96 protein-coding genes and 2 pseudogenes (1 of these 98 running past the window's edge) are annotated in these 115,343 nt (G+C 57.3%); 42 read left to right on the forward strand and 56 right to left on the reverse strand.

Annotated features, from left to right (window positions below; translation table 11 throughout):
• Positions 1-115: 115 nt before the first annotated feature.
• The 6 genes from GOW31_RS10330 to GOW31_RS10355 all read right to left on the reverse strand — a co-directional run bounded on the left by GOW31_RS10330 (position 116) and on the right by GOW31_RS10355 (position 5,459).
• Complete coding sequence (locus GOW31_RS10330; protein ID WP_171169836.1) at positions 116-1,519, reverse strand: FAD-binding oxidoreductase; 1,404 nt, start codon at positions 1,517-1,519, stop codon at positions 116-118.
• Positions 1,520-1,555: 36 nt separating this feature from the next.
• A complete protein-coding gene (locus tag GOW31_RS10335; RefSeq protein WP_217356663.1) occupies positions 1,556-1,942 on the reverse strand; it encodes a nuclear transport factor 2 family protein in 387 nt (128 codons plus the stop codon).
• A 26-nt stretch (positions 1,943-1,968) separates the two neighbouring features.
• Positions 1,969-2,463: a universal stress protein gene (locus GOW31_RS10340; protein ID WP_170347179.1), complete on the reverse strand. Its 495-nt coding sequence runs from the start codon at positions 2,461-2,463 to the stop codon at positions 1,969-1,971.
• Between the two features lie 17 nt (positions 2,464-2,480).
• A complete protein-coding gene (locus tag GOW31_RS10345; protein ID WP_171169838.1) occupies positions 2,481-3,821 on the reverse strand; it encodes a TRAP transporter large permease in 1,341 nt (446 codons plus the stop codon).
• 17 nt (positions 3,822-3,838) lie between these two features.
• Complete coding sequence (locus GOW31_RS10350) at positions 3,839-4,375, reverse strand: TRAP transporter small permease (protein ID WP_152460450.1); 537 nt, start codon at positions 4,373-4,375, stop codon at positions 3,839-3,841.
• Between the two features lie 67 nt (positions 4,376-4,442).
• Positions 4,443-5,459 (reverse strand): TRAP transporter substrate-binding protein, encoded by a 1,017-nt coding sequence (locus GOW31_RS10355; protein ID WP_171169841.1) that lies wholly within the window; start codon positions 5,457-5,459, stop codon positions 4,443-4,445.
• A 157-nt stretch (positions 5,460-5,616) separates the two neighbouring features.
• On the opposite strand from GOW31_RS10355, the gene GOW31_RS10360 reads away from it, so the two are divergent.
• Complete coding sequence (locus GOW31_RS10360) at positions 5,617-6,594, forward strand: LysR family transcriptional regulator (RefSeq protein WP_171169843.1); 978 nt, start codon at positions 5,617-5,619, stop codon at positions 6,592-6,594.
• Positions 6,595-6,623: 29 nt separating this feature from the next.
• Here the strand turns inward: GOW31_RS10360 and GOW31_RS10365 are convergent, their stop codons facing one another.
• Both GOW31_RS10365 and GOW31_RS10370 read right to left on the reverse strand, forming a co-directional pair.
• A complete protein-coding gene (locus GOW31_RS10365; protein WP_171117928.1) occupies positions 6,624-6,968 on the reverse strand; it encodes a RidA family protein in 345 nt (114 codons plus the stop codon).
• Positions 6,969-7,163: 195 nt separating this feature from the next.
• On the reverse strand, positions 7,164-7,355 hold the full coding sequence (locus tag GOW31_RS10370; RefSeq protein WP_171169845.1) for a hypothetical protein: 192 nt from the start codon (positions 7,353-7,355) through the stop codon (positions 7,164-7,166).
• Between the two features lie 5 nt (positions 7,356-7,360).
• Between GOW31_RS10370 and GOW31_RS10375 the strand changes: the two genes are divergently transcribed.
• From GOW31_RS10375 to GOW31_RS10385, 3 genes are read left to right on the forward strand one after another with little or no spacing between them, the layout of a single operon-like run.
• Positions 7,361-9,112, forward strand: a complete 1,752-nt coding sequence (locus GOW31_RS10375) for an FAD-dependent oxidoreductase (protein ID WP_371813742.1) — start codon at positions 7,361-7,363, stop codon at positions 9,110-9,112.
• A 17-nt stretch (positions 9,113-9,129) separates the two neighbouring features.
• On the forward strand, positions 9,130-9,888 hold the full coding sequence (locus GOW31_RS10380; RefSeq protein WP_171169848.1) for a CocE/NonD family hydrolase C-terminal non-catalytic domain-containing protein: 759 nt from the start codon (positions 9,130-9,132) through the stop codon (positions 9,886-9,888).
• Positions 9,889-9,891: 3 nt separating this feature from the next.
• Positions 9,892-10,356, forward strand: coding sequence for a hypothetical protein (locus GOW31_RS10385; RefSeq protein ID WP_171169851.1), 465 nt, complete (start codon positions 9,892-9,894; stop codon positions 10,354-10,356).
• A gap of 131 nt (positions 10,357-10,487) precedes the next feature.
• Here GOW31_RS10385 and GOW31_RS10390 read toward each other — a convergent pair whose 3' ends face one another.
• A complete protein-coding gene (locus tag GOW31_RS10390; RefSeq protein WP_171169853.1) occupies positions 10,488-10,949 on the reverse strand; it encodes an Lrp/AsnC family transcriptional regulator in 462 nt (153 codons plus the stop codon).
• A 109-nt stretch (positions 10,950-11,058) separates the two neighbouring features.
• Between GOW31_RS10390 and GOW31_RS10395 the strand changes: the two genes are divergently transcribed.
• The 3 genes from GOW31_RS10395 to GOW31_RS10405 all read left to right on the forward strand — a co-directional run bounded on the left by GOW31_RS10395 (position 11,059) and on the right by GOW31_RS10405 (position 14,835).
• Positions 11,059-12,201, forward strand: a complete 1,143-nt coding sequence (locus GOW31_RS10395) for an amidohydrolase (RefSeq protein WP_171169855.1) — start codon at positions 11,059-11,061, stop codon at positions 12,199-12,201.
• 14 nt (positions 12,202-12,215) lie between these two features.
• On the forward strand, positions 12,216-13,388 hold the full coding sequence (locus GOW31_RS10400; protein ID WP_171169857.1) for a diaminopropionate ammonia-lyase: 1,173 nt from the start codon (positions 12,216-12,218) through the stop codon (positions 13,386-13,388).
• 178 nt (positions 13,389-13,566) lie between these two features.
• Positions 13,567-14,835 carry an MFS transporter gene (locus GOW31_RS10405; protein ID WP_171169859.1) on the forward strand — a complete coding sequence of 423 codons (1,269 nt, stop codon included), beginning with the start codon at positions 13,567-13,569 and terminating at the stop codon, positions 14,833-14,835.
• Positions 14,836-14,883: 48 nt separating this feature from the next.
• Here GOW31_RS10405 and GOW31_RS10410 read toward each other — a convergent pair whose 3' ends face one another.
• Genes GOW31_RS10410 through GOW31_RS10420 form a run of 3 tightly spaced genes read right to left on the reverse strand, consistent with a single transcriptional unit; the run spans position 14,884 to position 17,325 of the window.
• Entirely contained in the window at positions 14,884-15,801 is a 918-nt protein-coding gene (locus GOW31_RS10410) for a U32 family peptidase (RefSeq protein WP_171169861.1), read from the reverse strand.
• A gap of 4 nt (positions 15,802-15,805) precedes the next feature.
• Positions 15,806-16,783 (reverse strand): peptidase U32 family protein, encoded by a 978-nt coding sequence (locus GOW31_RS10415; protein ID WP_171170276.1) that lies wholly within the window; start codon positions 16,781-16,783, stop codon positions 15,806-15,808.
• Positions 16,783-17,325 carry an SCP2 domain-containing protein gene (locus GOW31_RS10420; RefSeq protein WP_367397106.1) on the reverse strand — a complete coding sequence of 181 codons (543 nt, stop codon included), beginning with the start codon at positions 17,323-17,325 and terminating at the stop codon, positions 16,783-16,785. Before GOW31_RS10420 ends, GOW31_RS10415 begins: the two co-directional genes overlap by 1 nt.
• Positions 17,326-17,462: 137 nt before the next feature.
• Here GOW31_RS10420 and GOW31_RS10425 point away from each other — a divergent pair, with 137 nt between their 5' ends.
• Complete coding sequence (locus GOW31_RS10425; protein ID WP_171170281.1) at positions 17,463-18,971, forward strand: UbiD family decarboxylase; 1,509 nt, start codon at positions 17,463-17,465, stop codon at positions 18,969-18,971.
• Positions 18,968-19,585 (forward strand): UbiX family flavin prenyltransferase, encoded by a 618-nt coding sequence (locus GOW31_RS10430; RefSeq protein ID WP_171169864.1) that lies wholly within the window; start codon positions 18,968-18,970, stop codon positions 19,583-19,585. Before GOW31_RS10425 ends, GOW31_RS10430 begins: the two co-directional genes overlap by 4 nt.
• A gap of 61 nt (positions 19,586-19,646) precedes the next feature.
• Here the strand turns inward: GOW31_RS10430 and GOW31_RS10435 are convergent, their stop codons facing one another.
• From GOW31_RS10435 to GOW31_RS10445, 3 genes are all read right to left on the reverse strand, one after another.
• Positions 19,647-22,064 (reverse strand): FAD-dependent oxidoreductase, encoded by a 2,418-nt coding sequence (locus GOW31_RS10435; RefSeq protein ID WP_171169866.1) that lies wholly within the window; start codon positions 22,062-22,064, stop codon positions 19,647-19,649.
• A 27-nt stretch (positions 22,065-22,091) separates the two neighbouring features.
• Positions 22,092-23,342 carry an aminotransferase class V-fold PLP-dependent enzyme gene (locus GOW31_RS10440; RefSeq protein ID WP_171169868.1) on the reverse strand — a complete coding sequence of 417 codons (1,251 nt, stop codon included), beginning with the start codon at positions 23,340-23,342 and terminating at the stop codon, positions 22,092-22,094.
• Between the two features lie 241 nt (positions 23,343-23,583).
• Entirely contained in the window at positions 23,584-26,058 is a 2,475-nt protein-coding gene (locus tag GOW31_RS10445) for a CoA transferase (protein WP_171169870.1), read from the reverse strand.
• Between the two features lie 640 nt (positions 26,059-26,698).
• On the opposite strand from GOW31_RS10445, the gene GOW31_RS10450 reads away from it, so the two are divergent.
• From GOW31_RS10450 to GOW31_RS10475, 6 genes are all read left to right on the forward strand, one after another.
• Positions 26,699-27,805: a saccharopine dehydrogenase family protein gene (locus GOW31_RS10450; protein WP_171169871.1), complete on the forward strand. Its 1,107-nt coding sequence runs from the start codon at positions 26,699-26,701 to the stop codon at positions 27,803-27,805.
• Positions 27,806-27,823: 18 nt separating this feature from the next.
• A complete protein-coding gene (locus GOW31_RS10455; RefSeq protein WP_171170282.1) occupies positions 27,824-29,320 on the forward strand; it encodes an aldehyde dehydrogenase family protein in 1,497 nt (498 codons plus the stop codon).
• Positions 29,321-29,563: 243 nt separating this feature from the next.
• Positions 29,564-29,851: a hypothetical protein gene (locus GOW31_RS10460; RefSeq protein ID WP_171169873.1), complete on the forward strand. Its 288-nt coding sequence runs from the start codon at positions 29,564-29,566 to the stop codon at positions 29,849-29,851.
• A 7-nt stretch (positions 29,852-29,858) separates the two neighbouring features.
• A complete protein-coding gene (locus GOW31_RS10465) occupies positions 29,859-30,746 on the forward strand; it encodes a cyanophycinase (protein WP_171169875.1) in 888 nt (295 codons plus the stop codon).
• A 22-nt stretch (positions 30,747-30,768) separates the two neighbouring features.
• Positions 30,769-33,570 (forward strand): cyanophycin synthetase, encoded by a 2,802-nt coding sequence (gene cphA, locus GOW31_RS10470; RefSeq protein ID WP_171169877.1) that lies wholly within the window; start codon positions 30,769-30,771, stop codon positions 33,568-33,570.
• A 14-nt stretch (positions 33,571-33,584) separates the two neighbouring features.
• Complete coding sequence (locus tag GOW31_RS10475; protein ID WP_171169879.1) at positions 33,585-35,321, forward strand: Mur ligase family protein; 1,737 nt, start codon at positions 33,585-33,587, stop codon at positions 35,319-35,321.
• A gap of 306 nt (positions 35,322-35,627) precedes the next feature.
• Here the strand turns inward: GOW31_RS10475 and GOW31_RS10480 are convergent, their stop codons facing one another.
• The 4 genes from GOW31_RS10480 to GOW31_RS10495 form a co-directional block, all read right to left on the reverse strand.
• The gene (locus GOW31_RS10480) at positions 35,628-36,407 is read right to left on the reverse strand and encodes an IclR family transcriptional regulator (protein ID WP_171169881.1); all 780 of its coding nucleotides are present in this window, start codon (positions 36,405-36,407) and stop codon (positions 35,628-35,630) included.
• Positions 36,408-36,418: 11 nt separating this feature from the next.
• Entirely contained in the window at positions 36,419-37,777 is a 1,359-nt protein-coding gene (locus GOW31_RS10485; RefSeq protein WP_171117968.1) for a TRAP transporter large permease, read from the reverse strand.
• Entirely contained in the window at positions 37,777-38,442 is a 666-nt protein-coding gene (locus tag GOW31_RS10490) for a TRAP transporter small permease (RefSeq protein ID WP_152460474.1), read from the reverse strand. Before GOW31_RS10490 ends, GOW31_RS10485 begins: the two co-directional genes overlap by 1 nt.
• Before the next feature lie 64 nt (positions 38,443-38,506).
• Entirely contained in the window at positions 38,507-39,745 is a 1,239-nt protein-coding gene (locus GOW31_RS10495) for a TRAP transporter substrate-binding protein (protein ID WP_152460475.1), read from the reverse strand.
• Between the two features lie 109 nt (positions 39,746-39,854).
• On the opposite strand from GOW31_RS10495, the gene GOW31_RS10500 reads away from it, so the two are divergent.
• Positions 39,855-41,450 carry a GMC family oxidoreductase gene (locus tag GOW31_RS10500; RefSeq protein ID WP_171169883.1) on the forward strand — a complete coding sequence of 532 codons (1,596 nt, stop codon included), beginning with the start codon at positions 39,855-39,857 and terminating at the stop codon, positions 41,448-41,450.
• Positions 41,451-41,543: 93 nt separating this feature from the next.
• On the opposite strand, the gene GOW31_RS10505 is transcribed toward GOW31_RS10500, so the two are convergent.
• Both GOW31_RS10505 and GOW31_RS10510 read right to left on the reverse strand, forming a co-directional pair.
• Positions 41,544-42,785: an acyl-CoA dehydrogenase family protein gene (locus tag GOW31_RS10505; RefSeq protein WP_171169885.1), complete on the reverse strand. Its 1,242-nt coding sequence runs from the start codon at positions 42,783-42,785 to the stop codon at positions 41,544-41,546.
• Between the two features lie 11 nt (positions 42,786-42,796).
• The gene (locus GOW31_RS10510) at positions 42,797-43,831 is read right to left on the reverse strand and encodes a phosphotransferase family protein (protein WP_171169887.1); all 1,035 of its coding nucleotides are present in this window, start codon (positions 43,829-43,831) and stop codon (positions 42,797-42,799) included.
• A gap of 73 nt (positions 43,832-43,904) precedes the next feature.
• On the opposite strand from GOW31_RS10510, the gene GOW31_RS10515 reads away from it, so the two are divergent.
• Positions 43,905-44,870 carry a LysR family transcriptional regulator gene (locus tag GOW31_RS10515; protein WP_217356664.1) on the forward strand — a complete coding sequence of 322 codons (966 nt, stop codon included), beginning with the start codon at positions 43,905-43,907 and terminating at the stop codon, positions 44,868-44,870.
• 81 nt (positions 44,871-44,951) lie between these two features.
• Here the strand turns inward: GOW31_RS10515 and GOW31_RS10520 are convergent, their stop codons facing one another.
• A complete protein-coding gene (locus tag GOW31_RS10520; protein WP_217356665.1) occupies positions 44,952-46,022 on the reverse strand; it encodes a glycoside hydrolase family 99-like domain-containing protein in 1,071 nt (356 codons plus the stop codon).
• Positions 46,023-46,305: 283 nt separating this feature from the next.
• Between GOW31_RS10520 and GOW31_RS10525 the strand changes: the two are divergent.
• Together GOW31_RS10525 and GOW31_RS10530 are read left to right on the forward strand one after the other, a co-directional pair.
• Positions 46,306-47,654, forward strand: a pseudogene (locus GOW31_RS10525) (IS3 family transposase).
• Between the two features lie 302 nt (positions 47,655-47,956).
• Positions 47,957-48,808 (forward strand): glycosyltransferase family 2 protein, encoded by an 852-nt coding sequence (locus tag GOW31_RS10530; protein ID WP_171169891.1) that lies wholly within the window; start codon positions 47,957-47,959, stop codon positions 48,806-48,808.
• Positions 48,809-48,915: 107 nt separating this feature from the next.
• Here GOW31_RS10530 and rfbA read toward each other — a convergent pair whose 3' ends face one another.
• From rfbA to GOW31_RS10555, 5 genes are all read right to left on the reverse strand, one after another.
• On the reverse strand, positions 48,916-49,782 hold the full coding sequence (gene rfbA / locus GOW31_RS10535; RefSeq protein WP_171169894.1) for a glucose-1-phosphate thymidylyltransferase RfbA: 867 nt from the start codon (positions 49,780-49,782) through the stop codon (positions 48,916-48,918).
• A gap of 18 nt (positions 49,783-49,800) precedes the next feature.
• The gene (rfbD, locus tag GOW31_RS10540) at positions 49,801-50,664 is read right to left on the reverse strand and encodes a dTDP-4-dehydrorhamnose reductase (protein ID WP_171169896.1); all 864 of its coding nucleotides are present in this window, start codon (positions 50,662-50,664) and stop codon (positions 49,801-49,803) included.
• Complete coding sequence (gene rfbB, locus GOW31_RS10545; protein WP_171169898.1) at positions 50,661-51,701, reverse strand: dTDP-glucose 4,6-dehydratase; 1,041 nt, start codon at positions 51,699-51,701, stop codon at positions 50,661-50,663. The genes rfbD and rfbB overlap by 4 nt, the downstream gene beginning before the upstream one ends.
• Entirely contained in the window at positions 51,698-52,267 is a 570-nt protein-coding gene (gene rfbC / locus GOW31_RS10550; RefSeq protein ID WP_171169900.1) for a dTDP-4-dehydrorhamnose 3,5-epimerase, read from the reverse strand. Before rfbC ends, rfbB begins: the two co-directional genes overlap by 4 nt.
• A 377-nt stretch (positions 52,268-52,644) precedes the next feature.
• Positions 52,645-54,702 (reverse strand): dockerin type I domain-containing protein, encoded by a 2,058-nt coding sequence (locus GOW31_RS10555; RefSeq protein ID WP_217356666.1) that lies wholly within the window; start codon positions 54,700-54,702, stop codon positions 52,645-52,647.
• A gap of 151 nt (positions 54,703-54,853) precedes the next feature.
• On the opposite strand from GOW31_RS10555, the gene GOW31_RS10560 reads away from it, so the two are divergent.
• The 5 genes from GOW31_RS10560 to GOW31_RS10580 all read left to right on the forward strand — a co-directional run bounded on the left by GOW31_RS10560 (position 54,854) and on the right by GOW31_RS10580 (position 64,414).
• Positions 54,854-58,765 carry an Ig-like domain-containing protein gene (locus GOW31_RS10560; protein ID WP_254441686.1) on the forward strand — a complete coding sequence of 1,304 codons (3,912 nt, stop codon included), beginning with the start codon at positions 54,854-54,856 and terminating at the stop codon, positions 58,763-58,765.
• Between the two features lie 47 nt (positions 58,766-58,812).
• Complete coding sequence (locus GOW31_RS10565) at positions 58,813-59,646, forward strand: SapC family protein (protein WP_171169902.1); 834 nt, start codon at positions 58,813-58,815, stop codon at positions 59,644-59,646.
• Positions 59,647-59,731: 85 nt separating this feature from the next.
• Positions 59,732-60,976 (forward strand): TolC family protein, encoded by a 1,245-nt coding sequence (locus GOW31_RS10570; protein WP_171169904.1) that lies wholly within the window; start codon positions 59,732-59,734, stop codon positions 60,974-60,976.
• Positions 60,973-63,120: a type I secretion system permease/ATPase gene (locus GOW31_RS10575; RefSeq protein WP_254441688.1), complete on the forward strand. Its 2,148-nt coding sequence runs from the start codon at positions 60,973-60,975 to the stop codon at positions 63,118-63,120. The genes GOW31_RS10570 and GOW31_RS10575 overlap by 4 nt, the downstream gene beginning before the upstream one ends.
• Complete coding sequence (locus tag GOW31_RS10580) at positions 63,104-64,414, forward strand: HlyD family type I secretion periplasmic adaptor subunit (RefSeq protein ID WP_171169906.1); 1,311 nt, start codon at positions 63,104-63,106, stop codon at positions 64,412-64,414. The genes GOW31_RS10575 and GOW31_RS10580 overlap by 17 nt, the downstream gene beginning before the upstream one ends.
• 142 nt (positions 64,415-64,556) lie before the next feature.
• Here the strand turns inward: GOW31_RS10580 and GOW31_RS10585 are convergent, their stop codons facing one another.
• The 3 genes from GOW31_RS10585 to GOW31_RS10595 form a co-directional block, all read right to left on the reverse strand.
• Positions 64,557-65,258, reverse strand: a complete 702-nt coding sequence (locus GOW31_RS10585) for a response regulator transcription factor (protein ID WP_152460491.1) — start codon at positions 65,256-65,258, stop codon at positions 64,557-64,559.
• Positions 65,258-67,123 (reverse strand): PAS-domain containing protein, encoded by a 1,866-nt coding sequence (locus tag GOW31_RS10590; protein ID WP_371808045.1) that lies wholly within the window; start codon positions 67,121-67,123, stop codon positions 65,258-65,260. The genes GOW31_RS10585 and GOW31_RS10590 overlap by 1 nt, the downstream gene beginning before the upstream one ends.
• A 158-nt stretch (positions 67,124-67,281) precedes the next feature.
• Positions 67,282-68,814: an alkaline phosphatase family protein gene (locus tag GOW31_RS10595; protein WP_171169908.1), complete on the reverse strand. Its 1,533-nt coding sequence runs from the start codon at positions 68,812-68,814 to the stop codon at positions 67,282-67,284.
• 261 nt (positions 68,815-69,075) lie between these two features.
• Between GOW31_RS10595 and GOW31_RS10600 the strand changes: the two genes are divergently transcribed.
• From GOW31_RS10600 to GOW31_RS10615, 4 genes are read left to right on the forward strand one after another with little or no spacing between them, the layout of a single operon-like run.
• Positions 69,076-70,200 (forward strand): MlaE family lipid ABC transporter permease subunit, encoded by a 1,125-nt coding sequence (locus tag GOW31_RS10600; protein ID WP_171169910.1) that lies wholly within the window; start codon positions 69,076-69,078, stop codon positions 70,198-70,200.
• A gap of 1 nt (position 70,201) precedes the next feature.
• On the forward strand, positions 70,202-71,017 hold the full coding sequence (locus GOW31_RS10605) for an ABC transporter ATP-binding protein (protein ID WP_171169912.1): 816 nt from the start codon (positions 70,202-70,204) through the stop codon (positions 71,015-71,017).
• A gap of 5 nt (positions 71,018-71,022) precedes the next feature.
• On the forward strand, positions 71,023-72,339 hold the full coding sequence (locus tag GOW31_RS10610; RefSeq protein WP_171117997.1) for an MlaD family protein: 1,317 nt from the start codon (positions 71,023-71,025) through the stop codon (positions 72,337-72,339).
• Complete coding sequence (locus GOW31_RS10615; protein ID WP_171117998.1) at positions 72,336-72,992, forward strand: ABC-type transport auxiliary lipoprotein family protein; 657 nt, start codon at positions 72,336-72,338, stop codon at positions 72,990-72,992. Before GOW31_RS10610 ends, GOW31_RS10615 begins: the two co-directional genes overlap by 4 nt.
• An 83-nt stretch (positions 72,993-73,075) precedes the next feature.
• Here GOW31_RS10615 and GOW31_RS10620 read toward each other — a convergent pair whose 3' ends face one another.
• Positions 73,076-74,656 carry an FMN-binding glutamate synthase family protein gene (locus tag GOW31_RS10620; protein WP_171169915.1) on the reverse strand — a complete coding sequence of 527 codons (1,581 nt, stop codon included), beginning with the start codon at positions 74,654-74,656 and terminating at the stop codon, positions 73,076-73,078.
• Positions 74,657-74,905: 249 nt separating this feature from the next.
• Here GOW31_RS10620 and GOW31_RS10625 point away from each other — a divergent pair, with 249 nt between their 5' ends.
• Together GOW31_RS10625 and crcB are read left to right on the forward strand one after the other, a co-directional pair.
• Positions 74,906-75,274 (forward strand): CrcB family protein, encoded by a 369-nt coding sequence (locus tag GOW31_RS10625; RefSeq protein ID WP_171169917.1) that lies wholly within the window; start codon positions 74,906-74,908, stop codon positions 75,272-75,274.
• Positions 75,271-75,633 carry a fluoride efflux transporter CrcB gene (gene crcB, locus GOW31_RS10630; RefSeq protein ID WP_152460498.1) on the forward strand — a complete coding sequence of 121 codons (363 nt, stop codon included), beginning with the start codon at positions 75,271-75,273 and terminating at the stop codon, positions 75,631-75,633. Before GOW31_RS10625 ends, crcB begins: the two co-directional genes overlap by 4 nt.
• Here crcB and GOW31_RS10635 read toward each other — a convergent pair.
• Genes GOW31_RS10635 through GOW31_RS10660 form a run of 6 tightly spaced genes read right to left on the reverse strand, consistent with a single transcriptional unit; the run spans position 75,630 to position 82,147 of the window.
• The gene (locus GOW31_RS10635; protein WP_171169919.1) at positions 75,630-77,153 is read right to left on the reverse strand and encodes a DHA2 family efflux MFS transporter permease subunit; all 1,524 of its coding nucleotides are present in this window, start codon (positions 77,151-77,153) and stop codon (positions 75,630-75,632) included. The genes crcB and GOW31_RS10635 overlap by 4 nt on opposite strands.
• Positions 77,150-78,133: an HlyD family secretion protein gene (locus GOW31_RS10640; protein WP_171169921.1), complete on the reverse strand. Its 984-nt coding sequence runs from the start codon at positions 78,131-78,133 to the stop codon at positions 77,150-77,152. Before GOW31_RS10640 ends, GOW31_RS10635 begins: the two co-directional genes overlap by 4 nt.
• Before the next feature lie 34 nt (positions 78,134-78,167).
• A complete protein-coding gene (locus tag GOW31_RS10645; RefSeq protein WP_224856200.1) occupies positions 78,168-78,494 on the reverse strand; it encodes a cytochrome o ubiquinol/quinol oxidase subunit IV in 327 nt (108 codons plus the stop codon).
• Positions 78,487-79,119 carry a cytochrome c oxidase subunit 3 gene (locus tag GOW31_RS10650; protein ID WP_171118007.1) on the reverse strand — a complete coding sequence of 211 codons (633 nt, stop codon included), beginning with the start codon at positions 79,117-79,119 and terminating at the stop codon, positions 78,487-78,489. The genes GOW31_RS10645 and GOW31_RS10650 overlap by 8 nt, the downstream gene beginning before the upstream one ends.
• Positions 79,116-81,206, reverse strand: coding sequence for a cbb3-type cytochrome c oxidase subunit I (locus GOW31_RS10655; RefSeq protein ID WP_171169922.1), 2,091 nt, complete (start codon positions 81,204-81,206; stop codon positions 79,116-79,118). Before GOW31_RS10655 ends, GOW31_RS10650 begins: the two co-directional genes overlap by 4 nt.
• The gene (locus GOW31_RS10660) at positions 81,203-82,147 is read right to left on the reverse strand and encodes a cytochrome ubiquinol oxidase subunit II (RefSeq protein ID WP_254441689.1); all 945 of its coding nucleotides are present in this window, start codon (positions 82,145-82,147) and stop codon (positions 81,203-81,205) included. The genes GOW31_RS10655 and GOW31_RS10660 overlap by 4 nt, the downstream gene beginning before the upstream one ends.
• A gap of 194 nt (positions 82,148-82,341) precedes the next feature.
• Here GOW31_RS10660 and GOW31_RS10665 point away from each other — a divergent pair, with 194 nt between their 5' ends.
• From GOW31_RS10665 to GOW31_RS10680, 4 genes and pseudogenes are all read left to right on the forward strand, one after another.
• Positions 82,342-83,583, forward strand: a complete 1,242-nt coding sequence (locus GOW31_RS10665; RefSeq protein WP_171169924.1) for a lytic murein transglycosylase — start codon at positions 82,342-82,344, stop codon at positions 83,581-83,583.
• 660 nt (positions 83,584-84,243) lie between these two features.
• The gene (gene galU / locus GOW31_RS10670) at positions 84,244-85,137 is read left to right on the forward strand and encodes a UTP--glucose-1-phosphate uridylyltransferase GalU (protein WP_152460504.1); all 894 of its coding nucleotides are present in this window, start codon (positions 84,244-84,246) and stop codon (positions 85,135-85,137) included.
• Positions 85,138-85,200: 63 nt separating this feature from the next.
• A pseudogene (locus GOW31_RS10675) lies at positions 85,201-86,616 on the forward strand (mannose-1-phosphate guanylyltransferase/mannose-6-phosphate isomerase).
• Between the two features lie 169 nt (positions 86,617-86,785).
• Positions 86,786-87,856: a DUF2793 domain-containing protein gene (locus GOW31_RS10680; RefSeq protein WP_171169926.1), complete on the forward strand. Its 1,071-nt coding sequence runs from the start codon at positions 86,786-86,788 to the stop codon at positions 87,854-87,856.
• A gap of 255 nt (positions 87,857-88,111) precedes the next feature.
• On the opposite strand, the gene GOW31_RS10685 is transcribed toward GOW31_RS10680, so the two are convergent.
• From GOW31_RS10685 to GOW31_RS10700, 4 genes are all read right to left on the reverse strand, one after another.
• Entirely contained in the window at positions 88,112-88,858 is a 747-nt protein-coding gene (locus tag GOW31_RS10685; RefSeq protein WP_254430181.1) for an outer membrane protein, read from the reverse strand.
• A 17-nt stretch (positions 88,859-88,875) separates the two neighbouring features.
• Positions 88,876-89,985: an HlyD family secretion protein gene (locus tag GOW31_RS10690; protein ID WP_171118017.1), complete on the reverse strand. Its 1,110-nt coding sequence runs from the start codon at positions 89,983-89,985 to the stop codon at positions 88,876-88,878.
• A gap of 143 nt (positions 89,986-90,128) precedes the next feature.
• Entirely contained in the window at positions 90,129-91,793 is a 1,665-nt protein-coding gene (locus GOW31_RS10695; protein WP_171169928.1) for a sulfatase-like hydrolase/transferase, read from the reverse strand.
• 4 nt (positions 91,794-91,797) lie between these two features.
• Positions 91,798-92,019, reverse strand: coding sequence for a hypothetical protein (locus GOW31_RS10700; RefSeq protein WP_171118020.1), 222 nt, complete (start codon positions 92,017-92,019; stop codon positions 91,798-91,800).
• Between the two features lie 90 nt (positions 92,020-92,109).
• On the opposite strand from GOW31_RS10700, the gene GOW31_RS10705 reads away from it, so the two are divergent.
• Positions 92,110-93,024 (forward strand): helix-turn-helix domain-containing protein, encoded by a 915-nt coding sequence (locus GOW31_RS10705; protein ID WP_171169930.1) that lies wholly within the window; start codon positions 92,110-92,112, stop codon positions 93,022-93,024.
• A 162-nt stretch (positions 93,025-93,186) separates the two neighbouring features.
• Here the strand turns inward: GOW31_RS10705 and GOW31_RS10710 are convergent, their stop codons facing one another.
• From GOW31_RS10710 to GOW31_RS10745, 8 genes are all read right to left on the reverse strand, one after another.
• Positions 93,187-94,176, reverse strand: a complete 990-nt coding sequence (locus tag GOW31_RS10710) for a HupE/UreJ family protein (protein ID WP_171169932.1) — start codon at positions 94,174-94,176, stop codon at positions 93,187-93,189.
• On the reverse strand, positions 94,173-95,003 hold the full coding sequence (locus tag GOW31_RS10715; RefSeq protein ID WP_171169934.1) for a peptidyl-prolyl cis-trans isomerase: 831 nt from the start codon (positions 95,001-95,003) through the stop codon (positions 94,173-94,175). Before GOW31_RS10715 ends, GOW31_RS10710 begins: the two co-directional genes overlap by 4 nt.
• Before the next feature lie 157 nt (positions 95,004-95,160).
• On the reverse strand, positions 95,161-97,047 hold the full coding sequence (locus tag GOW31_RS10720) for a DUF3604 domain-containing protein (protein ID WP_254441690.1): 1,887 nt from the start codon (positions 97,045-97,047) through the stop codon (positions 95,161-95,163).
• A 234-nt stretch (positions 97,048-97,281) separates the two neighbouring features.
• On the reverse strand, positions 97,282-98,430 hold the full coding sequence (locus tag GOW31_RS10725) for an energy transducer TonB (protein WP_171169939.1): 1,149 nt from the start codon (positions 98,428-98,430) through the stop codon (positions 97,282-97,284).
• On the reverse strand, positions 98,427-98,804 hold the full coding sequence (locus tag GOW31_RS10730) for a biopolymer transporter ExbD (RefSeq protein ID WP_171118033.1): 378 nt from the start codon (positions 98,802-98,804) through the stop codon (positions 98,427-98,429). The genes GOW31_RS10725 and GOW31_RS10730 overlap by 4 nt, the downstream gene beginning before the upstream one ends.
• Positions 98,805-98,808: 4 nt before the next feature.
• Complete coding sequence (locus tag GOW31_RS10735) at positions 98,809-99,135, reverse strand: biopolymer transporter ExbD (protein WP_171118035.1); 327 nt, start codon at positions 99,133-99,135, stop codon at positions 98,809-98,811.
• A gap of 31 nt (positions 99,136-99,166) precedes the next feature.
• Positions 99,167-99,832: a MotA/TolQ/ExbB proton channel family protein gene (locus GOW31_RS10740; RefSeq protein WP_171169941.1), complete on the reverse strand. Its 666-nt coding sequence runs from the start codon at positions 99,830-99,832 to the stop codon at positions 99,167-99,169.
• Positions 99,829-100,257 (reverse strand): hypothetical protein, encoded by a 429-nt coding sequence (locus GOW31_RS10745; RefSeq protein WP_152460518.1) that lies wholly within the window; start codon positions 100,255-100,257, stop codon positions 99,829-99,831. Before GOW31_RS10745 ends, GOW31_RS10740 begins: the two co-directional genes overlap by 4 nt.
• Before the next feature lie 653 nt (positions 100,258-100,910).
• Here GOW31_RS10745 and GOW31_RS10750 point away from each other — a divergent pair.
• A complete protein-coding gene (locus GOW31_RS10750) occupies positions 100,911-101,738 on the forward strand; it encodes a FecR domain-containing protein (protein WP_253282476.1) in 828 nt (275 codons plus the stop codon).
• A 57-nt stretch (positions 101,739-101,795) separates the two neighbouring features.
• The gene (locus GOW31_RS10755; RefSeq protein WP_254441691.1) at positions 101,796-104,027 is read left to right on the forward strand and encodes a CHASE2 domain-containing protein; all 2,232 of its coding nucleotides are present in this window, start codon (positions 101,796-101,798) and stop codon (positions 104,025-104,027) included.
• Between the two features lie 58 nt (positions 104,028-104,085).
• Here the strand turns inward: GOW31_RS10755 and GOW31_RS10760 are convergent, their stop codons facing one another.
• From GOW31_RS10760 to GOW31_RS10785, 6 genes are all read right to left on the reverse strand, one after another.
• The gene (locus GOW31_RS10760) at positions 104,086-105,081 is read right to left on the reverse strand and encodes an ABC transporter ATP-binding protein (protein WP_171169942.1); all 996 of its coding nucleotides are present in this window, start codon (positions 105,079-105,081) and stop codon (positions 104,086-104,088) included.
• A complete protein-coding gene (locus GOW31_RS10765) occupies positions 105,078-106,112 on the reverse strand; it encodes a Gfo/Idh/MocA family protein (protein WP_171169945.1) in 1,035 nt (344 codons plus the stop codon). Before GOW31_RS10765 ends, GOW31_RS10760 begins: the two co-directional genes overlap by 4 nt.
• Positions 106,109-106,948 carry a carbohydrate ABC transporter permease gene (locus GOW31_RS10770; RefSeq protein ID WP_171169947.1) on the reverse strand — a complete coding sequence of 280 codons (840 nt, stop codon included), beginning with the start codon at positions 106,946-106,948 and terminating at the stop codon, positions 106,109-106,111. The genes GOW31_RS10765 and GOW31_RS10770 overlap by 4 nt, the downstream gene beginning before the upstream one ends.
• Before the next feature lie 10 nt (positions 106,949-106,958).
• A complete protein-coding gene (locus GOW31_RS10775; protein WP_171169949.1) occupies positions 106,959-107,873 on the reverse strand; it encodes a carbohydrate ABC transporter permease in 915 nt (304 codons plus the stop codon).
• 63 nt (positions 107,874-107,936) lie between these two features.
• A complete protein-coding gene (locus tag GOW31_RS10780) occupies positions 107,937-109,187 on the reverse strand; it encodes an ABC transporter substrate-binding protein (protein WP_171169951.1) in 1,251 nt (416 codons plus the stop codon).
• Entirely contained in the window at positions 109,184-110,107 is a 924-nt protein-coding gene (locus tag GOW31_RS10785) for an N-acetylmuramic acid 6-phosphate etherase (protein ID WP_171169953.1), read from the reverse strand. Before GOW31_RS10785 ends, GOW31_RS10780 begins: the two co-directional genes overlap by 4 nt.
• A 158-nt stretch (positions 110,108-110,265) precedes the next feature.
• Here GOW31_RS10785 and GOW31_RS10790 point away from each other — a divergent pair, with 158 nt between their 5' ends.
• The 5 genes from GOW31_RS10790 (at position 110,266) to GOW31_RS10810 (ending at position 115,120) form a co-directional block, all read left to right on the forward strand.
• Entirely contained in the window at positions 110,266-111,153 is an 888-nt protein-coding gene (locus tag GOW31_RS10790; RefSeq protein ID WP_171169955.1) for a BadF/BadG/BcrA/BcrD ATPase family protein, read from the forward strand.
• Positions 111,140-111,895 carry a GntR family transcriptional regulator gene (locus GOW31_RS10795; protein ID WP_171169957.1) on the forward strand — a complete coding sequence of 252 codons (756 nt, stop codon included), beginning with the start codon at positions 111,140-111,142 and terminating at the stop codon, positions 111,893-111,895. Before GOW31_RS10790 ends, GOW31_RS10795 begins: the two co-directional genes overlap by 14 nt.
• A 12-nt stretch (positions 111,896-111,907) precedes the next feature.
• Complete coding sequence (locus tag GOW31_RS10800) at positions 111,908-112,936, forward strand: SIS domain-containing protein (RefSeq protein WP_171169959.1); 1,029 nt, start codon at positions 111,908-111,910, stop codon at positions 112,934-112,936.
• Complete coding sequence (gene nagA / locus GOW31_RS10805) at positions 112,933-114,066, forward strand: N-acetylglucosamine-6-phosphate deacetylase (RefSeq protein ID WP_171169962.1); 1,134 nt, start codon at positions 112,933-112,935, stop codon at positions 114,064-114,066. Before GOW31_RS10800 ends, nagA begins: the two co-directional genes overlap by 4 nt.
• Positions 114,067-114,247: 181 nt before the next feature.
• Positions 114,248-115,120, forward strand: coding sequence for a bifunctional allantoicase/(S)-ureidoglycine aminohydrolase (locus tag GOW31_RS10810; protein WP_171169964.1), 873 nt, complete (start codon positions 114,248-114,250; stop codon positions 115,118-115,120).
• On the opposite strand, the gene bhcR is transcribed toward GOW31_RS10810, so the two are convergent.
• Positions 115,098-115,343, reverse strand: the 3' portion of a protein-coding gene (gene bhcR / locus GOW31_RS10815; RefSeq protein WP_171118060.1) for an HTH-type transcriptional regulator BhcR. 603 nt of this gene lie beyond the right edge of the window; only the last 246 of its 849 coding nucleotides appear in the window; the start codon falls outside the window, past its right edge; its stop codon occupies positions 115,098-115,100. The two genes, GOW31_RS10810 and bhcR, sit on opposite strands and share 23 nt — an antisense overlap.

The raw sequence follows: 115,343 nt of genomic DNA on the forward strand, positions 1-115,343 counted from the left end.
ATCCCGAACGCATGCTCAATCCCGTGCATCTGCAAAACCTTAACAAACGCCTCTTCCGTCGTCATCTTCATCTGAGTTCTTCCTTGTCTTTTCAGGGCGCTGAAGCCCCTGTGAGTTACAGTATTTCGTCTTTGAGGTAGTAGCCGACATACGCCATACGCTGTCCCAGTCGGCGGAAAGGCGTCAGGATGCCATGGCTCGGCAATGGGGAGGTGAAGATCGGCAGTTCAAACGCCTTGTCCTTCTGGCCGGCAACCAACTGCGCCATGCGTCGTCCGGCCTGGGCCGAATACATGACGCCATTGCCGCCGTAGCCCATGGCATAGAACACGCTCTGATCTGGATCGGGCCGAAAAATGCGCGGCATCATGTCGTGGCTGACATCAACCCAGCCCCACCAGGAGTAGTCGAGGTTGATATCCTCGAGCGCCGGGAACTTGCGGGCAAGTCCCTTCTTCAGCAAGTCCAGATGTTTGCCGTTCTCGGCATCACGCCCTGTCACGGCGCTGCGGCTGCCGATCTGCATCCGATTGTCCGGCAACAGGCGGTAATAGTGGCGCAGCGTGCGCGTGTCGGTCAGGGGGGATCTGGTCTGAATACCGCATTCGTCCAACTCGGCCCGGGTCAGAGGCCGTGTCACCATCGAATTTGACAGGATTGGCATCAGGCGGTGCCTGGTGCGGTTGTTGAGACCCGGCGGGGTATAGCCCGCCGTTGCCAAGGCCACCGATTTCGCGCGCACAATACCACCCGGCGTCCGCAAGTGATGTATTCCGCCTTTGGTTTGCCACCCCATGACCGGGCTGCCCGTATGGATTTTCACACCCAGCCTGCGCGCCATCTTGACATAACCGAAGGCCAGCTTGCCGGCGTGGATGCAGGTTCCGTCCGGCTCCCACATCGCGCCTGCGGCTTCCATGTCCCGCACGTGTTTTTCATGCAGCTCGTCTCGGGACAGGATACGCGAACCATAGCCGAACACATCGTTCAACAATTTGCTCTCTTTCTTGAGCGACGGCATGACTTTTTCGCGGTGCGCGATGTAGTAATGGCCGCCCGGCTGCGGATCACAGTCGATGTCATCCGACGCGATGAGATCGTTGAACAACTCGAAAGCTTCAGTGACTTCGGCATGCATGCCTTTGGCCACGTCCGTACCCCAGCGCTGAATCCATTGCGACCGTTTCAGCCGCCCGGATGAGATCTGGGCCTGCCCACCATTGCGGGTCGAACATCCCCAGGCCACGGTATTCGCTTCAAGAACAACCGCCTGGATACCGTGTTCCTTGGCAAGGTGAATGGCGGTGGACAGGCCGGTATAACCCGACCCGATCACCACCACATCGGCATCCATATCGCTGGACACGGGGCCATCATCGGCCGGGGGCGTACCGGCCGTTCCGATCCAGTATGTGGGCGCGTGGTCGCGATTGTGACCGGGACCCGCATCGATGATGGGGTCATATTTCGGGTCATAGCTGGCCTTGGGCCAATGACGCGGGATGCTGTTGTCCACCATTCTTGTTTTCTCCGAAGCTGCGCGCGGTGCGGCGGATCAGGCTTTGAACATGGGGCGCGTTTTGCGAAGCGCCTGTTTTACGACGATTTTCCCGTCACGCAGGGTGAACAGATCCGCACCTTCCGCTTCGATCCGCATGCCGTCTGCATCGGTTCCCGAAAACGTCCATTCCGACACGGCGCGATCACCGTGGACAAAGTGGCCGTGGTGATCCCAATGGGCGTCTTTCATGCCTGCCCAAACGCCTGAAAACGCGGCGGCGATGGCTTCGGACCCTTCAATCTTGTTGCCGTATTTCTCGTCGCCGGCCACGGTGTAGAACACGCAGTCGTCGGCGAAGTGGGTCATCACGCCGTCGATGTCGTGGCGGTTGAACGCGTCAAACGTGTCCGCCAGGTCCTGCGCGGTCAGGGTTTTGCTCATTTTGTACGTCCTTGTCAGTGGGGTTGTTACGTTTCGTCCGGGTTCGGGACGATCAGTGTCGGGATCTTGGAGCGTCGCAGAACACGCTTTGCGACGGTGCCCAGAAACGTGTGCGAAAAGCCGTGATCATGCGCGCCCAGCACGATCAGATCGCAGCCCAGTTCGACCGAGCGGCGCAGGATCACTTCGGCCGGGTGGCCATCGGTGACTTCGACCGAAGTGACCTGTTCGCGAATTCTCTCATCGTCACCATCGAACTGAGCCCAGAACTTGGCTTGCCGCTCGGCCAGAACCTTGCGCACCATCTCGTGACGACGCGCAGCGGCGGTTTTGCGGGTCTCTTCATTCAGGATGAAGATCTCCATCGTGATCTTGGCATCGTCCGACAGTGGCTCATTCACATGCAGCACGTGAATTTCAGCCCCCGTGGCCTGCGCGATGCTGGCGGCATGGCGCATGGCGTGACCCGAGTTTTCGGACAGGTCAGTGGCAAAGAGGATGTTTGTGACCAGTTGTTTCATGTCGTCATCCTTTCGGGTCAGTAGCCGAACAGCCGTGGAAGCCACAGCGACAGTTCAGGGAAGAAGGCGATGATGAAGATCGCCACCGTGTTGGCTGCGGCAAAAGGCAGAGCGCGCAACGAGATCTGTTCGATGGTGATGTTCGAGATACCCGACGCGATGAACAGGTTTTCGCCCAGCGGCGGCGTCTGGAAACCGATGCCAAGCGTACAGACCATCACCACGCCAAAGTGGATCGGGTCGATACCCACCGAGTAGGCCACCGGCAGCATCACCGGAACCAGGATCAGGATGGTGGCCAGCGTCTCCATGAACATGCCAACGAACAGCAGGAAGAAGATGATCAGCGCCCAGATCACATACAGGTTGTCGGTAAAGCTGAGCATCGAGTCCGCGATGATCGCCGGGATCTGGTTTTCCACCAGCAGGCGGCCAAACACGGTCGCGGTGAACAGGATCAGCAGAACACGCCCAGTCAGCCATGTGGTGGCCTCGAGCGACTGGAACAGCGACTGCCAGGTCAGTTCGCGGTAGATAACCACGCCCACGAACAGGGTGTAGAAGATTGCTACGATTGCCGCCTCGGTCGGGGTGAAGAACCCGGTATAGATACCGCCCAGGATCACCAGCGGCGCCATCAGCGACCAGAATCCGCGATACATTTCGCAACCCACGTGACGGATCGACCAACCTTCGGAAACGCCTTTGTAGCCGCGCTTTTTCGACATGAAGAAGTTCAGGATCAGCAGGCTGGTAGCGATCAGGAAGGCCGGGACGAATCCGGCGATGAACAGTTTCGAGATTGAAACCGACTGGAACGTACCGAACTTTTCCACGGCTTCCGGCGGCGGCGCCATACCGAGCGCGGCAATGCCGAAGATCACCATCGGGATAGAGGGAGGAATGATAATCCCAAGGCCGCCAGAGGACGCAGTGATCGCCGAGGCATAGCCGCGCTCATAGCCGCGGTCGATCATCGCAGGGATCATCAGCATCCCAACGGCCGCGGTTGTTGCCGGGCCCGAGCCCGAAATGGCGCCGAAGAACAGACATGCCATGACCGTCGCAGCCGAAATACCGCCGGTGAAAGGACCAGCCAGGCTTTCAGCAACATTGATCAGGCGTTTCGAGATACCGGCGGCCTCCATCAGGGCCCCGGCAAGAATGAAGGCAGGTAACGCCATCAGGGGGAAAGCACCCACCGAGGTAAAGGCGATTTGCACGAATTTGATCGGGTTCTCGTCCAGGTAAAGGAATGAGACCAGCGACGCCACACCCAGCGCCACCGTGATCGGCGCGCCAATGAGCAGCAGAAACAGGAAAGACCCAAACAGGATTGTGACGATTTCGGATTCCATGGTTTATCCCCCTGCCCTTAGGATTTCTTTGCTGCTTCAGTCGCAGCTTTGATTTCGTCGAGGTCGATCTGATCAGGATCGTGAATATCCTCGCCCTTGATAAGGCGGCGGTAATTCACCTGAATGATGCGGACGGTCATCAGCGCAAACGCGATGGGCAGCACCATGTAGATGTACTTCATCTCGATACCCAGGGTCTGGGACTTCCAGAACTTGTTCATCTTGTTGAAGACAAAATCCGTCGCCAGATACAGGAAGTAGACATTGAAGAAGAGCCAGAAGAGATCGGCGAAGGCTTCGATGTATTTGATCGAGCCATCGGGCAGGAACTTGAACTGGAATGTCACGCGGTTATGCGCACCTTTCAGAGCGGCGTAACTTGCGCCGAAATAGACGAACCAGACGAACATGTAGACCGAAAGCTCCTCGATCCAGCTGATCGAAAAGCCGAAGACTTCGCGCGCGATGATCTGCACGAACAAAAGGCAGACGAAGCCGGATAAGAGGATCCGGCAGATGACACTTTCTATGTTGTCCAGAAATTTCCAGAACATGTGGTTTCACTCCTCCCTGAAATGAGAAGAGCGCCGCAGCGCTCTTCCCGGTATCGCCGTGCGACGATTATTGCTGGACCGGCTCGCGGCCGATGGCTTCGAGAACTGCATTCAGTTTCTCGACACCACCAATGGACTCGTAGAATTGCGGCCATACAGCTTCGGTCGCCAGTTGGATGAACTCGGCTTCGTCGTTCTCGGGGTCGATGATTTCCATCCCCTTGGCCGTCAGCTCTTCCTTGATGGCTGCTTCCGAGTCCCGCAGGAACTGGGCCGAGACCTGAGTGGCTTCCTGCCCTGCTTCCAGGATCATTTGCTGTTCCTCTTCGGACAGGTCCTGGAACACGGCTTCCGAGATGATCAGCGGTTCGATCGAGAAGATGTAACGCAGGTTGGTGACGTGGTCCTGAACCTCGTAGAACTTCATCGCATTGATCGTCAGGTAAGGGTTGTCCTGACCGTCAACCACTTTGGTCTGCAGGCCGGTGAAGGTTTCCGACCAGGCCATCGGGGTCGGGTTGACGCCCCATGCCTTGTAGGTTTCGATCATGATTTCGTTTTTGGGAACGCGAATGATCAGGTCCTGCAAATCCGCAACCGATTTGACCGGCTTCTTCGAGTTCGTCAGACGGCGGAAACCGGTATACGTCCAGCCGATGATGCGGACGCCGGCATCACGGATGGTGTTTTCGATCAGTTCCTGACCGATTGGACCCTGGGTCAATTTTTCGGCATCTTCCAGGCTGAGAATAACATAGGGCAGAGTGAAAACCCCGACCGAGGGCGAGAATGGCGTGATGTTGTTGATTGCCAGCAGAGACATATCGAGCGTGCCGATGGCGGCCTCGTTCACGGTGTCCTGCTCGGAACCGAGCTGACCGTTCAGGAACAGTGTCGCGGTGTGCTCACCACCTGATTTTTCTTCGAGCGCTTTCACGAAAGCGAGCCCCAGCGCCTCTTGTGCGCTGCCCGCGCTGTCGCCGACGGCGATCTTGAAATTCTTCGCCTCGGCCGTGCCTGCAACCATCAGTGCGGCAACGGAAACGGCTGCGCTGAAAGTGCCAAGCTTTTTGATAAATGACATGGATTTCCTCCCATTTGTCGTGTTTCGAGGTGCGCGCTGACCTGGGGAGAAATAGGCCAGTCCGATTCTACCTCGGCGACACGAAGCTAACTTGCCAAAATGGTTTCGTCGTTGTTAATATTTGCGCGAAAGGTTTCATTAATCTCAAACATACGATATGAGTCGGAACAAACTTGATACACGGATCGGCGACACGGACATTCGTCTGCTGCGCGTGTTCAAAACCGTCGCAGAAAGTGGTGGTATCACGGCCGCCGAGATCGAGCTGAACATTGGAAAATCGACGATCTCGAAACACTTGTCTGATCTGGAACTGAGGCTTGGCCTGAAGCTGTGCAACCGGGGGCCATCAGGGTTTTCACTGACGGAAGACGGCGAGAAGGTGCTGGCCGCAGCGGAAGACCTGCTTATTTCCGTGGCGCAGTTCAGAACCGAGGTCAACGAAGTCAAACAACAACTGGCCGGCAGTATTCGCGTGGCTCTGTTCGATCAATGTACAACCAACCCCGAAGCCCAACTTGCTCGCACCATTCACAAGTTCAATGAGGCCGCACCGGCGGTTCACATCGAGCTGTCGCTGGAACCCCCAAACGTGATTGAGACAATGGTCATCACCGGGCATCTGGATGTTGGCATCATCGCTTTGCACCGACCATCGGCAAGCCTGGATTACACACCGCTCTATGGGGAAAACATGTTCTTGTACTGTGGGCAGGAACACCCCCTGTTTGACCGGTCGGATCCAGAATTGAAACTGAGTGTTCTTCGCAAGTTCAACTATGCCGGCCTGAATGTGAACTCACCAAATCTCATCGTTGGTCAACAACTGGGGTTTCGACGTGCGGCCAAAGTGCAGAACGAACAAGCCCTTGTCATTCTAATACTGTCAGGTCGCTACCTTGGGTTTCTTCCCGATCATCTGGCGCAGGAATTCGTCGAACAGGGGCTTATGAAACAGGTCCTGCCCAAAGAGATCAAATACAGAACCCGTTTCGCGGCCGTGGCCAGAAAACAACCTGCGCCAACACGCGTGGCCAAGCTGTTTCTGGAAACTCTGGTAAAGGTGCATTCTCAGGTACAGAAGGAACGCGGACAGGGCGTCTTGTTTCCCAGGCCCAAACCCGCCCGTACCTGAAATTAGCACACGGCGCGAGGCCGCGCGGATCAATCGCAGGCTGCGGTAACGATCATTTCGACCTTCAGAACATCACGAGCCAGTTTCGCCTCGCCACAGGCACGGGCCGGGGCGTGGCCCTCTGGCACCCAGGCATCCCAGACCGCGTTCATTTCGGCAAAGTCGGCCATGTCCGACAGCCAGATCACACATTGTAGGATGCGCGTCTTGTCGCTGCCGGCCTTGGCCAGAAGGTCCTCGATCTTGGCAAGGATGTCACGGGTTTGATCCGCAACGGTTGCAGCATCGGAAACCTGACCGCACAGATAGGCGGTTCCGTTATGTTTGACGATGCGGCTCATGCGTTTGCCGGTCTCGATCCGAGTGATGGTCACGACTGCTGTCTCCTGTCACGATGGGTATGTTCCGGTTGGGCGATAGAGCGAAACGACGCCAACCGCCAGCCCGGACCTTCAATCATCGAATAATTGCCAGCCTGCTGCGCGAGGGCTTTCAGCCTAATAGCACGCTTATGTCCGGTGCTCGGAGACGTGATAAGCGGTTGCCAGCGCCTTGCGGACAGGACGTTTTCACCGATGCTTTTTCTTTCCTGTCTTGCACTCTTCGGCCAACACATTTGGTGAAACATCGCGGCCCTGGTTCACAAGGCGTTTTACGGAGATTTCCCAGTCTGCTTTCAATCGGCCAAGAGCTCCTCCGCTCGCCCCAATATCGGAGCGCCATATGCCACCCGGCACTGCCGAAACGCTGCTTTTTTGCATGTCCGATGCAGGACAGCGAAGTTGGTCGACTGACGAAAATGGTTTCAAAAAAGGACGGGTGGTCACGCGATGTGCTGCTGCTACCCTATCAGCTGAAACATCTGACGCTGAAGAACAGGATCAAGACGACCAGTCATGAACCCGCCTACCCCGAAGACGGTATGCCGAAAGAGCGTTACCGTGCCTATCATGAGATGCGCGCAAAAGCTGGGGTGGCGATGACCATGACGGCGGGCTCTGCCACCGTCAGTCGCGACAGCCCTCCGGTGTTCAACAACGTCCTTGCCTACAAGGACGAAGTGGTGCGCTGGATGGCTGAATTGACGGATGCCTGCCATGCTCATGGTTGCGCGGTCATGATCCAGTTGACCCATCTGGGGCGGCGCACGGGTTGGAACAAGGGCGATTGGCTGCCGTCGGTCTCTTCTTCGCATTATCGTGAACCGGCCCACCGGGCCTTTGCAAAGAAGATGGAAGACCATGATATCGAACGAATCGTGAGCGATTACGCCGATGCAGCCGAGCGTATGAAGGCCGCGGGTCTCGACGGAATCGAATTGCAAGCCTATGGCCACCTGATCGATCAGTTCTGGTCACCGCTGACCAATAAGATGGATGCGCCCTATGGCGGCAGTTTCGACAATCGGTTGCGGTTCGGCTTCATGGTTCTGGATGCGATCCGCGACCGTGTCGGGCAGGATTTCATCGGCGGCGTCCGCTATACCACAGATGAGGTTGAAAAAGGCGCCATCACCGAAGAAGACGGGTTGGAAATCGCCCGGCGGCTGCGCGACAGCGGTCAGGTCGGTTTCCTGAAAGTCATTCGCGGGGGCATTCATACGGATCCGGCCATGACGGATGTGATTCCCGCGGCCAATTCCCGCCGCCGGACGGTCGTCGTCGGCGCCGGGCCCGGAGGGCTTGAAGCGGCGCGGGTCGCGCATGATGTTGCCGTTTTGGAAGCGGCCCCTGAACCTGGCGGTCAGGTGCGTCTGGCCGCGCAATCCCGGCACCGGGCCGAGAAGGACGGGATCATCGACTGGCACATGGCGCAATATGCTGCGCGTGACGTCAGGTTCCAGTTCAACACGTTTGCAGAGGCCGAGAACGTAACAGCCCTTTCCCCTGATATGGTCGTGATCGCAACCGGAGGCTTGCCCGAGAAGACAATATTGGAAACCGGCAAAGGTCTGGCGATTTCGGCGTGGGACATCCTGTCCGCAGACGTGCCCCCCCGCGAAATTGTCCTGATCTACGATGATGCGGGCGACCACCCGGCCCTGATGGCGGCAGAAATCATCGCCGAATCCGGTGCGCAGGTTGAGATCATGACCCGCGACCGCAGCTTTGTGCCCGAGATCATGGGCATGACTCTGGTGCCATATATGCGGGCGCTGCAAAAAACGGGGGCGGTGTTCACCGTAACCCGGACGCTGAAATCGCTGGTACGTTCAGGCAATCAACTGGAAGCGGCGATTGGAACGGATTACTCGGATCTTGTTGAAAAGCGCATGTATGATCAGGTGATTGTCAATCAGGGCACCTTGCCTCTGGATGATCTCTATTTCCAACTCAAGCCGCTTTCGCGAAATCGTGGCCGTGTGGATCACGACGCTTTGGTCGCCAATTCGGGTGACGTGTTTCCGCAGGTGGACCCGAATGCCGGTTTTGATCTTTGCCGGATCGGAGACGCCGTTTTTTCACGCAACATACACGCGGCAGTCTATGACGCGCAGCGCCTTGGCCTTCGGTGGTGACGCCACCGGAGTACGAGTTGAAGACGATCGCGACGTTGATGGGCACGGACGACCGGTGGCGCGAGGACGTCCACTTTTGCAGCGGATGCCTGGCCAACGACAATTTCTGGTGGGTTTCGATCATAAAACTGTATAACGCCATGCCACCTGACCCAGAGATTGTCGGCGCGGACCGCTGGCTTGACATGTGGCGCGAGCGGTTGGCAGGCGCCGCGTTTTGGCCGTCACCGAATATCACCAACACGTCCCTGTGGCTGATTCAGCAGACGCTTGAGGCAGACGCCGTTTCCGCAGCAGAGCTTGCGATTTGCTCGCCGCCAAGCTTCGGGGCGGCCGCAGGCGATATGTGCTCTTTCGCCATTCCCGGAGACATGGCGGCAGATTGCCGGATCGACGCCGCCGGCGCGTTGCAGTTCAAAGCGGCGCCACTTGAAGACGCACTTGATATCCTGGGGCAACCGTCGGTCGATCTGAAAGTGTCAGCAGATCAGGCTCAGGGCTTTGTCGTTGCATTGTTGGTGGACGAAGCCCCGAACGGTGCGCAGACGATGATTGCACGGGGATTCTGCAACCTCAACCACCGCATCAGCGATATAGAACCCACACCGATCACACCCGGCGAGGAGATGGCTGTAACCGTCCCGATGTATGGAACAGGATATCGGGTTCCGCCGGGTCATCGCATCGTTTTGCAGATCGCTTCGGCGTATTGGCCCGTACTCTGGCCCGCCCCCGAACCTGTGACGCTCACGATCCGTCCGGGTCAATCTCAGTAGCATTTGCCCATCCGCAACCCAGGCGTTGACACAACGGAACCCCGCCCGCTGCCGGAACCGGCAGCGTCCGGTGAGGCCGCAAGAAAGACCAAGGTGCGCTCGGGCTCGATGGAACGCTCGGTCCACACGGACCTGACCAATGGCAAGGTGACACACAAGTTTTTTCTGGATGGGGGCGTTTTCGGGCCGGCGGGAGATTTCCGCCTGGACGATATTGGGACGGTGCTCAGCGACGTGTCGGATCGAAGATATACAATCCTTCCGGGTGATCCGCTTTCGGCTGTTGCCACGATGGAGCAGACCGCCGGTTTCGACCGAGAAGACTGGTCGGCCAGGATCTGGACCTATTCCGAACAACAGGCAACGGCCACCGAGTTTCATTTGATCTCGCGCCTGAAGGCATGGTCAGGAGAGGAGCTGATCTTTGAAGAAGAGAAAGCGCATGTCATTCCGCGCAATGGAATGTAGTTGAAAACACCTTGGAACAGCGGCGCTGAGACCCGTGGCGGGACTTGCCTTTGCAGTCCTGTCAACCCAACCGAATGGTCCAGACCTGCGCGGACAAGTCTGGACGGGTCTGTCGTTGCACCATGTGCCGGTCAGAACCCCAAAGCACTGCCGGATTTGATGGTATCCATGGAAACGAAGGTTCTGAACTTTCGGATATTTCCGTTTTCAAAGAACATCCTGCGGGTGAAATCTTCGTAATCCGCCATGCTTTCGACGACCACGACAATCATGAAATCAACCTCTCCAGTCACGTAAAAGCATTGCTGGACTTCCGGAGCATTCAGCAGGGTTTTCTTGACGGCATCAATCTCGTCCGGGGTTTCGCTGACCAGTTCAAGTTCAACGAAGATGGTAAGCTGAAGACCAACGGCCGCCGGGTCAACGACGGCCACATTGGCTCGTATCACGCCCTCGGCCTCCATCCGGCGGATACGGCGCTGCACCGAGGGTGCGGACAGATTTACGGCCTCGCCAATCTTGTGTTGCGTGGTTCTGTTGTCTTGTTGCAAAATCCGCAGGATCGCGCGGTCAAAGTCATCCAATTGCGTCATGTGAAAGAAACTTGCATGGCTTGCCACCAACTAGAGCCCTTTTTTCAGGTCTCTTGCAATAAACTTGTTTCGCACATTTGAAGCAACACGTCGAAGGGGAAGTTTTGCCGTGACAGCATTGACAGAACGCCTGCGTGCGTTGCGCCACGAGTTTCATCGCAACCCCGAGCTTGGATTTCAGGAAGTTCGGACCAAGGCCCGGATTGCCGAGCATCTGCGCAACCTGGGCATCGAGGTGTTTGAAGGGGTCGGTGTCGTGGGCGTGTTGAAGGCGGGCAACGGCAATCGCGCCATCGGGCTGCGCGCGGATTTCGACGCGCTGCCGATCACCGAGGTCAACACGTTTGCGCACACGTCGCAGAACGAAGGTGTCATGCATGCCTGTGGCCATGATGGCCACACGGTGATGCTGCTTGGGGCCGCCGAATTGCTGGCCAAGGATCCGGCGTTTGACGGCAAGGTTGTCTTCCTGTTCCAGCCCAACGAAGAGCATGGGCTTGGGGCAAGGGCGATGATCGATGAAGGGGTTTTGCAGACCTTCCCGATTGAAGAGGTTTACGGCGCGCACAATCTTCCGGGCGAGCCTGTCGGGCGGGTTTCCACCCGCGCCGGTGTCATCTGTTGCAGTGAAAGCCTGTTTGAAATCACGCTTTCCGGTCAAGGCGGTCATGCCTCGATGCCGCATGTCGGGCGCGAAACGATCACGCCTGCCGCGGAACTGGTATTGGCCCTGCAAACCATCGTTTCACGCAAACTTGCACCTTCATCCGGCGCCGTGGTGTCGGTGACCGAGTTCATCACCGACGGGCAGCGCAATGTGCTTCCGGGGCGCACTGTTCTGAAAGGGGACGCACGGGCCATGTCACCGGAAGACCGCAAGTTGATCGAGCGCAGCATGCGCCAGATCGCAGCCGGTGTGGCCGAAAGCCATGGCGTCGAGGAGAGTGTGGATTTCCGCACCGCATTCATCGAGGCAAACAATGATGCCGATGCCGCATCGCATGTCGTTGCAGCGGCTTCGGCCATGGGTCTTGAGGTGGACGGAGACCGCTCTGCCATGTCTTTCTCGGAAGATTTTGCCGAATTTGCCGCCGTTGTGCCCGGGTGTTTCCTGCTTATCGGCAACGGAACCGAAGGATCAAATGGCCGACCGCTGCACTCGGCTGATTACGATTTCAACGACGAACTGCTCCCGCTGGGTGCAGAATTCTGGGCAGAGCTGGTGCGGCAGCGCCTGCCACTGAAACCCTGACAGGACACACGACCATGACGGAAAACATCGCCCATCAGGCAGGCAGGCCGAGCTTCGGCCCCGCTGCCGAAACCGTTTTGACACGACGGGATTTCGATCGCGCAGCAAGGGAAATCACCCAATGGGAGGGGTATGCGCCCACGCCGTTGCATTCCTTGCCCGCGTTGGCAGCCGAGATCGGCGTCGCGGAGGTCCACTACAAGGATGAAGGTCCCCGGTTTGGGCTTGGCAGTTTCAAGGCATTGGGGGGGGCCTTTGCAGCCTTGCGTGTTCTGCAACGTGAAATATCGCGCCGCACCGGTCAGGATGTGTCATTGGAAGATATCCGTACTGGCCGCTGCGCCGACATGGTTGCCAGTATCACGCTTGTTTCGGCGACCGATGGCAACCACGGTCGGTCCCTCGCGTGGGGGTGCAAGCGGTTCGGCGCGCCTTGCCGGATTTACATTCACGCCGAAGTCAGTGAAGGCCGCGCGCAGGCCATGCGCGATCTGGGGGCCGACGTCGTGCGCATCGATGGAGACTATGACGCTTCGGTGGATCAGTGTCGGCGGGAAGCCGACGAGAACGGCTGGTTCGTGGTTTCGGACACATCCTGGCCAGGCTACACCGACCCGCCGCGCGACGTGATGTCGGGCTATGGCGTCATGATCAAGGAAGTCGTGGATGCAATGGACACGGCACCGACGCATGTCTTTCTGCAAGGTGGAGTTGGAGGGCTTGCCGCGGCAGTTGCGGCAGCTTTGCGTCAGGCCTGGGGTGATGCCGCGCCGCGCGTCGTGGTCGTGGAACCGCATCTGGCGGCGTGTTTGTTCGAAAGCGCAAGGCAGGGGCAAGCCGCGTCCGTAGATATCGACGAGGAAACCATCATGGCGGGTTTGTCCTGCGGGGTGCCGTCTCCGATGGCGTGGGAGGTTTTGCACAGCGAAGCCTCGGACTTTCTGACAATCGACGATCAGCTGATACCGCCCACCGTCCGTCGTCTGGCGCGTCCGCATGGCAGTGATCCGGCGATCGAAGCCGGTGAGAGCGGCGTTGCCGGATTGGCTGCATTGATCGAAGCAGCCAACAACCCCGAGCTTTTCCAGAAGCTTGGATTGACGCCGCAGTCTCGGGTTTTGACGATCGGTTCCGAAGGCGTGACGGATCCCGATATCTATGCCCGGATCATGCAAGGCAACGTGTAGCTCAGCTGCAATTCCTGAGGGCACAGAGGCCAATCAGCTCAGCCCAAAGCCCAGTTGCAATGGGCCCTGGGACGGTTGAATCCGACATGGTGGCCTGCAACGGAGAAGTTCCATCAAACGACATCCCGATGTCGTAGGAATTGTATACAGGCCAGACCCGCATCAGTAGCGGTTGGCCATGATACGCGCGTTAAACGAAAACTGGGCACTGTTCCTGGGGATGTTCATGCTGATGGTTGCCAACGGTCTGTTGGCGACGCTGCTGACGATCCGGGGGGCCAGTCTGGGCTTTAGTGACTTCACGATTTCCGTCATGCAGGCGAGCTATCCTTTAGGCGCGCTTGCGGGGACGGCACTTGCCCCGAGGCTGGTCGAAAATGTCGGGCATATTCGGGCATTTTCGGCCCTCGCCTCGCTGGTTTCGATTGCGGCCATCGTGCATCTGCTGACCAGCGACGCGATCAGCTGGAGCGTGATGCGTCTGTTGGGCGGGTTTTGTTACCCGGGGCTTTACGTCATCACCGAAAGCTGGCTGAACGCGAAATCCGAGAACAACATGCGCGCTCAGGTTCTGTCGCTATACTTCATTATACAGCTTGCCGGCCCGGCGCTTGGCACCGCCATAGTCGGCTTTCCCGACCCTACCGGGAACCTGCTGTTCGGGCTTGTTTCCATCCTGATTTCGCTTTCGATCGTGCCGCTTCTTCTGTCGGGCAACAAGGCGCCGGAGTATGCCGCGCCGGAACGCATGTCGGTTCCTGTGCTTTACAAGGTTTCGCCCATCGCAGTCATCGGAATCGTTCTGGTTAGCATCGGTGTCGCCGCGTCCTATATCTCGTTGCCGCTTTATGCGTTGCAAAACGGCTTTACGACGGCGCAGGCGTCAGGGGCGCTGGTGGCGGCGCTGATCGCCGGTGCGGTGGTGCAATACCCCGTAGGCTGGCTGTCGGATCACACCGACAGACGCTATGTCGTCATCGGGCTGGGTGTCGTTACGACCTTGTCCAGTCTTTGGATGGCCATCGATACGTCGCCGTCTCATATCGTCTATGGTTTTGTACTGATCGCAATCGGGCTGTATCCCGCGTATTCGATCCTGACGGCGCATGCCAATGATCAGCTCAAGCTGTCTCAGATCGTTCCCGCCAGTGGCACGATGGTGCTGCTGCTGAATGTCGGCCTGCTGGTGGGAACCATGCTGGGGCCGAACTCTATCTCATTGTTCGGCGGGCGCGGTCTTCCGTTTCTTCTGGCGGCTATCGGTATTGCGGTCGCCCTTTTCGCATTGATCCGGCGCGTTCAGGTGGCCGCGCCCACCGACACCGGCGATGTGCAGGTCGTGGGGATTATCGGCACCGGGCAACCCGGGGTCTTGCAGGCCGAAACCTGGGTTCAAGAGGAAGAATCCCGGACAAACCCGGACTCATCCCAAGGGTTCAAAGCATAGGCTTTTTCATTCGTGTCCGGCGCGACGGACGTCGTGCCGATGCCGCGATCAAACCGAGATCGAAGCCGCCTTTGAAGCACCGGACCATTCTGCACCGCAGGACCCCGTCAGAAATCCGTCGCTCAATCGAATATCAGGATCAGCGCCACGCAGGGCGCGCTCCACTTCTCCTTGGGGAAGATCACCGTCGATACGTTTTCGATACAGTTCGCACAGCTGACGGAAACCGCCAGATTGCGGCGACAGACGCAACGCCGAGATGCCAGCCTGTTTCAGCAGGTCGATCTGATGGTCCGCACAGGCATGGCTGTCTGACAGGGTCTGCACACCGTTCATGGCCAAAAAAGGCTTGCCGTCGCCGGTCAGAACGTCCAACCCGTCCGGATCGTCTTCGCAGGCAAACTGGCAATTGTCCTTGCTGCGCCCATGCAATCGCGCGTGGTAACAGCGCCCGGAAATAGCCAGTGGCAACCTGCCATGCCCCCATATTTCGATCGCGACGCCCAAGTCCGAGGCAGCTTGCGCCAGCGTTTTGACCGAAGCGATGGGCAATTCCAGCGGAAGACAAACCCGGCGCGCACCCCGAGCAGCCAACCATCTCAAAGTGCCTTCGTTGTAGACATTTACCAACGGGCCAATGGCAAACGTGCAGGTGCCGGGCAAATGTGCCAGCGCGGTCAGATCGTTGATCTCGACCATGACGCCCATTTCTGCAAGCTCAGCGGTGAGTTTGCGCTCGCGTTTCAGGGTCACAAGGGCCAGGCTTGTCAGCGCAACCTCTTTGCCCGCCTCCACCAGCCGGGAAATCGCTGCGGGGATACGATCCTGGTAAAACGGCAAGCGCTTGGAACAGACCAGTTCCCCAAGCACGACGCGGTCGACGGGCGATCGGGCCAGATCATCGTAAAATGCAGCCCAGGTTTCGGCGGGCCAGAAGAACTGGTTCGGGCCTACTGTCAGTTCCATCGGATCACCTCCACGTCTTTTTGTAGGCGCCGGTCGTCATGGCCTGCCCTTCCGACAGTCGCGCAAGCATACCTTCGGGCATCGGCTGGCCTGACTCCAGCGCATCGACCGCGGCGCGAAAATTCCGAACGACCTGTGCGACATAGGATTTTGACCGCTGGCGCCCTTCGATCTTCAAGGCTGTGACACCTGCCTTTTGCAATTGCGGGATCAGCCGTTCTGCGTTCAGACTGACGGGATCCTCGAACAGGTGCCCGGTATTGTAACCTGCGGAAAAACACCCTTTGCACAAAGTCGGATAAGGTGCGGGCTCATCCCGTTCGACCCGGTGGATCAGGTACCCGCCAAGGCGCGCGTTCAACGCGCCCTGTTCTTCTTGATACTGCACATGGCTGGCAGGAGAACAGACACCGTTCATGTTTGGAGACAACCCGGTGGCATAAGAGGACAGCGAGCATCGCCCCTCGGCCATGACGCAAAGACCGCCGAACACGAAGACTTCGGTTTCGACGTCGGTTTCAGAGTTGATCGCGGCAATTTCCGGCACGGACAAAACGCGCGGCAAGACCACCCGCTTCACACCGAAAGTTTCAGCATAGAAATTGATCACGTCAGCATTGGCCGCCGCGGCCTGCACGGACAGATGTCTGCGCAGCTTGGGATGATGTCGCGCCGCGTAGTCCAGCAAGCCCAGATCGGCGAGAATGACAGCATCTGCACCGCAGATTTCGGCATCCGCCACGGCTTGTTTCCAGATCCCTTCGTTGCCCGCCTGCGGGAAGGTATTGATTGCAATCAACACCTTCGATCCGTGACCATGGGCAAAGGAAATTCCGGCCCGCATTTCAGCGCGGTCAAAGTTGAGCCCCGGAAAGTTCCGCGCATTGGTTTCGTCATTGAAGCCACAATAGACCGTGTGAGCCCCGGCCTTGACGGCTGCATGCAGGGCCGCGGGCGTTCCCGCCGGGCAAACGATTTCCATTACCATAGGATCGCGTCCTCGGGTCGGGTCAGGCACAGACCGGTCCGACGCTCTGCAAAGGCGATGATCTGCTTCAGCGGGCGTGCAAGCGGGCCGGAAAGGGCTGCGGCCTCGTGCGCGAGGTCCAGCTCTGCGTCGTCAATTGCGTTGCGCAGCGCCAGTGCCGCGGCTGTGTCGCCCTCGATCACCAGATCGCGCGAAAAGAACAGGGCGTCACCGTCAAACGCACCATGCACCAGCCCCAACAGCGCGGCCAGTGGGCCGGAAATTCGCGCGGCCCCTTCCACGCGCCTTCGGCTAAGTCCTATTCTCGGTGCGCCGTCATTCGGTTCAAGCAGAAGGACAACGGGCAGATCCGTGGGATCAAGCACAAAGGCTGCCCGGCTGTATTCACCGAGCCGGTTGAGCAAGTCGGGGTGTTTCTTGGTTATTTTGCGGGAAAACGCCGTCAGTGACAGCGACAAAGGTGCAAGCGGAACAAACCGCAGGGCCGCGGCCAAAGCGGCAGGGCATCGCGGTATCGGGTTTCGGGGATCGGACAAACAGACCTCCTGCTGTCTCAACAAAGTGAACCGGTGCGGCCTTCCTAAAGCCGCCCCGGCACCCGGGACTTGACGGTTGTCAATTCGACCGGCCTCTTTCGCTGCTAGAGGGTGGGCACCACCGCCGGAGCAAACTCATTCGCACTCTGCCGCCATATCCCAGCCTTCGACATTTTCTGAAATGGTGTGAAGAAACAGGGCAGTTCAGGCGCATCGCCGAACCGGTTTCCGTGCGCCATCAAATGACCGCTGTCCACCGCGCCGTGTTAGAGGCCAATGGGCCCGTGTTGCAATTCGACACACCGACGGGCGTGCCCTCGGGGCAGTGCGACATACCGGTTGTGGTGAACCTGTTCGGAACTTCGGAACGCGTCGCCGCCGGACTGGGCGTTTCTTCCGATGGGCTGGACGATCTGGGCGCGTTTCTGGCCGCGCTTCGGGCCCCGACACCGCCGGGCGGGTTGCGGGATGCGCTGTCCCGGTGGCCGATGCTGAAGGCCGCATTGTCCACACGGCCGAAGCAGGTCAAAGCCGCCGCTGTACAGCAGGTTTGCAACTGCGAAGCCGATGTTGATCTTTCAGCGCTGCCGATCCAGACACACTGGCCCCGGGACGCGGGGCCTCTGATCACCTGGCCTGTGGTCATCACCCGGCCCCGTGGCAGCGAACCCGACGCAGCACAGACCTACAATGCCGGCGTCTATCGCGTTCAGGTGCTGGACCGGAACCGTCTGATCATGCGCTGGTTGCCACATCGTGGCGGGGCCGCTCATCATCGCAGTTGGGCGCAGCATGGCGAAACGATGCCGGTCGCAATTGTTCTGGGCGCAAACCCCGCGACCTTGTTGTCGGCGGCTCTGCCCCTGCCCGAAATGGTGTCTGAGCTGACATTTGCCGGGGCCCTGAACCAGAACCGGCCGCGGTTGGTTCCGGCCAAATCCGTCCCTCTGCTTGTACCGGCAGATGCCGAGATCGTCCTGGAAGGCTGGGTGTCGCCAAGCGAGACAGCACCCGAAGGGCCGTTTGGGGATCACACCGGGTACTACAATCCCGCCGAGCCGTTTCCGGTGATGCATGTCACGGCCGTGACCCATTGCGAGGCGCCGTTGTATCTGTCGACCTATACCGGACGCCCGCCTGACGAACCTGCCATCATTGGCGAAGTGTTCAATCGCCTTGCCTTGCCGACCATTCGCGCTCAGATCCCCGAGATACACGACCTTTGGCTGCCGCCTGCCGCCTGTTCCTATCGCATCGCCATCGTCGCCATCGACAAGCGATATCCGGGCCAGGCCCGGCGTGTGATGATGGCGCTTTGGGGGATGCTGCCGCAATTCAGCTATACGAAGATGATCGTTGCGGTCGACGCCGATATCGACCCCCGAAACTGGGACGATATCGCCTGGGCACTTGCCACGCGAATGGACCCGGGCCGTGATGTGATGATCCTGGACAGGACACCCATGGATTATCTGGATTTCGCCTCACCCGAACCTGGTCTGGCCGGAAAGCTGGGCATCGACGCCACGACAAAAACAGGCAGTGAAACAGGGCGGGAATGGGGGACGGTCATGCGCACCGACAAGGTTGATCACGCATTTGCGGAAGACCTGATAGACAGATTGATGCCAGAGCTGAGAATATGACGAAAACCCGAGTAGTCTTAGGCGTGTCAGGCGCTTCCGGTGCGGTTTTGAGCCTTGCGGTCGCACGGTATCTGACATCGGCGGATATCGAAATCGACCTTGTCGTCAGCCCCGCCGCCCGTCTGACGCTTGCGCAGGAATGCGGCCCGGATGCCCTGAAGGAATTGCGGCAGTCGGCAACCCGTCATCACGCGCCCGCAGATATCGGGGCTAGTATAGCGTCCGGTTCGGTGCCGGTATCCGGGATGATCGTCGCGCCCTGTTCCATGCGCTCACTGGGTGCGATCGCGCATGGCCTGGACGACAACCTGCTGACACGCGCGGCGGGCGTGCAGCTCAAGGAACGACACCCACTGGTACTGCTGACACGAGAAGCGCCGCTGACACTTGCTCATTTGCGCAATATGACGGCCGCCGCAGAAATGGGAGCCATCATCCTGCCCCCTGTGCCAGCCTTCTATTTGAACCCCGTCAACATAACCGAAATCGCGGATCAGATCGCAGCGCGCGCGGTTGATTGTCTGAAGGTTTGCGCACCGGCCGCAAAACAATGGCATCCCGAAACCGAGGCGAACCCTGTCGAACGGTTCGAAAGCAAATTGCACATCCCATAGCCACAGATCGCGGATGAGATCTGTGGCTATGGGATGACCTTGATCGGGCGGGCCGGTTGTTTCAGCCGCGCAGCCTGCCGCCCAAAGGATCGAACGGCGCCTCTGCCAGCACCCGAGCCTTATGCGGTTTGCCAATCACATGGATCACCACTTCATCCCCTGGCTGCGCCACCTCGGGGTTGCGGAAACCCAAAGCCAGAGATTTCCCGACTGAATACCCGTACGCCCCCGAAGTGACACGGCCGACAGGCACACCATCGGGTGTAAAGATCGGCTCACTGCCGGTGGCGTCGGCATCCTCGGTCACGTCCAGTTCAAAGATGGACAGGACCTCGCGCGGAGCTTTATCCTTGATGGACAGATAGGCGTCTTTGTGCAGGAAATCCTTGTCCAGCTTGATCAGGCCCGTCAGCCCGACCTCTTGCGGCCAGTATTCCTGGGAATATTCCCGCCCCCAGGATCCATAACCCTTTTCGATGCGCAGCGACCCAAGCGCCCGTCCACCCACGGGGCCGCCACCGCAGTCTTCGGCGGCTTCGAGCAATGCAGAGTAAAGCGCGACCTGATCGGTTTCGGCGCAGTGCAGTTCCCAACCCAGATCGCCGGTAAAGCTGACCCGGATGGCCACGCAATCAACACCTGCAACGGTGATCTTCCGGGACCGCATGAAGCGGAACGCTTCGTTGGAAAGGTCTGCATTGGTCAGGCGCGCCAATGCCTCGCGTGATTTTGGGCCGGCGATGTTGAACCCGGCGATGCGGTCCGTTGCGACGTCAAGAGTTGTGCCCTGAGGCATTTCCACCATTTGAAAGAAGCGCTGATGATAGCGTTCAGCCATGCCGGAGCCAATCATCATATATTCGTCTTCCGCCAGCTTGGTGATGGTGAAATCCCCCGCCACGCCACCGCGGACCGAGATCAGCGGCGTCAGGCAGCTGCGCCCAATTTCGGTCGGCACGCGATTGGCCACCAGGCGGTCCAGCCAGTCATAGGCGCCAGGCCCCTTGATCACGTAATTGGCGAAGTTCGAGATATCGATCACGCCCACGCTGTCGCGCAGCATCTGAACCTCGCGCCCGACCGGATCGAACCAGTTCTGGCGGGTGAAACCAGTGGTCTCTTCGGTGCCGGGTTCATCGGCAAACCACAACGGGTGTTCCCAACCACAGTTGAGACCAAAGACACAGCCCATCTGTTTCTGCATCTCGTAGGCGGGGCGCACACGGGCCGGGCGGCCTGCACTGCGTTCTTCATTCGGGAAGTGGATTTTGAACCGATGCGTATATGCGTCTTCGACCCGGGCCTTGGTGAATTTTTTGTCGGCCCAGTCGCCAAAGCGGGCGAGATCCCAGGCGAACATGTCATATTGCGGCTCACCCTCGATCATCCATTGCGCCGCCAGCAGCCCCAGCCCGCCGGATTGCGAGAAGCCGGGGATCAGACCGCCGCAGAGGAAATAGTTCTTCAGTTCGGGCACCGGCCCCCACAGCATGTTGGCATCGGGCGACCAGATCATCGGGCCGTTGATCACCCGTTTAACCCCGGCTGTGGCGGCAACGGGCACGCGTTCGGTGGCGCGGATCACGTTTTCCATGATCCGGTCCAGATCGTCGGGGAACAGATCATGCGCAAAGTCGAGCGGCGTGCCGTCTTCGGCCCAGAACTTCATGTCTTTCTCATAGGCCCCGATCAGCAGGCCGTTACCCTCTTGTCGGAAATAATACTCGCCGTCCCGGTCGGCGATAGACGGCAGACGACGGCCCAGACTGGCCACTTCGTCGATGCTCTCGGTCACGAAATACTGATGTTCGGTCGGTTGCAGAGGCAGGGTCAGACCCGCCAGCGCCGCCACCTCGCGGCCCCAGAGACCCGCCGCGTTGACCACCCATTGGGCATGAATGTCACCCTTGGGCGTACGGACGATCCAACTGCCATCGGATTGCTGTTCCGTGGCGATCACCGGGCAGAACCGTTCGATGGTGGCCCCCATCGCACGGGCCCCGGCGGCATAGGCATGCGGTACGCCGGACGGGTCCACATTTCCGCCATCGGGTTCGTACATGATGCAGCGGATGTCATCGAACTGCGCCAGCGGGTGCAGCTCTTTGGCCTCTTCCCGGCTGACCTCGTGGAAATTCAGCCCATAAAACCGGGCCTTCGCCTCTTGCAGGCGCAACTGCTGCTCGCGCTCTTCGGTCTGGGCCAGATAGAGCGATCCGGGCTGGAACACCCCGCAGCTTTGGCCGGTTTCCTTCTCTAGCTCTTTGTACAGGTTCATCGTATAGTGCTGGATGCGGGTGATATTGTTGTTGTCATGCAGACCGTGGATGTTGGCCGCCGCATGCCAGGTCGATCCGCTGGTCAACTCGTCGCGTTCCAGCAGGATCGAATCCGTCCAGCCAAGCTTGGCAAGGTGATACAGGATCGACGTACCGGCAAGGCCGCCGCCGATGACAACAGCTTGTGCATGGGTTTTCATGAGATATGTCCTTGGATATGGCGCGGCTCAGGCGGCGATTTCTTTCATGACGGCAAGGAATTTGGCGACTTCGCCGATCGAGTTGTAGTGACACATCGAGACCCGCACACAGGCATCATAGCCAAGGGGTGTCAGGATATTGCCGGAATAGTGATCCGCCTTGCGCAGATGCGTGCGGATATCGTGTTCGTTCAGCCGTTTGACGACCTCGGACGAGGCCACGCCTTCGACACGCAGCGATACCAGACCTTCTCGCGCCGGGTTGTCGGCCCCGCCCAGAATGGTGACTTTTTCCATCTCGGCCAGGCCGCTCAGGTTGCCGGTGCCGTGGATCATCGCGTCGGTCAGCGCCTTTTCCTGCGCATGGATCGCATCACCCGCCGCCAGAAACTTGCCGCGCCGGTCTTCGGCATCGCTGACCTGACTGCCCAGCCATTCGAAATAGGATACGACGTCGGACATCGTGGCATAAGCTCCGGTGTCGCGCGTGCCCATTTCCCAGTTGTCCGCGGGGCCATCCAGCAAGGCGTTGTGCTCCAGCGCGGTCAAGCGATCAGAGATCCACGCCACGCCGTAGCCATGACGCGAAAACACCTTGTAGGGCGAAATCACATAACCATCGACGTCATAGGCGGTCAGATCGATCCGGCCATGCGCTGCGTGCTGAATGCCATCGACGATGATGAAACAATCCGGAGCCACGGCGCGGATGGCCTGAGAAACGGCAGCGACGTCAACGCCCATTCCCGTCACCGGCGAGGTATGCAGGATCGTCGCCACTTTGGTATCCGGTGTCACGGCCACGGCATAGGCTTCGGCCGAGACGGTACCGGTGGCGTCATCATGGGGCACCAAAACGTGGGTTTGCCCGGAAATGCGGGCCCAACGATCACAGGCCGAACGCGTCGCCGGGTGTTCCAATGTTGATCCCAGCACAACGCCCGGACCCGTTCCCAGACATGCGTTCATGATCAGCCGGAACAACAGCTCTGTACCGCTTTCACCCACAAAGAACTGCCCGCCGGGTGCGTTCATGAAATCCCGCATATCCGCCTTGGCCGCGTTGATCGTGGCGACCAGCGCATGGGATCCCGGATTGTCGCGCCCCTGGTTGTCCGGGATGGCGGCGTAACGAACCGAACTTTCCAACACTGAATTCAATGTCAGTGCGCCTCCGGCATTCTCGAAAAAGATCCGCTCACCCTGTTCGGGGCAATGATCGATCTGGGCAAAGCGGCTGCGGATTTGTTTCAGCAGGCTCTCTGAAATTTGGCTCATGGTCAGTGGTTCTTGTTTCGTTGTGAATGCAAGGCAATGCTTTGCCGACCCTAGGACGGTTCTTGCCGCAAGACATGCAAAAAAAACTGTGGCAAAGCGGTTGAATATTCTGTGCAAGTCGCGCGGGTGCCAGCCCAAAGCTTGTCACGACGGATACCACCCGTCGCCAGGCCCGGGAACTCGTGCCTGCGGCGGCGGATGGCATATCTTCTTGATTTCCGAACCGTCTGTGGCTGGTCGACTACTCGGGCAAGTACTTTGCCGACCAGCTTTCGGCGGCCGATCCAGCAGAGATCATCGCGTCGATATCCTCATCTGCATAACCGACGTTTCGCAGAATGCTGCGTGTATCCGCGCCGTATTTCGGCATCGGTCCGGGAATGACGATCCGGGCGCGTTCGGGTCGCACGGCATTTGGGGCAACCAGATCGCACCACCGGCCCATAGGATGCATGTCATGCCGAATGACGCTGAACGTTCCCCGCGTCAGGTCGATATTCCCGGCACTTTCCGGCTGCAACACGGCGTCGCGCGTGCCATGCAACGATCCCAGAGGCATGACGGTGCTGGCGGAACCGGAAAACGCCTTTTGCCAGTATTCAACAGGTTGCCTTGCAAAATGATCCGCAAGCGCATTCGGCAATTCTTTCTCCGGTGTATCGGCCACGCTGGCGAGGTCCGAGACACGGCGCAGGGCTTCGCGTTTTTCGGTGGGTGCGGCAAAGAACATCCACCCGTCAGCCGCGCGGTAACAATGGTAGAATGGTCCCCAGCCCATAGCTGCGCGCCCGGCTGGTTCGTCAAAGGGCGCGCGGCCTTCGAAATCATACATCAATTGCGCCTGAATGAGGTTGCCGGCCGCCGCCAACGCCGCCCGCGCAATCCCGCCTTTGCCGGTTTTCTGCAATCTCAGCAGGGCCGCACCAAGCGCAACACATGCGCAATAGCCGGTCAGAACGTCAATGGTACCGAAATGCGCATGTTCTTCGGGCGTGGCCATGCCACCGCCAAAACGCACCATGACCCCTGTCGCCGCCTGCGCCAGATCGTCATACCCCAGATGGTCCGATTTGGGTCCGCGCGCAGGACCGCCAAAGGCATCGAGTTGCACCAGTATGAGGCGGGGGTTGATCGCCGCCAGCTCTTCCGCGCTCAACCCCAGGGCATCGCGCTGCTCATCCGTGCCGTTCATGGTGATGACATCCGAGGAGTCGATGAGCCGTCGCAACGCCCGCTTCCCGTCATCCGAGCTCAGGTTTAGCAAAACGCTTTGTTTTCCACGATGTGCGTGCAGACCGAAAACCACGGTGTTCCACGGATCGACTGATGGCTCGGCCGGCTGAACGGATGTCACCTGAGCGCCAAATCGCGCCAGCGTGGACCCGATCGTCGGACCGGCGATCACGTTGGTCAGGTCCAGCACCTTCAGCCCCTCCAGCCAGCCCTGGCCGCTCGCGGCTGGCGGTCCGCTGCGCGGCGGTTCGGAAAGGATCGCTGAAACGGGTGCGTCATCGGGAACGGGGCCCGGTTTTTTGACCAGCGCAGCGCCATCATCCGCAAGCCACGCAACATTTCCCATCTGCTTCATCTTCCCATGACGCGGGTCCTCTACCTCCAACACCAGACCCGAGGCCAAAGCGTGCGGATCGGCCAGCCATTCCTTGCTGAACCGTTGCGCCGTTCCGGGCGCCTTGGCAGACCCGAAAAGGGCTTCCCACTCATGAGAGGGCCTTGTCAGAAAGGCCTTTTTCATCGCGTTGGACACACGCGCGCGATCCCTTGCTCCGACGGGGTAGTTGCGCAGCGACCATTCATCCGGCCAGTCTGCGGTATCGAGATAGGCGTCGAAGTCCGGCAATTGATCGGCAAGGTTTTTGAGGCCAAGCGTCTCCAACACCCGCCGGGGATGTGTTTTCACACTGCCCGCCACCACATAAAACCCACGCCCGTCGGCGCAGGTATAAGTTCGATAGAAAGGGTCCAGGAACTCTTCCAGTTCCGCAAAGCTCAGATCCGTTGGCAAGCCTTCGGCTGCGCGCCTGTCAAGTTCCACTTCGCGAGGGGACTTGTAGCGTTCGGGATAGTCCTCAATCTGCTCACAGTTATACACCAACCCTTCCAGCAAGGCCGAAGCCAGAGGCACCTCGATGTGATCGCCTCCGGTCCGGTCACGTGCAGCCAAAGCGAACTGCAAGGCCATCGCGCCGAACGAAGCGCCATAGGCGGATGCCAGCGTCAAAGGTGAAAAGGATGGGTTGATGCCCATCAGGCGCCGGTTCAGCCCCATATCCGTGAATTGCCCGGTGCGGGCCGCGATCACGGCTTCCCACGCCGGAAGATCAGCCAGTGCGGGATCGGTTGAGGCAAACCCCGGCAATGACAATGACACGATGCGCGGATTTATGTCGCGCAGAGCTTTCGGACCCAGGCCCAGCCTCTCCATCACGCCGGGCCGGAAGTTCTCGATCACCACGTCAGCCCGCGCCACAAATTCGCACGCGACCTGCAAACCCCCTTCGGATTTGAGGTCGATCGTCACGGCGGTTTTGCCGCGTGACAGCATGTCTGTGGCCGGTTCTTTCAATCGCGGGCCACCGGGCGGGTCGATGCGGATCACCTCTGCCCCCAAATCAGCAAGCATCATGCCAACCAGTGGACCAGCCAGGTACTGGCCAAAATCGAGGACACGAATATGATCGAGCGGCCTTGCAGTCATTCGTTGTGACCCTCCCGGGGTGTTTGGTGTGTTTGTTGCGAAGCCGCTTGCTGGCAAGAGGTCACAACGCCCTTCCCTGAACAGGCTGAGTTTTCAGGCTTGGGACATAACGCGATCAATGCAACACCTGCCCTTGTTCAACACGCGACAAGGCGGCCACGACCGAGCTTCACAGCCTTCTCCGGCGACCGCTGGGCGTACCATGCAGCCGAGCTATGCCAAGAAGTTGTTCGATTTGACCAAGCCATGTCGCAAACGAGAAACATCGCTCAAAATTCCGCGTGTGACGCATACTTGGAAGCGCTCCGAGGCCCGGATGGAAGCGGATCAGTCGCCTTGCAAGATCACCGGACTGTTGCGCCCGGCAGTCAGAAAACAAGTTATTGGAATCGCTTAAGAACGTGGAGCTTCCCAAGTGTCGGGCGCCACAAGACAAAAGGTCACGGCGCAATCGGCCAAGGGCCACGTCGGCACGTGGCAGGACCTGTCGCGACACATGGCCGGCAATTGCGCTTCCGATAAAATATCTCATTTTCCGCCAATATGACGGCCACATACATCAATTCGTCAAATTGGCACCTATGAATTGTCGTGGCCGCGCGTCACGCTTGGAACAGGATGGGAAACAGCGGAGATCTTTATGTCCTGGAATGTGTGCGTTGTCGGCGCTGGAAAGATCGGGCAGATGATTGCAACCCTGTTGAAAGGGTCGCCGAATTACTCTGTGACGGTCGCTGATCATGATCTGAAAGCGCTTGGTGATATCTCGAAGATGGGCATTGGAACCAGACAGATCGATGCCAATGACGCGGACGGGCTGGCCCGGGAACTGACCGGTTTCGACGCAGTCATCTCGGCAGCGCCGTTCTTCTTGACCCCTTCGATCGCCAAAGCGTCCAAAGCGGCGGGCGCGCATTATTTCGACCTGACCGAAGATGTTGCGGCCACGAATGCGGTACGTGAACTGGCCGGGGACAGCGCAACTGCGTTTATGCCGCAATGCGGTCTGGCGCCAGGTTTTGTCGGCATCGCCGGAGCTTCGCTGGCGGCGGAGTTTGACGAGATTGACAGCCTGCACATGCGGGTGGGGGCATTGCCGCTTTATCCGACCAACGCGCTGAAATACAACCTGACCTGGTCCACCGACGGGTTGATCAACGAATATTGCAACCCATGCGATGCCATCGTGAACGGCAAGCTGGTCAAGACCGCGCCGTTGGAGAGCTACGAGATTCTAGGCCATGACGGCGTGGAATACGAATGCTTCAATACGTCGGGCGGTCTGGGCACGTTGCCGGAAACGCTGGAGGGCAAGGCGCGGGATGTGTCCTATCGCTCGATCCGCTATCCGGGTCATTGCGATATCCTGAAGCTGCTTTTGAACGATCTGGGACTGGAACGCCGCCGCGACCTGCTGAAAGAGATATTCGAGGCCGCCCTGCCCCGCACCGATCAGGACGTGGTACTGGTATATTGCACCGCAAAAGGCGTCATTGATGGCGTGCTGCGCGAAAAGTCCCTGATCAACAAATCCTTTGCCCGCACCATCAATGGACAGGTCTGGAGCGCCATTCAGGTCACGACCGCCGCAGGCGTGCTGGGGGTGGTCGATCTGATGCGGATCGGAGCGCTGCCCTCGAAAGGCTTTGTCCGGCAGGAACAGGTCAAGCTGGACGATTTCCTCAACACTGAATTTGGCCAGCTGTATCGCGCTGGCGACGTCACCGAACAGAACAAGGCGGCCTGAGATATGAAAGACATCGTAATGACAGCCCAAACCACGCTTGCAAACCTGGATCTGACCGAGGCCCAACTCAAAGGCGGCACGCTCAAGGTCACGTCGCCGATTGACGGAAGCCTGCTGGCCGAAGTGCACGAGACGCCGATCTCGGACATGGACGCCATCTTTTCCCGTGCAAAGGCCGCGTTCAGGGAATGGCGCGTGGTCCCCGCCCCGCGCCGGGGTGAACTGATCCGCCTGTTGGGTGAAGAGCTGCGCGCGGCCAAGGATGATCTGGGTGCTCTGGTCAGTTGGGAAGCAGGCAAGATCACCTCGGAAGGTCTGGGCGAAGTGCAGGAGATGATCGACATCTGTGACTTTGCCGTCGGCCTGTCGCGTCAGCTTTATGGTCTGACCATCGCGTCCGAACGTCCAGGCCACCGGATGATGGAAACCTGGCATCCTGCTGGCCCGGTTGGTGTGATTTCCGCGTTCAATTTCCCTGTCGCGGTTTGGTCGTGGAATGCTGCTCTGGCCCTCGTATGCGGTGATCCGGTGATCTGGAAACCGTCCGAAAAAACCCCGCTGACGGCGCTGGCCTGTCAAAAGGTTTTCGAACGCGCCCTGGCCCGGTTTGGCGATGCGCCGGACGGTCTTCTGCAAACGCTTATCGGTGGCGCCGATCTGGGAGAAAGACTGGTGGCCAGTGAAGATGTTCCGGTGATCTCGGCCACGGGATCGACCCGCATGGGCCGTGCTGTCGCCCCCATCGTCGCACAGCGCTTTGGCAAGTGCATTCTGGAACTGGGTGGCAACAACGCAATGATCGTCGGCCCTTCGGCTGATTTGGAGATGGCTGTGCGCGCGATTGTCTTTTCGGCAGTTGGTACCGCCGGTCAACGCTGCACCACGCTGCGTCGCCTGATCGTGCACAACTCGATCCGCGAAGAACTGGTGAGCCGTCTGAAAAAAGCCTATTCGGGTCTGCCCATTGGCAATCCTCTGACAGACGGCACGTTGGTAGGACCGCTTGTGGACGAAGCGGCGGGCGCGGCGATGACCGCTGCTTTGAAAGCGGCCGAAGCGGAAGGCGGTTCGGTGTTCGGCGGCAACCGCGTTACCGAAGGCGTTCCGGCAGGCGTATACATGGAACCTGCGATTGTCGAAATGCCGGGTCAGACCGCGTCCGTGAAAACCGAAACCTTTGCGCCGATCCTATACGTCATGGGCTATGACGATTTCGACGACGCGGTAGAGCTTCAGAATGACGTACCGCAAGGCCTTTCATCCTGCGTGTTTACCCTGAACATGCGCGAGGCCGAGCAGTTCCTGTCCGCAGCCGGATCCGATTGCGGAATTGCCAACGTCAATATCGGGCCCTCAGGGGCAGAGATCGGTGGCGCCTTTGGCGGAGAGAAGGAAACCGGCGGCGGGCGCGAAAGCGGTTCGGACGCGTGGAAAGCCTATATGCGCCGACAGACCAACACCGTGAATTACTCGGCCGAGCTTCCACTGGCCCAGGGCGTCAAATTCGACATCTGAGTGTCGCTGGATAGTTGTCGGGCAAAAACTTGAAAAGCCCGCAAAAACACCACCCGGGACGACCAGTCCCGGGTGTTTGTTTTTACCTATATGTAGAAGCCGTGTTCAGGCTGCGGGTTTCGATGTAGACGCTGCGGCGGTCATTTCGATGCAGATGGGTTGTCGTGAATGTCGCCAGGGCGGCGGCAACGCGCGTATCGTTTCCATGATGGCCATCCGACGCGTTTCGGTAGGAGACCCTCCATGGCTTTGCGCCACCTCATAGATCGGGGAATGTCCCTGTTCGATGCGCGTGCGCCATTCACCTCAAACGTGACCGATGTGCTAGAACCGTATCGCAATGGGCGCCTGAAGGCGGAAATGGACGGCGATCTGGTGGTTCTTGACGAAAACCTTGCTGTACGGCATGTGATGGCCGGGGGGGGGGAGCAGCATGTCCGCGAAGGCCAAATAGCCCGACGTGGCATGCATGAACAGTTCAAAGCGTCCGCGCGGTCCCCGGTGACTGCCCGCTTCAGCACCGGAAGGTAGTTAACACATGTGCCCTGCACCCATTGATGCAGAGACCCCACGCGGGTTCATTATCCCGATCGGGGGCGGCGAAGATCGCGTCAAGGAAATGCAGATCCATCGCAAGTTCGTTGAGCTTTCCGGCGGCAGCGATGCCGACATCGTCGTGATCCCGACAGCCTCGATGCTGGAAGAAACCGGGCCCGATTATAACCGTATCTTTTCCGAACTGGGTGCGGGCAAAGTAGAGTTCCTGCCTATCTCGCGCAGGGCGGATTGCGACAACCCCGAGTATGTCGAGATGCTTGATCGAGCGACCGGAGTTTTCATGACAGGTGGAAACCAGTTGCGCCTGTCAGCGATTCTTGGGGGAACTCTGGTCGCCCAAAAAATCCGCCGGCGGAATGCAGCCGGTGTTCCGGTTGCCGGAACTTCGGCGGGTGCTTCGATCATGTCTGAACACATGGTTGCCGGTGGCAGCAGCAACTCGGCTCCGGCGGAAGGCAACATTACACTTGCACCAGGTATGGGCCTGACCAATGCCGTCATCATCGATCAACATTTCACCCAGCGTAACCGTCTGGGTCGCCTGCTAACGGCTTCATCTTTCAACCCATTTTTGATTGGTTTGGGAATTGACGAAGATACGGCCGCCTTCATTGGGCCCGACAATGTCTTTGAAGTCATCGGCAGCGGCTCGGTTACTGTCGTGGATGCCAGCCAGTTGACTCATTCATCAATGTGGGATGCCCGGCGGGGCGAAGCGCTTAGCCTTCTGGGACTTCGGCTTGACGTTCTGGGTGAAGGGTGCCGTTATGACCTGACGGCTCGCCAGGCTTTTCCGCCGGATGAGCATTTGGCGTTCTGCACCTTGCCGGATTTGTCCGGGGAAGAGGCCGCCAACGGGGGGGAATAAAAGCTAACCAACGGGGAGCCTCATGAAAATAATCTCGACCAATGTCTTTGTCGGCCCGAATGTCTGGGCAAGTTTCCCCGTTATTCGCCACGTCATCGACCTGGGTATTCTGGAAGAGTGGCCATCGGCAAAAATTGGTTCCGAGTTTATCGACGCGCTGATCGAAGCGCTTCCTGGCCTTGCGGAGCATGGCTGTTCCTACCGCGAACCCGGAGGTTTCATCCGCCGTCTGCGTGAAGACGAAGGCACGTGGCTGGGTCACGTTCTGGAACATTGTGCCATCGAGGTTCAGAACGTAGCGGGCACTGACGTGACCTTTGGCCGGACACGCGGCACAGGTGAGCCGGGCCAGTACAACATGGTGTATGAATACCGTCAGCGCGACGTTGGGCTGGACGCAGGGAAGCTGGCAATGCGGTTGCTGATGAATCTGTTGCCTCAATCCCTGAAAGATCTGGTGGATTACGATTTCGACCCGGACTTTAACTGGGACGACGAACTGCGCAGCTTTGTTCTGCGCGCACAGCGCAAGGAATTCGGCCCGTCGACCGGGTCGCTGGTCAAGGCGGCGCAAGAACGCGACATTCCCTGGATCAGACTCAACTCTGGCTCGCTGGTGCAATTCGGGCACGGCAAATACCAGAAACGCATTCAGGCGACGATTACATCCGAGACCAAACATATCTCGGTCGAGATTTCCTGCGATAAGGAAGATACCCACAACCTGCTGAACGATCTTGGCCTGCCGGTTCCACAGCAGCGCATGGTCTATTCCGCACGCGAAGCTGTGCGCGCTGCGGCGCGCATTGGCCATCCGGTGGTCGTCAAACCATTGAACGCCAATCATGGGCGGGGCGTTTCGATCAATTTGAATTCGGATGAAGAGGTCGAGGCTGGCTTCGCCGAAGCAAAGGAACATTCCCGCAGCCGCGCCATTCTGGTAGAGAGCTTTGTCACCGGGTTCGATCACCGGATGCTTGTGGTGGACAACAAGCTTGTTGCGGTGGCAAAACGGGTTCCAGGCCATGTGGTCGGTGATGGTACGCACACGATTGCCGAGTTGGTCGATATCGTGAACGAAGACCCGCGTCGGGGCATCGGGCATGAAAAAGTGCTGACCATGCTCGAGATCGATACTCAGGCCAGGCGCCTTATGGATGCCGCAGGCGTAACCGAAGAGACCGTCTTGCCGGACGGTGAAGTTTTCTATCTGCGTTCTACGGCAAACCTTTCGACCGGCGGCACTGCGATTGACCTGACAGATGTGGTCCATCCCGACAACCGCGACATGGCGGAACGAGCCATAATGGCGGTTGGGCTGGATGTTGGCGGCGTCGATTTCCTGATCGATGACATCACCAAATCCTACAAGGACATCGGCGGTGCCATTGTCGAAGTGAACGCAGCACCCGGTTTCCGCATGCATGTGGCGCCATCCGAAGGACAACCGCGCGATGTAGCCGGCAAAGTGATCGACATGCTGTTTCCAGCCAATGAGGAAACCCGCATTCCGATCGCCGCGATCACCGGCACCAACGGCAAGACGACGACGTCCCGAATGCTGGGCCATATTATGAAGACCAGCGGCAAAACCGTTGGCATGACCTCGACCGACGGGGTCTATGTCGATGGTAAGCTGAGCGTCAAGGGTGACATGACCGGGCCAAAATCCGCGCAGATCGTCTTGCGCGACCCGATGGTTGATTTTGCCGTGATGGAAACCGCGCGCGGCGGGCTTGTGCGGTCTGGTCTGGGATACCAGCGCTCGAACGTGGCGGCATGCCTTAACGTTTCGGCCGACCATCTTGGCCTTGGCGGCATAAACACAGTCGAGGAACTGGCCGTGGTGAAACGCGTGGTGGTGGAAAGCGCGACGGATACTGCGGTTCTGAATGCTGATGACATCAATTGTCTGAAAATGGCTGACTACGCCGGGGCGGATCAGATTTTCTACGTCACGACCAATCCCGGCCACAGCTTGGTCAAGGAACATATCAAGGCGGGCGGAAAGGCCATTGTTCTGGAAAAAGGCATGAACGGAGACATGCTGACGATCTATGACAACGGGCTTCACATTCCGGTCCTCTGGTCGCATCTGATCCCCGCTGCACTGGAAGGCAAAGCGATCTTCAACGTTCAAAACGCCATGTTTGCTGCCGCCATGGCCTACAGCTTCGGGGTCGATCTGGACAACATCCGGCATGGGTTACGCACCTTCGATACCAGCTATTTCCAGGCGCCGGGGCGTATGAACGTCTATGACGAACATCCGTTCAAGGTCATCCTGGATTACGGCCACAACCCCGCCGCTCTCAACGCGATGGCCGCGTTGGCGGATCAATTGGAGATCAAAGGTCGCCGATTGTGTGTCGTTGCCATGCCCGGCGACCGGCGCGATGAAGATATCATCGACGGAGCTGCCGCGCTGGCCGGGCATTTTGACCATTTCATCTGCAAGGCCGATGACCGCCGCAGAGGCCGAGGACATGATGAAGTACCGCGGATGATGCGTCAGGCACTGATTGACAATGGCGTTGACGACGCATCCATTTCGGTTATCCCGGATGAGGTCGAGGCCGTAAATGCCGGGCTGCAACAAGCGGCACCGGGGGATCTGTTGGTAATTTTCGGCGACGACACTACGCGCTGCTGGAAACAGATCATCTATTTCAGCTCTGACGGTGCAACCCCAGATGCCGAGGTTGCACCAAAGACCACGGCCGTCGACACATCCTTCGAGGACATGTTCGAAAACGATCAGAATTTGATCAGGGACGAGCGCGGTGTGCGCCTGGCGCGTGAAATCAGCGAAGACGCGGACTGAGCGAGGGCACCGGAATGGACCGGATTGAAGAGCTTGAAACCGCGCTGACAATAATAAGCGCGACCGCTGATCATATTCAGGCCGACGACGCCCGGCGTCTGACGGGGCCTGGCCTGTTATGGAACAAACCCGGCGCGGTGATGGATGTATTTTTCACCGGAATTGATCCATCCACGGTCTCGGCCCTGTGGGAAAAAAACGCCCGGCGAGTGCTGGACGCGCTGGGATGGACGGATCAGGATTTGACCCATCGCACATTCACTGGCGGTGTAAATCTGGCGATTTCCGCACCAATGGATCAGCTGTATTCGGCGATCTTCGCGGTGCAGACGGCGTGGCACTTCTGTGCCGCCGAGTTGTTGGATGCAACTCCCGGTGACTTTGATCAAATGGTGGCCGATGTCAAAGCTGTTATGGCCAAAGAAGCCAATCCCCGCCTGATCGACCTGATCGCTGCGGCCGAGGCGCATGGCGTGGATATTCTGTGCGACGACGATGAGGTTTCAATCGGGCACGGTACAGGTAGTCAGGTCTGGCCGGTTGATGCCCTGCCCGTCCCTGGTGATGTGGACTGGTCCAGCCTTCACAACATTCCAGTTGCGTTCATCACCGGCACCAATGGCAAGACCACGACGACCCGGTTGCTTGAGGCGATCGCGCGGGCATCTGGCAAAGTTGCAGGGCTGACCTCGACCGAGTTTGTGCGGGTCGGCAACGACATTCTTGACCGAGGCGATTACTCGGGCCCGGGTGGCGGCCGGATGCTGCTGCGCGACAAGCGCCTTGAGATCGCCTGCCTTGAAGTGGCCCGCGGGGGTATTCTGCGCCGTGGTCTGCCAACGCGTGCGGCCTCGGCGGCCGCTGTCACAAATGTTGCGAATGACCATTTGGGTCAGTACGGCGTCAATACCGTGCCGGAACTGGCACAGGCGAAGTTCGCCGTGCATCGCACACTTACCGATGGTGGCGTGCTGGTTCTGAACGCTGATGATGCGTATGTCCGTGCCGAGGCAAAAAACACGTCGGCAAATATCTGGTGGTTTTCCTTGGATGCACAAGCGGATCTGATCCGTGAGGCGCGCGATTCCAACAAATGCTGCGCCTATGTGCAGCAGGAAAATATCGTGTTTTTCGATGGCACTTCCGAAAAGACGGTGATTGCCGTGTCAAACGTGCCCGTGACCATGGGCGGGGCGGCGAAATACAACACCCTGAACGCCTTGGCCGCCATGTGCCTTGCTCTGGCGCTGGACCTACCCCTTCAGGCAGTGCGAGATGGATTGGCCGGTTTCAAACCCGATGCAAAGGACAATCCGGGGCGCTGCAACGAGTTCAACTATCATGACGCCCGTGTTTTTGTAGATTTCGCACATAACCCGCACTCGATCTCTGCCGTGTGCGAAGCGCTGTCAGGACTTCCGGCAAAACGTCGCTTTATCATGCTCAGCCATGCGGGCGACAGATCGGATCAGGACATTCGGGACGTCACCGCGACGGCTTTGAAATTCCAACCTGACGTAATCGTTGCAGCCGAACTGGAAGGCTATCTGAGAGGCCGGGCGTTGGGAGAAATCCCGGACCTGATCGAATGGACGGCCTTGAAGCACGGATACAACGCTGATCAGATCCAAAGGGCCCCATCCCCTTCTCAGGCCGCGGCCAGGATTCTTAATCAACTTGAGCCGGGCGATCTTGCTTTGTTGCTTGTCCTGTCAGAACGCGACGCCGTTCTTGAGATGCTGGGCGCTTAGGTACGACACCTATTGGCGTACCCCGGCGATCTATTGGAAAACAAACAAACCCCGCATTGGATTTGCGGCATCTAAGAAATCACGGCCACGAATGACTGTCGGCCTGATCATGGGTTTTCTATATTTGTGAGGACGTAATCCACCGTTCAATCTCGCCTGGGGAAACTGAGCGAAACCAATCGCCCGAGTTGTCAGGTCACGGTCGATCTCGGCAGGCATTCGGCGATCACGAAGCTTTGGAACACAGTCCGGGCCTAACAACACAACCCTGATGTTTTTCGATTGCCGATTATCCCGGTGCCCCACTTACTCGCTCAACAGCTGCGACAGTTTTTCTGCACCCCGGCGCAAAGTGTCGAGAAATGACTTCAGACTGCCGACATCATGCCGTTGCGTCGGGGCATGAACTGAAAGCGTGGCAACCAGCCTGCCCTGCGCGTCCTGCACCGGTACGGCAATCGCCACCATGCCCGCCATGAATTCTTCGTCGTCGGTGGAAAATCCCCGCTCGGCGGTGATCTTGATTTCGCTCAGCAGAGCCGTCGGCTCTGTCAAAGAACGGGCGGTCTGCTCTTTCAGCTTTCCGGCTGACAGAAACCCGTTCAGAGTTTTGGGACGCAAGGTGGAAAGGTACATCTTGCCACTGGCCGTGCAGTGGAACGGCACCTGGGTTCCGATCGGCAATTGAATCCGCAACGGCCATTTTGTTTCCACTCGGTCAAGATAGATCATGCCTTCGCGATCCGGGATGGCCAGATTGCATGTTTCGCCCACTTCGTCGGCTACGCCGCGCAGGATGGCGAGACGCGCGGTCCGCAAATGCTCGGCGGACATGGTATTCACGGACAGCAGCCGCAGTCTTCTGCCCGGACCATAGGACCGTCCGTCAAGATCGCGTTGCAAGAACCCTTCTGCCTCAGCCGTTTGCAGCAAACGATGGATGGTGGGTTTGGCCAATCCCAATGCATCGATCAGATCCGAGGGTTTGACCGCAACGCCGCGCCGTGCCACCTCTTCCAGGATCAGCAACAGGCGCAGGTTGGTGGGAATCTGAGTTTCTCTGTCTTTAGTATCAGTCTCGGCCATCCTTCAACATTCTAGTTATTTGGTAGAAGGATCAAGGCCAGTTCGGGGACCAGCGACACCAATATCCAGACGGATAGCAGGGCCGCCAAGTAAGGTACCGTATAGCGCAGCAACCGGAAATACGGCACGCCTGTCACGCCTGAAGCGACATACAGGTTAAGCCCGTATGGTGGTGTGATAAACCCGATGGACGCCCCGACCAGGAAGATGACCGAGAAATGGATTGGATCAATTCCAACCGAGGCTGCGATTGGCGCAAGGATCGGGGCCAGGATGATGGTGACCGGAAGGCTTTCCAGCACCATGCCCGAAAAGAAGACGATCACCATCGATGTGAACAGAACCGCATGGTACCCCCCCATGGAGGTCACGAAGTTTCCGATTGTTTCCTGTGCGCCAAGCAGGGACAGGATCTGCTGCATCACCACCGAAATTGCGATCAACGGGGCCAGGATACCCGTAATCTGGGCAGACCTGATAACGATTGAGGGGATCTCTGGGATCGTGAACCCCTCGACCACGAACATTTCAGCGAAGCTCTTCTCGGTTGGCGGTATATCGTTCCGGGCACCCATGATGCGGTTAATGGGGTAGCTGACCAGCCCTGCGATGACACAAAAGCCCACGGTCACGCCGGCGGCCTCTGTCGGAGAGAACTTGCCGGTATAAATGCCCCAGAGCACAAGGCCGATGGCGAAAAAGCCGAGCCAGGCACCAAAGGCGGTTTTCAGCACCCGGTTCAATTGCAGTGGGATCAGATAGCCCCACCCGTTCATGCGGCAGATGACCCAGCATGCCAGTTGCATCCCGATGACCATCAGCGCACCGGGCAGAATACCGGCCACGAACAATTCGGAAATCGGCAGGTTCATCAGAAAGCCATAGACGATGAAGATGATCGAAGGGGGAATGATGATACCGACAGTACCGCCCGCAGCAGCGGTCGCGGCGCTGAACCGTTCGTCATAGCCGCCCTTTACCATCTCGGGATGCAGCATCGACCCGATGGTCGCCGTCGTGGCCGAGTTCGACCCCGAAATCGCCGCAAACAGCCCGCAGGCACCCAGCGACGCCATTGCCAGCCCGCCGCGTATCCAGCCCAAACAGGCATAGGCAAAATCACTGAGCCGTCGCGCGATACCGGATTTGTTGATCAGGTCTCCGGTCAGGATGAACAGCGGCATTGCCAACAGGGCGAAGCCCTTGTTGAAGACGTTCAGCAGTTCGGCCCCCATATTGTCCAGCGTCAGACCAAGGACAAAGGAACATCCAATGACCCAGTAACCGATGACCAGCAGCACCGGCACGCCCAGCATGAACAGAAAGGTGACCCCCAGCGAGATCAGTGTAACAAGTGTTCCGTCTGTCATCAGTCTGCCCCGATCACGGCCTGCTTGATCAGCGGCTCGCCTGTTTTCCAGTTGTGCAAATCATCGGCGAGGTTCTGAAACACGCGACCGACCATCAAGAAGAATGACAATGGTGCAGCCAGCAGGAACCACCACTGCATGATATTGTCCGTGCCCAGAACGATCTGAAAGTTCGAGGCCGAAAGCGCCACCAGTCGCGAGGTGGTCACGATAACGATCACCGCAAAGATGAACCACAGTACCGCGTCAAGAAACAGGCAGGCCAATTGCCCGCCGCGAGGCATGGCGGTGCGGAATTCACTGAAACTCAGATGCGTGCGCAAACGTACGTTGTAGGACGCACCAAACCAGGCCATTACCATGAAAAGAAGCGGAGGAATGGTCGTGGACCAGGGTTCCTGATCATTGAAGACAAACCGGTCGATCACGCCCCAGAAAATGATCAGCGCGATGGCAAGATAAGAATACACCATGACCGACCGTTCCAGATGACGTTCGATCAACGGCACCTTGCGATAGATCAGCATGACCAGCAAACCCCCGATCGCGGCGACGACCGCACCAACGATCCAAGCGGCGTCGGATTCCAGAGCAAGTTGAATCTCGAAAGAATCCTGGCTGAGAAAAGCGCTGAATATTGCGCCAATGTCTGCCCAAAGTGACATGAAGCCCGTCCTCCCAGTGGGTATTGATTGAACCGGCCCATTCGGGCCGGTTCTGGCAGTCTAATCAGGCCTCGCCCTTCCACCAGCGGCGCGGCTCGACATTTTCCGGCAGCGTGTCTGCGGGGATCTCGCGCGCGATGTCGTAGATCTCCTGGTATGTGTCGATGCCACCGGCCCATTTGTTCAGCCGCTCGCGCCACTGCGCCCACGGCTCGGGGTTGTAGTTCGGAGCACACATTTCTTCGGCCAGTTTGATCTGGTCCTCCGGCAGGAAGGCAGGGCGCACACCGTTTTCCGCAAAAATGGTTTGCGGCAATTGCGGATCCGAGAATCCGACAGTGTTCAGCAGTGCCGCCTCGTTCGCTCCCTGAATCAGAGCCTGGGTGAAGTAGGACGACTCCATCACGGCATCCTGCAATTCACCGCCCAGCCCATCGAATACTTTGGCAGACATCGAAGTGTGTTCGGTACCGCAGAAGAACTTCAGGTTCACCGATTGCGAGACCACAGGTGCCATGTTCGCATAAGCCACCGCCGAGGCCCAGGTTTCCGCACCATCGATCAGACCGGTCTTGAGCGCATCCAGCGTTTCTTCCCATGCCACTGGAACAGGGTTCAGATTCAGCAGTTGCATCGCGATCCGACCCAGCTGCGTGCCCGTCACGCGGTTCTTGGTCCCGAACAACTCTTCCAGCTTGGTAACGGTCGGCTTGTCGGCAAAGGTCGAGCCCATTTGCAGACCGCGCAGTTCACAATGGGTGAACAGGAATTTCAGCCCGTGACGCTTTTCAAGCGGGTCGCGCAGGATACGTTGGCTGGCGGGGCTGTAGAAGAAATGATACTGCGCCGCCCGGCTGGGGAACATGTAGGCATAGTCCAGGACGTTCAGATAAGGCGCACCGCCGGCCGAATTCTGGGTCGAGGCTGCGTAGATATCGACGATTCCCTGCTGGGTTTTTTCAACACAGCTGAGTTGTCCGCAGATCTGGTTGTCGCCGATGAACTCGATCCGAATCTCGCCATCCGTGCGCTCTTCGAGATCGCGTGCAAACTCGATGGCGCCGGCGCGCTCGATCAGCAGGTTGCGGGTGTTGAAGCCCGACGCACCAAATTTCAACGTGTGCTTCGGTTCTTTCGAAAAGCGTTTTTCATACGTGGATTCCGCCGCTTGCGCCAGATTGGCCAAGCTCATTGCCCCGCCAAACCCTCCTGCTGCAAGCAGCGTCGAGCTCATGCCATAGCGCCCTGCCACCCGAAAAAAATCCCGCCGAGAAATACCACTCAGTTTCCGACCAATCTCCATTGCTTACCTCCCTGTTCGCAATTATTGAGACGTTTTGTATCAAAAAAGGCTAGTATATTTCTTGCATCTTGCATAGAGTTTTTTTCAACGACGTTGGGAGGAGGCGGTCATGGAAGTGGATTATGCGGTAGTTGGCGCGGGGTCTTCGGGCTGTGTCATCGCCAATCGGCTCAGCGCCGACCCCAACACGACCGTCGCGTTGTTGGAGGCTGGCGGCCGCGACACCAACCCCTGGATCCACATCCCGGTTGGCTATTTCAAAACCATGCACAACCCTTCGGTGGACTGGTGTTACAGGACCGAGCCCGATCCGGGCCTGAACGGGCGCTCGATCGACTGGCCACGCGGCAAGGTGCTGGGCGGCTCATCCTCACTGAACGGTCTGCTCTATGTGCGCGGCCAAAAAGAAGATTATGACCGCTGGCGCCAGATGGGGAATGTCGGCTGGGGCTGGGAAGACGTGCTGCCTCTGTTCAAACGCAGCGAAGACCAAGAGCGTGGCGAAGACCCGTATCACGGTGTCGGTGGGCCGCTGTCGGTGTCGAACATGCGCATTCAGCGACCGATCTGCGACGCATGGGTCGCGGCAGCGCAAGCCGCCGGATACCCGTTCAATCCGGATTACAACGGCGCAGATCAGGAAGGCGTAGGGTATTTTCAGCTGACCACCCGCAATGGGCGCAGGTGCAGCTCGGCCGTGGCGTATCTGAAACCCATTCGAAACCGACAAAACCTGAACATCATCACGAACGCATTGGTGACACGCATAACGCTGGATGGGAAACAGGCGACCGGACTTGTCTATCGGGATCGCGCAGGCAATGAGAAAACCCTGAAGGTACGACGCGAAATCATCCTGTCCGGCGGCGCAATCAACTCTCCTCAGATCCTGATGCTGTCGGGTATCGGCGACCCGGACCACCTGAAGAAAAACGGCATCGATCCGGTCCATGCCTTGCCCAATGTCGGCAAAAGACTACAGGATCACTTGCAGGCCCGTCTCGTTTTCAAATGCAATGAGCCCACATTGAATGACGAGGTGCGCAGCCTGATCAATCAGGCCCGTATCGCGCTCAAATATGCTTTGTTCCGCGCCGGTCCGATGACCATGGCGGCCAGCCTTGCGACCGGATTCATGAAAACGCGCCCGGACGTGGAAACACCCGACATTCAATTCCATGTACAGCCTTGGTCCGCCGACAGCCCCGGCGAAGGCGTGCACCCGTTTTCCGCCTTTACCATGTCCGTGTGCCAGCTGCGGCCGGAAAGCAGGGGTGAACTGCATCTGAACGGCCCGGACCCATCACAGCATGTAAAGATCATTCCGAACTATCTATCGACGGAAACGGATTGCCGAACCATCGTCGACGGCGTGAACATCGCCCGCAGAATCGCACAGCACAATCCGCTGGCATCGAAGATTTCCGAAGAGTTCCGCCCGACGTCACAACTTTCGACCGAAGATTACGAGGGCACGCTGGACTGGGTCAGGTCGAATTCCGTTTCGATCTATCACCCAACGGGGACCTGTGCGATGGGTACGAATGAAACCGCAGTCGTAGATCCTGCGCTAAAGGTGCGCGGCATCGGAAACCTGCGGGTCGCGGATTGTTCGATCATGCCCGAAATCGTCAGCGGCAACACAAACGCTCCCGCGATCATGATCGGAGAAAAAGCGAGTGACTTGCTTGCCGCCGGAACATAGCGCGGCACGCTGCGTATCCGAATGCCCAGGAAAACGGGGCAATTCGGCTTGCATTTCTTCGGGATATTCCGGTGATGCGGTCCCTGCCCTGACCTAGCGCAGAGGCGGCGTCAGCCATTGCGCGGACATCCCATAATTGGAATTCTTCAACTCCTGTTTGGCAATAGCCTGAAGATGGACCTCATCCGGCCCATCCGCATAGCGCAACGCCCTGGCCCAGGTGTAACTGTCGGCCAATGGCGTGTCGGGCGTCATGCCCATTGCGCCAAAAACCTGCATTGCACGGTCCGTAACCTTTGCATGCACCTGCGGCGCCACAACCTTGATCAGGGATATTTCGCGGAACGCCTTTTTCGCGCCCACCTGATCTATCTTCCAGGCCGCCTTCAGGGTCAACAGCCGGGCCTGTTCGATCTCCAACCGGGATTTCGCGATCCATTCACGGATCACGCCTTGTTCCGAAAGCTGCTTGCCAAATGTCTTCCGTTCCTGGGCACGTTCCACCATCAGGTTCAGTGCCATTTCCGCCGCCCCGATCGAACGCATGCAATGATGAATACGCCCCGGCCCAAGCCGCGCCTGAGCCAGTGCAAAGCCGCTGCCCTCTTCACCCAGCAGATTGCCGGCCGGGACGCGCACGTCCCTGAACACCAGTTCAGCATGGCCTTCGGGATCGTGCATGTTCAGGATCGTCGGATTGCGCACGATCTCCAAACCGGGCGTATTCCTTGGAACGATGAGCATGCTTTGCTGTTTATGGCGATCGGCGTTCGGGTCGGTTTTGCCCATGACGATGAACAGTTTGGTATTGGGGTGGCACGCATTGGTGATGAACCACTTGCGGCCATTGACGACGTATTCGTCACCCTCGCGCCGGATGGATGTCGTTATGTTGGTCGCGTCCGAACTGGCCACGTCGGGTTCGGTCATGGCAAAGGCCGAGCGGATCTTGCCGTTCAACAGCGGCACCAACCAGTCTTCGCGCTGCTCGGGCGTGGCGAACATGTGCAACAATTCCATGTTTCCGGTATCCGGCGCGTTGCAGTTGAAGACTTCAGAAGACCAGCTTACCTGGCCCATCAGCTCGGCCAGGGGTGCGTAATCAAGATTGCTGAGCCGCGTTCCGGGCTCATCATCCCGCAAAGAGGGCAGGAACATGTTCCAAAGCCCTTCGGCGCGGGCCAGCGACTTAAGGTCTTCCATGAACGAAACGGGGAAATTGCCGGCTTCTATTTCCTCTTTGTGGTCGCGAATGCGCGGATAGATATGCGCCTGCATGAAGGCTTTCAGCCGGTCGTGCATTTCCGTGGCGCGTGGCGATGGAGCAAAATCCATTGTGATCCTCTTCAGTGCGTTGCAGCAGCGATTTCGTCGAGCGCCATTTGCGCCAGAGGGGCCACCAGACCCTTGAACGCCATTGCGTTCTCGTTCGATGCGTTTCCCGCCAGCGCACGGCTGTAAACACCCTGTGCAATCGCAGCCATCCGGAAAAAGGAAAACGCCAGATAGAAAGTCCAGTTTTCAATCTCCGGCAGGTCACGCAGCGAACAATACCGCTCGATCATCTCAGCTTCGGAAGGGATGTTCAAAGCAGCGCGATCCAGCCCTTGCAGCCCCTGGATCAGACCGGTGGGCGGCAATCTGAGACACACACAGAAATAGCCCAGATCAGCCATCGGGTGGCCCAGCGTCGAAAGTTCCCAATCCAGAACCGCGGTGATCTGCGGGGCATCCGAAGCGAAGATAAAATTGTCTATGCGAAAGTCACCGTGGATCAGACTGACCGAACCGTCACCATCGGGCAGGTTGCGGGACAGCCAGCCCATAAGCTGTTCCATCTCGGGAAGATTACTTGTTTCTGCGGCGCGATACTGTTTCGTCCAGCGGCTGTACTGGCGTTGGAAATAGTTTCCCGGCTTGCCGAAGTCCGACAGACCGACAGCGCCTGTATCAACCGAATGCAGCGCGGCCAGAACCCGGATCATTTCATCGAACACCGGATGATGGTCGGCCACGTCCAACTCGGGCAGCGCCGGGTTCCAGAAGATACGGCCTTCCTGGAAGCTCATGACATAGAACATGGAACCGATGACATCCGTGTCCTCACACAGCACGTAAGGTTTGGCGACTGGAACCGCAGTGCCATGAAGTGCCTTCAGAACACGATATTCCCGATCCACCGCATGGGCCGAAGGTAACAGGTCACCTGGCGGTTTGCGGCGCAGCACGTATTTCGAACCACCGGCCTTCAGCAGATAGGTTGGGTTCGACTGCCCGCCCGAAAACTTTTGATAGGACAATGGGCCGGCGAAGCCTTCGATATGGCGCCCCAAATATGTCGAAAGCCGCTCGGTATCGAGTTCGAGGCCGGATGAGGTCATGCATGAAACTCCGTATTCCGCCAGGATACGATTCAGCTTACCGCCCCCAATGACATTTGTGAAATTTACTTGCATGATCGCCGGCATAAATCTGGTGAATGACATGACGACCAAGCTCAACAAGATCGACCTGAACCTTTTTGTTATTTTTGACGCCATCTATACCGAACGAAATCTGACCCGCGTTGCCGAACGGCTGTCGATCACGCAACCGGCCGTCAGCAACGCCCTGACCCGGTTGCGCAAGACACTGAACGACCCGCTTTTCGTGAAGACTAGCACGGGGATGCAGCCCACGGCCCTGGCAGAGAGCATTTCGGACAGGATCTCAGCCGCTCTTCACCAGTTGCAAGCCGCATCGGCACAGGGTGAACGGTTCGACCCGTTCACCAGCAAACGGCTGTTCCGGGTCAGTTTGGTCGATCTTCACAGCCTCATCATCCTGCCCGGGCTTTTGTCCGGGTTTCAGCGCACGGCACCCCAGGTCGAACTCAGCCTCGTGCGTATTCCCCGCCGGGATACGCGCAAGGCGTTGCAGCAGGGCACGATCGACATCGCGTCAGACATTCCGATGCCGGACAGTTCGGATCTGATCAGCCGGACCATCATGAAGGACCGCTATGTCTGTGCTATGCGACCCGACCACCCGCTGGGTTCGGTCCCATTGACGCTGGAGCGATATCTTCAGCTGACACATCTGCATGTTTCCTCACGGCCTCAGGGGGCGAGTCCGGTCGACATCGTCCTGCGCAAACTGGGCGCACGGCGCAAACTCGGGCTTCAGATGCAAAGTTATCTGAACATCCGGGATATTCTGCACAAGACAGATATGGTTGCCACGCTGACCGAATGCAGCGCGCGTGAAATGGGGCTGCGCATGTTGAGGCTGCCGGTTGAAGTGCCTCCGATCGAACTTCGCCTTTATCGGCATATCCGGTCCGACGGCGACGAAGCCGTACAATGGATGTTCGACCAAATTGCAGGTCGCACCGTCAGAGCGAACGATACGGAACAGCATCATAGGGTCGATCAGAATTGATACGGAACCTCGGGCAACATGTGTCGTCAGGATATCGGAGGCGCCAACCGTCAGGTCCGCGAAACCTCAAGGTCGGAAACATCACGTATTGATCTGACTTTCAGACTTCTTGGGTAACGCGTCATAGGTCGCCTGAAGATAGGCAAAGCCATATCTTCGGTCAGGCTCCAGATTCGTCCCCTCTGCCCACTCGTTCCACGCATTTATGAAAACGATTTTTTCGTCGGCACTGTATTTTTCCTGCGCAAGAACCTGGCGGCACAAATGTTCCGTCCAGCGCTTGTAGGCATCAATCGTGAACCGCCCCATAATCCGAGGGGCATCCTGATTGCGCGCGGTATTGTCCCACGAGAGCGTAGAGGACCGAAACAGCTTGTACCGGGGTTCCGGCTTTTGAAGCTCTGCCTCGACCACGGCCTGGTAATCCAAAACGGCTCCTGTGAACTCTGGATTGTAGATCCCCATCTCATCCGTGATGTCGGTGCGCTTTACCTGATGCGGCGGGAACTCCATAGCAGCGTCAAAACCCAGTTTCTCTGGGTCGCCGATATCGAAAGTCTGGGCAGCTATGAGATACAGGTCCGGGTCGCCCCAGCTTTGTGCCTCTTTTCGCCAAGCCGCGGTTGTTTCCTCGATATTCGGTATGGTGTTCGCTCGGTACACGATGAAAACCGGTTTCCCATCTATCCGAATATAACGCGGATCATCAAAATATTTGCGTATGTGACGCAAAAGGTTCAGGGAATCCTCGATCGAATGGTTCTGCGCGATAAGAACGTCGTGCGCCCGCCCGTCCCAGCGGCGCGTCCAGTTTTCGTTTGCCCATGTCAGGCAAAAAGGCATGTCGACTTCCGGATTGCCCAACATTTGTTCGAGCGGGTGCTCCATCAAGGTCTTTCCGCCGAACCAGTAGTAGTAATAGGAGAACCCTCCTATCCCGTAAGACTTCGCGATCCGCGCCTGTTCGACCATGATTTCTGGCAACCGCAAGTCGTAGTAACCCAGATGAATCGGACAATGAGGTTGGTAATGGCCCGGATAATTCGGGACGGCCTTTCCGACATTGGACCATTCGGTAAAGCCTTTGCCCCACCATTCATCATTCTCTTTGAAGGGATGAAATTGCGGCAGGTAATGCGCAATCGCCCGCACTGCTGGTTCAGCTTTAGCAGGCGGGTCGAAGGGTTTGAATTCGTCGGCCCGACCGATGGCTTCAAAACCCTGCCTGTTGGATTGCCCCGGTTTGTCCCAACCCCTTTCGGGTCTCTTTTCTTGGCTGAATTTTTGAACCGCCTTGCCGTACGTGGCGACAAAGGTGGGCTGAGTTTCGACGCCGCAGTCAGCAAACAGTGTCTGACATCAGCACCTGTAGGCCTGATTGTAGGATTTGCATAACGGAAGGTTTCTGGCTCATCTGAACCGTTTAGAAGTGAAGATGAGACGGAAAGCTGGAACCGACAAAACTACAGCTGAACAGGTCGTCAAGGACATTCGCCGCAAGACACGCAAGCACCATTCTGCGGAGGAGAAGATCCGCATTGTACTGGAGGGTTTGCGCGGCGAGGAGAGCATCGCCGCGCTCTGCCGTCACGAGGGGATTGCCGCGAGCCTGTACTATTCCAGGCCGAAAGAGTTCCTGGAGGCCGGAAAGAAGCGGCTGGCAGGCGACACAGCCAGGCAAGCGACGAGCCCCGAAGTGAAGGAACTGCGGGCCGAGGCGTCGGCCCTGAAGGAGGCCATTGCCGACCTCACCCTGGAAAACCGCCTACTCAAAAAAAGTATGCTCGCTGATGGGGACGACGACATATGAGATACCTCGCAACGGAGAAGCTCGAGATCATCCGACTTGTCGAGCAGTCCCACTTGCCAACGAAGAGGACGCTGTCGAGGCTGAGCATTCCGACAACCACGTTCTACCGCTGGTGTGCCCGCTATGAGGCGTTTGGTGAAGCCGGGCTTGAAGATCGCCGTCCACACGCCGGCCGGGTCTGGTACCGCATCCCTGACGAGATCCGGAAGGCCATCGTTGACCTCGCTATTGATGAGCCGAAACTATCGCCCCGCGAGCTGGCATTCCGCTTTACAGACACGAAAAAGTACTTTGTGTTAGAGCCTTCGGTCTATCGTATCCTCAAGGAGCAGGATCTGATTACTGGGCCGGCGTTCAACGTGATCAAGGCCGACGACGAGTTCCATGACAAGACTACGAGACCGAACCAACTTTGGCAGACCGACTTCACCTACCAAAAGGTGACTGGCTGGGGTTGGTTTTTCTCGACGATCCTGGGCGACTTCAACCGTTACATCGTGGCATGAAAGCTTTGCACAACGATGAAGGCCGACGATGTTACCGACACTCTGGAACTGGCGTTGGAGGCATCAGGCTGTTCGTCGGCGACCGTCCGACAAAAACCGAGGCTGCTCAGCGACAACGGCTCATCATACATCTCTGGTGACCTGGCGGATTGGCTCCAAGATCAAGGAATGGACCACGTTCGAGGGGCATCAAATCATCCGCAGACCCAGGGCAAGATCGAGCGGTGGCGCCAAACGCTCAAGAACCGCATCCTGTTGGAGAACTATTACCTACCGGGCGCACTCGAGGAAGCGATCAGAGCCTTCGTCGACCACTACAATCACCGCCGCTATCAAGAGAGTCTCGGCAATCTGACACCGGCCGATGTCTACTTCGGTCGCAGCGACGGCATTCTGAAGGAAAGGAGAACCATCAAGGAAAGAACACTGAAACAGCGACGCTTGCTCAACCTCGGGAGCGCCGCGTAAGATCGCAATCAATGAGCCAGGCCGTCCTAAACGCCGTCGGCTCAATCGGAATACTTCATTCGATGACGGACAATCTTGCCGCTCCGATCAAAAAAGGCTTTGCATCCCCTAACGCGGCTTTGCCATTTGGCTGCGCTTGATGATCGGTTTCTTGCCTTCGCTTCACCGGTGAAAAACCAATTCAATCGTTTCTCAGATTGGCGTCGCTGAATGCAAAAGATCACAGACCTTATTCAGCAGCCCGGATCCGTCGTACTGGAACCGGGGTTGACCCTAACTGTGTTTGCGAGGAAATAACGATCATGCCCATTCCACAGGTACGGCAGGCAGGATTGTCACAGATTACGATCATAAGCGTTTGTTACTACAGCAGTGGTGTACTGCCGAAGATGCTGAATTCCATCCCAGAGGGCGTGCCGACAATTTTGGTCGACAATGGCTCGGACGAAATAGAAGCGGTTCGGCAAATGGCCGAGACACATGGCGCAACTCTGATCGAAAGCCAAGACAACATCGGGTTTGGCCGCGCACGCAACCTTGGTGCCGCCAAGGCAACAACGGAACTGCTTTTATTTCTGAACCCGGATTCCCACTTGCTGCCCGGAGCATTGGACGCGTTGAAAGAGGGGGCCGACAATCATCCGGATGCGTCAGCCTTCAACCCTTCAATTCTGGACCGGAAGGGGGCACCTCGTTTCATGCGATACAGTGTAATCATTCCCCGAAATGAAACACTGCCCAGGAAAACAGCCGATTCCGGCTTTGAATTGCCGGTCCTCGTCGGCGTCGCCTTCCTGGTCCGCCGCGAAGCGTTCGAAGCGGTCGGCGGGTTTGATCCCGAAATCTTTCTGATTCATGAGGACGATGATCTGAGCCTGCGGCTCAAAGCCGTTTGCAGGCCACTATACTATGTTCACAACTCTCAGATGCGCCATGCCAGAGGCAAATCCTCGCCAGGAAGCCCAGCCATCGCTGGCCTGAAGGGCTGGTATAGGGGGCAATCGCGCGTTTACGTCGCCCGCAAGCATGAAGTCCCGATGGCCTCTGGTCGTGCCCTGGCATCGGCGCTACTGCAAATGATGTCTCCGGCTATGTTGTTTTCAGCGAGAAAACGCGCCAAACAATGGGCCTTCTTGCGTGGCGTTTTGGCATGACCGGAATGCCCGCCCAGCCCCGTTCAGACCTTGATCACAAAGCGTGAAGCAGCTTACAGCCCACGCAAATTCCAGCCTAAACACGCAACCATGAGACAGTTCGCGGCCTAGCTCAGAAGCCCTTTAAGATAGGTGCCGTACGTGGACTTGGCGAATAGGCGCGCGCGCATATCAAGAGCCTCGTCGTCGATCCAGCCATTTGCCCATGCGATTTCATCCAGGCTGCCGGTCTGCATACCCTGACGTTCCGTGATCGTTCGCACGAAGTTTCCCGCATCCAGCAAAGACCCGTGCGTGCCGGTATCCAGCCAGGCAAGACCGCGCCCCATGGTCTGCACATCCAGCAAACCTTCGTCCAGATACATTTCCAGCAGTGACGTGATTTCCAGCTCGCCGCGATCTGACGGTTTGACCTCATGCGCGCGGGCCGGAGCGTCGCCATCCAGAAAATAAAGACCCGTCACCGCGTAATTCGACGGAGGCACCTTGGGTTTTTCGACGATCGCGCGGGCTTTGTTCCCTTCGAAATCCACAACTCCGTAGCGTTCTGGGTCAGCGACCCGGTACGCAAAAACCGTACCGCCGCGCTTCAGTTGATCCGCCTCGAGCAGCAGGTCCGGAAGGCCATGTCCGAAGAAAATGTTATCACCCAGAATCAACGCTGACGGGGCACCGTCCAGAAAATCCTCGGCCAGTGTATAAGCCTGCGCCAGACCGTCAGGAGACGGTTGCACGATCCATGTCAAGGACAACCCGTATTGACTGCCATCTCCCAACAGGCGCTGAAATTGATCCTGATCTTGGGGGGTGGTGATGATCGCGATCTCGCGGATCTGCGACAGCATCAAAACACTCAGCGGGTAAAAGATCATCGGCTTGTCGTAGATCGGCAGCAATTGCTTCGATATCGCCATGGTGATCGGGTAAAGCCGGGTTCCGGACCCACCGGCAAGAATAATGCCTTTGCGCTGCATAATCTGTCCTTTCAAGGTTCAGCTGGTCGCTGACTTCAACTCGCTCAATATCTCGGCCAATCCGGCTTTCCAGTCGGGTCTCTGGATTCCGAACACATTATCCAGCCGCGAACAGTCCATACGTGAGTTCAGCGGCCTGGGTGCCGGCGTTGGGTAAGCCTCGGTTGGAATATCCTCGATTTCGACCGACAAGCCGGATTGAGAAACAACTTCACGGGCGAAATCCGCCCAGCTGGCATCAGGTGCACCGGAATAGTGAAACACCCCCCCTTTGGCTTCGAGGCCAGCCTTGGCCATTTTCAGCAAGGTTTCGGCGATGTCTGCAGCAGGTGTTGGCCCGCCGATCTGATCTGCGACGATGGTCAGCTTGTCACGGGTTTCTGCCAGTCGGAGAATGGTCTTTGCAAAGTTCTTTCCGTGGGCCGAAAACACCCAGCTTGTCCGCAAAATGGCATAGTGGCCGCCAGCCTCTGCGATCTGGTGTTCGCCGTCCAGCTTGGTTCGACCATAGGCCCCCAAGGGCCCGGTCGGGTCATCGGTGTTCCAGGGGGTCGTACCAGAGCCGTCAAAAACGTAATCCGTGGAAATATGCAGAAAGGGCAGGCCTCGGACAGCGGCGGCACGCGCCATTGCTCCGGGTGAATCTCCGTTGATCCGTTGCGCCAGGTCGCTTTCTTCTTCGGCCTGGTCAACGGCAGTATAGGCGGCCGCATTGATGATCACGTCCGCATCCGTGTTCCGAATGGCGTCTGCACAGTGCGACGGGTCAGACAGGTCCGCCGCGGCGCGATCCAAGGATTCAACCAAGACACCATGCACCTGTCCGCGACGTCGCAACTCGGTTGCTACCTGCCCCCCGTGGCCGAATACCAGCGCCTTCATTTGGCAACACCCAGCCGCTCACCCACGCCACTGCGGGCCTGCAAGGCGTTCAGCCATGCGCTGTTGTCCAGATACCACTGAACCGTCTGTTCCAGCCCGGTTTCGGGCGTATAGGAAGGGCGCCAGTTCAGTTCGGTCCGAATCCGGGTCGGATCGATGGCATAACGCTGATCGTGACCCGGGCGGTCAGCGACGAACGTGATCAAATCCGCATAGGGCGTTTCACCCGGCTTGAGGCGATCCAGGATCGAACACAGCATTCTGACAAGATCAAGATTGGTCATCTCATTCTCGCCACCGATATTGTAGCTGCGGCCCAGTTCACCCTTTTCGAGCACCAGCAACAGGGCTTCGGCATGGTCATCGACATGCAGCCAGTCGCGAATGTTGTCGCCTTTCCCGTAAATCGGGATCGGTTTGCCCGCCAGCGCGCTGAGGATGACAACGGGGATCAGCTTTTCCGGAAACTGGTAAGGGCCGTAGTTGTTGGAGCAATTGGTAAGAACCACTGGCAGGCCGTATGTTTCACGCCACGCCCGCACGAGATGATCCGATCCCGCTTTCGAGGCCGAATAGGGTGAGTTCGGCTGGTATGGGCTGTCTTCGGTGAAAAACCCGGTTTTACCCAAGGACCCAAAGACCTCGTCGGTTGATATGTGATGAAACCGGAAATGCTCGGGCCGGCCGGCACCCACCCAATAGGCGCGTGCGGCTTCCAGCAATACATAAGTACCGGTCAGGTTCGTGTCGATGAACGCGGCCGGGCCATCGATCGAACGGTCAACATGGCTTTCAGCGGCCAGATGCATGATCGCGTCTGGCTGGTGCTTGTCCAGTATCGCCGACATGGCGGCGGCATCCCGGATGTCCGCATGTTCAAAAACGTATCCCGGCGCATCCGCGACAGAGGCAACATTGTCCAGACAGGCCGCATAGGTCAGGGCATCGACATTGACGACCGAATGCCCATCGGCAATCGCGCGACGGATAACGGCAGATCCGATAAAGCCCGCCCCGCCCGTAACCAGAATTTTCATTGTGTGTCCTCGAATACGAAAGGAGATTCAATTTCGCGCAGAAGTGGTGCGATCCGATCTTTCTCGGACAGCTGGGGTTCTGAATTGCTCTGTGGCCATTCAATGCCGATATCGGGATCGTCCCAACGAACCGCGCCTTCAGTTTCCGGCGCGTAGGTATCAGAACACTTGTAGACGATCTCGGTCTCCGGCTCCAACGTCACGAACCCATGCGCGAACCCCGCAGGAACCAACAGCATCCGCCCGTTTTCGAAACTCAGTTCTTCACCGACCCAGCGACCATAGGTGGGCGAGCCTTTGCGGATATCGACCGCGACATCAAACAGCCGCCCACGACCGCAGCGCACCAGCTTGGCCTGCGCCCTTGGCGGAGCCTGAAAATGCAATCCGCGTACCGTGTTCACCGTGCTCGAAAGGGAATGATTGTCCTGAACGAATTGCGTATGAATTCCTTGTGCCGCAAAACTGTCGCCATTGTAGGTTTCCTCAAAAAACCCGCGATGATCGCCAAAACGCTTCGGGGTGATCAGTTTCACTTCCGGAATGGAAAGCGCCAATATTTCCATTGTTACTAATTTTCATCTATGTGTTGATGTCTCGGCCTGCTATGTCACATTTGCTCCACCGACGCCAAGACCTATGTTGTCTGATCAGCAATTTGAGCGGCTTATCGGTTCCGAAGGTCGGGCGATTATCGCAGGCAAGTTGCGATTCTGGTAGAATTCATTGAAATTATTGGACCATCTCTGCATGAAAACACAGGGATGTAACAGATAGTGAAGCCGCAGGCGCGCCAACGCTTGGGTCGAAACCAAAAGCACCGCGACATGGGGCGGTATTCGAGCGCTGAGGCTGGGACGTGTCAATTTGGCCGCAAAAGCCGATCCACACCTTACTGCTTAAAAAGGTACAAGCCTGCTTTGGCCGAGATATCTTTCGGCGCTCAGGCCGCTTCGAGATTTCCCAACAGGATGGAGGTCATGTCCACGTTGATGACCCCATCCACCGCCACGACGTCGACACCTGTCTGATAGGTTACATTGTCCCTGGTAATCCCTGAAAGGTCCGCGTTCTCATCCAGAAATACCCATTCAGGGTCATGGGCCGTGGACTGCCCAACGGCGACTTGCAAAATTGCAAGCGCATCCAGGGCGTTCACAGTGCCATCCCTGTTGACGTCTGCGGCTATCAGGTTTTCCGCGGTCGCGGGACCCCATGTCGGGTCGAGACCAACCGAGATGCGCAACACTTGCAAGGCGTCCAGCGCGTCAATCTTTCCGCTCGCCGTGGAATAGTGTTTGGTGATGTCCAGCACTCCGGGAAAGGTGCCATCGGGCAATTCCAGATCGAACCGCCCCTGATCATCTGCGGTGCCGGATACCGTGCCCCCGCCGTCCGGCGTGAACCGGATTTCCGCATCCGTCAGCCCCGGATTCGCAGCCTCGCTGTCCACCGTAATCTGCCCGACCAATCCACCAGAGCTGCCCGGTGTCTGCCCGCCCAGGTCCCCGAAATCTACCGGGATGTGATCCGGTCCGGCGAAGCCTGCGCCAAAGATATCCGTGCTTGTCAAAGCGCCGCCCGAGGCGGATTGGACCTGCACGACCTCGCCACGATATTCGATCTGAGCCCCGTTTGCCGTGCTGGTAAAGGTCAGTTGCTGAGGCGACCGCAACAGCGGGTAGTCGAACATATCCAGACGATCCACGCCCGCCTGAAAATCGGTTATTGTGGTCAGACCACTACCGGACTGCATCACGAAGATGTCGGCCCCTGCACCACCCGACATCGTCGTCGCACCCTTCCCCGCGATGAGAATGTCGTCTCCGGCGCCCCCCAGAAGGGTCGTGTCCAGAATACCGCCGCTGAGGATATCGTCCGACGCGCTCCCGTTCACGGTACCAAACCCCTTGCGCACCACACCCAGATCATCGACCGGGACCGTCAGGACGTTCACCCCGGCATCCTGTTGTGACGTCACGAGAATTTGCAGCTCGTCGCCCACATGTGCAACCGCCAGCGATTCGACATTCTGCAATCCACTGGCCAGCGTATCCTCGAAACTGTCCATATGAACAAGTTGACCTTCGGGTGTCAAAGTGAACAGAGACAGGCCATCATCGCCGCCGCCTGCAACCACAAAGACCCGACCGTTCACGTCTATGACCTCCAGATCCTGAACCGATTCAAACCGCGTATGAAGCGTATCAAGCACATGGTCCGTCGCCTTCAAACTACCATCGCTGTTCAATTGAAGAACACTGAGAGAGTTGCTGCCGGACCCCGCCACCACGACCCAGGATTTACCGTATGCCTCTACGGTCTCGACATCCGTTGGAGTAGAAACACCAAGGGTTCCGAGCGCCGAATCATTGTTGATCTCGGTTAAAGTGCCGGTGCCGGAATCGATGCGATATGTCGAGACAGAGTTTGTTGCCGCGTCACTTGAGATCAGAAAATGTTCCGAACCCGACCGCAACGTCTGCATGGCATCCGCTGTGCCGGCAATCAAACCCGCAAGACTGAGCGTCCCGTTCGCGTTCACATGGTAGGTTCTGATATTGCCTGTATCCTCATGCGCCATCGCAAGGACACCCGAAGACCCAAGTGAAAACTGTACGATGGCTGAGATATCTCCGCCTCCGTTGAGCACACCCGTTTCCTTCAGGTTACCGATCGTTCCGTCCGCGTTCACGTCATACCCGACCAGGCCCGTGGCAGTGTTGATGTCGAGCGCAATCTGCTCGGTTCCCGCCAGCGTTATCGACGTGGCACTGCGCCCCACCTGGAAGGTGATCGAACCGCTGTAATACTCGGTATCAACCAGCTGCGGCAGGGCACCGTCGACCAGCCGCCAGACCGCGACGCCGCCACCCGGGCCGGTCACCGTGTAGAGATACGTATTCCCGTTAAGCGTTTTTAAAGCCGTATCGCCGATACCTGAATCGAGCGCCGCGCTCCCCGTTGCCACTACACTTTCGAACTGAAGCATCACAGCCATCACCTCCCGCGCCACCCCTGGCAGTTACGGCAAGATGACCAGATGAGCAGACCGAAACCGAAGCAGAATTGTGGTGAAAACGAGAAGTTCGGTTTCAGTTTAACTCAATTTTTTCAGGTCCGATCGCTACGGCAACAAATGGGAAAGACAGATGAGCAAAACGCCAAACAGCACATCCTTTCCTGTTGCGATGATCGCGGACACCACATGCGAGGGCAAGATGACCAAAGCACCTGAGGCCAACAATCGTCCGGCGGCTGACTCGACGGACGGAGATCGCAAATCTCAAGTTCAACAATGGATCAATGGTAAGCTTGGTCGTTGGGCGGGTCGCGGCGCGGCTGGCGGCCTCATGTCCACATTGATGGCCTTGCCTGCCTTGTCACAAGCAACCATCGAAGAGCTTTACGCCTTCCAGTTCGCAGAGACAATTCCGGGTGTACGCTCCGCCAAGTTGCTGAAAAACGGCGATGTTCTTCTGAAAATGGCGGACGGTCGGACGATGATCGTGGCGGCGGAAAACGTGCAGGTCCTGGACAGCGGCGCAATCATGATCGCGGAAGAGGCGGTTGCTGAAATCGCCCAGTTCAGCGCAGCTGAAGCCGGCGCAGCAGCTGGCGGAATCAGCGGCGCCGGGGCTGCATTGGGCGGCCTCGGGCTGGCCGGCGCAGCTGCCGCTGCGGGCGGAGGCGGTGGCGGCAGCGGCGATTCCCCGGAACCTGTCGCGCCAGCGCCTAAACCCCAACCCCAACCGGAACCGAGCTATACCAGCCTGAACCTGGCCGAACTTCAGGCAACGGCATTGAACAGTGCCATTACCAATGCCGCCGCACCCGAAGGAACATCGACAGTCGAGGTCACGATAGGTTCGCTGGTCAAAACCGTAACACCCAACGATGACGGCAGTTGGAGCATTTCTCTCACTGCGGCCGAAGCAAATGCGCTTCCGCAAGGCGTCTCTACGGTGACAGTCAGACATCTGGACGATTCAGGCACGGAACTGTCCAGCGAATCCGTCAAGTTCGATATTGATACAATTCCTCCAACCCTGTCGATCACCGGGTTTTCCGATGGCGCTGTTTTGAATTCGATCGAACAGGCAACGGATCTGACGGTCACCGGAACAACCGATACAGAAGACGGGCAGACCGTTACCGTCTCAATGAACGGGCAAAACTATTCGGGCACGGTATCCAATGGACAATGGAGCGTCACCGTTCCGGCGGCAGACCTCTCGGCCCTTCCTGATGGCGCGACGATTGCCGTTACCGCGGATGTTGCTGACGCGGCGGGAAATCCCGCACCACAGGCGAGCGGGAGCTTCGATACTGATTTCACTGCACCAACTGTTTCTCTGGATCCTGTGGCTGGCGGCTCGATAGAACTGATCGACGTAGCCGGCGACCTGGCCTTGACCGGTTCCACCTCGGCAGAGGATGGTCAGACCATCATCGTTACGTTCAACGGACAAGTGCACACAGGCACCGCTTCTGGCGGAAGCTGGAGTGTAACGATCCCCAATTCCGATCTGAGCAGTCTTTCCACCGGAATACCTGCATCTGTTCTGGTAGCCGTCGAGGACGTGTCGGGCAATCCGGCAGTACCGCTTCTTGTATCGGTTCCCGTGGACCTGACCGGCCCTTCCATTTCGATAACACCCCTTCCTGTTGGTTCCGTACTGAACGCAACCGAAGCCGGATCCGACTTGACCATCAGCGGGCTGACGTCAAACGTTGAGGAAGGTCAGCAAGTTACCGTAACCCTCGATGGTCAAACATATTCCGGAACAGTATCCGGCGGGGCCTGGAACGTGACTGTGCCAGCTGGGGATCTGGCGTCCTTGTCGGATGGAGGCAACTTCTCTGTTACCGCAGATGTCGACGACGCCAGTGGCGTGACGGCACCGCAGGCCGGAGTGACATTTTCCAAGGATGTGACCGCGCCGACGCTCAGCATCGACAGTTTCTCGGACGGAGCTGTCATGAATGCAGCCGAGCGGGCCACGGATCTTTCCATCTCTGGCAGTACGACAGCTGAAGACGGACAAATCGTAACCGTCAGTCTGAACGGGCAGTCCCATAGCGCAATGGTTTCTGGCGGCAATTGGAGCGTAACTGTACCTGCTACGGATCTGACAGGTCTATCTGACGCGTCGACGGTCACCGTAACTGCGGATGTCTCGGACGCTGCCGGGAATCCGGCTCTGCAAGCGAACAACAGCTTTACCACCGATTTCACGCCACCGACGATCGGAATTTCAACCGTATCCGACGGGGCCGTCATGAACGCCGTTGAACAAGGAACCGACCTGACGGTGTCAGGAACTTCCGATGCGCCGGACGGAACAGTTGTTACCGTCGAAATCACGCGCGCTGACGGCACTACGGACGTCACCGGAACGGCAACGGTAACCGGGGGCACTTGGACCTATACGGCAACCGTGACAGATTTGTCTGCCCTGCAAGACAACGAGACTTACAATATCAATGCGTCGATCTCGGACGCGGCGGGAAACAACAATCAAACCACGACAAGCTTTGCCACTGACTTTACAGCACCTTCGATAACCATAAACAGTCTGCCTGTGGGTGCCGTGTTGGACGTGACCGAGAGGGGCGTGGATCTTGCAATCTCAGGCACAACCACGGCTGAAGATGGCCAGACCGTTTCGGTCACATTCGGCGGGCAAACCTATACAGGCGTTGCATCAAATGGTTCGTGGGCAGTTACCGTTCCAGCAAGTGATCTTGGAATGCTCTCTGACGGAACGAGCTATTCCATTTCCGCCACTGTTGACGATCTGGCAGGAAACAACTCAGCCGCGGCGAACAGCTCACTTTCCACAGATTTTCGCCCCCTGTTGACGTTGAACGATGTCGGGGCCAACAATTCGATTGGTCTTGCCGATGCCAAAGCTTCCGGAATTACTCTCGGCGGGTCATCGACCGGATTGTCAATCGGCCAGTCGGTGGATGTCACGTTAAACGGCAGTTCGGTCGGATCTGCAACGGTGGCCGCAGACGGATTCTGGTCGCTGGCTGTCGCGGCGCCCAACTTTTCGGCAGTGGAGGCAGGTGATGACCTTGTCTTTTCCGCGCAGGCGACAGTTGCGGGTGGACCAGATCCGCTGCCGGTTTCCGAGCAGGCCGTTGCGCATGAACCCGCCGCCTATGTGATCTCTGAAGTTGGGCGCTCGGGATCTACGGTGACATTCGCAATCTATGCCGAAGCCGACCGCGATATCTCTGGCGGTCTGGCTTTGACGGCAGAGCTTGGATTTGACCCTTCGGTTGTCACATTCAACACGGCGTCGGTTTCGGAAAACAACGCCTTCGATTTGTTCTTGGCCAGCCCGGGCGCCGGGGGCGCGATGAATTTTGCCGGCGCCGCGACAACCTTTACAGATCTTTCTCAGCCGCTTGTCACCTTCACGATGACGATCCAGGACTCCAGCCAGCCTATTGAGCTGACAATCAAAACGTCTGATGGCGGACCGACGACAGTGCAGTTTGGCACCAATGGTGATGACACGCTCACCGCTGCGAATACGGACACCATCACGCGCGGCGGTGACGGCGACGATACCATTGATGTTTCTGCAGCAGGGCGAGACATCGTCGTCTTCGAGGCCGACCCGGCCAGCAATGGTACAGACGCTGTGACTGGCTTTACGATTGGCCCGGCTGCGGATGTAACCGACGCACTGATGTTCCACGGGCTGGACACCAATACGCTTCGCGGTGATGGCACCGGATTCGAATTGCTTTCAACCGGAGACACGTTGGGCACGAACACCGGATTTGTCGGCCTCAGCACGGTACTCACCGACCTCAACCTCAGCACAATCGAAGCCGCTGTCGAGAGTCTTGCCGGAGTCATGGCGGGCGATGAGCTTTACGTGATGGCAACCGACGGAACAGACAGTGTTCTGGTCAAGGTAGATTTCCAGGCGGCGAACGATGCCAGCGTTGAAACCGTGGCCACGTTCCAAGACCTGAGCGATCTGAGCGGCCTGACCGCAGATAACATCCTGCACACCGACCCGACCGGGGCAACGGCCTGATCCAGACCGGCGCACATACAGACGTAATTCAACATCATGAGGCGGTTATGGCACAGAATGGCTTAACTCCGGTCAGTCTTGGAAGACATGGTCATCGGTTCTGGAGGCGGTTCACCTCGTTCGATTTCGCACGGACTATGGCAGATTGCCCTGTGGTCGAAGCAGAAATTCTTCAGGCCGCCGCCACATTTCCAATCACTTTTCGGAAATCTGAACACGGGTTTTATCCAGTGGCTGTATTGTCCATGCAATCAGACCAGCCTACGCCATTTGTGTCAGCACATGGCAAATGGCTCGCGACTTATGTGCCAAGCGTCTTGCGCTGTGCTCCGTTCCGGCCACGACTGATTGAACCGGATGGTGACGGCCGTGACGAATTGCTTGTCGACGAAACGGCGGGGCTTATCACTGACAATCTGGAGGACGAAACATTCTTCGACAAATCAGGTCAACTTGCGCCGGAGCTGAAAAAAGTCGCAGCTTTCTTTCGCGCCCTGAAAGAGTCGATGAAATACACAACTCATCTGTGTCGTGTTCTTGCGGACATGGGATTGTTTGGTCCGCTCACCACTTTTCAGGGAGTTGAGTTTCCGAGCGGGCATTTTGGCGTCACGCAGAACGCCCTGGAGAAAATTCCCCGCGCGCACTTGTCACTGCTTACTTCGAATGGGGGTTTGCGACTGATTCACGCTCATCAGATTTCGGTGACCCACAGTATCTGGCTGACACATGCACATGCCCGCGCGCATCGGGAAGCTGATGGTTCTCTTACACAACAGACCACCGGTGTTTCAGGGTTCTTGGACGCGTTGGTTGCGGCGCAACAGAAAGAAGAAGCCATGGACCATTGCAGGCAGGAGGGTCATCATGCGTTCCTGTAAAGCAGTTTTGTCCTGGGTTGCGTTCGCTCTGCTCGCAATACCGTTGTCCGCCTGCACGCCGCTTCCTGATTTGACTCTAGTGGCAGTGTCTTTTGCACCCGGGACCACCGGTGCCGGGGCAGCAAAGCCATCGGCAAAGCTCAGCAGTAGTGCATTCGGGCAACGCGTGCGCCAGGCCGTAGAGACAAGCCCGACACTGGCGCAAAGCAATACCAGGATGGATATCGCATCAGCCAATAAAGATGCGGCGGAAGGCGCCTTCCTTCCGCAGATCTCGTTGGGAATAAATGCACGGTCCGAACGGGTCGAATCGGACATTGCAGATGTTTCACCCTATCTGAGAATTTCACAATTGGTTTATGACGGTGGGGCTGCCTCGGGGGATCTGACGGCAGCCCGGGCACGTGTTCTGGAAACACGGGGCGATCAAATTCAGACGGCATCGGCCACGGCGCTGGCCGCCATCGAGACCTATGTGCTTGTCATTGATCAAAGAACGTTGCTCCGCATCGCGGCTGACAATGTTTCGGTTCATGAAGAACTGGTGCGTCAGATTTCGGACCGCACAGCGGGTGGCGCCGGTTCAAATGCTGATGTTCTGACCGCGCAGTCCAGGATGGCAGATGCACGCACAAGACTGGCTGACGCACGATCACGAACTGATCGGGCCGAAGCGCGGTTTCGAGAAGTGTTCGGAACTTTCCCCGGCTCATTGCCCCCTCCTGTACCAGCTCCACCGCTGAACAGAAGTGATGCCCAGATCGTGATGAACAGCCCTCAGATCCGCAGGGCGGATGCCGGCTTGCTGGCAGCCAAAGCCGAATGGTCGGCCGCTCAGGCACGGCGCAAACCGAACGTTCGGGTCGCCGCATTTGCCAACCAGGATGACACTCGGGACGCAAATTTTGGCGTGGATCTTTCTTTCAACTACGAGCTTGACAGCACCGGCCAACGCCGCGCCGCCATCGCAGCAGCAGAAGCCAAAGTAAAAGAAGCGGAGTTCGCGAGAGAGCAATTGGTTCGCGAAATCATGCGGGAGCTGGGCTTTATTCGATCCGATCAAAAAGCAGGCGCAGAACGGCTGCGCGCGGCCCGTATTGCGGCAACTGCCAATGCCGACAGTGTTACTGCATCCCGCGCACAGTTCTCGATTGGGCGTCGCAGCCTGATCGAAATTCTGGACGCTCAACGCGATTACGTAAATGCGCAAGAACGCCTGATTCTGGCCGAACAGAGTTATTTTCTGACCAACTACGCGGCACTGAGCCTTACCGGAGACATTCTGGACCTGCTCGGACTTTCGCTTGGCAATTGGAACGAGGTGAAATGAGCACGTTGAAATCAATGCAGGATCGCGCTCGTTTGACATGCTACGAAGCCTGCATTCTGAATATCGCCGCGACGCTTGAACGCCCTCTGACCCTTGCAACGATCCAGGCGTCGCAGACCGGTTCGGACGGGGATCTGACTGTTCGTGACATCCTCTCGGTGGCGGAAAACACAGGTCTACAGGCGGGCTATGGCGAGCGCCGCATCGCGAGTTTTGACGAAGCATTGGCTCCGGCCTTGTTGCTGATGACCGAAAACAAGGCGGTTGTGTACCACGGTCGCGCAAAAAACGGTGCCTTGCTGGTCTATGATCCGGAACTTGGTGAAGGAATCGGTGAAGTTTCTGAAGAACAGCTGGCCAAATCATACACCGGTTTCGCGGTCTTGTTTCGGCGAAATCATACAGGGGAATTGGACACCGGTCACGCGGCTTACCGAGGTCATTGGTTTCGCGCGGCGCTGTCCGCCAATCGATGGACTTACATACAAGTTGCTCTCGCTGCGGCACTGGCAAACCTTCTTGGCTTGTCGACCTCAGTTTTTATCATGGTTGTCTATGATCGCGTGTTGCCCAATGAGGCAACCGAATCGCTCATTGCCTTGACGGCGGGCGTGGCCTTGGCGCTGCTATTTGACTTCGCGCTAAAATTGCTGCGAGCAGCGTTCATCGACAAGGCCGGGCAAAAAGCCGACTTGCTCATGGGGCGGCGAATTTTCGACCACGTTCTGAACATCCAGATGAAGTCACGCGCGGGTTCCACCGGCGCTATGACCAGTACCATCCGTGAGTTCGAGACCCTGCGTGAGTTCTTCACGTCCGCAACGCTTGTTGCCGTCGTGGATCTGCCGTTCATCTGGTTGTTCGTGTTTGTGATTTACCTGGTCGGCGGACAACTGGCATTGGTCCCGGCTCTGGCCGTGCCTGTGGTTCTGCTGACAGGTTTGGCCGTACAGCCGCTTCTGTCCCGCATGGCAGAAAAGAGCCTGTCTGACGGGCAATCCAAACAATCGGTCCTCGTAGAAGCTATCTCGGGCCTTGAAACTATAAAGACAACGGCCGCGGGCCGGCAAATGCGTTCCCGATGGGAGCAGGCGATAGAACGGCAATCCTCGCACGGTGCTCAGAGCCGGGCCGTTACACAATTTGCTCTTAACCTCACCGGTTTTACGCAACAAGCGGCACAGGTGTTGATCGTATTTTATGGTGTTTTTCTGATCACAGACGGTCAGACCAGCATGGGCGCTTTGGTTGCCTCGGTGATGCTGACAGGGCGGGCACTGGCACCTTTGGGGCAGTTGGCGCAAACGTTGACAAGGCTTAACCAAGCCCGAAGCGCATACCGAAACCTCAACGCGCTGATGATGGCGGAAAGCGAACGCCCACAAGGCCGAACATGGGTGAACCGGCCCCATTTCAAAGGGGCGATCGCCTTCAACAACGTGTATTTTTCCTACCCTGATCAGGGGGAAGATACCCTGCAAGGCGTTTCATTCACGATCAAACCGGGTGAAAAAGTGGCGATCTTGGGTCAGATTGGCTGCGGGAAAAGCACCATCGCACGTCTGATGCTGGGATTGTACGCGCCGCGTGTTGGATCTGTCACATTCGACGGCCTTGATATCCGCCAGATCGATCCTGGCGATCTGCGACGCAATATCGGATCCGTCCTGCAGGACATATGGCTCTTTTCCGGATCAGTCCGGGACAATATCGCGAGTGGCGCAGTCCGGCCAAAAGATCACGAACTGATCGAAGCAGGCCGCGCCGCCGGGGTTGAGGATTTCGTGGCTAACCATCCCGGGGGTTACGATCTTCAACTCGCGGAACGCGGCGAAGGCCTCTCTGGCGGACAGCGGCAAGCCATTGCCCTGGCAAGGGCACTCATAGGCCGTCCGCCGGTTCTCCTGCTGGATGAACCAACAAGCGCGATGGATGTCAAAACCGAAGCCCAGGTAATCCAACGTCTGAAAGAATGCACGGCAGAGTCCACCATGGTTGTCATTACACACAGAACCAGCCTGTTGGAGCTTGTTGACAGAGTCATCATCCTTGAACACGGGAAAATCGCGGCGGATGGCCCCAAAAGCATGCTGACGCAACATGTTCGTCGGACAGGGAGGCACCTGAATGTCGCAGCATCCTGATCTGGCCACCCTGGCGCGCGAGATGCAGGGACGCTCTCCTGTTCGGAGTTCCTTGCTGCTTTTGGTGATTCTGCTCTGCCTGATCGCCGCGCTATTGTGGGCGCATCTGACCGAACTGGACGATGTCACGCGCGTGGACGGCCGGATCGTGCCTTCCGGAGACATCCAGCTGATCGAAGCCACCGAGCCCGGCGTATTGCAGTCATTGCACGTGCGCGAAGGCCAACTGGTCGAAAAAGGTTCACTGCTGATGGAACTGGAAACAACCCATATTGACAGTCAGCTCAGTCAGGAACAGCAACGCGCGTTTGGGCTGATGGCGCGCATCCAACGTCTTCGGTCCGAAATTGATGGGACACAACTGGATTTCGATGTTCAACTGATCAACGGCGCGCCTACCGTCGTGCAATCCGAAACTGCACTGTACCAAGGCCGGCAGACTGAGTTGGAGGCAGAAATAGCCATCCTGGAGCGTCAGCGTCAGCAAAAACAGCGAGAGTTTGAGGAAGGCCTGGTCGATCAAGTGACGGCAGAAGAAACCCTGGTGGTCCTGGCCGAAGAGAGGGCCATCATGGCGCCGCTGGTCGAGCGTCAAATGGAGCCTGCAACAACATTGCTTGCGTTGCGGCGGAGTGAAGCCGAATGGCGCGGTCGCAAGGTGCGGGCAGAAGCTGTGACCAACAGGTTGCAAACGGGCTTGGACGAAATCGATGATCGGATTCAAGCGGTGCGAAGCCGGTTTCGCAGCGCCGCGCTGACGGATCTGGCGCTTGCTACTGCCGAGCTGGCTGCCTTGCAACCCGCCCTGCCCGCTTTGCGCGACCGGGCGTCAAGGGCACAGGTTCGGTCTCCGGTACGCGGCATTGTAAACCGGATTCATCGCTCCACCATCGGCGGTCTCGCCCGCAGTGGAGAGGACCTTGTTGAAATCGTGCCGCTGGACGACACATTGCTGGTTGAAGCCTATGTAAAGCCTGAGGATATCGCGTTTTTGCACGCTGGTCAGCCTGTGAAGGTCAAAATCACGGCTTATGACTTCGCACGATACGGGGCGCTGGATGGTGAAATCATCCGCATCGGTGCAGACACGGTCACACGATCAGAGCGGAATGACGAAGAGGTCTTTGTGGTCGAGATCCGAACCAAAAGCACCATGCTTGATGGGAATGGCATAGCGGTCGAAATCATACCTGGAATGATTGCCGAAGTGGACATTCTGTCTGGCCGCAAAACAGTGCTGGATTATATTCTGCAACCGGTTGTGAAGATAAAGGATCAGGCATTGCGCGAATGAGCGATAGGGTAATTGGGGACAGACGTGTCACTTCCGATACGGAAATCACGGTGTCAGCAGCTTCAGCACGGAAGGCTCGAAAGGGTTGAACAGGCATGGAAAACAACTCATCTGACCAAGTCTCGGCCGGTTGGATCTGCGTCTACTTCCAACCGACATCACCCAAAAATATATACCCCGCCCCGTAGATCGTCTTGATCAACCGCGGGTTCTTGGGGTCCTCTCCCAGCTTGGTACGCAACCTGGAAATCCGAACATCCATCGCCCTGTCAAAACTGTCTCCGGCTGCGCCGCCCAGGGACTCCTGCATTTGTCCCCTGCTGATCAGCCGCTTGGGGCTTTCCAGAAACAGCCGCAGGACTTCCCCCTCTGCATGGCTGAACGGCGTTTCGTCACCTGATTCACTTTCAAGCACGTATCGGTCAAAATGTGCGGTCCAGCCGTTGAATTCCGCCGTATCCGAATGAGAGGTCTGAGTGCGGGGTGTTCTTAATCTTGCCCTGATCCGCGCCACGACTTCCGCAGGGTCAAACGGTTTTGTAATATAATCGTCTGCCCCAAGTTCCAGCCCCGTAACACGGTCCTGCACCTGCGCGCGCCCCGAAATGATGATCACGGCCGCGCCTTGTTCCAACGCCAGACGATGAACCAACGCCAGCCCATCCGTATCCGGCAATGACAGGTCGACCAGACAGACATCGGGCGTCACACGGTTGAGCGCAGCCTCGAATTCTCGCGCGCGGGAAAAACTCTGCGTACGGAAACCGGCATCCTCCAGAGCGTCCGTTAGGATGCGCCGGATTTCGGGTTCGTCATCGAGGATGGTAACCAGCGGTTGCGTCATCAGGCGGCCTCGGTTTGGATCAGGGCTGACAATTGAGCCTGCGAAAACGGTTTACGCAACACCGGGGCCAACGCAAGGGCGCGCTGGTACAACGGGTCCGAACTGGGCAGCGATGTCATAAGGATACATGGCAATCCCGGCTTCACCTGCCGCAAAATGTCCAGACCGGTACCACTTCCTTCGAGACGGATATCGGACAGGACCAGAGAAATGTCTTCAACGCTGTTTATCAACGCCAGTGCCTCATCTACCGAATTGGCCTCGATGACGGCGAAGCCCAGCTCTACCAGCATATCCCGAAACTGCCCCCGCAAATCTTCGCTGTCTTCGACCAGAAGTACCAGACCGTCTTGCACGGGTGGAGCTGGCCGATAGGGCAACCGCAAAACGACGGATGCGCCTGATGGCGTGTTCTTGAGGTTCAGATCGCCCCCGGCCAGCTTGACAGTGTCATACACCATGGGCAGTCCAAGCCCCGACCCGTCGCTTCCCTTGGTGGTAAAGAACGGGTTCAGCGCCTTTTCCAGCGCCTCTGGTGTAAAGCCCGGGCCAGTGTCCGATACGGTGATTTCAACCCAAATTTCTCCGATGGTATGCGCGCTGATTGTAATCTGGCCCGAACTGCCGCAGGCATCCCGCGCATTCAACACCAGGTTCAGCAACGCATCCTGCACCATTCCCGGGTCCAGCATCAAAGCCCGGTCGGGCAAAGTGTTGACCACAGACAAACCGACGCCGCGCGGCAAGGAAGGCGAGGCCAATATTCTCAGGTCTTCCAACAGCGCCTTCATGTCCGTGGCCTGAGGATGTGGCGTTCGGTTCCCGGTCATGTCCGCAATCCGGTTGAGCAATTGCCCACCCCGACGCGCCGTTTGCTGTGTCGCGGCAACCAGCTCATGTGCTTCATCCGACAGGTCCATTTTGTTCAGTTTGGACTGCATCCCAAGGATGATCGTCAGCAAGTTGGAGAAGTCATGAGCCAACCCACTGGTCATCTGGGCGGCCATAGCTCGGCGGCGCGTTTGCTGCAAAACGACGCGCGCCTGCGTTTCTTCGGTGATATCAACCGACATTACATATACGCCACCGGCGTCATCCGGCGTGAATGAAACGCGGATACGGCGGGAATCCTGATCCTCGTTGAACTCGAATACGGAGGTTTCTCCGTCATAGGCTTTTGCCAGATGCGCTTTGACCCGCCGATACGCGGCGGCACCAAGCGCTTCGGATATGTGAAGCCCAAGAATCTCCGACGGACGTCCGGGCAGGACCGCGCTCAAACGGCGGTTGGAGTAGTCATATCGACCAGTGCTATCCAAATGCGCGATATGAGCCGGCATCATTTCGGTCATCATGCGTGTGCGGGCTTCGATTTCGGTCAGCTCGCGTTTGGCCTCTTCCAATGCCTTGATCGTGGCTGCAAGCTTTCGGTTGGTTGCAGACAGTTCTTCGGCGTGGCCGAGCAATTGTTCCGACAATTCTTCTGATCGCGCCCGCAGCAGGTTTTCTGCTCGCCGGGTGCCGGTAATGTCAGTGTAGACCGCAACCCATCCGCCCTGTGGCAACGGCGCGCCTTCAATCGAGATAACCTGCCCGTTGGGCCTTACGCGCTCCATGTAATGGGGCTCGAAAGCCAAAGCCTGCTCGACGCGCAGGTTCACCATTTCTTCCACACTTTCTTCGTCACCGTATTCGCCACGGCTGGCGAGAAAATGGATGGTATCCCGAAACAAAGCTCCGCGTTCGACCAGCTCGTCCGGCAGGTCGAACATTTCCTTGAACCGACGATTGCTCAGCACCAGTTTCAGGTTGCTGTCATAGATCGAAAGCGCCTGACCGATGAGATTCAGTCCGGCAGTCGTCATCGCCTTTATGCGCTGTTCGGTGATGTCCAGGTTCGTCTTCTCCACGCCCCATGGGTACCATCAGAATTGATGCGCCGGTAGTGGAATTGATGAACGACAAAACGTCTCATGCAACTTCCATGATCCAACTGAAAAGAGCGCGAAAGCGTGCAGTGATCCTAATATCTGGAACGGGACTTCGCGCCTTCGGAAGTAATGGAGTGCAACGACAAGGTATGATCCATGTTTCGCATCCGATGGCGCAGCATCTGTCTGCCCAACCGGGCAAGATCAGCCGCAAACGCAGGGTTTTCCGCAAGGTTTTCGAATTCTCCCTGTCCCTGATGATCAAACAGGATCGGCGGCAGGTCAGCTGCAAATTCGATCAACGTGAATCGTTCGTCCCGCAATATTCCCAGACAGGAATCACTGTTGCCCGTTCCCAAGCGCCGTTGCCAGAGGGTCGGTTCTTCGGGTTCCGAGAAATCCAGCTCGCTGAAAGAATAGCTGCGCCAGTCATCGGGAACGTCGCCGTGCAACAAGGGCAGCAAAGACCTGCCATCCATGGCGTTTGGAACAGTCTGCCCAATCCAATCAAGGATAGTCGGCGTGACATCAATCGACTCGGTAGGAACGGTCACTTTCGCGCCGGCCATGGCCTCGTTCCCCGGAAGGCGTATCATCAACGGTGTGTGATAGGCAGCGTCGTACACAGTCATTTTGCCCCAGCTGTGCCTGTCGCCCAGCATTTCGCCATGATCAGCCGTAATGACCAGCATGGTATCGTCGTATTGCCCGCTGTCCTTGAGATACTGAACGACGCGCCCGATATGGTGATCGACCTCGGTCGCCAATCCCAGATAAACGGCACGCAAAGTGCGGATATTTTCATCCGTTGGCTCAACGTCAGCAAAGCCATGAACGAACTTTTCTGCCGTGTAGGCGTCCAGCTTTGGCCCGAAAAACGGATGCAGCGCCTTTTCAGCGGCTTCGCTCGGCAGGCGTTTCGGCAGAGGGATTTCCGCCGGATCGTACATGTCGTTATACGGGGCAGGCGCAACCAAAGGTGGATGAGGACGGATGTAAGTCAGATGAGCAAACCATCCCTCGCCTTGATGAGGTGCAATCCCGTCCAGAAACGCATCGGTCAGGAAGGCTGTGTCGCTGTGTTCTGCCCGATACACGGCCGGGTCGTTCAGCTTGGGCGTTTGACCATCCGGTGAGACAGGCTTGTAAACATCCCAATATGTATCGAACGTATAGCCATTTTTCATCAAATATGATCGCCAGGGGTATGATTCTTCCAGGCGCATTTCGACAACTTCAAGGAACCCGTTCATCGATTGCTCGTAAGATTTGAGCACGGGGTCGTTGGGATCATGGACTCGGGGATCGGCAGACGTATCGGTGTACCCGAACAGCATCGGCATATAACCGGCCTTTCGCATTTCCGTGGCGATGTTCGGCGTGTCATGACGCAGCGGAGTTCCATTTCGCACGGAACGGTGGTTCATCGCGTATTGGCCGGTCAAAATTGATGCGCGGGATGGCCCACAGGGGTTGGTGACAGAGAAGTGGCGCGTAAAACTTACCGCCTCGTCCATGAAAGCCCGAAGGTTCGGTAGCTGCACGTGCTCGGCCAGAGCGCCGTTCAGGCAATCTGCCCTCAATTGATCGATGATGATGAACAGAACGTTCTTGGCGTGATGCATACCGACTTCTCCGAATTCCGCACCCAGGGTTCCGCAGCGGAATGTGTCCCGCTTCCGTTTTTCGCGCAACCGATTAGTCGAACAGCCCTGCGTTTTCTTTTCCGGCCTGACTTGAGCCGCGAAAAGTAACGGAAATGTCTCTAGTTATGCTAGCTCCTGCTCATGGTCCGGCGTGACGCCAAGGCCATCCTTTGCGGCAAAAACCGGGTCAAAGGGCACAAAGTCATTGCAGGCATTGAATGTTTTACTTCACATGGCACCATGACGCAGCCAACGATCACATCAGAGCGCGACGCCAGCGGCAATCAAGTGCGCATTTCTGGTGAGTTGCTCACACAATCCCTGCAAACCGTGGAGCATGATTTTGCTGCGGTCCAACCTTGTGGGGGCAAGGTCGTTTTTGATCTGTCCGGCATAGAAGCACTGGATACGGGCGGGGCCTGGCTGGTTGCGGACCTAGGCCGGAGGTTCACGTCAATCGGTGCCACGCTGGAGTTTCAAGGCGTGAAACCCGCACATGCGACACTGATAGACACGGTGACACGCAGCATCCCGGACAAACCCGGCAAGCTTGAGGAGCCTCGCGGTTTTCTGGACTGGGTCGCTCATGTGGGTCAGGGCACATTCGGGGCCTGGAAGGATACCCTGTCGATCCTCGAATTTCTGGGCCTTACCCTGCACCGCTTGTTTCGGACCCTGGTCATGCCGTGGCGCCTGCGCAAAGCGGCCCTTGTCACACATATGGAGGAAACCGGGGTCAAAGCCCTTCCCATCGTGGCCCTGATGGGTTTTCTGATCGGTGTCGTGCTGGCATTTCAGGGTGCGACACAATTGAAACAGTTCGGGGCCGAGATCTTTGTGGTCGAACTGATTTCGATCTCGATTCTGCGAGAGCTGGGAATTTTGCTGACCGCGATTATTGTTGCCGGCCGCTCGGGTTCGGCATTCACGGCCTCGATCGGTTCGATGAAAGTACAGGAAGAGATCGACGCCATGCGGACGCTGGGCCTTGACCCGATCGAGGTTCTTGTCATTCCACGTGTTTTGGCGTTGCTGATCATGCTGCCCATTCTTGGTTTTGTCGCAGATATGGCCGGCCTGTTCGGCGGCGCACTGATGAGCTGGATCGATCTGGGCGTAAGCCCGGGCATGTTTGTCACCCGTTTGAAGGAAAACACCGACGTCTGGCAACTTGCGGTTGGGTTGATCAAGGCACCGTTCTTTGCGCTGGTCATCGGGGTCATCGCATGCTGGCAGGCCTTGCAGGTCAAAGGGTCGGCCCAGAGTGTGGGGCAGCGTACAACCGCATCGGTTGTGCAATCCATTTTCATGGTGATTGCAATCGACGCATTGTTTTCGATTTTCTTTTCCGAAATCGGAATCTGACATGAACGACGGCACGCAACACGAAACGGAACAGATCGCATCGCAGCGTGACGCCGTGATCCGCGTTCGCGGTCTCAGGAACCAATTCGGAACGCAGGTGGTTCATGACGATCTGAACCTTGATGTCTGGCGTGGCGAGGTTCTGGGCATCGTTGGCGGGTCCGGAACCGGAAAATCCGTTTTGCTTCGTACGATTGTGGGTCTGAACAAACCAGCCGCCGGCAGTATCGAAGTGCTGGGCGTGGATGTCTTAAACGGCCCTGAAGAAGATCGCCGCAGGATCGAACGCCACTGGGGCGTGGCCTTTCAGGACGGCGCGCTGTTTTCATCGCTGACCGTATTGCAAAACGTGATGGCCCCACTTCGAGAACATACGGGCATCAGTGAAAAACTGATGGAATCGCTGGGTGCGTTGAAGATCAGCCTTGTGGGTCTGCCCCAGCTGAGTTGCGGCAAGTTTCCATCGGAACTGTCGGGCGGCATGCGAAAGCGCGCCGCGCTGGCACGGGCATTGGCGCTTGATCCCGAAATCGTTTTTCTGGATGAGCCGACCGCAGGATTGGACCCGATTGGCGCGGCTGCATATGATGAACTGATCGGCGAATTGCAGCAGGCCCTCGGGTTGACTGTTTTCATGGTCACCCATGATCTGGACAGCCTTTACGCCATCTGTGACCGAATTGCAGTGCTTGCAGAAAAACGCGTGCTGGTTGAAGGTCCGATTGAGGATATGACCAAAGTGGATCATCCTTGGGTACAGGAATACTTCACAGGCCCCCGCGCCCGCGCGGCGCAACAGAAGGGTCAGGACAGGTAAAGGCGATGGAAACCAGAGCAAATTACATCCTGATCGGCGCGTTCACCCTTGCGGGGCTGTTGGGCGTATTCGGCTTTTTCCTGTGGTTGGCGAAATTCGAAGTGACCCGCCAATACGCTTATTACGATGTATTGTTCGATAATGTCTCGGGGCTTTCGGCGGCGGGCGGGGTGAATTTCAACGGCCTTCCTGTTGGGCAGGTGATCTCTCTGAACCTGGACGAGGACGATCCCTCCAAGGTTCGCGTGCGAATAGAAGTGGATGCAGATATTCCGATCACCGAAGAAACGATCGCCCAGCTTCAATCGCTGGGTGTTACCGGCGTCGGTTACGTTGAACTTACCGGCGGGTCACCGACTGCCAAAAGGCTGCCGCAAGACAGCGTGATCAAAAGCAAGCGCAGCACCATCCAGTCATTGTTTGAAGGCGCACCAAAAGTGCTGGACGAGGCCGTTACACTTCTGGAAAGCCTGAACAAGGTCGTCGACGACAAGAACCGGCAAGCCGTGAGCAGCATTCTGGACAACCTTGCCTCTGCGACCGGCCGGCTGGACAAAACATTGACAAGCTTTGAATCCGTGGCCAGCGACATTGGCAGTGCAGCCAAGGATATTGGTGAATTTTCAAAACGTCTGGACCCTTTGATCGAAACGGCGGATACGACCCTCAAGACCGGCACGGACACGCTCAATTCGGTCAAGTCCGCGTCCGAGTCAGCCAGGGCTGCGCTGGACGAAGTGAAAACGACGATCGAAACGGCAGACCGCATCTTGCAGCAGGACGTTCGACCTTTCATCGAACGCGGGTCGCAACTGGCCGAACGGTTGACCCTCTTGTCGGATGAAGGCAGCGTCACTTTGGGGATCGTGAACGAGACCGTGTTGAACGCCAACACGACACTTGGTTCGATCACATCTGCAATGGACACGGCCAAAGGTGCGCTGTCTTCGGCGGAAACGGCCTTTGAATCAGCCAACCGCGTTATGGAAGAAGACGTGGCGCCCGTTGCGGAAGATATCCGGAAGGCGGCCAACCAGGTCACCGAAACAGTCTCGAACATCACCGGTAAGATCGATCAGATTTCAGACGATGTCCTGAGCGCTTCGAACTCTGCCTCAGAGCTGCTGGGGACAATTGACGGCATCGTTCAGACCAACCGCCGGCAGGTGTCAGACTTCCTGCGCGTGGGTCTGCCGCAATTTATCCGCTTCGTCGAAGAATCCCAACGCCTGGTAATCAGCCTCGACCGTCTGGTGGACAAGGTCGAACGTGATCCTGCGCGGTTTCTGCTGGGCACCCAAGCATCGGAGTTCCGTCAATGATCAAGCCTGCACTTGCAATTCTGACGTTTGCATTGGTCGGTGGATGTGCCGGGTTGGGCACTTTGAAACAAGCCGCGAAACCCAACGATCTGTATCTATTGACACCCAAAAGCACGTTTTCGTCAGCGCTGCCGAGAATACAGAAACAGATCGTTGTTGAAGAACCAACGGCAACCGCCGCGGTGAACACGGATCAGATCGCCATTCAGCCCACCCCGTTTCAGGTTCAGTATTTGCCACGGGCGCGATGGGTGGATCGCGCACCCCTGATCGTTCAGACGCTGTTGATCGAAAGCTTTGAGAACTCTGGCAAAGTCGCTGCCGTCGGCCGTTCAACGGTTGGTCTGCGCGCTGATTACGTGATCGCACCGGACCTGCGCGAGTTTCAGGGCATCGTTGTCGCGGATCCCGAGAACGGAGACAAAATCCGTATCGAAGTGCGCATGAACATCAAGGTCATCGATGAATACGACGACAAGATTATCGCTTCGAATTCGTTTCAGGAAAATGTCGTTGCCGCAAGCGACCAGACATCAGATCTGATCAAAGCGTTTGATTTGGCCTTGGGGCGCGCAATGCGGGATTCTGTTGAATGGAGCATTCGCAGGATCAACACGCATGTGGCCAACAATCCCAGATCGAACCCCAGTTGAGTTAAGCCAAGTGTCAAAACGGTGAGCGCGGGCGCAGTTCGCCCTCGCCTGTTCTGGGTGAACGGCTGTTAACGGATCGGGTCTCAGAAACGAGATGCCGAAGCGCGCTCCCAATCCGCCGCGAATTCCTCGGGAACCACATCTGCCAGCAGCGCACCATCCTCCAGATAGGTGTAAAGCTCGCCATAGGTGCGCTCATGCTCGTCCGCCGTGCGCCGCAAAATGTCGCGTGGATGCAGCTCGGAAACTTTTTCCTTTCCCATCGCACCCAAGAGTTCGCGGAAACTTTCCAGTGTTGCGTCGTGATACCGGTGAACGCGCCGCCGCTTTTGCGGGATGTTCACCGCGCGCCCGCGAACTGGATCCTGGGTGGCGACCCCGGACGGGCAACGGTTAGTGTTGCAATGCAAGGCCTGAATGCAGCCCACCGCAAACATCATCGCCCGTGCCGCATTGCACATATCCGCACCAAGCGCGAATTTCTCGACCATGTCGTATCCGGTCGCCACTTTGCCCGCACAAATGATCCGGATCTTGTCGCGCAGCCCTACACCACGCAGGCAATTGTTTACAAAAATAAGCGCCTCGTTCAGGGGCATGCCCAGACGGTTGGTGAACTCGACCGGGGCCGCGCCGGTACCCCCTTCTGATCCGTCAATGGTGATGAAGTCCGGCAAAATCCCTGTCTCGAGCATGGCCTTGCAGATCGACATGAACTCGGACGGGTTGCCAATACACAATTTGAAGCCGACAGGTTTGCCGCCGGACATTTCGCGCAGATGCTGAACAAAATGCATCAACCCCGAAGGCCCTTCAAAGGCACTGTGAGTTGGGGGGGAAATCACATCCTGATGCTCGGGCACCCCGCGGATTTCGGCAATTTCGGCATCGACCTTGGCAGCGGGAAGAACGCCCCCATGCGCAGGTTTGGCACCTTGGGACAATTTGATTTCGATTGCCTTGACCACATCCTTTGTGGCCCTTTCGGCAAACTTGTCCTTGTCAAACCCGCCTTCCGGCGTTCGACATCCAAAATAGCCCGTCCCAATCTGCCAGATGATGTCGCCGCCTTCGACCAGATGGTGAGGAGACAACCCGCCTTCACCGGTATTATGGGCAAAGCCTCCGTCCTTTGCCCCGCCGTTCAGCGCGCGGATGGCGTTGGCGCTCAGCGCGCCGAAGCTCATGGCAGAAACATTGAGACGCGAGGCGCTGTACGGCTTCGTGCATTGTGGCCCGCCCAACATGACGCGATCTTCGCTTTTGTCCACATGTTTGGGCGCAAGCGAATGATTTGCGCGGTGATATCCAACCTCGTTTATGTCGTATTGCGTTCCGAAGGCCTGCGTATCCATCTGGCCCTTGGCGCGGGAATAGACCAGCCCGCGTACGATCCGGTTGTAAGGTCGGCCGCTTTCGTTGGTTTCAACGAAATACTGTCGAATTTCCGGGCTGACGAATTCAAGCATGTACCGGAAATGCCCCAGAACCGGATAGTTGTTCAGAACATTGTGCTTGGTAGTCAAAACATCATAAAGGCCGATGACCGCGTAGGGCACCAAGATGACCAAAAGCCAATGTACGGGCGGCCAGAAGAACCCCAACAGCAACACGAGCGGCAGGCAGACATAGCTCAGAAAATAGTAGATCCTGCGTACAATCATGTTCCTGTCTCCTCGTGTTTCCGACCGGCAGTTGCGGGTTCCAACAGCACTCAACGTGAAACAGATTGATTTTTAATTGCAAGCTTTCGCGGGAATTTATCCGCCCGAAGACGAAAACGTGAAAACGCGTTACGTTGGCTCAACAGTTGAACAGGGTGTCGCCAGTGGATATGCCACGCATACCAGAAGACGACAGGCATTCACTTGACAAAGACGCATTCCCAACACCGGCGCGACCGAAAGAGCCTTATGTTTCTCGCCGTCTTTGCCGGAGGGGCGCTGGGATCGTTGTTGCGCGAAGTTTTCGCGCTGGAAATCCCCGGCCTCAGTTTCCTCACGTCGACCTTCGGCATCAACGTGGCGGCCTGTTTCGTCTTGGGGTGGCTGTATTCAATACGCCACAAGGTGCACGCGCATGTGCTGCATCTGGGCGCGGTCGGATTTTGTGGTGGGTTGTCCACCTTTTCGTCTTTTGTAGCTGATCTGGAACGTATTGCCGAAAGTGATCTTTGGGCCGTGCCGCTTGCTGTCGGGTTGGAAATCGCTTTCGGCATTGGCGCTGCGCTGGTCGGAGAGAAGCTGGGCAACCGTTTTCATTCCGAGAGGTCACCGTCATGAATGACCTCTATCTGCATGCGATGTTCGGACTGGGCGGAGGCCTGGGGGCGGTCCTGCGTCATTGGCTGGCTTTGAAAGTGCGGCACGATTTGCCCTTTTCAACGTTGATCGTAAATGTACTGGGCAGCCTGCTGCTGGGGATCTGGATCGGCTATCTGGGCGGCCCTGTCGACATCCCCGAGGATCAAAGACGGCTGGTCTTTGGATTCTGCGGCGGGTTCACCACGTTTTCCAGCTTTGCCTATCAGTCTCTTGAACTTCGGCGCGAGCGGACTCTGGTTCTGGCAGCTGGCAATATCCTGATCAGCCTGGCGCTGTGCTGGTTTGCCCTGTGGCTTGGGCTGACCTTGACGCGCTAATGCACATGAGCGGCAACATGTGACCCGGGCTTCGGAGCGCGACAAAAGAAAAGCAATGGAATAGTGGCCAAGGCAAGCAGACCCAGATTGTTGAATACGGTCAAATAGGAAATCATCTCGGCCTGCTTCATGATTTCCTGGCCCAGAATGGCAGCACCTTCAGCGCTGTCTGGCGCAAGGCCAAGCGGGCTCAGATACGCCTGGGCCGCGGGGTTGTACGGCGTCACATTCTGGCTGAGCACTGCCGTATTGGTCTGCAACCCGCGTACAACCCAGGTGCCGACCAGCGAGATGCCAACCGACGATCCCAATTGCCTTGTCACGTTGAACAGACCAGAGGCTTCGTCCTGCCGGCCTTTACTGATGCTCTCGAAAGCCAGTATCGACATGGGCACGAACACAAGACCCATCCCGAGACCGCTGATGGCCCCCGGCCAAGCGAGCTCCCAAAAACCGGCATTGAGGTTGATGGCCCCCATCATGAAATTCCCGACCGCCGTCAGCAACAGACCGATGCCCGCCAGCAAGCGCGGATCAAAGCGGTTTACCAGAACTGCGCCGGTCAGAACCATGGACAGCCCGGCGGTCAGGCCACGCGGAATGAACAGATGGCCCGACGCGATGACTGGGAAATCCAGCAGACTTTGAACAAGCGTCGGCAAAATCGCGATGCCCCCGAACAGAGACACGGCAAAACCCGCGATGATCAGATTGCACAGGGCAAAGTTTCGATCTGCGAACAGACGCAGGTCCACAACCGAATTGCGAGAGGTCAACGCGTGAAAAATGAAACCAAACGCCCCGATAACTGCTGCGATCACGGCCACCTGGATGACGCGGGACGACATCCAGTCCAGTGTCTCGCCTTGATCCAGAACGAATTGAAGGCACCCGATTCCAAGAGCCAGCAGAGCAAGGCCTTTCCAATCGATCTGAACCTCCTCGGTTTTGTCTTCCGGCAATTCTCCGGCCAGCAGAAGTAGTGCAAGGGCCGCCACGGGAACGTTGACAAAGAAGACCATCCGCCAGGAAAAATATTCGGTCAGGATCGCACCGACCGTTGGCCCCAGAACCGGCGCCACCACGACGCCCAGACCGAAGATGGCCATTGCCTGTCCGCGCTTTTCCCGCGGGAAGGCATCGAACAGAATGGACTGGGACAAAGGGATCAGGAAAGCGCCGAACATGCCCTGAGCCAGCCGAAAGGCAACGATGACCTCAAGGCTCCAGGACATGCCGCACATCATCGACATGACGGCAAAACCAGTCACCGCCGTCAGGATCAACCGTCGTCGGCCCACGCGTCGGGCGACGAACCCTGTCAACGGCATGATGACCACCGCGGAAACGATATAGCTGGTCAGAATCCATGTCGCCTGATCGGTCGTCGCCCCGAATGCGGCCTGGATATGCGGCAACGCCACATTGACAATCGTACTGTCCAAGACTTCCAGAATGGCGCTGAGAACAACGGCGATCACGATCACCATGTTCACATGGCCGGACGCCGCAGGGGTCATTTGCCGTCCACCGGACCTGTTGTATCTATGACAACTTTGCTGCTGCCTCCGACACGCAAGGGCGCATCGGTCGGGTCAAGCTCGATCCGAACCGGAAATCGCCGGGTGACCTTGACCCAATTCCCGCTCGCGTTTTCCGAGGGCAACAAGGAAAACGTGTCCCCGGACCCTCGCCCGATTGACGCCACCTTACCTGTAAGCGTCGTCCCAGGGAGCATATCGACACGTATCGTGACTGGCTGCCCCGGACGAATGCGCGTCAATGCGGTTTCTTTGAAGTTCGCGTCCACCCACCAATCGGACGATTCGACAATCGAAAATTGCGGGGCATTGGCGGACACCGAGGATCCGGGGCGAAGGGTCAGATTGGCGATCCATCCGTCGGCCGCGGCATGGATCTTGGTCCAGGCAAGGTTGGTTTCCGCTATTTCAAGCTGTGCACGCGCAGACAGGATATCATCCTGTTTCGCCTGCAACCCACTTTTCAGTGCCAAAAGGCTGGACTGGCTCGTCGTCAACCTAGCAGAGGCTTGGGCGAAATCCGAGGCCGTCTGATCCAGCGATGCCTGTGCGACATCGCCTGATGCAAACAGGGCTTTCGCACGTTCAAAACTCTTCAATGCAGTATCGTAGGCCGATTGGGCGCTGTCCACCGAAGCCTCTGCCGCCGCAATCTGTGTGGAATAGGATTTGGCCTGTTGTATCGCACTGTCCAGATTGGCTTTAGCTGCATCCACCGAAGCCTTGAATTGAGTGTCGTCGATCGTGAAAAGCAGATCGCCGTTTTTCACGGGCTGGTTTTCTATCACATGTACATCGGCCACCTGCCCTGTCACCTGCGCAGCGACATAAATGATGTTCGCGCCCAGATATGCATCCTGAGTGGACGGGTAGCGCTCTTCGTGCCTCCAGAACAGAACAAGACCGACTGTAATTGCTGCAAGTATCAAAGCCACGGCTGCGATTTTGAGTGGCTTCATTTTCGTATCCCTTTCTGCACACGACCCATGAGCATCACATCACATGCATGTGCATTCGTATTGCCAGATTGCCCAGCACCCAGACCGTTCCAAAAATCATGATCAACAGAACCATCGTGGAAAACAGAACCAGATGCAGGTCTTCACGACTGCTGCGCCGGCGATCGATGTGCAGGAAATAAACAAGTTGCAGAACAAGTTGGGCCAGACCCAGCAATCCAATTGTCAGGTAAACACCGGGGGTTTCGATCCCAAACAGATGGGCCACGCCGAAGGTCGCAAAAGTCAACAGCAGCGAACCACCGTATCCGATCACATAGCGCCGACGCTCGCGACGGTGCATTTCAGAGCGCTTATCCATAGGTCAGACCTCCGAAATAAACGATGGTGATGATCCCGATCCAGATCAGGTCCAGAAAATGCCAGAACAGTGCCAACCGCACCACACGCGAGATAATGACGTCCGTCATCCCTTTCACGCGCAGCTGAATACCCAGAACGATCAGCCACAGGCACCCTGCGGCGACGTGCAGACCATGCAGCGGAACAAGTCCGAAGAAGGCCGACAAGAAACCGCTGCGCTGCGGAATGCCACCTTGTTCCGCCATGGCCATGAAATCACGCACCTCCAGCACCAGGAAGCTGATGCCCAGAAAAAGCGTGACGCCAAACCACAAGACAATGCGAGCGCGCGACAGATTGTATTTCAGCGCCAGCATGGCAAGGCCAACCGTCAGGCTGCTTGTCAACAGGATGAGCGTCTGCGCAAAGACGCTTTTGAGATCAAACAGCTCGTGCGGGCCGGGACCACCGGCCTGTGCATCGATCATCGTGATGTAAATCGCAAACATCAGGCCGAAATAGACCAGGTCGCTCATCAAAAAGACCCAGAACCCGAAGGTGACGACCTCGGTCGCCTTGTGAGCACTCGCGTGACGTTCCCCCAGGTTGATACCCGGATAGCTGTGGGTGGGCGCGCGCTTCATGTCACCGCCTCCAGATCGGGGCGGGCGAGGCCGCGATTTTCCGGAGACGTCTCGAAATCGCGATCCACCGCCTTTTCACCGTGAACCAGTGCGAGCCAGGCTTCGTGATCCTTGCGCACTTCTTCCGCCGGTATGGTCAGCTCGGTACTGTCGTCGAACGTCCATACGATCACCGCCAGGATCATCAGAACCGTCATCAATGCAGCTAACCACCAGATCCACCAGACCAGCGCGAACATCCAGATACCACTCATGACACACAGAACGAAACCAATGCCTGTATTGCGCGGCAAATCGATATCTTCATAGGCGTCGGGCGTTGGGTAGGCTGCCCCCTTTTCCTTTGCTGCCGCAAAATCATCCCGGTCCGTAACGGTTGGGATGATCGCAAAGTTGTACGGCGGCGGCGGCGACGGGATAGACCATTCCAACGTCCGCCCATCCCATGGATCTCCAACGGGAACGCAGGTCTTTTCGCGGTCGCGGATGCTGACCCAAAGTTGGATCAGAACCGAGAGCAACGCGCAGGTAATCACCAGCGCCCCGACGATCGCCACCATCATGAAGGGATGGAAAGATGGGTCATCATAGCTGAAAGAACGGCGCGGCATCCCCATCAGCCCGACGAAATAAAGCGGCATGAAGGTCAGCAAAAACCCTATGTTCCAGAGGGCGACAGTCACGCGGCCCCAGAATTCGTTCAGGCGAAATCCGAATGCCTTGGGGAACCAGTAGTTATAGGCGGCCAAAAGTCCAAACAGCACACCCGGCAACAGTACGTTGTGAAAGTGGGCCACCAGGAACAATGTATTGTGTACCTGATAATCCACGGTCGGATTGGCCAGGATCACCCCGCTCAAGCCACCAATCACGAACAACATCAAAAATGCCAATCCATACAGCATCGGCACCGAGAATCGGATGCGCCCCCGCCACAAAGTCGCCATCCAGTCATAGACTTTTACACCGGTGGGGATGGCGATCAGCATGGTTGCGATGCCAAAAACGGCGTTGATCAGGGCGCTCTGCCCCATGGTGAAGAAGTGGTGCAGCCAGACGGTAAACGACAGAACCGCGATCGACATCGTAGCGATGACGAGCGAGTTGTAGCCGTAGAGCCTCTTGGCCGAAAAAGTCGCAAAAACTTCGGAGTAGATGCCGTAAGCGGGCAGAACCAGCAGGTAAACCTCGGGGTGGCCGAACAGCCAGAACAGATTGGCGTAGTTCATCATATTGCCGCCGAGGTCATTGGTGAAAAAGTGGAAGTCCAAATAGCGGTCCGCAGCCAGCAAAAGCGCCGCGACGCCCAACGGCGGCATGGCAAAGACGATCAGGATCGAACTGCATATGATGGTCCAGCAATACATCGGCAGCCGCATGAAGGTCATGCCCGGCGCGCGCATCTTGTAGATCGTAACGGCAAAATTGATACCGGTAAGCGTCGTGCCGACGCCCGAAACAACGATCGCCCAGATCCAGTAGTCCGGCCCAACGCCGGGATTGAAGGCGGCCCCGGTATAAGGTGGGTACGCCGTCCAGCCGCCGGTCGAGAACCGCCCCACGACCAGCGAAACCATAAGCATCATGCCGGAGGACACCGTCAGGCCCAGACTGATCTGGTTCAAGCGTGGGAACGCCACATCCCGCGCCCCGATCATCAGCGGGACGACATAGTTCGCGATGCCAAAGACAAAGGGCACCGCGACAAAGAAAATCATGATCGTGCCATGGGTACTGAACAGCTCGGCGAAATGTTCGGCTTCCAGGAATCCGTCGCCCGGGCCGGCAGCCTGCTGCGCGCGCATGACAACGCCTTCCAACACGCCGCGCGCCAGCATGACGATGGCAAAGACGACATACATGATCCCTATCTTCTTGTGATCAACACTGGTCAGCCAATCGCGCCAGAGGGGCGTCCACAACCGAAACCAGCTGAGCAGGCTGACCACGACGACAACGCCAACCAAGACGATTGCGGCCGCGGCGTTGGCAACGATCTCATTCGCGTTCGGGTTCTGGATCAACCCTGTGATCGGAAGCGCATCCCAGTTGAGGCGGCCGAGGAATCCTGAATAGGACGGCGTCATTGCTGCACCTCCTGCCCGAAGGATGCCGTTCCCGGCTGTTGATCCACCGGCAGTGCTTTGCCGCTGTGATAGCGGTGCAGGATCGTTTGAAACAAATCTTGTTCCATCGTGAAGTACAGCGCGTCCTTTGGCATCTTGTCGGTGCCCAGCGCCGCCTGCACCTCATCCCTGTCTGTCCGCATCGCGAGCATCTGATACGTTTCCGGGTCCAGTCGGATACCATTTTCGCGGACTTTCTGGGCCCAGCTTTCAAATTCATCACTGTGCATGGCAACGGTACGAAATTTCTGTTTGGTAAAACCCCGCCCGTTGTACTGCGTGTTCTCGCCTTGCATGACCTCGGGGACGTCCGCGACCAGATGCAGTTGCGTGGTCATTCCCGGCATCGCGTAAATCTGGCCTGCCAGCGCAGGGATCACGAAGGATTGCATGACGGTATCGGTGGTCAGAGTCATGGCCACTTGCCTTTTGGTGGGAATGCCGAACTCGCCCACACTGGCGATACCAAGATCGGGATAGATGAACAGCCACTTCCAATCCAGCCCGACAACCTGCACGCGCAAGGCCGGATCTTCACCAAACGCCGACGCGTACGGATCAAGCCGATGGGTGGCCTTCCAAAGGTAGAACGACAGGAGCGCCACAATCACAACGGGCACACCCCACATGAGGAATTCCAGTTTCGCGGAAAAATCCCAATCCGGTCGGTAAGCTGCGTGGCTGTTCCTTCGGCGGCGATAACGAAACGCGATCAACGGCACCAGTATCAGCACAGGGATAACAGCCACCATGATCAAAGCGGTCGCCCGCAGCAGATGCGTTTTCTGGATGGCGGCAATAGGTCCTTGCGGATCCATAAAACTGTCGCTGGCGGCAACCATTTGCGGCATCGACACAAACAGGATCAACGCCATCGCGAGCCGAGGGACTGGATTGGGCATTTTTACTTGTGCCACAACTGACTGCCCTTTCCTCAAACAAAATATCATTCGACTATCGACAAGTGCGTGAATTTTCTCAAGAGTTTTTCAAACCACAAATTGCTCAAGTCTAACCCGATTCAACTTCGGGTATATAGAACCAAGGATGCGCGGTATCTTCCCATTGACTTGCAATCCCAACCGGGACAGACAAAATGAAGATGCGTATTCTGGTATTCTCTTTCGGGTTGATCCTGCTCTTTCAGCCCTCGTTGGCGCAGGATCGTGCGGCGATCGAACGCCAGTTTCAGTCGTGGTTGCAGGAAACCGTTTGGCCCCGGGCAAAGGCCAAAGGTGTGACACGCGAGACGTTGCAACAAGCCTTCTCTGACGTGACCCTTGACTGGAAATTGCCGGATCTGGTGCCACCGGGAAGCGCGCGCATAACTCCCAAGGTCCAGAAACAGGCCGAGTTTGGCTCACCCGGTCGTTATTTCAATCCGGGGTCGGTGCAAGGCGCAACATCGGCAGGACGTAGAATGGCACGGCGCCATGCCGCAACTCTGGCGGCGGTCGAAGCCGAAACCGGCGTTCCTGCCCGCATTATTCTGGCGGTCTGGGGAAGAGAGAGCGGATACGGACAGGTTCCGATCCGGCATGATGCTTTCAGGGTACTGTCGACCAAGGCCTTCATGAGCACCCGTGCAGACTATTTCACAACCGAACTTGTTGCCGCCCTGCAAATCGCAGAGGCAGGGCACCAGCCCGCCCGGCAAATGAAAAGCAGTTGGGCTGGCGCTTTGGGTCAGCCTCAATTCATGCCGTCCAACTACTTGTCTTATGCTGTCGACGGCAACGGCGACGGGGCGGCTGATATATGGGGGTCACCCGAAGATACGATTGCTTCAATCGGAAACTACCTCATGAAGCACGGTTGGGTCACCGCACGGGACTGGGGGTTCGAGGTTGTCGTACCCCAAAATGTCTCTTGCGCTTTGGAAGGCCCCGATCAGGGGCGACCTATTCAGGACTGGGTTGAGATGGGTGTACGTCGCGTCTCGGGCAACCCCTTTCCGGCCCATGAGCTGCGTGGTGACGGGTATCTGATGATGCCGGCAGGACGATATGGTCCAGCTTTTCTGGTTACGCCAAACTTCTACGTTCTGAAGGAATACAACAAAAGCGACCTGTATGCCTTGTTTGTCGGCCATGTTGGCGACCGTATTCAATACGGAATCGGCGATTTCAATGGCGCTTGGGGAAAGGTCGGCGGGCTGTACAGATCCGATATTGCCAAGATGCAGCAGGCGTTGGAACAAAAAGGGCATGATGTCGGAGGGGTCGATGGGCTGCCGGGGTTCAAAACGCGTCGTTCGATAGGTCGATGGCAAGAGACCGTGGGCATCGAACAGACCTGCTTTCCGGATGCGCTGATGAAAACAAGCCTGGCCCCGTGAGGCAAACCAAGGTGTCCAGCCGACTCTGACATCCGGCCTGCTCATCGATCCAATGTGCAACAATCAGGCGTTCCCAGAACCTATCTATGGAACCGCGTGACAATTGTTGCTCATTCGAGAACAGAATTTGAAAGGGCAAATCAAAAACTCGGATGCGTTGATCAAGGCGGTCAGCCGGCCTTTTGCCAAGGAAGATACTCTGTCCGTCTGCACCCTTTGACGCGGCTTGTCCTTCAAGCCGTTTGCTTCCGAAAAGAGGGTTGTGGGCGACTTTGGGCGGGTTGCGGTTTTCCGCGTCGGAAAACCACGCAAAAATAACATGATAAGCGGCGCGGCAAGATAGTCGGGTCGGTTCTGAGAAAGCCGTGAGCTGCGAGACACGCCGCGAAGAACAAGCCTATGAGTTTTTCGTGATGGACCGGCGGTGATGTGTCCCGCTCTACGCCTTGCAGTCAGCCAATGATCCAAACACCTTGTGCACAAGTATTGTATTGATACCGCATCAGACCGGGCTTTTGACTCCTCCTTGGCAAGGTGGCACGATTTGACTGATAGCAGCCTGATCCATCAGGCATCATTGATTGACAGGGTATTGCAGCCTATGAGGACATTCCGGACATTTTCTGCTCTGCTGGCAAAACTTGATAATTGAGAGGCACCATGACACGCAAAGTTACCAAAGCGGTTTTTCCAGTAGCGGGCATGGGAACGCGTTTTTTGCCAGCAACCAAATCCGTTCCGAAAGAAATCATGACGCTGGTGGATCGTCCGCTGGTGCAATATGCGATTGACGAGGCCCGTGCAGCCGGGATCAAGGAGTTCATTTTTGTAACATCACGCGGGAAATCCGCGCTGGAAGATTATTTCGACCACAACCTGGTGCTGGAGCAGGAGTTGAAAGCCAAAGGCAAAAACAAGCTTCTGGACGTGCTGAACAAAACGAATATGGAAAGCGGCGCGATCGCTTATATCCGCCAGCACAAAGCTCTGGGGCTGGGACACGCGGTCTGGTGCGCCCGGCGGCTGATCGGCGACGAACCATTTGCCGTCATGCTGCCTGACGATGTCATCGCCGCCGACAAACCCTGTCTGCAACAGATGATCGAGGCCTACGAAGACACCGGTGGCAATATGGTCGCAGCGATGGAAGTTCCGAAGGAAAAGACGAGCTCTTACGGCGTGCTCGATGTTGGCGACAATATCGGGTCTGTCGTCCCCACCAGAGGCATGGTTGAAAAGCCTGACCCATCGGAAGCACCATCCAATCTGGCGGTCATCGGTCGATACGTGCTTCGGCCGTCCGTTTTGAACAACCTCAACGCAAAAAAAGCCGGAAGCGGCGGCGAAATCCAGCTGACCGACGCCATCGCCCAGGACATTGCCGCCGGAGTGCCGGCCTACGGTTATAAATTCGACGGTCAGCGTTTTGATTGCGGTTCAAAATCAGGCTTTCTGCAAGCCACCGTTGCTTTTGCTCTTGCCCGCGAAGACCTGCGCGATGATCTGAGCCAATATCTGAATGACATTGTCGCCACGGGGAAAGCTGCTCAGTAGCCACAGATTGTTTTACTTGACTAAAAACAAGGCACGTGCGTGACCAGTACAGTCTAACCCGTCATTCTTTGCGGAGGCTCGGGAGCACGTTTGTGGCCCCTGTCACGCAAAAGCTATCCCAAGCAATTCGTTCCTCTGGTCGGCGAAACAAGCCTGTTGCAGAATTGCGCGGAACGGATGCTCGGTCCTTCTCAGGCACCGTAAGCAAAGCCACTTGTTCTGACCAACGAGGCTTTTCGCTTTATTGTCCCGGAACAATTGATGGCCGTCGGAATTGACCCCGGGCCAATTCTGATCGAGCCCGAAGGTCGAAACACCGCCCCCGCTGTTCTTGCCGCAGCCTTGTATCTGGCGGCGCGAGATTCCGATGGCATCATGCTGGTGGCGCCGTCTGATCACGTGGTTCCGGACATGGACGCCTTTCATCAAGCCGTTGCCGAAGGCGTACGGGCAATAAGTGAACGGCGCGATCTGGTTACCTTTGGCATCACTCCGACGCACCCGGAAACCGGATACGGCTATCTCAAACTCCGCCATCCGCCGGATACGACCCATGAGGCTGTCCCATTGGATCGTTTTGTGGAAAAACCTGACCGCAAAACGGCCGAGGCGATGCTGTCGGATGGCAGCTATCTTTGGAACTCGGGGATCTTCCTGTTTGCAGTTCGCGATATCCTGGCAGCCTTTGGACAGCACGAGAGCGAACTGATCCCGCCGGTTCAAAAGGCCGTTTCCGAGGCAAAAACGGATTTGGGATTTCTTCGACTGGACCCAGCGGCATGGGCGGGTGTGGAAGACATTTCAATAGACTACGCAGTGATGGAAAAGGCCCTGAACCTGAGCGTGGTGCCTTATTCCGCTGGCTGGTCCGATGTCGGAAGCTGGACCGCGGTTCAAGAGCTGTCGAACCCCGATGAAGACGGTGTGGCGACCAACGGAGAAGTAACGGCAATCGACTGCCGCAATGCACTGATACGGTCCGAGTCGCCGGCGCAGGAAGTCGTGGCAATGGGTTTGGAAAACGTAATTGCCATTGCGATGCCCGATGCGGTTCTGGTCGCGAGCATGGACAACGCCCAGGACGTGAAACAGGCCGTTGCAGCGCTGAAGGCCAAAGGGGCGAAGCAGGCAGAATCCCTGCCGTTGGATCATCGTCCGTGGGGCTGGTTCGAAAGCCTTGTGATCGGAGACAGGTTTCAGGTCAAACGCATCCATGTGCATCCCGGTGCGTCGCTCAGCCTGCAATCTCACCATCATCGTTCCGAGCATTGGATCGTGGTTGAAGGCACGGCCAAGGTCACCATCGGTGATCAAGAGCGTTTGGTGACCGAAAACCAATCCGTCTATATCCCGCTGGGAGCGACACACCGAATGGAAAACCCCGGGAAAGTTCCCATGGTTTTGATCGAGGTTCAGACTGGCACCTATTTGGGTGAAGACGACATCATCCGATACGACGACATCTACGCCCGAGATTGATTCTCGGGCATTGCTCTGCACGGGAACACCCATCGGCGGGTTCTTCGCAGACACCAGAATCTTACCAAAATCTTCCCTGGGCGGTCGGCCCGGTCAGACAGGATTGACGCGCTTTGCGGCAGGGTAGCGCGCAACCGAAGCTTCGGACCGACGCCACAGGAGGACCCCCGTGTCACAAACATCCCCCCGATTGAACCTGCCTTTGCTGCAACCGGCACAGGCGCAAAAACACGTTACCCACAACGAAGCCCTGAGACGGCTCGATCTGGTCGTGCAACTCTCGGTACGGTCAACAGATTCCGGGACACCTCCTGTTGTTCCCGCGCAAGGCGAAGTTCATGCTCTTGGAGCCAACCCGACCGGGGACTGGGCAGGGCATGCCGGTGAACTTGCCGCCTGGCTGGACAACGCCTGGCATTTCGTTACCCCCGACATTGGCTGGCGCGCCTGGGATGAAGCGGCCGGAGATCTGAAATTCTGGACAGGAACAGCCTGGGCCCCCCTGCCTGTCAGCACTCAGAACCTGGACGGAGTCGGGGTTGCGACCAATTCAGACAGTACGAACCGTTTGTCCGTTCGCAGCCCGGCGACCTTGCTGAGCCACGAAGGCGGCGGGCATCAGCTGAAGATCAACAAAGCCAGCGCAGGTGATACCGCGTCGCTGTTGTTCCAATCGAACTGGACGGGTCACGCGGAAATGGGACTGTCTGGCTCAACCGAATTTTCCATCAAAGTGTCTCCTGACGGAGGCAACTGGACTGAAGCGATGACCTTTGATCCCGTAGCCGGAACCGTGTCGGGGGCAGCTGTTCAGGCCGATGCCAGCGATACGACTTCGGGCCGACTGATGCGCGCCGACTACGGATACGGCCCTGGAAACCTTCTTGGAACAGTGGCGGAAAACGCAGGTGTTCCGACCGGCGCTGTCATTGAGCGCGGCAGCAACGCCAACGGAGATTATGTGCGGTTTGCCGACGGCACTCAGATCTGTACGGCCACGCTTGCGCCCGTGGCGTGTACGACTGCTGAGGGTGCTCTTTTCAAAAGCGGCCCAATAACCTGGGATTTTCCGGCTGACTTTTCGACGCCCCCGAACCTGAGCGGCACCGGAGGCGTTGCAACCCGATTTACCGGGTTTGATACACCTTCGTCGTCCCAATCGACATTCATTGTCTTCTCGGCGATCTCGGATGCGGCAGCCTTGGCGCCATCCGTCACAGCAATTGGTCGCTGGTTCTGACAGGCAGGGCCGCCTGGATACCGGAACAGGCGGCCAATCCGACCGCAGATCGGTTGAGACCCGTTCCGCGTTTACCCGCGCCACCGGGTTTGCAGCCCTTCATCACGCCGAAAAGCAGGATGGTTGCTGGAACCCCTGCTCGCGAAACGCGGCAAACAACGCCTAAAAAAGGTTTGCACACACCTAACATGCACGCCCCCCCGACTGACGTCTCGTACCAAGTCGAATCCCAAAACAGTATTCGTTTTCAATCAATCAGAACCGGTAGGTCGCCCCGATCACCGGCCCGGACTGATGGAACTCGAAATCATTGCCGCCGATCTCATGGTCGAAGGCGATATAGCGATATCCGCCGCGGATCACCCATCTGTCATTGATGGCATAATCCGCCGTCAAAAGAACCTGCCACGTTTCGCTGTCACTGCGGAAGCCGCCATAATCAACGAACCCGGTTCCCGTCCATTTGTCGGAAAAAACGTAACGTATTCTTGCGCCAATGACCGGGTCTACCCAATCGTCGTCAACAACGGTCGTGCGCCCAGGTGCCGAAGCGGACGTTAGTGTGAAATTGGTTTCGGTACTGAACCATCTGAAACCACCGGCAATGTCCAGTTGAACGGAAGGATCTTCATAGACCCGATAGGCCACGTACCCACTTAGGAACTGGGTGGTGAATGATGTGTCGAGAGTGGATCCAGACGGACCGGCACCACTGTTGCTGAAGGATAGATTTGTATAATTGTAGTCAGCAAGCAGGCTCCAACGCCCATTGGATGCCGCAAACGCGCCCATAAAGGCGAAATCCAGGTTGCTCAGAGCGTCAGAAAAACTCAACGTGCCGTCCAATGTCCCTGACGGGGTTTCGATAGACGTTTCCGTTTCAGGCATGAAAAGGTAAATCGTCGCTTCATAGGACCAATCGCTTTGCTGCGCGGAAGCGGTTGTGCCAAACGCCGCAACCAAGGCCAAACCCGCGCCTCTTATTGCCAATTCTGTTTTCATCTCGTCCCTCCAATATTTCAGATGTAATTCAGCTTTTTGGTGATCCAGAACAGGATTTCCGCCAACACACTGATTGCGCCCGCCTTGTCCGTAATTACCAGCGCCGTGCCGGAAGTCCCGAATGGAAAATCTTCGATATTGATCTGGTCCGGAACTTCGATCAGCACCGGATAGCTGGACACGCCAGCCAGATCGCGCAGTGAAGGAAGGCCCGTGCGCGAGTCAACAACGCCCTCTGCCGTTCCTACGGGCAACGATATGACGGTCCCAGGTATTTCGCCGCCCGGCTGGATTCGCAGCGCAAGGCGGATCTGGTCGCCGACGGAAACGTTCATGCGACTTGATTGGGGCAAACTTGCGATCAGATGGCGGTCATCGGGGACAACAAAAGAGATCGCCCCCTGTGCGATAGATACACGATTTCCGGGACGCAGAGAAACGGCGGTGACAAAGCCGTCTTCCGGCGCGCGCACGACTGTTTGCTCCAAATTCCAAAGCGCCTGCGCCAAAGCCTGCTCAGCCTCGACCACGCCGGCATCAATGCCGTCGATCTTGGCGGCAATCCGCCGCTCCAGACCGGCTTTGCGCGCCTCGGCCGCGCGCAGGCTTGCGGACAATTGATCGATGGCAGACACGGCTTCCTGCAACTGGAAGGTCGTCGATGCCCCCCGCTTCTCAAGATCGACAATGTCGTCACGGCGCTGGACGCCAAAGGTCAATTGCGCGGTGAGGGATTCAATGTCGGCTTCCGCCGCTGCCAGGTCGGACTGTAACTGATCTGCCGCAGAACGCGCAGTTTCAAGACTGGCTGTCAGCCGGGCGACTTCGATCCGAAAGGGTGTATCGTCAATCCGGAACAGCGGATCCCCTTTCGCAACCCGCTCGTTGGGGCGAACCGAAACGTCAACAACGGTACCTGACACATTGGGGGCAATGTTGGTGGCAACACCCTGCACCGAAACAGGCCCTGTCGGTGTGGTGTGGTTGAGGGCACCGATTACAACCAGAGCAATGATTGCGGCACCCCCATAGACGACAGATTTCCAGAACCGGTTCCATGGAAGCAGCCCCAGCTTGGAAAACACCACCCAGATCACTCCGAAATAGAGACCTAAGACAATAAGCATATGTTTACTCCATTGCGCAGAGCTGCTGATACCAGCGGGGCGCAATATTTGTTTCGGATGCGGCTAAGAAGTACGCCAACGCTTGCCCTATTTGCGTGTCGATTTCGCGGCCGCGCATTTCTGTTGACGCGCGCGGCCTTGTTTCATTGTTGCGCCGAAGATCGTTTGACCATGAAAGCCTCGACTGCCTGTTGCGTTTCCGGCCGCAGGTTTTCGATTCCTTCATACGGCATTCCTGTGGCCGGGCCAGTATCGGGGAACAGCTCTTTTCTCGCCATGTGGCGTCCCAGAATGCGGACGAACTCCTGCCCGCCCCAAGCACCAACTTCGGTCGAAACCGGGTACTTTTCGTGCGTGTCGCGCATCACATCAAAGAAATCTGCAATGATCGCGTTTTGACCCGGCCCGGGCAGGTTGAGCTTCAGCTTGTCCTTGACGACCGCCTTTGGGGTACTCACCGAATAGATGATCACGTGATCACGCCGACCTTTGCTTTCATCTTGAAACAGGATCGAGGCAGATTGATCCACGCCATCAATCAACCGGTCTCGGGGAATATGCTGAACCGCGCCGCCGAATCTAGCCAGCGTCGTATAAAGATCAGACACATGAATAATGTTGTTGATCATGCTGTCTGGTTCAATCAGACCCGGCCACCTTATGAAAGCGTCCACGCGAACCCCGCCCTCGGTCGTATCGCCTTTGCCTCCGCGAAAGACCATTGGCGTAAAACCAGATGCCGGTGAATACTTGGTGAAGTGGCCGTTGTCGCCCATCAACACGACAATCGTATTATCCGCCACGCCAAGCTCGTCCATGCGCGTGAAGATTTCGCCCAAATACGTGTCCAGCTCTTGCAGTTTGTCGGCGTACAGACCTCCATTGACGCTTTCCGGTCCGTCACGCCCGGCCCGCGTGTTGTCCAGCGGGATCATCGGCCAATACTGTAGGAAGAAAGGCTCAGTACCGCCGGCCAAGCGTTCCAGTTCACTCAGGGTTTTGTCCTGAAATGCTTGGTTCATCTCATCATATTTGGCTGCGTTCCAACGCTCACCCGGCTCCATTCGGATCTCACGAACAGGTCCGCCGGCATTTCCTTCGATCACCGTGGCCATGGCCGATGCATCGGGGCGGAACCAGTCGTCGATCGTGTAATCGTCGACAAAATCTGCGATACCAACCGAAACCTGCTCGCGGATTGCATCGTCATTGAAAATCGTCAACTGGCCCTGTTGATGAACGGCGTGCTGCGCATAGTCGAACCCCTGGTTCATTGCCCAGCTCTCGGCAATGTCACCCATGTGCCACTTCCCGACATGCGAGGTTGCATATCCTTCGGCCTTCAATACCTCAGCAAGCGTTACTTCCTCTCCGGGCAGACCGAAACCGGCGATGTCGACGGTCGTATCACCCATTCCGATCCGAACCGGCAGACGACCGGTCGTCTGGGCCACACGTGTCGGGGTGCAGGATGGCTCTGTATACATGCGCACCATGCGCATCGCTTCGTCAGAAAAATCGTTGATGTTTGGGGTACTGATGCCGCGTACCGCGTTCAATTCCGGGATACCCATATCCCCAAAACCGATGTCATCGACCAGAATACTGATGATGTTCGGGGGGTTGCCACCGTTCTCGTCTCGAAATGCCGCGAGAGCCTGATCAACGGCTGTATCGTCCTGCTCCCAGGCATCCTTGTTCTGGGCCTGAAGAATATAGAATTCGGAATCATGCGCAATGGGTGCATCCTGCGCGTAGGCAGGCGCGCTGATCGCCAGAGAACCCAGCAAAAACAACTTGAGATCCATTTCTTTAGGTTTCCTTTTTCCTTGGGTTTTCTTCTCGGTCCAGACCCTGTGCGATAAGATCGTGGGCGACACTGGAAAGCGTCTGACCGGTTAAATCCGCAAGACGAGTGAGTTTGTGGCGCTGTGAGGGTGTAAGAAGGGTCACGATCCGTTCCGACCGCACTTCTGCTTTCGGAAGCGGAGGGCGACCACGTTTGGGCGCGGCAAGCGGATCGGGCAATTTCATTTGAACATATTCCTATGTTTCGACTAAGCTTTTCATGCAAACTACAGGGGAGATATTTTGCACCGCATCAAAAAATCGACAAAACTAGACTTGGCCCCGCCCGAAGCACCCCGGTTTTTTGCGGCCACTTTCAGTGATCCGAACCAGATCGCCGCAATATCCAAATGGGATATGGATTTCCGTCAGATCGAAGACGGCGAAATGCAGGCTGATTTCAAGGTCAGATCCGGCCCGCTTATTTCCGTTATGAAGTTTGGTTTCTCGCGGCGTGTGCACCAGATCGGCGCGTCTCCGAAGGGGCACATCACATTTGGCATCCCTACCCATTCAAGACTGACGGACTGGAACGGTACCAGCATCGAAACGCCACCGTTTCTGTCCTTCGGTAGCGGCGATGAGTTCGACTGTATCAGCGACAGCGGGTTCGGCGGATATACGATGACCGTTGAATCTGAGAATGCGATGAAAATAGGCGAGAAGCTGGGGATCGCAGTCTCTGATACAGAATTCGGGGCATTTTTGTTGCCTGCAACGCCACCTGATCGCTCGGCTGCGCTTTTGAACGACATTCAGACTTTGTTGGCGAACCCAAATTCGTCAGAACAGGGCGAAACCCATTTGATCGAAGAGATACTGCGGATCGCTTTGGGGGGCGGGGCGGATCGCAGGGAACCGCGGATAAACCGAAAAGCTCTGGCACTTGCTGCGGCCATTGATCGGATGACGGCGACCCCGGACGAAAACGTCCCCATCAGCGAGATCTGCGGGGATATCAGTGTGTCATTGCGCACATTGGAACGCGCGTTCAACGAAAAATTCGGTATCGGCCCAAAGGCCTATTACACAAGGCTCCGCCTAAACAGGGTTCGCAGCCTGCTTGCAGAACAAGGCAAAGATCTGTCAATTTCTGACGCCGCAAACCGATATGGCTTTTGGCATATCGGGCAGTTCTCACAAGATTACAAAAAGTGTTTCGGCGAATTGCCATCGGCCACTGTCGATTGAAAACACTTGGCTTTGTGCTGTTTATGACCATGGCCTTTTATCGAAGCAAATCCGAAACCGCGCAAAAGCTCAGCAGGTCAGGCTCGGGCCGCATTCTATTTCAGGCACATGCGCCGTCATGATCCACAAAATCTTGCTCAACTCTCGCGACTTCGCCGCGGTTCAAAAACCGCTTATGCGTTCTATCAGCCAGTACATTGACACTGAGCCGATCCCATACGCGGTCAAGACCGTGGCATGTTTGCCAACCGGACGCGCGATCAGCCGCCAGGTCGCCATCAGAAGTGCCAAGGCAGCAATAAAACTCAGCTGCCCGGCTTCGACACCGAGGTTGAAGGCCAGCAATGCCGCGGGAATATCGTCAGGGGGCAACCCGATATCAGCCAATGCCCCTGCAAAACCAAGGCCGTGCAAAAACCCGAACCCGAAGCAAACGATCCAGGGTTTCTGTTTTGAAAGCCGGAACCGTCCTTCGCCACCTTTGACGATCTCCACCGCTAGAAAAACGATGGACAGTGCGATAACGGCCTCGACCGGTGGTCCGGGAACATTCAAAACGCCCATCGTTGCCAGCGCCAGGGTTATTGAATGCGCAAGTGTGAACGCTGTTACTGCTCCGACAAGTTTCCATGGATCGCGGACCAGAACAAACAGCGCGAAGACAAACAGAAGGTGATCCCAACCTTCCAATATGTGTTCAAACCCCAACCGGGAATATGCGGCAAACACTGACCATGTCGACTGTTCAGAAGGTATGATTTGGACATTGATATCCGGTGTAAAACGAAGCGTAGTAGGTTGAGCATCAACGGGATGCATACGCGCCAGCACGTCGTTTCTCTGAGTCTCAAGGCCCTCAATGGCAATGGGTTGGCCCGCGATACCCGCCTGGCATTCGACGACCCAGGACGAAACCCACCCTCGACCGTCGGAAATGGGATCCGGGCCACGCGCCGGAGTGCAGCCATCTGGCAAAATTGCGTCAATCGCCATCGGTTGGCCATTCACGTCGGGCTTTCGCCAATGAACGCTCCAGGTGTCAGAGGCAATTTGACGAATTTCCAGATATCCAGGATCAAGCGCGTGCGCAGCAGCGAAATTTGCAGGCCACACAAACAGCAGCGCAAACAGGAAGCAGATCAAGGTTCTCATTTGGCCGAGCCAGAAAGATCGGGGGCCACAATCTCGTATTTTTCGGCCAAAGACTGATATTGCGCTTGCGCCAGATCTTCACTCATCGCGCGGCGCCAGTCCCGCAGCACCGTATTGTGAATTTCAGCAAGTGGCGGTGTTCGGCTGGGCTCGACAGCAACGACCTCGACAAGGTGGATACCGTAACCTGACCGGATCGGACCCGTCCACTGACCTGTTTCGACCTCTGTGATGCTTTTCGAAAACCCTCCTCCAAAGACCGACTCGACAACCCGCGTCGCGGACAAAGGCATTGACGCCGGCAGCAAGGTCGAACCGCCCAGATCGGAAATGTCCTGCTTGGCGCGCAGGCTGGCCAGGGCTTTCTCGATTTCGGCCTCTCCGGGCTCCTCTCCAAGAAAGACCTGATTAAAGGCCACCATGACAGGCGTTGCATAGCGTTCCGCGTTTTCCTGAAGAAAAACCTCCAGATCTTCGTCATTCGGAACGATGGAAGTGGCAATGGCTTCGGTCAGATAATCCATTTTTTGGCTCAGCCGGGTCCTTATCAAGGGATCTCCGCGATCCAGACCAAGTTGTCTAGCCTCCCGGACCAGAACCTCTTCACGAATGGATGCGTCGACCAAAGCCTTCAGTTCCGCATCGCTTGGAGGGCGTTTCCACTGCGCTTCGAAACGAGCGGACAAAAGCGCAACGTCATTCTCGTCGAGTGTTATTTTCTCAAAATCTTCAACGCTCTCGCTTTCCGGTGCTACAATATGGAACCAAACAAAAATTGCCGCCCCAATCAAAAAAAAATGGAGCAAAGGTTCTTTCAGTACTCGCATCAAGCCTCCTGCGTGAAACGTGGCCAGATTGTTTGTTCAAATGTTGGCGTCATCGGGTCGGGTTTTGCGTGACGATGCCCTCCGCGTGTTACAGTAACGCGGAGGACGCACCGAGGTAAGGTCATTGACTCGGCTTGTGTTCCAATCGCAGAACGGATCACTCTGCCGGGGTGTACCAGATCGGGGACGAATAGGCGCGTTCCTGATGCGTAAGCACTGCATCCTCGGGCAATTCGATACCGTATCTCAACTTGTCGTACAGGATCCAACGCGGCGTTGGAATTTCGATGGCGCGGACGTAGTAAAACGCACGCGCATTCGGATCGAAATCCGGGTCTGACCATACGGTGACAAGTTCGGCCGTTCCGATTGTGTTGGTCCAGCTGGCAGTCCCCACGTCCACCGTGTTTCCAACCGCAGGGACTTTGCCGTTTTGATCGACCTCGCGGTTATCCGACCATGCGACGTCGTAGACCTTCTCCTGCAAGGCACCTTCAGAATCGAGCCATCCCTTTATCACTTGAACACGGTCCAGATTGGCACCAACCGAGTCGCGCAGAGCGGCGATCAGGAAGCTTGGCGCAGCCTCACCCTCGCGCGGGCGCAGGTCCGAACCCATTGGCACCCCTTTGGTATAACCAACATTGGCCAAGAAACGGGTTTCAACATCTGCTTCACTGAAATCCCATCCGCCAAAGAACCGCAGACCAATCCTTGGCCCCGTCGTTGCATAGGTTTCGCGGCGCTTGAACGCGTCAAAGATCGCCGCGCGTGTATTCTCGGTAGCCCAGACGGCCGTGTATCCGGAGGCGACAAGCAAATCGCCGGGAATTTCACCAAGGTCATTGGCTATGAACGGATGCTTGATACGCGAGGCTGAGGGTTCGACGCTGACGGATTTTCCAAAGAAGTTATCTTCTTCGGCCGTGGCCAGAGAGGTATGGCTGTCCGTCGCACCCCCCATGCCGAATTTATAGGGGTTCACACCAAACTTTTCTTCCAGCATCAAGCCGCGTTTCAATGCCTCTCGGGCGTATTCTCCGGCCAGCATGTCATCGGTTTTCAACTCGGTTATGTCCAGATTGCCGACGTCCCAGTTCTCGTAATCGGCAAATTCGTCATCCGGGCTCAGGAAAGGATGCGCTTCACCGTCGCCCTTTATCTGGGTGACTTCGTAATGGGGCTCCCATTTTGCGCGGGCCGCGACATATTCCTCGTCAACCTTGCCGCCGTGATACGTGTCTTCGGTTGGGAACATCCACCCATTCGACAGGTTCCCGTTATGGGCAAAGGCAACTGCACGCCCCCCCGTTTTTTCCTGATACTCTTCAAGCCAGGCATAAAGCGCCTTTGGATCCGTATCACCGTAGGGCGGTTGCGTGACCGGCGGCACCATTTGAAGCGCCCTGATCGGCCCATCGCGCAGCATGACATTGCGGTGCAAGTTGAACCCTTTCGGTACCGAGGTCCATTCAAAACCGATGAAAGCGGTAAAGGTGCCGGGGTCATTGTGCCGCTCTGCCGCCAGAACGATGCTTTCCCAGGTAAAGGCAAACGCATCGGCACCGGGGCTGTAGGATTCCAGCAGGATTTCCGGCAGTGTCATTTGCGAAAAATTGGTGATGATGTCGAAAGCCGCTTTACCGGCTTCTTCCCCGCCGGCCTTGTACCCCTCGTACCACTCCAGTCCTTTGGGATCAGAAAGAACGCCCGGCTTGCCAGCCTGCAAATCCGGCGCGAACCCCATCAGGTCCGTGTGATCCGTGAGAACCATCCAATCCAATGGTCGTGACAGTCTTACAGGCTGACCTGTTGAAGAAATGACCTGCTCACCCTTGGCGAAACGCCACGCCTCATCCGGCAGCAAGGTGTTCCCGAAAGCACCCGCATCCAGCGAAAGCCCGGTGTGAAGGTGAGTGTCTCCCCATAATGGGCGTTCAGGAAATGTGCGTTGGGCGTAAGGGGAATAGGGCTGATCAGAAAACAATCCCTCGGCAGCATCTTCGCTGGGTACGGCGTCGGCACCAACAACAGCAGGGACCAATACGAGTGAGATTATGCAAGCAGATTTCCGAAACAAAGTGACCTCCCAGTTCAGGAATACTTAGCTGTGAGGGCGAATTTCATCGCGCCATTATTATATTCCCATTTTCTTATATCACATTCTATTGGCCAAAGGGGTTTTTAATCTGAGAGCTGCAAACCCGCGCAATCAGGGAATTCGGCGAAAGCCCTTAGGGAGATCGCTAATCGTGTTCACCTGACAAGACCCGTCGGATCATCTTATCTGATAGTAAAATGAAAGCTTCCGGCTGACGCCCCCCGGCGGGCGCGGGAAAGGTGCGGCGGTTCGAACCTGTTCTTTGGCTGCGCGCTCTATTTCCGGCGAGCCAGAGCTTTCGACGACATCAACCCAAGCCAATGAACCATCCGGGTCAATCTGAAAAAACACCCGCGCATAGCCACGACCGGCAACGTAAACGATTGGCGCCCTGTTCAGATGAACAAGAACCTGACCCGCATAGTTCGTGGTGTCCGAATTTCCCGGCCCCCGCCCGCCTGAACGGGTGCCGCCCCGGTTTTGTCGGAAGGCGTCGACACCCTCTCTTTGATACGTCGCCAGCGGTGATTCAATCGTCTGTTCTGGAAATCTCAAAGCGTCAAAGTTACTTGACGGATCCAACGCACCCCGCAGGGTGGGTTGCGGGCGTCGGTCTGGAAGGCGAGGCCGCAATGACGTGGCTACGGCCTGTTCGGATCCGTCCACGCTTACATCGGGTACGGTCAGTTCGGCGTCGTCATCCAGAGGTTCCGACGCTTCTTCTGGTATTACAGGTTCAAGTGGGGACGTGTTTTCCGGAACAATAGGAGCCACCTCGACCGGTAACGCGGCGATCTGTTGCTGTTCCTCGGACACCGGTTCTTCGGCAGAAGAAGGCTCAACCGGAGCAACCGCCTCTTCAATCGGCACCTCAGGTGTTTCGGCCAACGCTTCGGGCCTTGCCGACGCAGCGCCTTCAGCTTCGGCGGCTTCGCCTTCGTCCTCCAGGTTCTGGTCTACAGGGTCCACGACAACCTCATCCGGCGCCCTCGGCTGGATTATCGTTGATTTCCCCGTATCGGGCGTGAACGTCTCTTGCGGATTCGGCGAGGCCACGCGGGCATCACTTGTCGGAACTTCTGCCTCCTGCGGCTGGGTTGGCGGTTCCACCGGAGGGGTTGGCGGTTCATCCGGCGCAGGCGGTACGGGTTCGATCGTGGTATCGGCCAACTCTTCGAACGCGTTGCTGAGTTCGATCGTGTCGGTACCGGTTTCCCCGGAAGCCGGGTCTGACAAATCTGGTACCGTGACAATCAGGCCGATCAGATGCACCAGTACGGAAATCGAAATTGCAATGATTGCAACAAAAACGGACCGCCTGATCATTCGAGGGCCTGTTCGGTCACCAGAAAAACGGTTGGCGCACCCAACCGGCGCAAACTGCTGGTGATCTCCATCAATCGAGAGGCCGACGCATTCCTGTCTGGAACGATCCGCACGGGCCCCGAGTCATGCGCGACCATGAAAGCTTCTGCCTCGATCGGATTGCCGCGAAAACTCAATGTCCCGTCCCTATGAAGAACAAGCGCATCCGGCGGCTCGCGACCGTCAATATCCGCAGTATTCACCAGATCCAGATCGGGATCCAATGGCGGTGCAATCGTACCCGTAATCAGAAAAAAGATCAGGATCAGAAAGACGACGTTGATCAGCGGAATTGTGGAATCGCGATTTCGACCGGGTCGGATGTAACGGATCATTGCCTCACTCCAACACCCTGACTGTCAAACCTTCGCGCCCGCGCAAAGGGACAAGCAGGTCCACAAGACGTTGCGCGGTTGTCCCGGGATCAAGGCTTACCAGCACCTGACCGGCCTGGACCTGATCGAACAATTCCTCAAGCGACAGGGGTTGGCCGTTCAGGACAACACGTGTGGGGCCAAGTTGCACGAAAAGGCGTTCGGGCGGCGTAGCGTCGGCATTCCCGCCTGTGGCGGCGCTGCTCAACTCGATCTCGCTGAACCGCGAAAACGTTGAGGACAGCATAAAAAACAGCAAAAGCAGAAAGATCACGTCGATAAGGGGTGTCATCGACATGCGCCGCCGCACAAAAGGCGCAGTGTTACGCATGCTCTGGGGCGACCGGGACCTGTGCCGCCGCCTCTGTGCGTTGGATGGAATGACCGGGAACCAGAACCGTACGCAAAGCCTTGTCCGCAAAAACACGCTCGCGTGCGGTTCGGCTTTCAAGCCAGGACAAAACCATCGACGTCGGCATCGCAACGGCCAGACCCACAGCCGTGGTGATCAGGGCCACCCAGATCCCGCCGGCCAAAAGTGACGGATCAACCGATGATCCAGCGGTTTGCAAGCTTTGGAATGCACTGATCATACCCAGAACCGTACCAAAAAGACCCAGCAAAGGCGCCAACTGCGCCACGGTGTCCAGCAAACGAAAACCACGTTCCAGCCCGGCAAGCGCCAAACCCGCTTCGGCATCCAGCCGGTCATCGGCCCCCGGAACACCAGATGCGTTCATCGCCGCGCCCACAATAGGGGCAAGATAGCTGCTGCTGTCCGCCAGCCTTGCGCGCGCGGCACTGTGATCTCCTGCGTCCCAGGCTGCCAGAGCTTCAGACAGCACCTTGTGCCGCCCGACACCGCAGGCTGCAAATTGCCAGAGTTTGTAGAGGGTGACAGCCAGCGTCAAAACCGACATGGCGATCAATATCGCCACCACCGGCCCGCCGAGGTCAAAAATCTCACGAAGTGCGGCTATAGGACTCATCCCAACAACTCCATTTCCACCCTGCTGCTCAGCGTGAGGGTGCTGTCGCATATGTCACTTTCGGTACCATCCACGACGCAGGAGTTCGCGCCGTTGATCAAGGCTTGTCCAACTGTGTCACATGTTCTGTTGGGAAGGTCGAACTGGCGCACCCGGGGCCGGTCGGCGGGCAGATCGCGAAAATCGAACAGAGAAAGGTTCAACACACCACCTTCGGTGTCGAAAATGACGGTTTCGAACACGGCACCGTCGATCGGCTGCCCGGTTTCATTCTTGACCAGAAACGTCAACCTGCACGCGCTGGCGACATCCTCGGCCGAGTTCAGCTCCACAAAGAGCCGTGCAGCGGAATCGGATTGTGCAGACGCTGTGGACAGCAAACAGCCAGAAAACATGGCCGCGACCATAATGCGACGAAACAGCATGAACAGACTCCGTGTTGCAGCGCTGGAACAATCGGGCAGCGACCGTCAGCTTGCCCATCTGCGTTTCTACCCGAGGGACATGTCACATTAAAGAGCCGCGAAGGGTGGCAAAGTAAAAGGGTCGTCAGCGCGTGTTGATATACGTACGTTCACGGCAAGACATACGGTGCGCAATCAGAATTTCAACTGCGCACAAAGCTGCTCCGCGCATCTGGACAACCAGCAAGTTGATGTCGGATCTAATTTGAAAAGTCGCACTTTTTCCAAACAGGTGCTTAAGCCGCAACAAAAAGCGTGAAACTGCGCTCGATCCAGTCTTCACTGAAAATCACTCAAAGCGGTTTTTGAACGTCGTTTTCACTTAATTCTTGCTAAAAGCGCGAAAAATAATGCATATTTGTCTACATTTTTAATGCATATGAATAATAATAACGTGTTTTTTAAGAGGCAAGCGTCGAGCACAGCGCGGTTTCCGTGCTTTAAAGCCCATTGGGGGAAGGGGTTCGAGTTTGTCGTTGTTAAAGATTGTAATGGTTCTTTGCGTTGTCGTGGCTATACCGTCGCAGACCATCGCCAACATCGGAAAAATTATTAGCGTCAAACAAGGCGCCCAAGTTGTTCGCGCGGGAAAAGCACAACCCGTTTATTCAGGAATGGAGGTTGCGTCCGGCGACGCGCTCAGCACTGATCAGACTGGCGTAATCCAAATCGTTTTTGTGGATGACACCAAGATTGCCATTGGCCCCAACGCACGCATGGTTCTGGATGTGTCCATGTTGCGAAATAACCGCAAAGCCAAGAGCTTTGCCGTTCAGGCTTTGGGTGGCAGTTTTCGGTTTATTTCCGGAAAAAGCCGAAAGAGAGCCTACTCGATCAGGACTCCCTCGGCGACAATGGCCGTGCGCGGCACCACCTTCGACATGTGGATCGTGTCGGAAAAACAAAGCGCGATGCTTGTCCTGCAAGGTACGGTCCGCATGTGCGGCAGTCAGGGCGCGTGCAGGTCTTCGGGGCGTCAATGCAGCATGTTCGCAACAAGCGGAGATGGAGGAGTAGGACGGCCTGCCGATCAGGCGCAATACGAACAAGCACTGAAAAGCGGGTTTCCATTCGTTCAGTCCCAGGAAGGGCTGCTGCCCCCTTTGCAGGTACGCGTTGAAGGGTGCTCAGGTGATGGAGCGCCTATACGGCGCATCGAGACAGACCGGTCGGAAGCCCGTAGGGACCCTCCTCAGCAACGCGAAGCGCAGAATACGGTCACTGGCCCTTCGCCTTCCGCGAACAATGAACCGGCAAGAGAAGAACCGGACCATGCAGAACCCGAACGCGAAGAACCAGAGCAGGAAGAGCCCGACAGAGAAGAACCGGAGCAGGAAGAACCTGAACCGGAAGAACCTGAACATGAGGAACCCGAACGGGAAGAACCGGAACCTGAGGAGCCCGAACGGGACGAACCAGAGCGGGAAGAAACTGATCCGTAATTGCTCGGGAATTGCTGTTGAACACGCAGTTCCAGTTCCATTTGTCTGGAGGATGGTTTGAGCGACAAGCTGCGGAAATCCAGGAACGGGCGATGGGCCTTCCGCCTCGTGGGGCTGGGTCTGATCCTTTTGGGTTGCTTAATCCGGGCGTGGGATCCGTACCCGGTTCGAATGACGCGCCTGATCTATTTCGACGTTTTGCAAAGATTATCCCCGCGGGAGTTCAATCCCGAACTCCCCGTGCGCGTCGTGGATATCGATGAGGTCTCGCTTGCCAGCTTTGGACAATGGCCCTGGCCCCGCACTTTGGTTGCGCAGTTGGTTCAAAATCTGGGTGACTACGGCGCCGCGACGATTGCGTTCGACATGCTGTTTGCTGAACCTGACCGGTATTCGCCGTCTCGCCTTCTGAATGATCCATCGCTGGCGGGCGTACTGACTGTGGAACGCCATGCCGAAAAGCTGGACAACGATGTCTTGCTTGGGATGGAAATGGCCTACTGGCCCGTGGTGCTGGGCGTGGCCGCGCGATTGTCGGCCAAAGGTGAGCCCATTGCGGCCAAGGCCGGAATCATTGAATTCGGGGAAAGCCCCACCGAGGGGCTGATCTCGGTTCCGCATTGGACGCCGATCGCGCCACCATTGGATCGGGCGGCGGCGGGTGTCGGCGGGGTCAATGTCTCGCCCATCGGAGGAACCGGCATCGTAAGACGGGCGCCGGTTCTTTGGAACGGTCCGGACGGTCCGCTGCCAAGCCTTGCCGTCGAGGCCCTCAGGGTCGCCCTGGGTGAGACCAGCATTTTCGTGGAAGGCGCGCCTGAAGAGGCTGGCATCATGCTGGCCGTCGAAATCGCCGGATACCGTTTACCGACAACCGAGAATGGCGAACTTTGGCTGAAGTACCGGCGGGACAGCCCCGACCTTTACATTTCAGCCAAGGATGTCCTGGAAGGTACTGAAGACCACGGGCTGCGATCCGAAATTGAAGGAAGAATAATCCTGATCGGAACCTCAGCTGCCGGTTTGTTCGATATTCACCAGACGGCGCTTGGCGAAAGCGTCCCCGGTGTTTCTATTCATGCCCAGATGATCGAACAGATTCTGACCGGTGATATGCTCAGCCGGTCTGACGTGACCGCAGCACAGGAACTGCTTGCCTTTGCGTTTCTGGGGCTTGTGGTGATTGCGGTCATGTCCAGCTTTGGCGCCATCGCATCCTTCATCGCCGGTGGCATAGCCGCCGCAGCCGTTCTTGCCATCAGCTGGCTGGTTTTTCAAAACCAATCCATCCTGTTCGATGCCACCTTCCCCCTGATTGGAGGCATCGCAAATTTTGGTCTGCTGGCGGGGTATCTTTTTGTTTCGACCGAGCGTGAAAAGCGCCAGATTCGAAAAGTCTTTTCGCATTACGTGGCCCCGGAAATCCTTGATGAAATGGAGAATTCGGGCCACCAGCTGCAATTGGGCGGAGAAAGTCAGGCAATCACCGTGATGTTTTCGGATATCCGGGGATTTACCGCTCTGTCCGAGTCCGCGTCGGCAACGGAACTTGTATCCTTGCTGAACGCGCTGTTTTCCAAGCTTGGAGATCAGATCCTGCATGAGCGTGGTACGATCGACAAGTTCATCGGTGACGCCATCATGGCCTTCTGGAACGCGCCTTTACCTGTTGCGGACCATCCATGCCGCGCAGGGCTTGCCGCGCTCAGGATGCGGCGTGCCCTGGCACAGTTCAATGCATCCGAGATCATGCGGAACCGAAAGCCGATAGCGCTGGCAACCGGAATCGCCACGGGACAGGCCTGCGTCGGCAACATCGGATCGCAAAAACGGTTCAACTATACGGTTATCGGAGATGTCGTGAATGTTTCGGCACGGATCGAACAATGTTGTCGAACGGTCGAGTATGACATTGTCGTCTCTGACGCGGTGTATCAAGCCGGGCGCGATGACCTGGCGTTTTTGCAGGCAGGCCATGTTGACCTGAAAGGCAAAGCCAACCCAGAGCCCGTTTTTGTTCTGGTTGGAGATTCAGCTTTGCGAAAGACGGACGCGTTCCAGGAACTCGTTGCACGGCACGGTAAGTTGATCGCAGCATTGAGAACCCGAAAACCGCAGGGCGACATCCTGCGCATGTGTCAGCATTGCGAAGAACTTGCCTTAGAAATCGAACCCGGATTGCGCCAGTTCTATCGCGCTTTGGCAGGTCGCGCGGCCGATTTTCGCGCGGTCTCATCATCCGGGCCTGTCATGTTCACCCGAAACACCAGAATTGCCGGTGGTGTTTAGGCGGCGCTGCATGGAAAGTCGGCTGACTACGGCCCCCAAAGCCCTGCGTCAGTGCGTGTCACGCGAGACGCGCACCCTGGGCGTCGAAGCGATAGACCCTGCCTGGGGAATACCCAAATCGGATGCTCTGACCGGCTTCAACCTGATGCTGCCCGAACAGGCGCGCGGTGATCTGGTGATCCTGCATCATGGCAATCACGTTGGTGTCACCGCCCAAATGCTCGACATGGGTGACGTTTGCGACCACCGGACCGTCGTCAGACAAAAACAGGTCTTCCGGCCGGATACCCGTTGTAATGTCTGCGCTTTCGCCGATCATGCTGGCAGGAAAGAAATTCATCGACGGCGCCCCAAGAAAACCGGCCACGAACTGGTTGGCGGGATTGTTGTAAAGCTCCATCGGGCTGCCGACCTGTTCCACACGCCCGTCGCGCAGAACGACGATTTTATCGGCAAGAGTCATTGCCTCGGTCTGGTCATGGGTCACGTAGATCATCGAAGCGTCAAGCTGCCGGTGCAGGTTCGCAATTTCCAACCGTGTATTCATACGCAGGGCCGCATCGAGATTGGACAGCGGTTCGTCGAACAGAAACAGCTTTGGTTCCCGGACGATGGCACGACCGATGGCGACGCGCTGGCGCTGACCACCGGACAGTTCGGAAGGATACCGGTCAAGGTAAGGTTCAAGGTTCAGCATCTTGCTTGCCCTTTCGACACGCTCGTCGATGACCTGCCTGCTCTGGCCCTCCTGTTTCAGCGCCAATGACATGTTCTTGCGCACGTTCAAATGGGGATAGAGAGCGTAACTCTGGAACACCATCGCGATACCGCGTTTCGAAGGCGGGGTGAGATTCATGAGCTCTCCGCCGATGCGCACTTCGCCCGACGTCACATCCTCGAGCCCCGCGATGACACGCAGAAGGGTGGATTTGCCACAGCCCGAGGGGCCGACGAAGACGACGAATTCACCCTCGTCAACGTCGATGTTGATATCCTTTAAGACCTCGACGGTGCCGAAGGATTTGTTCACGTTTTGCAGCGTCAGGGCGGTCATGTGCGTGCCTCTTTCAGCGATATGGGTTGGCCGGTACGGATGCTTTCATCAGCGGCCAGGCAGATGGCCAGCGATTGCACGGCATCGTTCATGTGGCGGGTCAGATCGATATCTTCGGCCATGGCGCGCAGCATATAGGCTTGCTCGGCATCGCAGAGTTGCTGATGGCCGGGCTCATCCGGCATCTCGATTATCCGGTCGCCATCAGGGCGGTGGACCAGAAGGCCGCCAACCTTGGTGTGGCCGTCGATATCCGCGGATGCGCCCTTGTTGCCATCCGTGATTGAAACCGATCCATTGGGTGACACGATATCTTTCACGAAAAAGGCGGTCTCGGACATCATCGGGCCCCAGCCGGCCTCGTACCAGCCGACCGAGCCGTCTTGGAAGATCACCTGAAACTGGCCGTAGTTATACATGTCTTCGGCAATCTCATCGCTAAGCCGCAGGCCCATGCCATGCACGCGGACGGGATCGGAATCGGTGATCTGGCACATCACATCGACGTAATGCACGCCGCAATCGACGATAGGCGATGTCGTCTGCATCAAGGCCTTGTGGGTTTCCCATTCGGCCCCGCTGCTTTGCTGGTTCAAGTTCAGACGGAAGACATACGGCCCGCCGAGATCACGCGCCTCCGAGATCAGTCGCATCCATGACGGGTGGTGCCGCAGAATATATCCGATCACCAGTTTCCGGCCGGTTTCCACTGCTTTTGCGACCACGCGTCTGGCGTCCGCAACGGTCGTGGCCAGTGGTTTTTCAACAAAGACATGCGCACCTGCTTCCATTGCGGAGCAGGCAAAGTCTGCGTGGCTGTCGGAATAGGTTGCGATGACCACCAGATCGGGGTTTGTCTCGGCCAGTGCAGCCTGAAAATCCGAATAGACCGGATAGCCTGACAGGTCGGGATGGTCTACGTGACCTGTGCGGTTGACCAGCCCCACGATCCGTGCGTCGGGGTGGCGATGATGGGCCAAGGCATGGCTCAGGCCCATGTTGCCAAGACCAGCGATCAGTACCCGGGTCATTTGACAGCCCCTGAGGTGATACCGCGGATCAGCTGGCGCGAGAAGATGACGTAGAGCACCAGAACCGGCAGGATTGCCATGCTGAGCGCGGACAGAACCGCGTTCCAGTCGGTCACAAACTGGCCGATGAAGACCTGGCTGCCCAACGTCAGGGTTTTGGTCTCTTCAGCGGGTGCCAGGATCAAGGGGAACCAGAGATCGTTCCAGATCGGGATCATGTTGAACACGGCGACGGTTGCCATGGCAGGCCGGACCAGAGGCAGCACTAACCGGAAAAAGATCGTGTATTCCGAAAGCCCATCGATGCGCCCCGCATTCTTCAGGTCCTCACTGACCTGGCGCATGAACTCGGACAGGATGAACACCGCCAGCGGCAAACCCTGTGCCGTGTAGACGAAGATCAGGGCCCAAAGCGTGTTCACAAGCCCTGTGGCGACCATCATCTCCAGGATCGCCACGGTGCCGATGCGGATCGGAATCATGATCCCAAGCGCCAGATAAAGCCCCATCAACATGTTGCCCTTGAACCGGTATTCGCTGAGGGCAAAGGCGGCCATGGCGCCGAACAGCAGGATAAAGGCCAGTGATACCACGGTGACGATCAGCGAGTTCTGAAAGTAGAGAAAGAAATCCCCCTGCTTCATCACGGTCTGGTAGCCGATCAAGGAAAAGCTTTCGGCATCAGGCAAGGCAAGCGGCTCGCGAAAGATGGCACGGCGCGTTTTGAAGCTGTTGATGATGATCACGAAAACCGGAAACAGGGCGATCAGAGTGTAAAGGATCAGCGCACCATGCATTGCGACGGTGTTCAGTGGATTCGAGCGTGCCTTGTTCATTGCAGAGCCCTCACAGCTGATACCGGCGCATCCGGGTCTGGATGCCGAAAAGGTAAATGCAAACACCCACAAGGATGATGGCGAACATGGCGCCGGCAATGGCGGACCCCATATACGGATCACCCAGTTGCAGCTGGAAGCCAAAGAACGTGCGGTACATGAAAGTGCCCAGGATGTCGGTCGAAAAATCCGGCCCCGCCAGCGCGCCCTGAGAGACATAGATCAGGTCAAACGCGTTGAAATTGCCCACGAATGTGAGGATCGAGATGATCCCGATCGAGGGCAGGATCAGCGGCAGTTTTATTTTCCAGAAAGCCGAAGCTCCTGTGATCCCGTCGATCTCTCCGGCTTCAAGAATTTCTTCGGGGATCGACAGAAGGGCCGCATAGATCAGCATCATCGGGATGCCGACAAATTGCCAGACCGAGACAAGCGCCAGAGTTGTCAGCGCGTATTCTTCCTTGCCCAGCCAAGGCGCGAACAGGGATTTCAAGCCAACCGCGTCCAACATCGAGGGCGCAATCCCCCAAAGCGGAGACAGGATCAGTTTCCAGGCAAAACCCACGATCACGAAGCTCAGGATCGTCGGAATGAAAATGGCCGACCGGTACAGTGCGGCAAAGCGCAGCCTCGGGTGTGACAGGATCGCGGCCAGAGCGATTCCGATGGGGTTCTGCACCAGCATGTGGATCAGGAAGAACCAGAAGTTGTTGCCCAGCGCATTCCAGAATTGCGCGGACCAGAGCGGATCAAGAAACAAGGTTCGGAAATTCTCCAACCCCACATACACACGCGCCTGATCGACTTCGGTAAACAGCGCAAGGCGGAGCGTGTTGAACAAGGGCAGGATCATCACCGCCGTGTAAACCAGCACCGCAGGTGCAAGAAAAACGGCGATGTGCCAGCGTATGCGGCGGGTCTGCATGGGGATCTCCGGGGAAAAGGTGCCGGACGCGACGGGCCGCGTCCGGTGAGAGTGGTTCAGGTCTTACTGATGCGGTGCGTACCAGCTGGCCAGCCCGTCTTGCAGTTTCTTGCCCAATGCCTCGGGGCTTTCGGTGCCCTTGATGGCTGCAACGGATGCACCCCAGGTCTCGTTTTCGAGGTTTGGCGTGCCACGTGACAGGATCTGATAGGTCGAACGGATGGTGCTCTCGCACTCATCCCGCCATCCGACGATTTCCTTGGCAAGGGGATCTTCCAGTTCAACCGGAGTATTGGACAAAGGGAAGAAACCGGGAACCGCATTGCCGAAGATACTGGCGAATTCCGGGCTTGCGACCCAGGCCAGGAACGTGCGGGCAGCCTCCTGGTTTTCACTGGCAGCGTTCAGACCGATGCCGATATCTGTATGGTCGGAGATATAGCAGGTGTCACTGGCATTTTGGACCGGCGGCTTGAAGGCGCCCATCTCAAAATCTGCCTGCGTGTTGAAACCTGCAATCTCCCAGCTGCCCGCCGGGTAAATTGCAGCGCGGCCCAAAGTGAACAGGTTCTGGCTGTCGGGATAGGTCTGCGCCTCATATCCGTCACCCAGATAATCGGCCCATTTCGCCAAAGTGGCAAAGGGCGCGACCCACTGAGGGTCGGTCAGTTTCTGCTCGCCCCGGATCAATGCCAGACGGCCTTCTTCACCTTTCCAGTAGTTCGGGCCGATATTGTTATAGCCCATCGTTGCGGCTTCCCACTGGTCATTGGTGCCCATTGCCATCGGAATATAGGTGCCGTCTTCCTTGATCTTGTCCAACACTTCAAAGAATTCTGCCTCGGTGGTCGGAACCTCCAGACCCAGTTCGTTGAACGCATCCTTGTTGTAGATGAAACCGTGGATCACCGATGCCATCGGAACACAAAAACTGGCCGACCCATCGTCAGTCTGCCACGCCGATTTGGCTACGTCCGAGAAATTGTCCATCGCATCCAGATCGGACAGGTCGGTCAGATGGCCCGCTTCGTACAGCGCCAGAGAAGCATCGAACGGGCGGCAGGTGATCAGATCACCGGCGGATCCGGCTTCCAGTTTGGAGTTCAGAACCGCGTTGTACTCCGCCGGGGCCGAAGGCGAGAAAACAACTTTGATACCTGGATTGGCCGCCTCGAATGCAGGGATGATCTTTTCCTGCCAGAGAGCGAGATCATCGTTGCGCCAGCTTTCGATCGTCAGCGTGGCGTCTTGCGCATAGGCGCTTGTGACCAGCGCCGTGCTCATCAGAGCCAGGCTCAGAACTTTGCGTTTCATTTGGTTTCTCCCAGGTTGCTATGTTCGTTATCTTCATTCAGCCGGTTCATCGCATGACGCAGACGGCCATTCGTTTCAGCCAGTCGCTTTTGTGCATCCTCTGCCGATACGGCACCTGCGGCGACAAGTGCCGCGCATTTCAGGTTCCCATTCGCGGCCCTCAGGGCATCATCAGCACGTTCAGGTGATACGCCGGTAAGCTGGCACACGATTCCGTTGGCGCGTGCGCGCAGTTTGTCATTGTCCGCCCGCAGATTGATCATCATGCCGTCCTGAATATGCCCAAGCTCGATGGCCATCAGCGTCGACAACGTGTTGAGGGCTATTTTCTGCGCAGTGCCCGCCCCCATCCGGGTTGAGCCAGAGATCAATTCCGGAGGGGTCGCAAGCAGAACCGCATGGTCCGCCAATTGCAACAATTGCGAGCCCGCGTTGTTTGCAATCCCGATCACGGGCGTCCCCCGGTCGCGCGCCAGTTTTGCGGCAGCGACGGTATAAGGTGTGGTGCCGCTGGCCGAGACCGCGATGAGCGTATCGTTGGCAACCATATCCGACACCTCTTGCGCCAGCCCATCAACAGCGTCCTCTACATCCCCCGGCATGTCTGCCGTGGTCGGCATTCCACCCGCCATATGAATGCGGATCTGCTGCGACGGGATGGAAAAGGTTCCGCCAAGCTCCAGCGCGTCCGAGGCCGCCATGAGGCCGGAAGACCCCGCCGCAAGATACCGAAGCTTGCTGCCCGACCGGATCGTCTGGGCCATGGCGGTCGCCCCGCTACAAATCGGACCAAGCGCATCAAGCACTGCCGTTGCCGCTGACACCTGCGACCGCGCCAGCAGGCCGGCCACTTCGGCCAGCGGACGGGTATCAAGCCCATGCGCATCCTGATGCAATTGCTCTGTTGCAGGCGTAATCAAGTGATTCTCCCCCAAGAACTCTCGATATCATACCTTTTAAATACCATTAGTCTACCATTTATTTTTTTCTATAATTTTGGCCAAAATAGCATGAAATTCGCCGCTTTGGTCACAATTAGGACTTCAAAACACGCAAAAGGTATTATAAAGGTCTGTATATGGTAAAGTCATCAAAACCCATGCTCCTGGCCGCCGACGGAGGTGGAACGCGCTGCCGCGTCGCCGCTTTTGTTGATGGCAAGACACACAGGGTCGAAGTCGGCGCGGCAAACGTGTCCACGGATTTCGAGGCCGCCTGCATCGAGCTGCGGCGCGGTCTGGAAGCTCTGGCCGTTCAGACGGGCCGTTCGCCCGAGGAACTTGCGCAAGCGCCCGCCTATCTGGGCCTGGCCGGGATAACAGGTGACGCGATTGCCCGGAAACTTGCGACGGCATTGCCATTTCGGTACGTCCGGATCGAAGATGATCGCGCAGCAGCTTTGCGCGGCGCATTGGGGGCCAGGGACGGGTTTGTCGCACATTGCGGTACCGGTTCTTTTGTCGCAATGCAAAGGGGTGGCACGATGAAATTTGCCGGCGGATGGGGCCCTGTTCTGGGCGATCAGGCTTCCGCGCAATGGGTTGGCAAACGGGCGCTGGCGAAGACGCTGGAGCAAACGGACGGCACGACCGGCCCTTCGGCATTGGCGCAGGATCTGCTGTCTCGATTTGGCGATGCCGCAGGAATTGTACGGGCCGCCGCTGACATGACGCCATCGGACTTTGGCGCCCTTGCCCCGCTTGTGACCGAGCTTTCCAATCGCGGGGACGACTTGGCCAGATCCATCCTGCAGGACGGTGCGGGCTATCTGATCGAGGTGATGAAGAAAATGGGCTGGAATGTTGACCTGCCCGTTTGTCTGACCGGCGGAATTGGCCCTCTTTACGCGCCGTACCTGCCCGCGGACATGCAATCTGCTCTGGTCGAGCCCGCAGGCGATCCACTGTCCGGCGCACTTGCATTGGCACAGGCGTATCTGGAGGAAATCGAACATGAACATAGCTGATTTCCTGCGGCCCGAAGGATGGTTGGGGCACAGCTCGGGCCCGCGCTATGTACAGCTCCGTCAACGCCTTGAACAAGGGATCAAGGACGGCATCCTGCCTCCCAACAGCTCGCTGCCCCCTGAAAGAGAAATCGCCGAGATCACCGACCTGTCCCGTGTGACCGTGCGCAAGGCCATTCATGAACTGGTGCGCAAAGGTGCAATCGAGCAACGGCAGGGGTCTGGGTCCTTTGTTCGCGAACCCGTAGCGAAGGTTGAACAATCGCTGTCCCATCTGACATCGTTCACCGAAGACATGGAGCGGCGCGGGCTCAAGACGACCTCGACATGGCTGGAGCGCGGGATTTTCCTGCCATCCCCGGAAGAAATGATGGCATTGGGCTTGTCGGCAAATGAACAGGTCGCGCGTATCTACCGCCTGCGAGAGGCAGGAGGACGCCCGATGGCGTTGGAAAAAGCGGCCCTTCCGCTCGATATCCTGCCGAACCCCACCGAAGTGACGGGGTCGCTTTACTCTGTTCTTGAACAATCTGGTCTGCGACCGGTGCGCGCGATCCAGAAAATCTCGGCCATCAACCTCGAACCGCCCGAGGCAGAGCTTCTGGATGTTGCGGAAGGTACGGCCGGGCTTCGGATTCAACGCACTTCATATCTGCAAAGCGGGCGGGTCGCTGAATTGACCCGCTCGATCTACCGCGGTGACGCCTATGACTTTGTGGCCGAGCTGCGCCTGTCAAATTGAAAGCCTGGGAAAATGCCTGACACAACCACTCAGATGCGGCGCGAGATCGATGAGATTCCCGACGCCGTAGACCGCCTTCTGACCGAAGGTGCAGATTTGATCGCGCAAACCGCCGACGAGATCCGGGCCCGCGACCCGCGGTTCCTGATCTCGGTGGCGCGCGGATCCTCGGATCATGCGTGCAGTTTTCTGAAATACGCCTCGGAACTGTTGCTTGGTTTGCCGATGGCTTCGGTCGGACCGTCGGTGAAATCCATCTACGGGGTCGACATGCGTTGCGAGGATGCAATCTGCATCTCAGTCTCACAATCCGGTCAGAGCCCGGATATCGTGCAGCTCACGCAGTCGCTCACATCCGGCGGGGCTTACTCGGTCGCGATCACGAACAACCCTGCCTCTGCCCTGGCCGAGGCGGCTGCGGCAACACTGCCCATTCACGCGGGCCCCGAACTGAGCGTGGCGGCGACAAAGACATTCGTGACGTCTCTGGTCGCCGGGCTGTGGCTGATTGCGCAGGTGAAGCGCGATGATCACCTGCTACGCGCAATCCATGGGCTGCCGGACAGTTTGTCGACCGCAATCGCCTGCGACTGGAGCGCCGGGGCGGACGCGGTGGACGGTCGGTCTTTGTTTACCTTGGGTCGGGGCCTGTCTTTGGCAATCTCCAACGAAGCCGCGTTGAAATTCAAGGAAACCTGCCAGATCCACGCAGAAAGCTATTCGGCGGCCGAGGTTCTGCACGGCCCGGTTTCCATCGTGGATCAGGGCTTTCCCGTGCTTGCCCTGTCGTCCGGGGATGCAGCAGAGGACAATCTGGCCGAAGTTGCGGACGCACTGGCGTCCAAAGGCGCTGTGGTTTTCGCCACAACCGGCCGTGTGAAACACGCCACAGAACTGCCCCATGTCCGGACGTCGCATTGGATGACGGACCCGATACCGACAATCGCTGCGTTTTATGGAATGGTGGAAAAGGTGGCCACACAACGCGGGATCGACCCGGACACACCACGCCATCTGAAAAAAGTGACGGAAACGGTATGACCAGCTCTACTGTTACTTTTGCGGGCGGCCCGATCTTCGATGGCACTGAATTGCGTGAAGGACACGCCGCACGGTTCAGAAACGGCGTGCTGGATGCGTTGCTACCTGAGGCCCAGATCACACAGGATGACCAGATCGAGGATCTGCATGGCGACATCCTCAGCCCCGGCTATGCGGACTTGCAGGTCAACGGCGGCGGGGGCGTGATGTTCAACGACGATCCATCGGTTCACACGCTGACCCAAATCGCCAGCGCTCATCGCGCGCTGGGTGCCACTCGCATCCTGCCAACCCTGATCACGGACACGGCCGAGAAAACCCGGGCCGCGATTGATGCCGCCATCAAGGCCGTTCAGACGGGTGTTTCGGGCATTGCGGGCCTGCATCTGGAAGGTCCGCACCTGTCTGTGCGACGCAAGGGTGCACATGATGCCGCCCTGATCCGCCCGATGCAGCAAACCGATCTGGAGATTCTGATCGACGCTGCAAAACACCTGCCTGCATTGATGGTCACGCTGGCGCCCGAAAGCACAACTCTGCAACAGGTTGAAGCATTGAAGCGCGCGGGGGTCATCGTTTCTCTGGGGCATACGGACGCGCCTTTTGAAACCTGCCTGGCGTTTTCAAGGGCCGGGGCGCAGTGCGCAACGCATCTGTTCAATGCAATGAGCCAGCTTGGCAGCCGTGAACCGGGACTGGTCGGCGCGGCTCTATCCTGCGGGTCGTTATCGGCGGGCTTGATCGCGGATGGCATCCACGTTCATCCCGATACGATGCGGATTGCCTGGGCCGCCAAACGCGGACCAGGGCGGATTTTCCTTGTCAGCGATGCGATGGCAGTCGCCGGAACGTCACTGAGCAAGTTTCAGTTGGAAGGACGCCGCATCCGGCGGGAAAACGGCAGGCTGACTTTGGAGGATGGCACTCTGGCCGGGGCAGACTTGTGCCTGACAAAGGCGGTGCGGGTTCTGACGGAACAAGCAGAGATCCCCGTTCAGGATGCACTCGCCGCAGCGACAAGCGTTCCGCTTGGGATGATTTCCGGTAAAAGCACAGGACTGAAACCTGACCTGTCGCAGATGATACGGATTGCCCCGGATCTGTCCGGGGTCAGACCGGTGCAACCCTGACCCAATCCTCGTTGATCCGACCGGCTGCGCAGCGCGCGCGATGCCAATGCTGCATGCGTTTGTTGGCGGCCGAATTCTGATTTTTCAAATCTTCACGAATAGAGCTGTCAACTTTTTGCGGGTGGCCCACACCGATCCTTCGGCGCATATTTCAGGCATATGACATTTTTCAGGAGCATGCATGACCGCCAAGTATTATTCTCCACACGGTGGGCACCCTGGTCAGGAGCAATTGCTGACTGACCGCGCCGTATTTACTGACGCTTATGCAGTGATCCCAAAGGGAACGATGCGGGATATCGTGACCAGTTTTCTGCCGTTTTGGGACGACACCCGCTTATGGGTGATATCACGCCCGCTAAGCGGCTTTGCTGAAACCTTTTCGCAATACATCATGGAGGTTCAGCCCGGCGGTGGCTCTGACCGGCCCGAGACCGACCCCGAAGCCGAAGGCGTATTGTTCGTGGTCGAAGGCACAGCGACCTTGACGGCCGACGGCACGACCCATGAGCTGACGCCCGGCGGCTATGCCTACCTGCCTGCTGAATGCAACTGGACCTTACGAAACCGAGGCGGTGAGACCCTGCGCTTCCATTGGATTCGAAAGGCTTATGAAGCGGTGGAAGGGCTTGACCGCCCGGACGTTCTGGTTCTCAACGAAAATGAGATCACGCCGACGCCGATGCCCGGAACCGACGGCAAATGGGCCACGACGCGCTTTGTCGATCCAAGTGACCTGCGGCACGATATGCACGTGACCGTGGTGACTTTCGAGCCCGGCGCCGTCATTCCTTTCCTTGAAACACATGTGATGGAACATGGTCTGTATGTTCTTGAGGGAAAGGCCGTCTACAGGCTGAACAATGATTGGGTAGAGGTCGAGGCCGGCGATTACATGTGGTTGCGCGCGTTCTGCCCGCAGGCCTGCTATGCAGGCGGGCCGGGTAAGTTCCGTTACCTGCTGTACAAAGACGTGAACCGTCATATGGCATTGCGGCCGGGGCCAGCAGCTTATCCGCAGCACCGGCGTCTCAGGACAGCGGCGCAGAAATAGTCCCGCCGATGGCCAGAGTTAACTGACGCGCCGCCTCGATGACGGGGCGGCTTAGGCGTGCGATTTCGGCTTCGCTGACGCGGCTTGTCGGTCCGGATACCGAAATCCCGGCTACAGCCTCTCGGTTGATGTCGAAGACCGGCGCAGCGATACATCGCATACCCATATTTTTTTCTTCGTTGTCTATCGAGAAGCCCTGTGCCCTGACCATGGCAAGATCTTC

It is taken from the genome of Ruegeria sp. HKCCA0370, assembly GCF_013033705.1.
In the GTDB taxonomy this organism is placed as follows: Bacteria; Pseudomonadota; Alphaproteobacteria; order Rhodobacterales; family Rhodobacteraceae; genus Ruegeria.

Bases quoted from the DNA above. Each gene is read 5' to 3' on its own strand.
- GOW31_RS10330 (WP_171169836.1), bottom strand. From the start codon at position 1,519: ATGGTGGACAACAGCATCCCGCGTCATTGGCCCAAGGCCAGCTATGAC.
- GOW31_RS10335 (WP_217356663.1), bottom strand. From the start codon at position 1,942: ATGAGCAAAACCCTGACCGCGCAGGACCTGGCGGACACGTTTGACGCG.
- GOW31_RS10340 (WP_170347179.1), bottom strand. From the start codon at position 2,463: ATGAAACAACTGGTCACAAACATCCTCTTTGCCACTGACCTGTCCGAA.
- GOW31_RS10345 (WP_171169838.1), bottom strand. From the start codon at position 3,821: ATGGAATCCGAAATCGTCACAATCCTGTTTGGGTCTTTCCTGTTTCTG.
- GOW31_RS10350 (WP_152460450.1), bottom strand. From the start codon at position 4,375: ATGTTCTGGAAATTTCTGGACAACATAGAAAGTGTCATCTGCCGGATC.
- GOW31_RS10355 (WP_171169841.1), bottom strand. From the start codon at position 5,459: ATGTCATTTATCAAAAAGCTTGGCACTTTCAGCGCAGCCGTTTCCGTT.
- GOW31_RS10360 (WP_171169843.1), top strand. From the start codon at position 5,617: ATGAGTCGGAACAAACTTGATACACGGATCGGCGACACGGACATTCGT.
- GOW31_RS10370 (WP_171169845.1), bottom strand. From the start codon at position 7,355: ATGCAAAAAAGCAGCGTTTCGGCAGTGCCGGGTGGCATATGGCGCTCC.
- GOW31_RS10375 (WP_371813742.1), top strand. From the start codon at position 7,361: ATGCAGGACAGCGAAGTTGGTCGACTGACGAAAATGGTTTCAAAAAAG.
- GOW31_RS10390 (WP_171169853.1), bottom strand. From the start codon at position 10,949: ATGACGCAATTGGATGACTTTGACCGCGCGATCCTGCGGATTTTGCAA.
- GOW31_RS10400 (WP_171169857.1), top strand. From the start codon at position 12,216: ATGACGGAAAACATCGCCCATCAGGCAGGCAGGCCGAGCTTCGGCCCC.
- GOW31_RS10405 (WP_171169859.1), top strand. From the start codon at position 13,567: ATGATACGCGCGTTAAACGAAAACTGGGCACTGTTCCTGGGGATGTTC.
- GOW31_RS10410 (WP_171169861.1), bottom strand. From the start codon at position 15,801: ATGGAACTGACAGTAGGCCCGAACCAGTTCTTCTGGCCCGCCGAAACC.
- GOW31_RS10415 (WP_171170276.1), bottom strand. From the start codon at position 16,783: ATGGAAATCGTTTGCCCGGCGGGAACGCCCGCGGCCCTGCATGCAGCC.
- GOW31_RS10430 (WP_171169864.1), top strand. From the start codon at position 18,968: ATGACGAAAACCCGAGTAGTCTTAGGCGTGTCAGGCGCTTCCGGTGCG.
- GOW31_RS10435 (WP_171169866.1), bottom strand. From the start codon at position 22,064: ATGAAAACCCATGCACAAGCTGTTGTCATCGGCGGCGGCCTTGCCGGT.
- GOW31_RS10440 (WP_171169868.1), bottom strand. From the start codon at position 23,342: ATGAGCCAAATTTCAGAGAGCCTGCTGAAACAAATCCGCAGCCGCTTT.
- GOW31_RS10445 (WP_171169870.1), bottom strand. From the start codon at position 26,058: ATGACTGCAAGGCCGCTCGATCATATTCGTGTCCTCGATTTTGGCCAG.
- GOW31_RS10450 (WP_171169871.1), top strand. From the start codon at position 26,699: ATGTCCTGGAATGTGTGCGTTGTCGGCGCTGGAAAGATCGGGCAGATG.
- GOW31_RS10455 (WP_171170282.1), top strand. From the start codon at position 27,824: ATGACAGCCCAAACCACGCTTGCAAACCTGGATCTGACCGAGGCCCAA.
- GOW31_RS10460 (WP_171169873.1), top strand. From the start codon at position 29,564: ATGGCTTTGCGCCACCTCATAGATCGGGGAATGTCCCTGTTCGATGCG.
- GOW31_RS10465 (WP_171169875.1), top strand. From the start codon at position 29,859: ATGTGCCCTGCACCCATTGATGCAGAGACCCCACGCGGGTTCATTATC.
- cphA (WP_171169877.1), top strand. From the start codon at position 30,769: ATGAAAATAATCTCGACCAATGTCTTTGTCGGCCCGAATGTCTGGGCA.
- GOW31_RS10475 (WP_171169879.1), top strand. From the start codon at position 33,585: ATGGACCGGATTGAAGAGCTTGAAACCGCGCTGACAATAATAAGCGCG.
- GOW31_RS10480 (WP_171169881.1), bottom strand. From the start codon at position 36,407: ATGGCCGAGACTGATACTAAAGACAGAGAAACTCAGATTCCCACCAAC.
- GOW31_RS10485 (WP_171117968.1), bottom strand. From the start codon at position 37,777: ATGACAGACGGAACACTTGTTACACTGATCTCGCTGGGGGTCACCTTT.
- GOW31_RS10490 (WP_152460474.1), bottom strand. From the start codon at position 38,442: ATGTCACTTTGGGCAGACATTGGCGCAATATTCAGCGCTTTTCTCAGC.
- GOW31_RS10495 (WP_152460475.1), bottom strand. From the start codon at position 39,745: ATGGAGATTGGTCGGAAACTGAGTGGTATTTCTCGGCGGGATTTTTTT.
- GOW31_RS10500 (WP_171169883.1), top strand. From the start codon at position 39,855: ATGGAAGTGGATTATGCGGTAGTTGGCGCGGGGTCTTCGGGCTGTGTC.
- GOW31_RS10505 (WP_171169885.1), bottom strand. From the start codon at position 42,785: ATGGATTTTGCTCCATCGCCACGCGCCACGGAAATGCACGACCGGCTG.
- GOW31_RS10510 (WP_171169887.1), bottom strand. From the start codon at position 43,831: ATGACCTCATCCGGCCTCGAACTCGATACCGAGCGGCTTTCGACATAT.
- GOW31_RS10515 (WP_217356664.1), top strand. From the start codon at position 43,905: ATGATCGCCGGCATAAATCTGGTGAATGACATGACGACCAAGCTCAAC.
- GOW31_RS10530 (WP_171169891.1), top strand. From the start codon at position 47,957: ATGCCCATTCCACAGGTACGGCAGGCAGGATTGTCACAGATTACGATC.
- rfbA (WP_171169894.1), bottom strand. From the start codon at position 49,782: ATGCAGCGCAAAGGCATTATTCTTGCCGGTGGGTCCGGAACCCGGCTT.
- rfbD (WP_171169896.1), bottom strand. From the start codon at position 50,664: ATGAAGGCGCTGGTATTCGGCCACGGGGGGCAGGTAGCAACCGAGTTG.
- rfbB (WP_171169898.1), bottom strand. From the start codon at position 51,701: ATGAAAATTCTGGTTACGGGCGGGGCGGGCTTTATCGGATCTGCCGTT.
- rfbC (WP_171169900.1), bottom strand. From the start codon at position 52,267: ATGGAAATATTGGCGCTTTCCATTCCGGAAGTGAAACTGATCACCCCG.
- GOW31_RS10555 (WP_217356666.1), bottom strand. From the start codon at position 54,702: ATGGCTGTGATGCTTCAGTTCGAAAGTGTAGTGGCAACGGGGAGCGCG.
- GOW31_RS10560 (WP_254441686.1), top strand. From the start codon at position 54,854: ATGAGCAAAACGCCAAACAGCACATCCTTTCCTGTTGCGATGATCGCG.
- GOW31_RS10565 (WP_171169902.1), top strand. From the start codon at position 58,813: ATGGCACAGAATGGCTTAACTCCGGTCAGTCTTGGAAGACATGGTCAT.
- GOW31_RS10575 (WP_254441688.1), top strand. From the start codon at position 60,973: ATGAGCACGTTGAAATCAATGCAGGATCGCGCTCGTTTGACATGCTAC.
- GOW31_RS10580 (WP_171169906.1), top strand. From the start codon at position 63,104: ATGTCGCAGCATCCTGATCTGGCCACCCTGGCGCGCGAGATGCAGGGA.
- GOW31_RS10585 (WP_152460491.1), bottom strand. From the start codon at position 65,258: ATGACGCAACCGCTGGTTACCATCCTCGATGACGAACCCGAAATCCGG.
- GOW31_RS10590 (WP_371808045.1), bottom strand. From the start codon at position 67,123: ATGACGACTGCCGGACTGAATCTCATCGGTCAGGCGCTTTCGATCTAT.
- GOW31_RS10595 (WP_171169908.1), bottom strand. From the start codon at position 68,814: ATGCATCACGCCAAGAACGTTCTGTTCATCATCATCGATCAATTGAGG.
- GOW31_RS10600 (WP_171169910.1), top strand. From the start codon at position 69,076: ATGACGCAGCCAACGATCACATCAGAGCGCGACGCCAGCGGCAATCAA.
- GOW31_RS10605 (WP_171169912.1), top strand. From the start codon at position 70,202: ATGAACGACGGCACGCAACACGAAACGGAACAGATCGCATCGCAGCGT.
- GOW31_RS10610 (WP_171117997.1), top strand. From the start codon at position 71,023: ATGGAAACCAGAGCAAATTACATCCTGATCGGCGCGTTCACCCTTGCG.
- GOW31_RS10615 (WP_171117998.1), top strand. From the start codon at position 72,336: ATGATCAAGCCTGCACTTGCAATTCTGACGTTTGCATTGGTCGGTGGA.
- GOW31_RS10620 (WP_171169915.1), bottom strand. From the start codon at position 74,656: ATGATTGTACGCAGGATCTACTATTTTCTGAGCTATGTCTGCCTGCCG.
- GOW31_RS10625 (WP_171169917.1), top strand. From the start codon at position 74,906: ATGTTTCTCGCCGTCTTTGCCGGAGGGGCGCTGGGATCGTTGTTGCGC.
- crcB (WP_152460498.1), top strand. From the start codon at position 75,271: ATGAATGACCTCTATCTGCATGCGATGTTCGGACTGGGCGGAGGCCTG.
- GOW31_RS10635 (WP_171169919.1), bottom strand. From the start codon at position 77,153: ATGACCCCTGCGGCGTCCGGCCATGTGAACATGGTGATCGTGATCGCC.
- GOW31_RS10640 (WP_171169921.1), bottom strand. From the start codon at position 78,133: ATGAAGCCACTCAAAATCGCAGCCGTGGCTTTGATACTTGCAGCAATT.
- GOW31_RS10645 (WP_224856200.1), bottom strand. From the start codon at position 78,494: ATGGATAAGCGCTCTGAAATGCACCGTCGCGAGCGTCGGCGCTATGTG.
- GOW31_RS10650 (WP_171118007.1), bottom strand. From the start codon at position 79,119: ATGAAGCGCGCGCCCACCCACAGCTATCCGGGTATCAACCTGGGGGAA.
- GOW31_RS10655 (WP_171169922.1), bottom strand. From the start codon at position 81,206: ATGACGCCGTCCTATTCAGGATTCCTCGGCCGCCTCAACTGGGATGCG.
- GOW31_RS10660 (WP_254441689.1), bottom strand. From the start codon at position 82,147: ATGCCCAATCCAGTCCCTCGGCTCGCGATGGCGTTGATCCTGTTTGTG.
- GOW31_RS10665 (WP_171169924.1), top strand. From the start codon at position 82,342: ATGAAGATGCGTATTCTGGTATTCTCTTTCGGGTTGATCCTGCTCTTT.
- galU (WP_152460504.1), top strand. From the start codon at position 84,244: ATGACACGCAAAGTTACCAAAGCGGTTTTTCCAGTAGCGGGCATGGGA.
- GOW31_RS10685 (WP_254430181.1), bottom strand. From the start codon at position 88,858: ATGAAAACAGAATTGGCAATAAGAGGCGCGGGTTTGGCCTTGGTTGCG.
- GOW31_RS10690 (WP_171118017.1), bottom strand. From the start codon at position 89,985: ATGCTTATTGTCTTAGGTCTCTATTTCGGAGTGATCTGGGTGGTGTTT.
- GOW31_RS10695 (WP_171169928.1), bottom strand. From the start codon at position 91,793: ATGGATCTCAAGTTGTTTTTGCTGGGTTCTCTGGCGATCAGCGCGCCT.
- GOW31_RS10700 (WP_171118020.1), bottom strand. From the start codon at position 92,019: ATGAAATTGCCCGATCCGCTTGCCGCGCCCAAACGTGGTCGCCCTCCG.
- GOW31_RS10710 (WP_171169932.1), bottom strand. From the start codon at position 94,176: ATGAGAACCTTGATCTGCTTCCTGTTTGCGCTGCTGTTTGTGTGGCCT.
- GOW31_RS10715 (WP_171169934.1), bottom strand. From the start codon at position 95,003: ATGCGAGTACTGAAAGAACCTTTGCTCCATTTTTTTTTGATTGGGGCG.
- GOW31_RS10725 (WP_171169939.1), bottom strand. From the start codon at position 98,430: ATGATCAGGCGGTCCGTTTTTGTTGCAATCATTGCAATTTCGATTTCC.
- GOW31_RS10730 (WP_171118033.1), bottom strand. From the start codon at position 98,804: ATGATCCGTTACATCCGACCCGGTCGAAATCGCGATTCCACAATTCCG.
- GOW31_RS10735 (WP_171118035.1), bottom strand. From the start codon at position 99,135: ATGACACCCCTTATCGACGTGATCTTTCTGCTTTTGCTGTTTTTTATG.
- GOW31_RS10740 (WP_171169941.1), bottom strand. From the start codon at position 99,832: ATGAGTCCTATAGCCGCACTTCGTGAGATTTTTGACCTCGGCGGGCCG.
- GOW31_RS10745 (WP_152460518.1), bottom strand. From the start codon at position 100,257: ATGCTGTTTCGTCGCATTATGGTCGCGGCCATGTTTTCTGGCTGTTTG.
- GOW31_RS10750 (WP_253282476.1), top strand. From the start codon at position 100,911: ATGGAGGTTGCGTCCGGCGACGCGCTCAGCACTGATCAGACTGGCGTA.
- GOW31_RS10760 (WP_171169942.1), bottom strand. From the start codon at position 105,081: ATGACCGCCCTGACGCTGCAAAACGTGAACAAATCCTTCGGCACCGTC.
- GOW31_RS10765 (WP_171169945.1), bottom strand. From the start codon at position 106,112: ATGACCCGGGTACTGATCGCTGGTCTTGGCAACATGGGCCTGAGCCAT.
- GOW31_RS10770 (WP_171169947.1), bottom strand. From the start codon at position 106,948: ATGAACAAGGCACGCTCGAATCCACTGAACACCGTCGCAATGCATGGT.
- GOW31_RS10775 (WP_171169949.1), bottom strand. From the start codon at position 107,873: ATGCAGACCCGCCGCATACGCTGGCACATCGCCGTTTTTCTTGCACCT.
- GOW31_RS10780 (WP_171169951.1), bottom strand. From the start codon at position 109,187: ATGAAACGCAAAGTTCTGAGCCTGGCTCTGATGAGCACGGCGCTGGTC.
- GOW31_RS10790 (WP_171169955.1), top strand. From the start codon at position 110,266: ATGGTAAAGTCATCAAAACCCATGCTCCTGGCCGCCGACGGAGGTGGA.
- GOW31_RS10795 (WP_171169957.1), top strand. From the start codon at position 111,140: ATGAACATAGCTGATTTCCTGCGGCCCGAAGGATGGTTGGGGCACAGC.
- GOW31_RS10800 (WP_171169959.1), top strand. From the start codon at position 111,908: ATGCCTGACACAACCACTCAGATGCGGCGCGAGATCGATGAGATTCCC.
- nagA (WP_171169962.1), top strand. From the start codon at position 112,933: ATGACCAGCTCTACTGTTACTTTTGCGGGCGGCCCGATCTTCGATGGC.
- GOW31_RS10810 (WP_171169964.1), top strand. From the start codon at position 114,248: ATGACCGCCAAGTATTATTCTCCACACGGTGGGCACCCTGGTCAGGAG.